Origin of the sequence: Actinacidiphila alni (assembly GCF_900112845.1) — a bacterium.
Taxonomy (GTDB): domain Bacteria; phylum Actinomycetota; class Actinomycetes; order Streptomycetales; family Streptomycetaceae; genus Actinacidiphila; species Actinacidiphila alni.
This window is the reverse complement of record NZ_FONG01000005.1, coordinates 225,874-310,127: the sequence shown is the minus strand read 5'-3', so window position 1 is coordinate 310,127 and position 84,254 is coordinate 225,874. Positions and strand designations below refer to the sequence as shown.

Annotated in this window: 71 protein-coding genes and 1 riboswitch (1 of these 72 running past the window's edge); of the genes, 27 read left to right on the top strand and 44 right to left on the bottom strand. The window is 73.1% G+C overall.

Annotation, left to right across the window (positions count from 1 at the left end; genetic code table 11):
• Together BM076_RS36560 and BM076_RS11255 are read left to right on the top strand one after the other, a co-directional pair.
• Positions 1–345: hypothetical protein (locus BM076_RS36560; RefSeq protein WP_177246406.1), on the top strand; the 345-nt coding region annotated here is incomplete at its 5' end.
• 25 nt (positions 346–370) lie between these two features.
• Positions 371–736: a hypothetical protein gene (locus tag BM076_RS11255; RefSeq protein ID WP_093713296.1), complete on the top strand. Its 366-nt coding sequence runs from the start codon at positions 371–373 to the stop codon at positions 734–736.
• Positions 737–742: 6 nt separating this feature from the next.
• Here the strand turns inward: BM076_RS11255 and BM076_RS11250 are convergent, their stop codons facing one another.
• The 5 genes from BM076_RS11250 to BM076_RS11230 form a co-directional block, all read right to left on the bottom strand.
• On the bottom strand, positions 743–1,225 hold the full coding sequence (locus BM076_RS11250; RefSeq protein WP_093713295.1) for a GNAT family N-acetyltransferase: 483 nt from the start codon (positions 1,223–1,225) through the stop codon (positions 743–745).
• A 60-nt stretch (positions 1,226–1,285) separates the two neighbouring features.
• Positions 1,286–2,275, bottom strand: a complete 990-nt coding sequence (locus BM076_RS11245) for a malate dehydrogenase (protein WP_093713294.1) — start codon at positions 2,273–2,275, stop codon at positions 1,286–1,288.
• A gap of 268 nt (positions 2,276–2,543) precedes the next feature.
• Entirely contained in the window at positions 2,544–3,386 is an 843-nt protein-coding gene (locus BM076_RS37395; RefSeq protein WP_093713293.1) for a helix-turn-helix domain-containing protein, read from the bottom strand.
• A gap of 149 nt (positions 3,387–3,535) precedes the next feature.
• Entirely contained in the window at positions 3,536–4,201 is a 666-nt protein-coding gene (locus BM076_RS37965; protein ID WP_093713292.1) for a DUF3017 domain-containing protein, read from the bottom strand.
• A complete protein-coding gene (locus BM076_RS11230; protein ID WP_093713291.1) occupies positions 4,191–5,054 on the bottom strand; it encodes a bifunctional methylenetetrahydrofolate dehydrogenase/methenyltetrahydrofolate cyclohydrolase in 864 nt (287 codons plus the stop codon). The genes BM076_RS37965 and BM076_RS11230 overlap by 11 nt, the downstream gene beginning before the upstream one ends.
• Before the next feature lie 265 nt (positions 5,055–5,319).
• Between BM076_RS11230 and BM076_RS11225 the strand changes: the two genes are divergently transcribed.
• The gene (locus tag BM076_RS11225; protein ID WP_245795962.1) at positions 5,320–5,991 is read left to right on the top strand and encodes an RDD family protein; all 672 of its coding nucleotides are present in this window, start codon (positions 5,320–5,322) and stop codon (positions 5,989–5,991) included.
• A gap of 315 nt (positions 5,992–6,306) precedes the next feature.
• On the opposite strand, the gene purH is transcribed toward BM076_RS11225, so the two are convergent.
• Both purH and purN read right to left on the bottom strand, forming a co-directional pair.
• On the bottom strand, positions 6,307–7,857 hold the full coding sequence (gene purH, locus BM076_RS11220) for a bifunctional phosphoribosylaminoimidazolecarboxamide formyltransferase/IMP cyclohydrolase (protein WP_093713289.1): 1,551 nt from the start codon (positions 7,855–7,857) through the stop codon (positions 6,307–6,309).
• Positions 7,844–8,467: a phosphoribosylglycinamide formyltransferase gene (gene purN, locus BM076_RS11215; protein ID WP_093713288.1), complete on the bottom strand. Its 624-nt coding sequence runs from the start codon at positions 8,465–8,467 to the stop codon at positions 7,844–7,846. Before purN ends, purH begins: the two co-directional genes overlap by 14 nt.
• A 306-nt stretch (positions 8,468–8,773) precedes the next feature.
• Between purN and BM076_RS11210 the strand changes: the two genes are divergently transcribed.
• The gene (locus BM076_RS11210; protein ID WP_093713287.1) at positions 8,774–9,592 is read left to right on the top strand and encodes a hypothetical protein; all 819 of its coding nucleotides are present in this window, start codon (positions 8,774–8,776) and stop codon (positions 9,590–9,592) included.
• A 470-nt stretch (positions 9,593–10,062) separates the two neighbouring features.
• On the opposite strand, the gene BM076_RS11205 is transcribed toward BM076_RS11210, so the two are convergent.
• A complete protein-coding gene (locus BM076_RS11205) occupies positions 10,063–11,571 on the bottom strand; it encodes a cell division protein PerM (RefSeq protein WP_093713286.1) in 1,509 nt (502 codons plus the stop codon).
• Positions 11,572–12,359: 788 nt separating this feature from the next.
• Between BM076_RS11205 and BM076_RS11200 the strand changes: the two genes are divergently transcribed.
• A complete protein-coding gene (locus BM076_RS11200) occupies positions 12,360–13,205 on the top strand; it encodes a sigma factor-like helix-turn-helix DNA-binding protein (protein ID WP_093713285.1) in 846 nt (281 codons plus the stop codon).
• Between the two features lie 77 nt (positions 13,206–13,282).
• Here BM076_RS11200 and sucD read toward each other — a convergent pair whose 3' ends face one another.
• The 5 genes from sucD to BM076_RS11175 all read right to left on the bottom strand — a co-directional run bounded on the left by sucD (position 13,283) and on the right by BM076_RS11175 (position 20,790).
• Positions 13,283–14,167 (bottom strand): succinate--CoA ligase subunit alpha, encoded by an 885-nt coding sequence (gene sucD, locus BM076_RS11195; RefSeq protein WP_093713284.1) that lies wholly within the window; start codon positions 14,165–14,167, stop codon positions 13,283–13,285.
• A 21-nt stretch (positions 14,168–14,188) separates the two neighbouring features.
• A complete protein-coding gene (sucC, locus tag BM076_RS11190; protein ID WP_093713283.1) occupies positions 14,189–15,361 on the bottom strand; it encodes an ADP-forming succinate--CoA ligase subunit beta in 1,173 nt (390 codons plus the stop codon).
• 344 nt (positions 15,362–15,705) lie between these two features.
• Positions 15,706–16,863, bottom strand: coding sequence for a VWA domain-containing protein (locus BM076_RS11185; RefSeq protein ID WP_093713282.1), 1,158 nt, complete (start codon positions 16,861–16,863; stop codon positions 15,706–15,708).
• Positions 16,856–19,273 carry a DUF5682 family protein gene (locus BM076_RS11180; protein WP_407640646.1) on the bottom strand — a complete coding sequence of 806 codons (2,418 nt, stop codon included), beginning with the start codon at positions 19,271–19,273 and terminating at the stop codon, positions 16,856–16,858. The genes BM076_RS11185 and BM076_RS11180 overlap by 8 nt, the downstream gene beginning before the upstream one ends.
• A gap of 392 nt (positions 19,274–19,665) precedes the next feature.
• Entirely contained in the window at positions 19,666–20,790 is a 1,125-nt protein-coding gene (locus BM076_RS11175; RefSeq protein WP_093713280.1) for an ATP-binding protein, read from the bottom strand.
• Positions 20,791–20,929: 139 nt separating this feature from the next.
• Here BM076_RS11175 and BM076_RS11170 point away from each other — a divergent pair, with 139 nt between their 5' ends.
• Together BM076_RS11170 and BM076_RS11165 are read left to right on the top strand one after the other, a co-directional pair.
• Entirely contained in the window at positions 20,930–22,267 is a 1,338-nt protein-coding gene (locus BM076_RS11170; protein ID WP_093713400.1) for an SWIM zinc finger family protein, read from the top strand.
• Between the two features lie 186 nt (positions 22,268–22,453).
• Entirely contained in the window at positions 22,454–24,025 is a 1,572-nt protein-coding gene (locus tag BM076_RS11165; RefSeq protein WP_093713279.1) for a DUF5691 domain-containing protein, read from the top strand.
• Between the two features lie 154 nt (positions 24,026–24,179).
• Here BM076_RS11165 and BM076_RS11160 read toward each other — a convergent pair whose 3' ends face one another.
• Positions 24,180–24,587 carry a cobalamin B12-binding domain-containing protein gene (locus tag BM076_RS11160; protein ID WP_093713278.1) on the bottom strand — a complete coding sequence of 136 codons (408 nt, stop codon included), beginning with the start codon at positions 24,585–24,587 and terminating at the stop codon, positions 24,180–24,182.
• 298 nt (positions 24,588–24,885) lie between these two features.
• Between BM076_RS11160 and BM076_RS11155 the strand changes: the two genes are divergently transcribed.
• Positions 24,886–25,743 (top strand): alpha/beta fold hydrolase, encoded by an 858-nt coding sequence (locus BM076_RS11155; RefSeq protein WP_093713277.1) that lies wholly within the window; start codon positions 24,886–24,888, stop codon positions 25,741–25,743.
• Positions 25,744–25,882: 139 nt separating this feature from the next.
• On the top strand, positions 25,883–27,412 hold the full coding sequence (locus tag BM076_RS37380; protein WP_245795961.1) for a M23 family metallopeptidase: 1,530 nt from the start codon (positions 25,883–25,885) through the stop codon (positions 27,410–27,412).
• A 30-nt stretch (positions 27,413–27,442) separates the two neighbouring features.
• On the opposite strand, the gene pcrA is transcribed toward BM076_RS37380, so the two are convergent.
• Positions 27,443–29,932, bottom strand: a complete 2,490-nt coding sequence (gene pcrA / locus BM076_RS11145) for a DNA helicase PcrA (protein WP_093713276.1) — start codon at positions 29,930–29,932, stop codon at positions 27,443–27,445.
• A gap of 220 nt (positions 29,933–30,152) precedes the next feature.
• Here pcrA and BM076_RS11140 point away from each other — a divergent pair, with 220 nt between their 5' ends.
• The 4 genes from BM076_RS11140 (at position 30,153) to BM076_RS11125 (ending at position 35,767) form a co-directional block, all read left to right on the top strand.
• Entirely contained in the window at positions 30,153–31,295 is a 1,143-nt protein-coding gene (locus BM076_RS11140) for a C40 family peptidase (RefSeq protein ID WP_093713275.1), read from the top strand.
• Between the two features lie 195 nt (positions 31,296–31,490).
• Positions 31,491–31,643: riboswitch (cyclic di-AMP (ydaO/yuaA leader) on the top strand.
• An 8-nt stretch (positions 31,644–31,651) separates the two neighbouring features.
• Positions 31,652–32,713: a C40 family peptidase gene (locus tag BM076_RS11135; RefSeq protein WP_093713274.1), complete on the top strand. Its 1,062-nt coding sequence runs from the start codon at positions 31,652–31,654 to the stop codon at positions 32,711–32,713.
• 394 nt (positions 32,714–33,107) lie between these two features.
• Entirely contained in the window at positions 33,108–34,220 is a 1,113-nt protein-coding gene (locus tag BM076_RS11130; protein WP_093713273.1) for a C40 family peptidase, read from the top strand.
• 92 nt (positions 34,221–34,312) lie between these two features.
• Entirely contained in the window at positions 34,313–35,767 is a 1,455-nt protein-coding gene (locus tag BM076_RS11125) for a VWA domain-containing protein (protein ID WP_093713272.1), read from the top strand.
• Between the two features lie 6 nt (positions 35,768–35,773).
• Here the strand turns inward: BM076_RS11125 and BM076_RS11120 are convergent, their stop codons facing one another.
• Together BM076_RS11120 and BM076_RS11115 are read right to left on the bottom strand one after the other, a co-directional pair.
• Positions 35,774–36,493 carry a LuxR C-terminal-related transcriptional regulator gene (locus BM076_RS11120; protein ID WP_093713271.1) on the bottom strand — a complete coding sequence of 240 codons (720 nt, stop codon included), beginning with the start codon at positions 36,491–36,493 and terminating at the stop codon, positions 35,774–35,776.
• Positions 36,490–37,806 carry an ATP-binding protein gene (locus BM076_RS11115; protein WP_093713270.1) on the bottom strand — a complete coding sequence of 439 codons (1,317 nt, stop codon included), beginning with the start codon at positions 37,804–37,806 and terminating at the stop codon, positions 36,490–36,492. The genes BM076_RS11120 and BM076_RS11115 overlap by 4 nt, the downstream gene beginning before the upstream one ends.
• Before the next feature lie 135 nt (positions 37,807–37,941).
• Between BM076_RS11115 and BM076_RS11110 the strand changes: the two genes are divergently transcribed.
• Positions 37,942–39,336 carry a PspC domain-containing protein gene (locus tag BM076_RS11110; protein WP_093713269.1) on the top strand — a complete coding sequence of 465 codons (1,395 nt, stop codon included), beginning with the start codon at positions 37,942–37,944 and terminating at the stop codon, positions 39,334–39,336.
• Entirely contained in the window at positions 39,333–39,551 is a 219-nt protein-coding gene (locus BM076_RS11105) for a hypothetical protein (protein WP_093713268.1), read from the top strand. The genes BM076_RS11110 and BM076_RS11105 overlap by 4 nt, the downstream gene beginning before the upstream one ends.
• Here the strand turns inward: BM076_RS11105 and BM076_RS11100 are convergent.
• Both BM076_RS11100 and guaA read right to left on the bottom strand, forming a co-directional pair.
• The gene (locus BM076_RS11100) at positions 39,499–40,068 is read right to left on the bottom strand and encodes a DoxX family membrane protein (protein WP_093713267.1); all 570 of its coding nucleotides are present in this window, start codon (positions 40,066–40,068) and stop codon (positions 39,499–39,501) included. The genes BM076_RS11105 and BM076_RS11100 overlap by 53 nt on opposite strands.
• Before the next feature lie 154 nt (positions 40,069–40,222).
• Positions 40,223–41,806: a glutamine-hydrolyzing GMP synthase gene (gene guaA / locus BM076_RS11095; RefSeq protein ID WP_093713266.1), complete on the bottom strand. Its 1,584-nt coding sequence runs from the start codon at positions 41,804–41,806 to the stop codon at positions 40,223–40,225.
• 290 nt (positions 41,807–42,096) lie between these two features.
• On the opposite strand from guaA, the gene BM076_RS11090 reads away from it, so the two are divergent.
• Positions 42,097–42,369 (top strand): chorismate mutase, encoded by a 273-nt coding sequence (locus BM076_RS11090; RefSeq protein WP_093713265.1) that lies wholly within the window; start codon positions 42,097–42,099, stop codon positions 42,367–42,369.
• A gap of 413 nt (positions 42,370–42,782) precedes the next feature.
• Here BM076_RS11090 and BM076_RS11085 read toward each other — a convergent pair whose 3' ends face one another.
• From BM076_RS11085 to BM076_RS11070, 4 genes are all read right to left on the bottom strand, one after another.
• A complete protein-coding gene (locus tag BM076_RS11085; protein WP_177246404.1) occupies positions 42,783–44,582 on the bottom strand; it encodes a GMC oxidoreductase in 1,800 nt (599 codons plus the stop codon).
• 70 nt (positions 44,583–44,652) lie between these two features.
• Complete coding sequence (locus tag BM076_RS11080; RefSeq protein ID WP_093713263.1) at positions 44,653–46,293, bottom strand: succinic semialdehyde dehydrogenase; 1,641 nt, start codon at positions 46,291–46,293, stop codon at positions 44,653–44,655.
• Positions 46,294–46,460: 167 nt separating this feature from the next.
• Positions 46,461–48,116, bottom strand: coding sequence for a serine/threonine-protein kinase (locus BM076_RS11075; RefSeq protein ID WP_093713262.1), 1,656 nt, complete (start codon positions 48,114–48,116; stop codon positions 46,461–46,463).
• Positions 48,117–48,176: 60 nt separating this feature from the next.
• A complete protein-coding gene (locus BM076_RS11070) occupies positions 48,177–48,752 on the bottom strand; it encodes a TetR/AcrR family transcriptional regulator (protein ID WP_093713261.1) in 576 nt (191 codons plus the stop codon).
• Positions 48,753–48,822: 70 nt separating this feature from the next.
• Here BM076_RS11070 and BM076_RS11065 point away from each other — a divergent pair, with 70 nt between their 5' ends.
• Entirely contained in the window at positions 48,823–49,716 is an 894-nt protein-coding gene (locus BM076_RS11065) for an NADP-dependent oxidoreductase (RefSeq protein ID WP_093713260.1), read from the top strand.
• Between the two features lie 34 nt (positions 49,717–49,750).
• Here the strand turns inward: BM076_RS11065 and BM076_RS11060 are convergent, their stop codons facing one another.
• The 4 genes from BM076_RS11060 to BM076_RS11045 all read right to left on the bottom strand — a co-directional run bounded on the left by BM076_RS11060 (position 49,751) and on the right by BM076_RS11045 (position 57,393).
• Positions 49,751–51,748: a protein kinase family protein gene (locus BM076_RS11060; protein WP_093713259.1), complete on the bottom strand. Its 1,998-nt coding sequence runs from the start codon at positions 51,746–51,748 to the stop codon at positions 49,751–49,753.
• A gap of 137 nt (positions 51,749–51,885) precedes the next feature.
• Positions 51,886–53,712 (bottom strand): serine/threonine-protein kinase, encoded by a 1,827-nt coding sequence (locus BM076_RS11055; protein ID WP_093713258.1) that lies wholly within the window; start codon positions 53,710–53,712, stop codon positions 51,886–51,888.
• A gap of 72 nt (positions 53,713–53,784) precedes the next feature.
• Entirely contained in the window at positions 53,785–55,626 is a 1,842-nt protein-coding gene (locus tag BM076_RS11050; RefSeq protein WP_093713257.1) for a serine/threonine-protein kinase, read from the bottom strand.
• Between the two features lie 60 nt (positions 55,627–55,686).
• Positions 55,687–57,393: a glycerol-3-phosphate dehydrogenase/oxidase gene (locus BM076_RS11045; protein ID WP_093713398.1), complete on the bottom strand. Its 1,707-nt coding sequence runs from the start codon at positions 57,391–57,393 to the stop codon at positions 55,687–55,689.
• A gap of 256 nt (positions 57,394–57,649) precedes the next feature.
• Between BM076_RS11045 and BM076_RS11040 the strand changes: the two genes are divergently transcribed.
• Together BM076_RS11040 and BM076_RS36555 are read left to right on the top strand one after the other, a co-directional pair.
• Positions 57,650–58,930, top strand: a complete 1,281-nt coding sequence (locus tag BM076_RS11040) for a nucleotide sugar dehydrogenase (RefSeq protein ID WP_093713256.1) — start codon at positions 57,650–57,652, stop codon at positions 58,928–58,930.
• A gap of 140 nt (positions 58,931–59,070) precedes the next feature.
• On the top strand, positions 59,071–59,706 hold the full coding sequence (locus BM076_RS36555; protein WP_093713255.1) for a hypothetical protein: 636 nt from the start codon (positions 59,071–59,073) through the stop codon (positions 59,704–59,706).
• Between the two features lie 72 nt (positions 59,707–59,778).
• On the opposite strand, the gene BM076_RS11030 is transcribed toward BM076_RS36555, so the two are convergent.
• From BM076_RS11030 to BM076_RS11015, 4 genes are all read right to left on the bottom strand, one after another.
• Positions 59,779–60,900: a GuaB3 family IMP dehydrogenase-related protein gene (locus tag BM076_RS11030; protein WP_093713254.1), complete on the bottom strand. Its 1,122-nt coding sequence runs from the start codon at positions 60,898–60,900 to the stop codon at positions 59,779–59,781.
• A gap of 267 nt (positions 60,901–61,167) precedes the next feature.
• A complete protein-coding gene (gene guaB, locus BM076_RS11025; protein ID WP_093713253.1) occupies positions 61,168–62,670 on the bottom strand; it encodes an IMP dehydrogenase in 1,503 nt (500 codons plus the stop codon).
• 127 nt (positions 62,671–62,797) lie between these two features.
• Positions 62,798–63,424 (bottom strand): sigma-70 family RNA polymerase sigma factor, encoded by a 627-nt coding sequence (locus BM076_RS11020; RefSeq protein WP_245795960.1) that lies wholly within the window; start codon positions 63,422–63,424, stop codon positions 62,798–62,800.
• A gap of 321 nt (positions 63,425–63,745) precedes the next feature.
• A complete protein-coding gene (locus tag BM076_RS11015) occupies positions 63,746–64,357 on the bottom strand; it encodes a response regulator transcription factor (RefSeq protein WP_003948568.1) in 612 nt (203 codons plus the stop codon).
• Positions 64,358–64,819: 462 nt separating this feature from the next.
• Between BM076_RS11015 and BM076_RS11010 the strand changes: the two genes are divergently transcribed.
• Positions 64,820–65,185 carry a WhiB family transcriptional regulator gene (locus BM076_RS11010; RefSeq protein WP_245795958.1) on the top strand — a complete coding sequence of 122 codons (366 nt, stop codon included), beginning with the start codon at positions 64,820–64,822 and terminating at the stop codon, positions 65,183–65,185.
• 368 nt (positions 65,186–65,553) lie between these two features.
• On the opposite strand, the gene BM076_RS11005 is transcribed toward BM076_RS11010, so the two are convergent.
• Positions 65,554–66,459: a LysR family transcriptional regulator gene (locus BM076_RS11005; protein WP_093713252.1), complete on the bottom strand. Its 906-nt coding sequence runs from the start codon at positions 66,457–66,459 to the stop codon at positions 65,554–65,556.
• 84 nt (positions 66,460–66,543) lie between these two features.
• On the opposite strand from BM076_RS11005, the gene BM076_RS11000 reads away from it, so the two are divergent.
• The 5 genes from BM076_RS11000 to BM076_RS10980 all read left to right on the top strand — a co-directional run bounded on the left by BM076_RS11000 (position 66,544) and on the right by BM076_RS10980 (position 71,094).
• On the top strand, positions 66,544–67,650 hold the full coding sequence (locus BM076_RS11000) for an aminotransferase class V-fold PLP-dependent enzyme (RefSeq protein WP_093713251.1): 1,107 nt from the start codon (positions 66,544–66,546) through the stop codon (positions 67,648–67,650).
• Between the two features lie 473 nt (positions 67,651–68,123).
• Positions 68,124–68,912 (top strand): GNAT family N-acetyltransferase, encoded by a 789-nt coding sequence (locus tag BM076_RS10995; protein WP_093713250.1) that lies wholly within the window; start codon positions 68,124–68,126, stop codon positions 68,910–68,912.
• A gap of 1 nt (position 68,913) precedes the next feature.
• Positions 68,914–69,591 (top strand): MOSC domain-containing protein, encoded by a 678-nt coding sequence (locus BM076_RS10990; protein WP_093713249.1) that lies wholly within the window; start codon positions 68,914–68,916, stop codon positions 69,589–69,591.
• A 10-nt stretch (positions 69,592–69,601) separates the two neighbouring features.
• Positions 69,602–70,297 (top strand): MOSC domain-containing protein, encoded by a 696-nt coding sequence (locus BM076_RS10985; protein ID WP_093713396.1) that lies wholly within the window; start codon positions 69,602–69,604, stop codon positions 70,295–70,297.
• Between the two features lie 20 nt (positions 70,298–70,317).
• A complete protein-coding gene (locus BM076_RS10980; protein ID WP_093713248.1) occupies positions 70,318–71,094 on the top strand; it encodes an SDR family NAD(P)-dependent oxidoreductase in 777 nt (258 codons plus the stop codon).
• Between the two features lie 460 nt (positions 71,095–71,554).
• Here BM076_RS10980 and groL read toward each other — a convergent pair whose 3' ends face one another.
• Positions 71,555–73,180 (bottom strand): chaperonin GroEL, encoded by a 1,626-nt coding sequence (gene groL, locus BM076_RS10975; RefSeq protein ID WP_093713247.1) that lies wholly within the window; start codon positions 73,178–73,180, stop codon positions 71,555–71,557.
• A 160-nt stretch (positions 73,181–73,340) separates the two neighbouring features.
• Positions 73,341–73,649: a co-chaperone GroES gene (groES, locus tag BM076_RS10970; RefSeq protein WP_075017238.1), complete on the bottom strand. Its 309-nt coding sequence runs from the start codon at positions 73,647–73,649 to the stop codon at positions 73,341–73,343.
• A 220-nt stretch (positions 73,650–73,869) separates the two neighbouring features.
• On the opposite strand from groES, the gene BM076_RS10965 reads away from it, so the two are divergent.
• Positions 73,870–75,069, top strand: a complete 1,200-nt coding sequence (locus tag BM076_RS10965; RefSeq protein WP_407640645.1) for a class I SAM-dependent methyltransferase — start codon at positions 73,870–73,872, stop codon at positions 75,067–75,069.
• Here the strand turns inward: BM076_RS10965 and BM076_RS10960 are convergent.
• The 5 genes from BM076_RS10960 to tsaB are packed head-to-tail and all read right to left on the bottom strand — an operon-like array spanning position 75,060 to position 78,600.
• Entirely contained in the window at positions 75,060–75,947 is an 888-nt protein-coding gene (locus BM076_RS10960) for a polysaccharide deacetylase family protein (protein WP_093713246.1), read from the bottom strand. The genes BM076_RS10965 and BM076_RS10960 overlap by 10 nt on opposite strands.
• Before the next feature lie 19 nt (positions 75,948–75,966).
• A complete protein-coding gene (locus BM076_RS10955) occupies positions 75,967–76,239 on the bottom strand; it encodes a hypothetical protein (RefSeq protein WP_093713245.1) in 273 nt (90 codons plus the stop codon).
• Positions 76,236–77,375, bottom strand: a complete 1,140-nt coding sequence (tsaD, locus tag BM076_RS10950; protein WP_093713244.1) for a tRNA (adenosine(37)-N6)-threonylcarbamoyltransferase complex transferase subunit TsaD — start codon at positions 77,373–77,375, stop codon at positions 76,236–76,238. Before tsaD ends, BM076_RS10955 begins: the two co-directional genes overlap by 4 nt.
• Before the next feature lie 5 nt (positions 77,376–77,380).
• The gene (gene rimI, locus BM076_RS10945) at positions 77,381–77,938 is read right to left on the bottom strand and encodes a ribosomal protein S18-alanine N-acetyltransferase (RefSeq protein WP_322934959.1); all 558 of its coding nucleotides are present in this window, start codon (positions 77,936–77,938) and stop codon (positions 77,381–77,383) included.
• Positions 77,935–78,600, bottom strand: coding sequence for a tRNA (adenosine(37)-N6)-threonylcarbamoyltransferase complex dimerization subunit type 1 TsaB (gene tsaB / locus BM076_RS10940; protein WP_093713243.1), 666 nt, complete (start codon positions 78,598–78,600; stop codon positions 77,935–77,937). Before tsaB ends, rimI begins: the two co-directional genes overlap by 4 nt.
• Positions 78,601–78,684: 84 nt before the next feature.
• Between tsaB and BM076_RS10935 the strand changes: the two genes are divergently transcribed.
• A complete protein-coding gene (locus BM076_RS10935; RefSeq protein WP_177246403.1) occupies positions 78,685–79,266 on the top strand; it encodes a hypothetical protein in 582 nt (193 codons plus the stop codon).
• Between the two features lie 60 nt (positions 79,267–79,326).
• Here BM076_RS10935 and BM076_RS10930 read toward each other — a convergent pair whose 3' ends face one another.
• The 5 genes from BM076_RS10930 to BM076_RS10910 all read right to left on the bottom strand — a co-directional run.
• On the bottom strand, positions 79,327–79,518 hold the full coding sequence (locus BM076_RS10930) for a hypothetical protein (RefSeq protein WP_093713241.1): 192 nt from the start codon (positions 79,516–79,518) through the stop codon (positions 79,327–79,329).
• 186 nt (positions 79,519–79,704) lie between these two features.
• Positions 79,705–80,235, bottom strand: a complete 531-nt coding sequence (tsaE, locus tag BM076_RS10925) for a tRNA (adenosine(37)-N6)-threonylcarbamoyltransferase complex ATPase subunit type 1 TsaE (protein ID WP_093713240.1) — start codon at positions 80,233–80,235, stop codon at positions 79,705–79,707.
• 11 nt (positions 80,236–80,246) lie between these two features.
• On the bottom strand, positions 80,247–81,443 hold the full coding sequence (locus BM076_RS10920; RefSeq protein ID WP_245795956.1) for an alpha/beta fold hydrolase: 1,197 nt from the start codon (positions 81,441–81,443) through the stop codon (positions 80,247–80,249).
• The gene (alr, locus tag BM076_RS10915; RefSeq protein ID WP_093713239.1) at positions 81,428–82,615 is read right to left on the bottom strand and encodes an alanine racemase; all 1,188 of its coding nucleotides are present in this window, start codon (positions 82,613–82,615) and stop codon (positions 81,428–81,430) included. The genes BM076_RS10920 and alr overlap by 16 nt, the downstream gene beginning before the upstream one ends.
• A 582-nt stretch (positions 82,616–83,197) precedes the next feature.
• On the bottom strand, positions 83,198–84,254 hold the 3' portion of the coding sequence (locus BM076_RS10910; protein ID WP_093713238.1) for an NAD(P)H-hydrate dehydratase. It continues 389 nt past the right edge of the window; 1,057 of the gene's 1,446 nt are visible here — the last part of the coding sequence; its start codon lies beyond the right edge, outside the window; it ends in the stop codon at positions 83,198–83,200.

The window sequence follows — 84,254 nt, the reverse complement described above, 5'->3', positions numbered from 1 at the left end:
GCCGAAGACTGGTACCGGCAGTCCCTCACCATCAGCGAAGACCTCGGCAACCGCCCCCACATGGCCCTCACGTATGCGCAACTGGGCCAGCATGCGGAAGCCATGGACGACACCGCGCAGGCGCTGATCTGGGTCATTAAGTGCGTCGCCCTCTTCGACGAAATTCCGCACCCCAGGACCGGCACCGGGCCCACCCGTCTCCGCCGGCTGACGCAGTCCCTCGGCATCGAAGCCGTCGAAAGCGCCTGGCAGCGCGAGACCGGCAATCCGCTGCCTGACGCCGTACGCGCCTACGTCCTGGCCGGGCCGGACGACACCGACACCACCGGTACCCACACCGACTGACCCTCACCCCAAGGAGAACTCCCGCATGGACGACGCCATCGAGAAGGCCGCCCGCGCCGCAGCGCAACGCCTCACCGGCCCGACGTATCCCACGCTGGCCGAGGACGTGGAGGAAGCGCTGGCCGTCAGGGGGGCGACAACGGCGCCCGGGCAGTATTTCAATCCCACCGAGCTGGGCGGGCTGATCGTCGCCATCGCCAACACGGCCTGGATGATCTACCACGACATCCGCAGTCGCGGCGCGGGCGAACCCGATGTCGACGCCATCGCGCGCCGCGTGCGGCAGCAGCTCCAGCAGGAGGGCAGGGCCGTCCCGGAGTTGGAGCCCGCCGAGCGGGACCGGATCATCGACGTGACGGTCGAGGAGACGGTCAACGCCCAGGAGGAGTAGGGGAGGTCACGCCTTCAGGGTGAGGAGCGTCTCCTCGATCTCCTCGCCGCGGCCGGCCGCGTAACCGCGGTCGGTGCCGGTGACGACGAAGCCGCACTTCTGCAGGACGCGGAGGGAGCCGGCGTTGTCGGAGGCGGCGCGGGCGTACACAGGACGTTCCGGGGCCAGCAGGAGGAGAGCGCGGAGGGCGGCGGTGGCGGCGCCGCGGCCCCAGTAGGGGCGGCCGATCCAGTAGGTGACCTCGCGTTCGTCCGGGGGGCCGTAGACGGCGACGTGGCCGAGGATCTCGTCGGGGGACGCGGCCGGGACGACCGTACGGTTCAGGACGTCGGGGAGGGCGCGGATGCGGGCCCAGTGGGCATCGAAGGCGGCGCGGTCGGCGGGGTCCTCGTGGGTGAAGGCCGCCATCCGGACGGACTCGGGGTCCTGGCCGTGGGCGAAGAAGACGGGCAGGTCGGAGTCGCGGATCTCGCGGAGGATGACGTCCATGGGGGCAAACGTAAGGGGCCCCGCACCAGGGCGGGACCCCTTACAACGAAAGGTTGGGGCTCAGATGAGGCCCAGCTCGCGGACGGCCGCGCGCTCCTCCTCCAGCTCCTTGACGGAAGCGTCGATGCGGGCGCGCGAGAAGTCGTTGATGTCCAGGCCCTGGACGATCTCGTAGGCGCCGTCCTTCGTGGTGACGGGGAAGGACGAGATGAGGCCGGCCGGGACGCCGTAGGAGCCGTCGGAGACGATGCCCATGGAGGTCCAGTCGCCGTCGGCGGTGCCGTTGACCCAGGTGTGGACGTGGTCGAGGGCGGCGGACGCGGCGGAGGCGGCCGAGGAGGCGCCACGGGCCTCGATGATCGCGGCGCCGCGCTTGGCGACGGTCGGGATGAAGGTGTCGGCGAGCCACTGCTCGTCGTTGACGACCTCGGCGGCGTTCTTGCCCGCGACCTCGGCGTGGAAGATGTCCGGGTACTGCGTCGCCGAGTGGTTGCCCCAGATCGTGAGCTTCTTGATCTCGGAGACCGGGGTGCCGGTCTTCTTGGCGAGCTGGCCGACCGCGCGGTTGTGGTCGAGGCGGGTCATCGCGGTAAAGCGCTCGGCCGGTACGTCCGGGGCGGCGGACTGCGCGATCAGCGCGTTGGTGTTGGCGGGGTTGCCGACGACCAGGACCTTGATGTCGTCCGCGGCGTGGTCGTTGATGGCCTTGCCCTGCGGCTTGAAGATGCCGCCGTTGGCGGAGAGCAGGTCGCCGCGCTCCATGCCCTTGGTGCGGGGGCGGGCGCCGACCAGCAGCGCGACGTTGGCGCCGTCGAAGGCGACGTTCGGGTCGTCGGTGATGTCGATGCCGCGCAGCAGCGGGAAGGCGGCGTCGTCCAGCTCCATGGCGGTGCCCTCGGCGGCCTTGAGGCCCTGGGGGATCTCCAGGAGGCGGAGCCTCACCGGCACGTCCGCGCCGAGCAGGTGCCCCGAGGCGATGCGGAAGAGCAGCGCGTAGCCGATCTGGCCGGCCGCTCCGGTGACGGTGACGTTGACGGGGGTGCGAGTCATTGCCTTCTCCTGGCCTTTTCCTGCGGGTCCTTGGCGGTGCCGCCCTGTACCGCCCCGGCAGTGGCCCGAGCCGCCCCGGAACGTGGTGGCTCTCCCGGTGTCGCTCGACGTCAAGAGAACCATCCGTCAGGCTATCGCGCGCCGGGCCGCCCGGTGACGCGAGGGGCTGTGGCCCCGGTCACCGCGGGTCGGGCTCCGCCCGGGACAGCGGCGGCCGGCTCCGGCCGGGACCTGCCCGCCGGTGCGCGCCCCGTACGCGCCGGAAAAGCTAGCCGCCGACGCAGACGTTCAGCACGATCAGGCCGAGGCACAGGCCGCCGCTGCGGGTCGGGCTCGGGGTCGGGGCCTGGGTCGGCGTCGTGGTGGGGGACGCGGATGATGTTGGCGAAACGGTTCCGCTGGGCGGTGCGCCCGGGTCGGCGGGTGCGGTGGTCCGCGGCGGTACGGAGCCGCCGGGCCCCGTGGCGGGAGGACCGGTCGGGGACGGCGAGTCGCCGCCGAGCATCGCGGTCACCGAGGGCCCGGGCGTACGGGGAGAGGCGCCGCCTTGACGCGCGGGGGCCGTGGCGCCCGGTGACGTACGCGGCGCGGCGCCCTTCGTACCCGGCGGCAGCGTCGCCCCGGCCCGGTCGGGCACCGTCGGGCCCGCGCCGGGCAGCGGTGCCTTGCCCGTACTCGGGCCGGCCGCGAACAGCACCGTGAGGGCGGCGCCCACCACCAGCACCGCGGCCATGCCGAGCAGCAGCGCCCGGCGGCGGTGGCGGGGCGGCAGGCCCTCCTCGGCGCCGAGCGGGTCGAGGGGGTCGGGGTGCGGCACGGGTTTGCCCCGGCCGCGGTCACCGGTACCGGTGGCCGCCTTCTCCGCGAGCTTCCACAGCGCGCCGATCCGGTCGTAGTCGGCGCCGCTCGCCTGCGCCAGCGTCTCGACGGCGTCCAGCGGCGGCAGCGACCTGCCGTTGAGGTACTTCTCCCACGACTCGGCGGACTGCGCGGTACGGGCCGCGAGCGCCGGTACGGTCAGACCGCTGCGGTCCTTCATCCGGCGTAATTGCGTGGCCAACCGCCGCGTGTCCACCGGGATCCGGTCCGCCAGCGGCTCCCACTGCCCCATCGTGCCCCCTTCTCCGCCCCCCGCGCCCACGGCGCCACCGCGCCCGCCCCCACGCTAGAACGCCTGTCCCCCTTCCGCCGGACTTTCCGGGACGGGCTGACCGAATTCGTTTCGGGGTGGTAGGGCGCGGCGCAGGACCGCGACGCGTCCTACCGGACGGAGAAGTGGATGATGTCCTCCAGGAACGGGATGCGGATCACCGGGTCCGGCTGGGCCATCAGCGCCAGCAGGATGATGGCGAGCCCGAAGATGCCGTACGTGATGACGTCGGTGAAGCGGCTGCGGACGGCGAGCATGCCGACGGCCGTGACGCTCCAGCGCAGGACCGCGCCGAGCAGCAGGGCCGAGCCGATCACGATCGCGCCCGGGCGGAAGGCGCCGGTGGCCGTGACGATCAGGCCGATCGCGGCACCGCAGATGACCAGGAGGATCGGCCACTGACGGGCCGGCGCCGGGGCGTCGCGGCCCGCGGCCCGGCCGCCGCCCTCGGGGCGGGCGGTGGTGCGGGCGACGTCGGCGCCGTGCCGGGCGTGCGCGGCACCGGGCGCCTGACCGTTGTTCTGGCCCGAGCCGGAGCCCGAGCCGGAGCCGTAACCGGGCGCGTGGCCGTTCTCCGAGGGGCCGTTGGAACCGCCGGAGCCGGGACCGCCGGGACCGCCGGAGCCGTTGGGGCCGCTCGGCTCGGCGCCACGGCCGCGGCGCCACGCGGGCTGCCCGGCCGCGGCGGACGGGGAGCCCGTGACGGCGGACTCCGAAGGGTCCGCGCCCCCCGCGCCGAATCCGGCGCCGTCCGCGGGACTCGACTCAGCCGACATGGTCCGCGGCCCGCTCGGACGCCTCCACCACGTTCTGCAGCAGCAGCGCCCGCGTCATCGGGCCGACGCCGCCCGGGTTCGGCGAGATCCAGGCGGCGACCTCGGCGACGCCCGGGTGCACGTCGCCGACGATCTTGCCGTTCTCGTCCCGGCTGACGCCGACGTCCAGCACGGCCGCGCCCGGCTTCACGTCCTCGGGCTTGATGATGTGCGCCACCCCGGCGGCGGCCACGACGATGTCGGCCTCCCGCAGGTGCGCGGACAGGTCGCGGGTGCCGGTGTGGCACAGCGTGACCGTCGCGTTCTCCGACTTACGGGTCAGCAGCAGGCCGATCGACCGCCCGACGGTGATGCCGCGCCCGACCACCACCACATGCGCGCCGTTGATCGCCACGCCGTGCCGGCGCAGCAGTTCCACGATGCCGTTGGGGGTGCAGGGCAGCGGCCCCGTCTCGTTCAGCACGAGCCGGCCCAGGCTCATCGGGTGCAGGCCGTCGGCGTCCTTGGCCGGGTCCATCAGCTCCAGCACCCGGTTGGTGTCGATGCCCTTGGGCAGCGGCAGCTGCACGATGTAGCCGGTGCAGGCCGGGTCGGCGTTCAGCTCGCGGACGACCGCCTCGATCTCCTCCTGGGTGGCGGTGTCCGGGAGTTCACGCTGGATGGAGGCGATGCCCACCTGCGCGCAGTCGCGGTGCTTGCCCGCGACGTACCACTTGCTGCCCGGGTCGTCGCCGACCAGCAGCGTGCCGAGGCCGGGGGTGATCCCGCGGGCCTTCAGCGCCTCGACGCGGGCGGTGAGTTCGGACTTGATCGCGGCGGCGGTGGCCTTGCCATCGAGAATCTGGGCGGTCATGGCGCCATTCTCGCGGATCGGACCTGCGGCCGACGAATCCGCCCCCGCGGAGCGGTCCCGTACCCGCCCGGCGGCCCGCCGTCGTCCCAGGTCCCTTGCGCGCCGGGGCACAACGGCCCCACGATGTGGCCTCGTCCCCCGAACGGGCCAGTACGACGGAAATGGCGACAATCCGATGAGGCCGTCGCCCGGCTCCGGCACCGTACCGACCGGCCCGCCGTCCTCATCGTCAAGACCGTCGAGACTGTCAAGGAAGAAGCAGCACGTGAGCCAACCACCCGGTCCCGGGAACCCCTACGGCTACCCGCAGCAGCCCTACGGCCAGGATCCGTACGCCCAGGGCTTCCCGCAGCAGCCGACGCAGCCGTACGGCTACCCGCAGCCGCAGCAGACGCCCGGCTACGGCGGTTACCCGCCCGGCTACCCGCCGGGCCACCTGCCGCCCGGCATGCCGCCGCTCGCGAGCTGGGGCGCCCGGGTGGGCGCGACGCTCCTGGACGCGCTCATGTTCCTGCTGGTCCCGATGGGGCTGCTCATAGCCGGGTACGCGCAGATCGTCAGCAAGGCCGTCGACCGGGTCAACGACTGTGACGACGCCGGGATCCCGTCGGATTCGTGCCCCGCGCCGCACGTCTCGGGCGGCTCCATCGCCCTGATCGTCATCGGCGGTCTGCTCAGCCTCGCCGTCGGCCTCTTCCTCTGCTACCGCGAGGGGACGACCGGGCAGACCCCCGGCAAGAAGATCGTCGGCATCCGACTCCTGCGCGAATACGACGGCGCCACGCTCGGCTTCGGTCTCGCCTTCGGGCGGCGCCTCCTCCACGTCGTGGACGGGGCGGCGTGCTACCTCGGCTTTCTGTGGCCGTTGTGGGACGACAAGAAGCAGACGTTCTCGGACAAAATTGTCCACACGGTTGTCATCAAGGACCCGTCCTGACCTGACTCCTCCCGCGGAGGAGGGCGCCCCTCTCGCGGAGGGCGGCGCGTGACCCCCTGTCGGGGGTGCCTGAGGTCTCCTGCGGAGTGCGGTGCCTTTTCGCCTGGCGGCGAGTGAGGTCTTTTAGGGGCGCGGGGAACTGCGCGACCAGCCCCCACCGGCCCGGTGGTCGCACAAACAACAGCGTCTGCCCCGCTGGGGGCGGCTTTTCGCCTGAACGCCCGCGCGGCCCGAGCGCGCAGTTCCCCGCGCCCCTAAAGGGGCACCCCCCTCCCCCGGGGCGGGGAAAGGGTGCCGTACTCCGCGAGTGGCGGGTCAGTGGAAGAAGTGGCGCGTACCCGTGAGGTACATCGTGACTCCCGCCTTGGCCGCGGCAGCGGCAACCGCGTCGTCGCGAATGGAGCCGCCCGGCTGGACGACGGCCTTGACGCCCGCGGCGGTCAGGACTTCCAGTCCGTCCGGGAAGGGGAAGAAGGCGTCGGAGGCGGCAAAGGAACCGGAAGCCCGCTCGGCCCCGGCCCGGTCGACGGCGAGCTTGGCGGAGTCGACCCGGTTGACCTGCCCCATGCCGACCCCGACCGTGGCCCCGCCCTTCGCGAGAAGAATCGCGTTGGACTTGACGGCACGGCAGGCCCGCCAGGCGAAGGCGAGTTCGGCCAGCTCCTCGGCGGACAGCGCCTCCCCCGTGGCGAGCGTCCAGCTCGCCGGGTCGTCACCGTCGGCCTGGAGCCGGTCCTTGGCCTGGACGAGCAGCCCGCCCTCGATCGGCTTGTACTCGGTGACCGCGGCGGGAGCGTCCGCGCACCGCAGCACACGGATGTTCTTCTTGCGGGCCAGCACCTCGACGGCGCCGTCCTCGTACGCGGGGGCGACGATGACTTCGGTGAAGATGTCCGCGACCTGCTCGGCCATGGCCACCGACACCGGCCGGTTGACGGCGATGACGCCGCCGTACGCCGAGACCGGGTCGCAGGCGTGCGCCTTGCGGTGGGCGTCGGCGACGTCGGAACCGACCGCGATCCCGCAGGGGTTGGCGTGCTTGATGATGGCGACGCAGACACCGTCGTGGTCGTAGGCGGCGCGGCGCGCGGCCTCGGTGTCGACGTAGTTGTTGTACGACATCTCCTTGCCGTGCAGTTGCTCGGCGCCGGCCAGGCCCGTACCGCTGCCGTCGGTGTAGAGCGCCGCGCCCTGGTGCGGGTTCTCGCCGTAGCGCAGGGTCTGCTGCCGGGTGTACGTCTGCCCGCTGAACTCCGGGAATTCCTCGTCGGACGCGTACCCGTCGAGGAACCAGGAGGCGACGGCCACGTCGTACGCGGCGGTGTGCTGGAAGGCCGCGGCGGCGAGCTGCTTGCGGGTGGCGAGGTCGAAGCCGCCGTCGCGGACGGCGGCCAGGACGTCGGCGTAACGGGACGGGCTGACGACGACCGCGACCGAGGGGTGGTTCTTGGCGGCGGCGCGGACCATGGACGGGCCGCCGATGTCGATCTGCTCCACGCACTCGTCGGGGCTCGCGCCGGAGGCGACGGTCTCCTTGAACGGGTAGAGGTTGACGACGACCAACTCGAAGGGCTCGACGCCCAGTTCGGCGAGCTGCCGCTGGTGGTCCTCGAGGCGGAGGTCGGCGAGGATGCCGGCGTGCACGCGCGGGTGCAGCGTCTTGACCCGGCCGTCCAGGCACTCGGGGAAGCCGGTCAGCTCCTCCACCTTGGTGACGGGTACGCCCGCGGCCGCGATCTTCGCGGCGGTCGAGCCGGTCGACACCAGCTCCACACCCGCCTCGTGCAGACCGCGGGCCAGGTCCTCGAGACCCGTCTTGTCGTAGACACTGATCAGTGCGCGGCGGATGGGCTTATTCACCGACATGAACTTTCCGTCCCTCAATGCGGTAGCCGTGACGCGCCAGACGCCCCACGGTCTCGACGAGCAGTCGTCGCTCGACTTCCTTGATGCGCTCGTGGAGCGCGTCCTCCGTGTCGTCCGGCCGGACCTCGACCACGCCCTGGGCGATGACCGGGCCGGTGTCGACGCCGTCGTCGACGAAGTGGACGGTGCATCCGGTCACCTTGGCGCCGTACGCGAGCGCGTCGCGCACGCCGTGGGCGCCGGGGAAACTCGGCAGCAGCGCGGGGTGGGTGTTGACGAAGCGGCCGCCGAAGCGGGCCAGGAATTCCTTGCCGACGATCTTCATGAAGCCCGCGGACACCACGAGATCGGGGGTGTGCGCGGCGGTCGCCTCCGCGAGGGCGAGGTCCCAGGCGGCGCGGTCCGTGTGGTCCTTGACGCGGACCACGAAGGTCGGCAGCCCCGCGCGCTCGGCGCGCTCCAGGCCCGCGATGCCGTCGCGGTCGGCGCCGACCGCGACGACGCGTGCGCCGAAGTCCGGATCGGCGTCGATGGCGTCGAGCAGCGCCTGGAGATTCGTCCCCGAACCGGAGACGAGGACGACGAGACGGGCGGGGGCGGCGGCGGCCACTGGCGGGGCTCTCTCAGTTGGAGGATCATACGAGTCGAGGGCCGCGCGGATTACGGGGAACCCTACGAGGCCGCCGACCGTCAGCAACGATACCGGCACTCCAGGCGTCCCCCAGGGGACGGGGGAGCGTGCGGGCGGTAGCGTCTGCCGGTAGGGCGGTACTTCGCGCGTCCCGCGCGCGGGCGTACGTGACGCATCTGACAGGGATGGCACATCGTCGTACGGTCGTTACAAGAGGCATAAAGGCATATCGGTGCTGGAGGGTCGGTGGCGACACCGGCCGAAGAAGGAGTCGAGCCCAAGGGGATGGCGCATCACATCATGAGCAGCGGCCGTATTCGTCTCGCGCTGCGCGCGCCCGAGGGCGATCAGCAGGACAACCCCTTCGCGCCGCCGCCGGAGGGGGCGCCCGACCGGCCCTGGCAGCCGCGGCCGGCCTCCCAGTCGGCGCCGCAGTCGGCTCCTCCGGAGGACGGTTCTTCCGATTCCGATTCCGATGGTGAGGGGGGCTCTCCGCAGGGGGCGCCTCCTCCGCCGCCGCACGGCGCGCCCACCGCGTGGGGGCACGGCTGGAGCAGCCAGCAGCCGCAGGGCGGGCGGCCCGACCCGTACGGTCGCAGGCCCGAGCCCGGCAGCGGCGGACCGAACGGCCCTGCCGGCACCGGGCCGCGCTTCGATCCCACCGACCCGGCCCAGCGGCGCTCGCGCTACGCCCTGGTCTGCGGTGGCTGGGGGCTCATCTTCGCCCTCCTCGGCTGGACGCCGGTCGGGCTGCTGCTCGGGGCGCTCGCCCTCTACTGGGGGATCTCCGCGCTCCGGATGAGCCCGGAGGACCGGGCCAAGGCCCGCGCCGAGGCCGCGTCCGCCCTGGCCGACGCCACCCAGACGCCGCGGCCCGCGCCGCCGGCGCCCGGGCCCGACGCCCAGCGGTCCTTCGTCACCTCCGCGTGGAGCGGCATCATCACCAGTGCGGTGACGCTTGCTTTGGTGGCCACCACGTATTCGCTGCAGTTCGCTTACAGCGATTACTTCACGTGCAAGAACGATGCTTTGACCTCGCCGGCGGCCAAGTCGTGCCAGGACCTCCTGCCCAGTCCCCTCCGCGACTTCCCCGGCCTCCGCTAACCGCCCTCCGGGCGTCGGGTGAGCGAAGCTCATCCGGGCGGCGGCCCCTGCACCCGCACCTCTGCGGAAGAGGGTGCCCTTCCAGGGCCGCGGCCCCGCTGCGGTTCCCCTGCGGGGGGGCGGTGAGTGAGGTCTTTCAGGGGCGCGGGGAACTGCGCGGCCCGCCCCCACCGGCCGGTAGTCGCAAAACAACAGCATCTGCCCCGCTGGGGGCGGTCTTTCACCCGCGCCACGGATGTGGCTGAGCGCGCAGTTCCCCGCGCCCCTATGGGGCAACCTCCTCCGCAGGGGGGGCAGGCCCGGGGCAAGTCCCGCCAGGGAAGGCGGCGCCCAAGGTCTTGAGGGGCGCGGGGAACTGCGCGACCAGCCACCACCGGGCCGGTGGTCGCACAAACAACAGCGTCTGCCCCGCTGGGGGCGGCTTTTCGTCTGAAGGTGCGCGCGGGCTGAGCGCGCAGTTCCCCGCGCCCCTATGGGGTGTCCTCGTCCGCGGGGGCGGGCTCGGGGTCGTCCGGACGGGGGTCCGGGTCCGGGATCGGCGCGGGTGCCGGAGGGGCCGGGGGCATCGGGGGGATGACAGCCGGCGGCTGCGGAGGCGCCGGAGGAACCTCCGGCAGAGGCGGCGGGTTCTCCGGGCCGGAGGCCCGCAGCCGGGTGCGGAGGGCCGTGGCGTAGGCACCCCAGTGACGGGGGTGAGCGGCGGCGGCGTACGTGCGCCAGGTGTGCCAGGGGATCGGGGGACGGGTACGCCCCCAGCGCAGCGCAAAGGCGCCGGGGGCGCCCAGGAGGAGGAGCCAGCCGAGGGCGGCGCCGCCCGTCGCCCACCAGGAGGGCCCGAAGGAGGCGAGAGCGGCCGTGCCGAGCGGACCGCCGGAAGCCGCCGCGAGCACCGCGAAGGCGAGCCCGCAGGCGAGGGCGGCGCCGGCGGCGACCAGTGCCGTACGCCGGGGCCCGGCCTCGTTGGGCGTCCACCGGTCGGTGACCCAGGCGACGAGAAGGCCGGCGCCGGCCGGAACCGCGAGGGTGCACCAGCCGAGCACGGTGCCGTCGCCCTCCCCCGGCAGCGCCGCGACCAGCGGAAAGCCGGGCAGCAGCGGATAGCCGGACGCCCCGGCGGGCCCGACCGCGCTGCCGACACCGACGGCGAATCCGGGGCCGAGGGCGTAGGCGGAGCCCCAGACGGCGAGGTTGGGGACGAGGGCGACGGCGAGCAGGAGAACGGCGAGCCGTCCGGCCATCGGCCCGCTGAGCTGGGCGAAGGTCCGCCCGGCGGGCCCCGCGTGCCAGGCGAGGGCGGCGCCGCCGAGCAGGGCGCCGCCGCCGGCGACGACGCCGACCGTCATCCCCGCGGCCCGCAGCGCGACGACGGCGTCCGCGCCGTACGGGATGAGCCGCGCGGGCGACGGCCACCCGCACCCGGCCCACGTACCGGCCGCGGTCACGGCGGCGGCGAACAGCGGCAGGTAGAGCAGCGCGGCGAGCGGGTCGACGTGGACGGAGCCGGTCGCGGCGTACGCGACCGCGCCGGACGCGACGGCGAGGTAGCCGCCGAGGAGCCAGCCGGCGCGGGCCGCCACGGCCCGTACGTCCGGGTCCGCCGGCGCCTCGCCGTCCTCGGTGCGGACCGCCGACGCGGCGGCGCGGAACAGCAGCCAGCCGGGGAGGACGGTGAGGAGCAGCGGGGTCACGCCGATCGGGGCGGGGGCGCCGGAGAGGGTGCCGGTACGGACCAGGTCCGCGCCCTGCGCGAGCAGCCACAGCGCGGCGCCGATGTGCAGGGCGCCGCCCAGGCCGCTGTCGGGGAACGGTGAGGCGATCCACAGCACGAGCACGACGGCGGCGAGGAAGCCGAGGCCGAGGCCGGCGGCGACCGCTCCCCCGGCGAAGGCCGTCGCCCGCCGCGCCGCCGCGGCCCGTCGCGCGGCGGCCTCGCCGATGAGGGTGGTGGGGCGGTCGGCCCGGTCGGTCGTATGGGTCACGGCGACCCATGGTGCCAACAACACCCGTTTCACCCTGGCAACGGGCGAAAGGCCGTCGTGTCGCCCACTATGGGCGCTATGTGTCTTTTTTACACACTGTCACATGAACGTCGCCCCGCGCGTGGCACCGGAGGATCGCCCCGGTGACCCCCCGCAAGCGGCCCACCGGCTCCGGCCCCCGCCCCACATCCGCCGCCGCCCCGCACAAAGGATCATCCGGCTCCGCCGGGGAGGGGGCCCCCGCTGAGCAGGGTCCGCCCGACGGTGCTCCTCCGTCGCCGCAGCCCGCGGGTTCCACGTCGCGGCGCCGTAAGCAGCGGCCCACGGCCCCTGCCGCGGACCGTTCCTCCCGGCCCGGGACGGACGAGGCGACCGCGGGCAGCGCCGAGTCCAGGTCGGGAAAGGACCGCTCGCCCGACCGTGCCGCACGCGCGGCCAGCGGCGCCAAGGGCGCCCGGACGGACCAGGACCAGGCGCCCGCAAGCGGCACGGGCTCCGGGCAGAGAAGGGACCGTACGCCGAGCAGCGCCGCATCCACAGGCGGCGGGCGCCGCCCCGCGGGAGCAACCGGCGTGCGAACCTCGGGCCGCACGGCAGCCAAGACGGGGACAGCCGTCGCGGAACGCCCCACCGGCCGCCCGACCACGGGCCCGGCCGCGACTCCGGCCGGGCGAACGGCCACCGCTACAAACCCCGCCGGGCAGGCGGCACCGGGCGCAACCGTCACTCCGAACACGGCTACGGCCACACCTCCCGCGCCCGCGCGGAAGGAGTGGGCGGGCGCCGGGGTGGGCATCGGTGCGCCGCCGGCGGTGATCGGGGTGCCGGTGGCCGCGCGGGGGGCGGCGACGCCGGAGGAGGCGTTCGACGCGCTGCACGCGTACTGCGCCGGCGGGCTCGTACGGCAGGTGCGGGTGCTGACGGGGAATCCGCGGCTGGCGGAGAGCGCGGTGGGGCGGGCGTTCGACCAGGCGTGGCAGCGCTGGCCCGAGGTGGCGGGCGACGCGGACCCGGTGGGCTGGCTGCGGGCGAGCGCGTACGCGTACGCGCTGGCGCCCTGGCAGCGGTGGGTGCCCGCGCACCGGCACCGGCCGGACACGGCGCCCGAGGCGCCCGGGGCGGCGAACGCGCTCCAGACGGCGCTGCTGGGGCTGCCGCCGGAACAGCGCCGCGCGCTGCTCCTCTACGACGGCCTCGGCCTCGACCTGCCGGAGACGGCCGCCGAGATCGAGTCGTCCACGCTCGCGACGGCGGCCCGTATCACCCATGCCCGTACGGCCCTCACGGAGGCCGTGCCGGAGCTGAGCGAGGACGGCCAGCCGCTCTCCGTGAGCCTGGGCGAACTGCTCGCCGACACCGGAACCGGGGAAACCGCGGCGGGCGCGGGCGTACGGGACGCGAGCGAGCGCGGCGTCAGGCACCGTACGGTCGCGGCCCTCGCCCTCACCGCGGTGATCGTGATCGCGACCGCCGTGACGATGGTGACCGCCCGCGACCACGCCGAACCGCTGACGCCGCGTCACCAGCCCGCCGCCGACACCCCGGGCGCCCCGCGCTCCGTCGACGGGTCGCCGCAGGACCCGCGCCCGTACGTCCTGACCCGCCTGGACATCGGCAAGCCGCCCCTGCGGTAGAAGAACGGCGTGGGTCCGGCCCCCCTTCGCAGGGGGCCGGACCCACGCCGTTCGATCAGCGCAAAGCCGACCGCAGGTCAGCCGGCCAGGATCGCGCGCGCGAGGCGCGCCGTCTCGGACGGGGTCTTGCCGACCTTGACGCCCGCGGCCTCCAAGGCCTCCTTCTTGGCCTGGGCCGTACCGGAGGAGCCGGAGACGATGGCGCCGGCGTGGCCCATGGTCTTGCCCTCGGGCGCGGTGAAGCCGGCGACGTAGCCGACGACCGGCTTCGTCACGTTCTTCTCGATGAAGGCCGCGGCCCGCTCCTCGGCGTCGCCGCCGATCTCGCCGATCATGACGATCAGGTCGGTGTCGGGGTCGGCCTCGAACGCGGCGAGCGCGTCGATGTGCGTGGTGCCGATGATCGGGTCACCGCCGATGCCGACGGCGGACGAGAAGCCGATGTCGCGCAGCTCGTACATCATCTGGTACGTCAGCGTGCCGGACTTCGACACCAGGCCGATACGGCCCGGCTTGGTGATGTCGCCCGGGATGATGCCCGCGTTGGACTGGCCGGGGGTGATCAGGCCGGGGCAGTTCGGGCCGATGATCCGGGTCTTGTTGCCCTTGGCCTGGGCGAGCGCCCAGAACGCGGCGGAGTCGTGCACCGCGACGCCCTCGGTGATCACCACGGCGAGCGGGATCTCGGCCTCGATGGCCTCGACGACCGCGTCCTTGGTGAACTTCTCCGGGACGAAGATGACGGTCACGTCCGCGCCGGTGGCCTCCATGGCCTCCTTGACGGAGCCGAAGACCGGGACGTCACCCTGGTCGAAGGTGACGGAGGTGCCCGCCTTGCGCGGGTTGACGCCGCCGACGATGTTGGTGCCGTCGGCGAGCATGAGCGTGGTGTGCTTCATGCCGGTGGCGCCGGTCATGCCCTGGACGATGACCTTGCTGTCCTTGGTCAGGAAGATAGCCATGGTTGTCGGTGTCCTCGTCCCTTACTTCGCAGCCAGCTCGGCGGCCTTGTCGGCCGCTCCGTCCATGGTGTCCACGCGCTGCACCAGCGGGTGGTTCGCGTCGGACAGGATCTTGCGACCCAGCTCCGCGTTGTTGCCGTCCAGACGTACGACCAGCGGCTTGGTCACGTTCTCGCCCTTGGACTTGAGCAGCTCCAGGGCCTGCACGATGCCGTTGGCGACCTCGTCGCAGGCGGTGATGCCGCCGAAGACGTTGACGAAGACGGACTTGACGTCCGGGTCGCCGAGGATGATCTCCAGGCCGTTGGCCATCACCTCGGCGGACGCGCCGCCGCCGATGTCCAGGAAGTTGGCGGGCTTCACGCCGCCGTGCGCCTCGCCGGCGTAGGCGACGACGTCGAGGGTGCTCATGACGAGACCCGCGCCGTTGCCGATGATGCCGACCTCGCCCTCCAGCTTGACGTAGTTGAGGCCCTTGGCCTTGGCCTTCGCCTCCAGCGGGTTGGCGGCGGCCTTGTCCTCCAGCGCCTCGTGCTCGGGCTGCCGGAAGGCGGCGTTCTCGTCCAGCGAGACCTTGCCGTCGAGCGCGACGATCTTGCCCTCGCCGGTCTTGACCAGCGGGTTGACCTCGACGAGGAGGGCGTCCTCCTTGACGAAGACGGTCCACAGCTGCTGCAGGACGGAGGCGACCTGGTCGGCGATGTCGGCCGGGAACTTCGCGGCGGCGACGATCTCGGCGGCCTTCTCTGCGGTCACGCCCTCGAGCGCGTCGACCGGGACCCGGGCCAGCGCGTCCGGGTTCTCCTCGGCGACGACCTCGATCTCGACACCGCCCTGGACGGAGGCCATGGCGAGGAAGGTGCGGTTGGTGCGGTCCAGCAGGAAGGAGACGTAGTACTCCTCCTTGATGTCCGCGGTCTCGGCGAGCATGACCTTGTGGACCGTGTGGCCCTTGATGTCCATGCCCAGGATCGCGTCGGCCTTGGCCACCGCGTCGGCCGGGTCGGCGGCCAGCTTCACGCCGCCGGCCTTTCCGCGGCCGCCCACCTTGACCTGGGCCTTGACGACCGCACGGCCGCCCAGTCGCTCCGCCACCGCGCGCGCCGCCTCAGGCGTGTCGATGACTTCACCGGCCAGCACCGGTACACCGTGCTTGGCGAAGAGGTCCCTCGCCTGGTACTCGAACAGGTCCACGCGCGTCCGTCTCCCTTTTCCCTGGTTTCTGGGTTTCCCGGGTTTCCCTGGAATTCGGCCGGGCGCAAACCGCTGCCGCCGGATGTGCGGCGCTGCTTGCGTCCTGGCCTGATCTGCCTGGGCGTGCCGCTACGGGCAGGGCGACTGCACTGTCACAAGGGAAGCGCACACGGTGACCGAGTACGCGGCATGTCCGTCTCGCAGGTTATCGCCGAGGGCGGTGGCGGGCTAAATCGCAGATCACATGAGAGCGGTGAGAACGGTCACAGATCACCGGTCCGGTGGCCGTTCACGCCTTCGATCCTTCGTGCCTTCGCTCCGTTTCGCTCCGTCCATGCGGTCGCTCACGCTTCCGGTATCGGGATCGGGCGCTTCTCGATCGCCGCCGCCATGACGTCGGGGAAGAGGTCGGGGGTGCAGGCGAAGGCGGGGGCGCCGAGCGCGGCCAGCGCGGCGGCGTGCTCGCGGTCGTAGGCGGGCGCGCCCTCGTCGGACAGCGCGAGCAGCGCCACGAACTGCACGCCCGCCGCTTTCATGGCCGCCACCCGCTTGAGCATCTCGTCGCGGATGCCGCCCTCGTAGAGGTCGCTGATCAGGACGACGACGGTTTCGGCCGGACGGGTGATGAGCGACTGGCAGTACGCCAGCGCCCGGTTGATGTCGGTGCCGCCGCCGAGCTGGGTGCCGAACAGCACGTCCACCGGGTCATCGAGCTGGTCGGTGAGGTCGACGACGGCGGTGTCGAAGACGACGAGCTTGGTGTCGATGGACCGCATCGAGGCGAGCACGGCGCCGAAGACGGACGCGTAGACGACGGAGGCGGCCATCGAGCCGGACTGGTCGATGCAGAGCACGACGTCCTTCTTCACCGCCTGGTCGGCGCGGCCGTAACCGATCAGCCGCTCGGGGACGATCGTGCCGTGCTCGGGGAGGTAGTGCTTGAGGTTGGCGCGGATGGTGCGGTCCCAGTCGATGTCCCGGTGCCGGGGGCGGCTGATCCGGGCCGAGCGGTCCAGGGCGCCGGTGAGCGTGGCGCGGGTGCGGGTGGCGAGCCGCTTCTCCAGGTCGTCCACGACCTTGCGGACGACGGCCCGCGCCGTCTCCTTCGTCGTCTCGGGCATGGCCTTGTTGAGGGAGAGGAGGGTGCCGACGAGGTGGACGTCCGCCTCGACCGCCTCCAGCATCTCCGGCTCCAGCAGCAGCGCGGACAGACCGAGCCGGTCGATCGCGTCGCGCTGCATGACCTGGACGACGGAGCTGGGGAAGTACGTGCGGATGTCGCCGAGCCAGCGGGCGACCTGGGGTGCGGAGCCGCCGAGCCCCGCCGAACGCTCCTGCGTACGGCCGTTGCGGTCGGCCGCGCCGCCGCCTCCGCCGTAGAGGGAGGCGAGCGTACGGTCCATCGCCGCGTCGCGGCCGGTCAGGTCGTGGCCGGTGCCGTCGGCGGAGCCGCCGCCGAGCACGAGCCGCCAGCGGCGCAGCCGCTCGTCGGTGTCAGTCATCCGCCTGGTCCCCCTGGTCCTGGTGCGGCCGCGCCGCGAGGTCGGTCGTGGTCGTGGTGCCCAGCAGCAGCCGGACGGTGTGCAGGACGGCGTCGGCGCGGGCCGCGTCGAGGTCGGTGCCGAAGCCGGGCAGGCCGGGGTCGGACGCGGTGGCCGGGCGACGGGCCATGGACGAGCCGCGCCGCACCAACTCCCCCACGCTGCGCCGTACTCCGGGCTCGAACTCCGCGAAGGTCCGGCGCAGCAGCGGCAGCACATCGGTGAACGCCGAGGCGGGCACGGCCGCCAGCCAGCCGTCGACCAGGGCGAGCAGCCGCTCGTCGTGGACCAGCAGCATCCCGCCGCCGGACAGGAAGCCCTCGATCCACGCGGCGCCCTCCGCCGGGCCCGTACCGGGCGACAGCGCGAGGCCCATCAGCCGGGCCGCGTCCTCCGCCTCGATCCGGCCGTCGTCCATGAGCAGGCGCGTGGCCGCGCCCCGCAGGAGTCCCGGTATCGCCCCGTCCCGCTCGGCCAGCGCCCGCAGCGTCCCCGCCCACCGCTCCCGAAGGTCCGCGCCGGGGGCCTCCGCGGTGACGTCGGCCGCCGGGCCGGAGGGCCGGGCCTCCGGGAGGAGGCCGATCGCGCGGTGGACCTCGTCCATGTGCGTACGCAGCGCCGCGGCGCCGTCGGCGTCCAGGCCGACGCAGGCCGGCGGGAAGCCGACGCAGATGCGGGAGGCCAGGCCGCGGGCGACGCTGCCGAGGGCGGCGGAGTCGGTGCCGCGCACATCGCCGTAGCGGACGGCGCGGACCAGCGCGGGCAGGGCGGCGGCCAGGTGCGCGACGTCCGCGTCGAGGGCGGCGCGGTCGGCGAGCACCCGCATGACGACCGGGAGGGCGTCGGACAGGCCGGCCAGCAGGCACTGTTCGGCCACGGCCGTGACGTCGGCGAGCGCGTCGCTGTGCACGGCAGCGTCCTCCGCCTTGGCGGTGGCGGCGGACAGCACCGTCGTGCCCCAGATCCCGGCCTCGGCGATCTTCACCGCCAGCTCCGGCTCCCAGCGCAGCCGCCAGGTCTCCCGGAAGGTGCCCTTGCCGTGCCGGGCGACGGCCGGTTCGCCCCAGCCGATGCCGAGCAGCGCGAGGCGATGCAGGAGGCGGCTGCGGCCCGCGTCGATGTCCTTGCGCAGGTCGAGTTCCAGCTCCTTCTCCAGCGCCTCGGGCTTCAGCCGCAGGCTGCGCTGCTCGCGGGCCAGGTCGCGGGCGAGCGGCACCGCGGGCGCGTCCGGCGGCACTTCGCCGAGCACGTCCCCGACGACCAGCCGGTCCTGGATCAGGGCGAGCGGCACGTCGGAGCCGTCGCACATCACCGCGCGCACCGCGTCGGTGGTCTCGCCGAGCCCGGCGAGCGGCCGGCCGCGCATCGCGGCGAGGGTGTCGGCGAGCCGGACCGCCTCGATGACGTGTGCGGACGAGACCGGGAAGTCCTCCTCCCTGAGCAGCCCTGCCACCTTCGTCATCCAGCGGGTGACCGGGCGGTCGGGGGCGCTGAACAGGTGCCGGTACCAGCCCGGGGAGTCGATGCCCGCGCCGTAACCGCTGGCCCGCGCCAGGCGGCGGTGGGTCCACGGCACCCAGGTCGTCTCGACCTTCACCTTGGGCAGGCCCTTGAGGAGCTGCCGGTCGGCGGTGGCCGTGGTCCGCGCGGTGAGCGCGGGGACGTGCCAGGCGCCGCACACCACGGCCGTCCGCTCGTACGCCTTGCGGGCCTCGCGGACCCGCAGCCGCATGTGCGCCTCGCGCTGCGGGTCCTGGGTGTGGCCGCCGTCGCCGTACGTCTCGCGGATCGCCGCCATCGCGTCGGCGAGGGCGGCGAAGGGGGTGAGGGCGTCGCCGCCCTCCGCCTCGGCGCGGTGCTCGACCGCGTCCTCCCACCATCGCTCGGGGTCGTCGTAGCCCGCGGTCCTGGCCAGGACGGCCAGCGGGTCGATCCGCACGGCGGCGGCTTCGGTTTCCGCTTCTTCTTCTACGGCTTCTTCCGCTTCTTCCGCGGCTTCTTCGGCGGCGGCGCGCAGGGCGAGGGTGTGCGCGGCCGGGAGGTCGATGAAGCGGACGTCGGCGCCCGCTTCCGCCGCCCAGCGGATCGCCACCCACTCGGGCGAGAATTCGGCGAAGGGCCAGAATCCGGCCCGTGCCGGGTCGTCCACGGCGTGCGCGAGCAGCGCGACCGGCGGCCTCATCCCCTCCTGGCCCGCCAGCCCCACCAACGCGTCGGCCTCCGGCGGCCCCTCGATCAGCACCGCCTGCGGCCGGTACGCCTCCAGCGCCGCCCGCACGGCCCGCGCCGACCCGGGCCCATGATGCCGCACCCCCAGCAGCACCAGTCCCTCATCCTGCCGACCGCGCCCACCTCGCTCGTCCACCACCACGTCCCGCCCCCTGTCCACGCCACGGCCACCTGCCTCCGCCCCTCCACCCGCACGAGCCGGGCCACCGGCCGGCCGGGACCCGTCCACCGCGTGGCCCACGGCCCGCCCCCGCGGGGCAGCCGCGATGCCCACCGCCGCGTCGCCGCGAGGCGAGGTCGCCGGAGCCAGCCCCGCAGGAGCCGTGGTTGTCACCGCGCCCCGGATGCCGTCCGCGCCGTGGCCGGGCGCCTCCGCCCCTCCACCCGCACGAGCCGGGCCACCGGCCGGCCGGGACCCGTCCACCGCGTGGCCCACGGCCCGCCCCCGCGGGGCAGCCGCGATGCCCACCGCCGCGTCGCCGCGAGGAGCCGGTCCCGCAGGGGCCGTTGTCGTGGGTGCCGCGCCGGAGGCGGTCATGCCGAGACCTCACGGCAGGCGCGGTAGAAGTCCTTCCAGCCGTCGCGTTCGCGGATGACCGTCTCCAGGTATTCGTGCCAGATGAGGCGGTCGGCGGCAGGGTCGCGGACGACGGCGCCGAGGATGCCGGCGGCGACGTCACCGGCGCGCAGAACGCCGTCGCCGAAGTGGGCGGCGAGGGCGAGGCCGTTGGTGACCACGGAGATCGCCTCGGCCGTGGAGAGGGTGCCCGAGGGGGACTTGAGCTTGGTGCGGCCGTCCTCGGTGACGCCGCCGCGCAGTTCGCGGAAGACGGTGACGACCCGGCGGATCTCGGTGGCGCCGTCCGGGACGGCGGGCAGGTCGAGGCCGCTGCCGAGCTGGTCGACCCGGCGCGTGACGATGTCGACCTCGTCCTCCGCGGAGGCGGGCAGCGGCAGCACGACCGTATTGAACCGGCGGCGCAGCGCGCTGGACAGGTCGTTGACCCCCCGGTCGCGGTCGTTGGCGGTCGCGATCATGTTGAAGCCGCGCACCGCCTGCGTCTCGGCGCCCAACTCCGGTATCGGCAGCGTCTTCTCGGACAGGATCGTGATCAGCGAATCCTGGACGTCGGCCGGGATACGGGTCAGCTCCTCGACCCGCGCGATCCGCCCCTCGGCCATCGCCCGCATGACCGGGCTGGGCACCAGCGCGTCGCGGCTGGGCCCGTTGGTGAGGAGCTGCGCGTAGTTCCACCCGTAGCGGATCGCCTCCTCGGGCGTGCCCGCGGTGCCCTGGACCAGCAGCGTCGAATCGCCGCTGATCGCGGCGGCGAGGTGCTCCGACACCCATGTCTTCGCGGTGCCGGGCACGCCGAGCAGCAGCAGCGCCCGGTCGGTGGCGAGCGTCGTCACCGCCACCTCGACGATCCGCCGCGGGCCCACGTACTTCGGTGTGATCACCGTGCCGTCGGGCAGTGTGCCGCCGAGCAGGTAGGTGGCGACGGCCCACGGCGAGAGATTCCACCGGGCCGGGCGCGGCCGGTCGTCCGCCGCGTCGAGCGCCTTCAACTCGGCCGCGAACGCGTCCTCCGCGTGCGGCCGCAGGGCCTGCTCGGCGCCGGTGCCGCTGTCCGTCGCGACACCCGTCGTACCGGTCATGGCTCTCCCCCACTCCATCCGTCGGACCCGCGTGGTCCGAGCTGCTCACCACGATGCACCCGACCACTGACAATCGGTCACAGCGCGCCATCTCCGCAGGTCAGCGCGATTGTCAGTGGGGGGTCCTACCGTCGTGGGCATGGAGACGGAAGCACGGTGGACAGCGGATCAGGTCCTGGCGCTCGCGCCTGACGCCGCATCACGCAAGGCGGGCGCGCGGCTCGCCACACCCGCGCCGTGGTCCGGTACGGGGACGGCGGGGACAGCGGTGTGGGGGCTGTGCTCGGGCAGCGGCAGCAAGCCGTACCAGACGGTCGTGGACGTGAACGGGCCCGCGTACCGCTGCAGTTGCCCGAGCCGCAAATTCCCGTGCAAGCACGCGCTGGGGCTGCTGCTGCTCTGGGCCGAGGGCGCGGCGGGGCCGGTCGGCGCGGGTGAGCTGCCGGAGTGGGCGGGGCAGTGGGTCGAGGCCCGGCGGAAGAAGGCGGAGACGGCGGCCGAGTCCGCCGCGGTCAAGGCCGAGTCGGGTCCTGCCGATCCGACGGCGGCGCGGCGGCGGGCCGAGCGGCGGGCGGTCCGGGTGGAGGGGGGCGCGGCCGAGCTGGAGCAGCGGCTGACCGATCTGCTGCGCGGCGGCCTCGCGGGCGCGGACCGCGCGGGGTATCAGCAGTGGGACGAGATCGCGGCCCGCATGGTCGACGCGCAGGCGCCGGGACTGGCCACGCGGGTACGGGAGTTGGGGACGGTGGTGGCCGCGGGCGGGGACTGGCCGTCGCGGATGCTGGAGGAGACGGCGCTGCTGCATCTGCTGGCCCGCGGGTTCCTGGGCCGGCAGGGGCTGCCGGGACCGCTGGCCGACACGGTACGGGCGCGGGTCGGATTCACCGTCGACACCGCGGAGTTGCTGGCCGGGCCGACGATACGGGCGCCCTGGCAGGTGCTCGCGCAGTACGACAGCGCCGACGAACGGCTGACCACCCGCAGGATCTGGCTGTACGACGCGGGCGCGGCCCGCTTCGCGCTGCTGCTGTCCTTCGGTGCGGCCGGGCGGGCGCCCGAACTGGCCCTGCCGGTGGGCGCGGTGCTCGACGCCGAGCTGGCCTACCACCCGGCGGCGCTTCCGCTGCGGGCCGCGCTCGGCCCGCAGCACGGCACCGTCGGCTCCGGCGGCGCGCCGGCCGGCGGCACCGTCGACGCGGCCCTCGCCTCCTACGGCACCGCCCTCGCGGACGATCCCTGGCTCGACGCCTGGCCCGTCGTCCTGTCCGGTGTGGTCCCCATACCGGGCCCGACCCGCTGGCAGCTCGCCCACCCGGACGGCACCGACGCCGTCCCCCTCACCCCGGCCACCACCGGCCTGTGGCGCCTGGCCGCCGTCTCCGGCGGCCACCCGGTCACCGTCTTCGGCGAGTTGGGCCCCACGGGCCTGCACGCCCTGGCCGCCTGGCCGGACGCGGGCGAGACGGTGCCCCTCTGAGTCGGGGCGGGACATGCGCGCGCGGCGCGGGCGCCGGCGGCTGCAACGGCAAGGCCGTCGGGGCCTCGCGGGAGGGGAAAGTGGTGGCCGGTCGGGCGAGGAGGGCGTCTCGCGGGTGCGGAGGGGGCAGTCGCGCGGCGGGCTATGGGAATGGGTTTCGGGATGGTGCGGTGAAGGGGGAAAGAGATGAGCATCAGGTGGGACGACCTGGTCGGAAGTGCGCTGCTCGGTACGGAGCGGCGGCGGCCGGCGATTGTGGCGGGGGACGCGGACGAGGCCGCGGCCGGGCTGTTGGACGCCGCGGCGGCGGGGGTGGTGCGGCGGCGGGCCGGGGTACGGCCGGGGGTGGCGCGGGAGCGGCCGCCGCTGGCGGCGCCTGACACCCGGCCGGCGTTGCCGGAAGCGGCCCGGCGGCGGCTGGGGAGGCTGCTGGCGGACCGTACGGGCGGGGGTTCGGGCAACCGGCGGGGGTCGGCGCCGAATCTGGCGGAGCTGCTGCCGCAGTGGCTCGCCGAGGCCGTCCGGCTCGGCTACGGCGCGCCGGACGAGCTGCTGCCCGCGCTGCTGGACGCGGCCAGGGCACGGACGGATCTGCGGGCGGACGCCGTGGCCCTCGCGGGCCCGCGCGGACTGTGGCTTGCGGGGCTCAATCCGGACTGGAAGTTCGTGCTGCGCTCGGGCCACCGCGGCCTGACGGCGGCCCCGGAGGACCCCGAGGCGGTGCGGAAGCTGTGGGAGGAGGGCCTGTTCGCGGAGCGCGTCGCGCTGCTGACCCGGCTGCGCCCGGCCGACCCGGCCGGGGCGCTGGCGCTGCTGGAGTCCACGTGGAGCGGTGAGCGGGCCGAGGACCGGCTGATGTTCCTCGACTCGCTGCGGGTGGGCCTGTCGGCGGCCGACGAGCCGTTCCTGGAACGGGCGTTGACCGACCGCAGCCGCAATGTCCGCTCCACGGCGGCCGAACTCCTGTCCGCGCTGCCGGACTCGGCACTGGCCGGGCGGATGGCGGACCGCGCCAGAAGCTGTGTGTCGCTGGGGCCGGAAGGCATCACGGTGGAGGCGCCGTACGAGTGCGACGCGGCGATGGAGCGGGACGGGGTGGCGCCCAAGCCGCCGAACGGGCGGGGCGAACGGGCTTGGTGGCTCGGCCAGTTGGTGGACGCGGCGCCGCTGTCGGCGTGGCCCGCCCGCTTCGGCGGCCGGAGCCCGGCCGAGATCATCGCGCTGCCGGTGCTGGACGACTGGAAGCCCGATCTGCATGCGGCCTGGTGCCGGGCGGCCGTGCGGCAGCACGACACGGAGTGGGCGCGGGCCCTGCTCGGCCCGCCCCCGGCGCAGGCTTCGCCGGTGGCGGCGGTCGGTGATCCGGCGAAGCTGCTGTCGATCCTGCCGGAGGCCGAACGCGCGGCCTGGGTCGCGGATTTCATCGCGACGCACGGGTTGTCCGAGGCTTTCCAGATGCTCGGGGTGTGTGCGGTGCCGTGGACCGAGGCGCTGGGGCGGGCCGTCGTGGACGCGCTCGACATCGCGCGGGACGCGGGCAGCTATCCGTGGAGCTTCAGCGGTGTCATGGGGCTGGCCGAGCGGTGTCTCGACCCCGGGGCGTCCGAGCAGGTCGCCGTCCTCAGCGCGGCCGCCGAGGAGTCGCCTGACGGCTCGCCGGGCGCCGGTGCCTACTGGTCCGAAGCTTTTCAACGTCTGACCGGTACGTTGCGCTTGCGCGCGGTGATGCTTGCCGAATTGCGGGGCTCCGGCACGTGAGTGCCCCGCCGGGGCCGCGCCCCTGAAAAGGGCGCCCTCTCCACTCCGGCACCCCTGCCAAGGTGACTGCCCCGCTGAGGACGGCCCCGGTCCGCCGGTGCGCCGTGGCCGAGCGCGCAGTTCCTCGCGCCCCTGCCGGGGCGCGGGGGTGGGGCTATTCGGCCCGAAGGGCGTTGGCTCGGACCCATTCGACGGCCGTCGTCGTCGGGGTGCCCGGGGTGAAGATCTCGGCTACGCCGAGGGCTTTGAGGGGGGCGATGTCGGCCTCGGGGATGATGCCGCCGCCGAAGACCTTGATGTCGAGGGCGTCGCGCTCGCGGAGGAGGTCGAGGACCTTGGCGAACAGGGTCATGTGGGCGCCGGAGAGGATGGACAGGCCGATGGCGTCGGCGTCCTCCTGGATGGCGGTGTCGACGACCTGCTCGGGCGTCTGGTGCAGACCGGTGTAGATGACCTCCATACCGGCGTCGCGCAGAGCGCGGGCGATGACCTTGGCCCCGCGATCGTGACCGTCGAGACCCGGCTTGGCCACCACCACGCGGATCGGACCGGACACACCCATCACTGCCTCCATGCGTACGGCTCGCGGGCCGGGGAGGCCCACCGTGTGAACGAACGTTATCGCCCTGATCGGCCGCCCGTCAGTTTCGCGCGACCCAGCGAGGGGGAAATCACACACAGGAACACATTCACCACGGGCCGGTCGCGGGGACCGACCCGCTGCCGCAGAGCCGCTGCCAGGACGCCGTGGATCCGCGCTCACAGCCGCAGAGCGCGGACCACGGCCTCCGCTCCGGCCCGCCGGCAGGGCACGCGGGGCCTCAGGGCCCCGGAGAGCGTGCCGTGACGGGAGGTGGGCCATGACCGTGGAAGCAGCCGACGCACCGGGACCGTCCCATCCGCTCGCCGGGCTTCTGCACGGCGCCGCGCTGGTCAGGGCCACCGCGCTCGACCTGGCGATCCTCGCGGGCCATCTGCTCCTGTATCCCACCGGCATCCTGCCGGCCAGGACGGCCGCGCCCGCGCCGCCCCGTACACCCGCGATCGGCCCCGCGCCCGGCGGCACGCTGCGGCTGCCGGCTGAGGGCCGGGCGCACCCGCCCGTGGTGATGCTGCACGGCTTCGTCGACAACCGGTCGGTCTTCACACTGCTGCGCCGCTCGCTGCTGCACCACGGCTGGACCCGGGTCGACGCGCTCAACTACTCCCCGTTGACCTGTGACATACGCGGCGCGGCCGAGCGCCTCGGGCGGCATGTGGAGCGGATCTGCGCGGAGTCCGGGCACAGCCGCGTCGATCTGGTCGGGCACAGCCTGGGCGGGCTGATCGGCCGCTACTACGTGCAGTGCCTGGGCGGCGACGCCCGGGTGCGGACGCTGGTCACGCTGGGTACACCGCACACCGGCACACGGGTGGCGCCACTGCTCTCCCCGCTGCCGATCGTGCGGCAGATGCGGCCGGACTCGGCGCTGCTGACGGAGCTGTCCGGGCCGGCGGCCGGCTGCCGGACCCGTTTCGTGTCGTTCTGGAGCGACCTCGACCCGCTGATGGTCCCGGTGGCGGCGGCGCGCCTCGAACACCCGGATCTGTCGGCCGAGAACGTCAGGGTGCGCGGCATCGGCCATCTCGCCCTGCCCGTGCACAGCGGAGTGGCTGCTGAGATACGGGAGGCGCTGGCCGGAAAGGGTCTGCGGAGGGCCGCGATCGACGCCGCATAACGGACACGTAACGGTCGAATATCAACCGAACACCGGGCAAGGCGGGCGCCAGGTCACCGTCGGAGATTGTCGGCGCCGGGTACGGGGAGCTACAGTCGCCGCTAATTCTCCTGCTGCCTAGGCGAAAGAGAAGCTGGCGGTGAACGAACGTCCTGCGTCGGGGTACGCCCCCGACTACGACGCCTACGGGTACGACCCTTATTCCACGGGCACGTACCAGACCGTCGGCACCGCCTTCGCCGACGCCGACCCGCTCTTCGGCCCGGGCCCCGACGCGACCGGCAGCTACTCGTACGTCCAGCAGCCCGCGCAGACCCCGCCGTACGGCCAGGGCTACGACCAGCAGCCGCACATCCCGGCGCAGCAGCAGCCCGCCGACCCGTACGCGTACGACCCGTACGCCACCGGCAACTACCAGACGGTCCCGGGCGGCACGTACGACACCGGCACGTACAGCGCCACCGGCGGGTACGACACCGGGACGTACGGCACGGGCACGTACGACACCAGCACCTACGCGGCCTACGACCCGTACGCGGCGCAGGGCGCGGGGGCGTACTACGACACGGGTACGTACGACAGCACCGCCTTCCAGCAGCAGCCCGCGCCGCAGCAGGAGTGGGACTCGGGCGCGTATCCGCAGTACGGCTACGGGTACGGCTATGACGCCGGTGGTGACACCGGGATATACGAGCAGGTCCGCGACGAGGCCACAGCGGCCCCGGCGGCCGAAGCGGCGCACGCGACGCGGGAGTTCGAGGCCGTCGCGCCGACCCCCGAGACCGAGGACGTCCCCGACACGTACGAGCCGTACGCCGAGGATGTTCCGGACACCTTCGACGCCTACGCCGTCGCTGAGGCCCACGGCATCCATGACGACGAACCCGCCGTCGAGCACAGCTACGCGGAGCCGTATCCGGCGGACGGCGAGCCGGTGGCGCGCAGCAGGCGGCGCAAGCCCGCGCGGCGCTCGGCGCTGCTGACCGTGGCGGTGCCGTCGGTCGCGGTGATGGGTGTGGCGGCCGTGGGCGCGGCGGCGGTGGCCGGGGTCGGCATGGCCGACTCCTCCAAGACGCAGGCGGACGGCGCCGGGACGAAGACGACGAACGCGCCGACGACGCAGCTCGACCGGCAGCTCGCCGGGGTGAGCGCGGACGCCGACGACTTCGCGACCCGCGCCAGCCGTACGCAGGAGCGCATCGACCTCAAGGACCGCGAGGCGGCGGCGAAGAAGGCCAAGGAGGAGGCCGCGGCGCGCAAGGAGGCGCTGCGCCCGAAATTCCTGCTGCCGGTGAAACAGAAGGGGCTGAGCGCCTACTTCGGCCAGGCGGGCGTCAACTGGATGGCGCTGCACACCGGGATCGACTTCCCCGTGCAGGTCGGCACCCCGGTGATGGCGGTCACGGACGGCACCGTCCGCACCCAGTGGAACAGCTCCTACGGGAACATGGCGATAGTGACCGCCCCCGACGGCACGGAGACCTGGTACTGCCACCTCAGCAGCACCAAGATCCGCAGCGGTTCGGTCAAGGCCGGCACCGTCATCGCCTACTCCGGCAACACCGGCAACACCACGGGCCCGCACCTGCACCTGGAGGTCCGCCCGCACGGCGGCTCCCCCATCGACCCGCTACCGTGGCTGCTCTCGCACGGCCTGGACCCGCGGTAAGCGGACCCCCCTCCGACCGGCCCGTAGCCGCTACAGCTTCTCCACCGGCGCGTACCGCAGCAGCAGTTGCTTGGGCCGCTCGTCGCCGAAGTCGATCGTCGCCTTCTCGTCGCCCGCCTGGCCCGTCACGGACACGACGGTGCCGAGGCCGAACTGGTCGTGCGTGACACGGTCGCCGACCTTGAGCGAGATCACCGGCCGGTCCCCCGCCGCGCGGCGCGTCGCGAAGCCGCCGGTGCCCGAGCGGCCCCGCCCGGTGACCACGGAGGCCAGCGAGGCCGCGGCCTTGCCGATCGCGTCGGAACCCGAACCGGAGCCGGAGCGCGGACCGCCGCCCGGGGAGCCGCCGGTCCGCTTCCACTGGATCAGCGTCGCCGGGATCTCCTCCAGGAAGCGCGACGGCGGGTTGTAGGCGGGCTGGCCCCAGGCGCTGCGCATCATCGAACGGGTCAGATAGAGGCGTTCGCGGGCGCGCGTGATGCCGACGTAGGCGAGCCGCCGCTCCTCCTCCAGCTCCTTGACCTGGCCGAGCGCCCGCATGTGCGGGAAGACGCCGTCCTCCATGCCGGTGAGGAACACCACGGGGAATTCCAGGCCCTTGGCGGTGTGCAGCGTCATCAGGGTGATGACGCCGCCGGATTCGTCCTCGTCGGGGATCTGGTCGGAGTCGGCGACCAGCGCGACGCGCTCCAGGAAGTCGGCCAGGGTGCCGGGCTCGTCCGCGTCCCGCTCCTGCTCGAACTCCAGGGCCACGGCGGCCAGTTCCTGGAGGTTCTCCACCCGGGTCTCGTCCTGCGGGTCGGTGCTCGCCTGCAACTCCGCCAGATATCCGGTGCGTTCCAGTACCGCTTCCAGGACGACCGCCGGGCCCGCGCCGGATTCCACGATGGTCCGCAGTTCCTCCAGCAGCGTGTTGAAGCGCTTGACGGCGTTGGTGGAGCGCGCGGCCATGCCGTACGCCTCCTCCACCCGGCGCAGTGCCTGCGGGAAGGTGATCTGCTCGCGGGCGGCCAGCGCGTCGATCATCGCCTCGGCGCGCTCGCCGATGCCGCGCTTGGGCACATTGAGGATGCGGCGCAGCGGCACGGTGTCCTCGGGGTTGGACAGCACCCGCAGGTACGCGAGGACGTCGCGGACCTCGCGGCGCTCGTAGAAGCGGACGCCGCCGACGACCTTGTAGGGCAGGCCGACCCGGATGAAGACTTCCTCGAAGACCCGGGACTGCGCGTTGGTGCGGTAGAAGACGGCGATGTCGCCGGGGCGGGCGTCGCCGGCGTCGGTGAGCCGGTCGATCTCCTCGGCGATGTACTGCGCTTCCTCGTGCTCCTGGTCGGCGACGTATCCGATGATCGTCGGGCCGTCGCCGGACTCGGTCCACAGATTCTTCGCACGCCGTCCCGCGTTGCGCTCGATCACGGCGTTGGCGGCCGACAGGATCGTCTGCGTGGAGCGGTAGTTCTGCTCCAGCAGGATCGTGCGGGCCTGCGGGTAGTCCTCCTCGAACTGGAGGATGTTGCGGATCGTGGCGCCGCGGAAGGCGTAGATCGACTGGTCGGCGTCACCGACCACGCACAGCTCGCCCGCCTCGTCGCCGGTGCCGACCAGCTCGCGGACCAGGGTGTACTGGGCGTGGTTGGTGTCCTGGTACTCGTCGACCAGGACGTGCCGGAAGCGCCGCCGGTAGTGCTCGGCGACGTCGGGGAACGCCTGGAGCAGATTGACGGTGGTCATGATGATGTCGTCGAAGTCCAGCGCGTTGGCGTCCCGCAGCCGCGCCTGGTACATCGCGTACGCCTCGGCGAGCTTCTTCTCGAACGCGTTCTCCGCGGTGGCGGCGAAGGTCTCCTCGTCGATCAGCTCGTTCTTGAGGTTGGAGATCTTGGCGCTGAAGGACTTCGGCGGGAACTGCTTGGGGTCCAGGTCCAGGTCCCGGCAGACCAGCGCCATCAGCCGCTTGGAGTCGGCCGCGTCGTAGATGGAGAACGACGAGGTGAAGCCGAGCGATTTGGACTCGCGGCGCAGGATGCGCACGCACGCGCTGTGGAAGGTGGAGACCCACATCACATTGGCGCGCGGTCCGACCAGGGCCTCGACGCGCTCCTTCATCTCGGCCGCGGCCTTGTTGGTGAAGGTGATGGCCAGTATCGAGCCGGGGTGCACGTGCCGGGCGCCGAGCAGATAGGCGATCCGGTGCGTGAGCACCCGGGTCTTGCCGGAGCCGGCGCCCGCGACGATGAGCAGCGGGCCCCCGGTGTGCTCGACGGCGGCGCGCTGCTGTTCGTTGAGCCCTTCGAGCAGCTGCGCGGGGTCGGTGGCGGGCCGCGCGGCGCCGTCGCGGTAGTGGGTGTCCCGCCCGGCCGCCTGCGGCGGGGGTCCGTCGAACCGGCCGCCGAACAGGTCGTCCGGTACGTGCTCGCCACCCGGCCCGTCGTCCTCCGGGGGCGGCGGGGCGGTGGGGTCGGCGGGCTCGGGGGCCACATGCAGACCGTTCAGGAAGCTGTCGTCAAAGAGGCTGCTCATCGCTCACCGAGTCTAGATGCCGCCACCGACAACCAACCCCTATACCCCGTAGTCCCGTTACCACACTCCGTGACAATGAGAAATGATTACGAAAAGGTATCGGGCCTATCGGACACCGCTCTTCACATCGGCGCCGCGCGTTGGCTACGGTCTCGCACCAGCAGCGTCCGGTCGGGCGTTCGCAGCGTCCGGATGGGCGTCCGAAGGGAGTCCGTGCGCCATGGCGACACACCGTAAGGCTCGCGCCGCGATCCTCAGCACCCCCGGCCCCCGTACGGCGGTGGGGCTCACGACGGCCGCACTGGCCACCGTGACCCTGTTCGCGGAGAGCGCGAGCGCCGAGCCGGCCAAGCCCGCCCAGCCGTCGATCGCCGAGGTGAAGGCGAAGGTCGACGCGCTGATGCACCAGGCCGAGGTGGCGACGGAGAAGTACAACGGCACCAAGGAGCGGGCGGACGCGCAGAACGCGAAGGTCAACCGGCTGCTGGCGCAGGCCGCGCAGAAGACCCAGCAGCTGAACGACTCCCGCCGGGTGCTCGGGCAGTACGCCGCCGCGCAGTACCGCACCGGCGGCGACGACTCCACCGGGCGCTATCTGCTGGCCGCCGACCCGCAGTCGATGGTCGACCAGGTGCACCTGTCGGACGTGCTGAGCCGGCGGCAGCAGAAGGCCGTCGAGTCGTACCGGGTGCAGCAGGCCGCGGCCACCCAGCAGCGCATCGAGGCGGCCAAGAGCCTGGCCACCCTCACCACCCAGCAGGCCGAACTGCGCACCGCCAAGCAGGATGTGCAGACCAAGCTGGGCGCCGCGCAGAAGCTGCTCAACAGCCTCAACGCTCAGGAGAAGGCGCGACTGGCGGCGCTGCGGGCCAAGCAGGAGGAAGAGGCCCGCAAGAAGGCCGCCGCGATCGCGGCCAAGGAGAAGGCGGCGGCCGAAGCCGCCGCGAAGGCCGCGGAGCAGAAGAAGGCGGCCGGTACGACGCCGAGCACGCCCAGCACACCGGGCAGCAGCTCGTCCAAGGCCGACCAGGCCATCGCCTTCGCCCGCAAGCAGCTCGGCAAGCCGTACGTGTGGGGCGCCACGGGCCCGACGTCGTACGACTGCTCGGGGCTCACGCAGGCGGCCTGGAAGGCGGCCGGGGTCGACCTGCCGCGCACCACCTGGGACCAGGTGAACGTCGGCACCCGGGTGTCGGAGTCGAACCTCCAGCCGGGCGACCTGATCTTCTTCTACAGCGACATCAGCCACGTCGGCCTCTACATCGGCAACGGCGAGATGATCCACGCGCCGCACACCGGCACCGTGGTCAAGATCGCACCGATCACCGAAATGCCGTTCTACGGAGCGGTCCGTCCCGCATAGTCCGGTTGCGCCCCGGATCGTACGGCCATACGCGTCCGGCATAGTCCGACTTGTCCGGACGACGCCCGCTCACAAGCAGTAAGATCACAAAGCGATTTCGGTCACATTGCGATCCAAACTTCCCAAGGCTCGCACAAGTTGACTACGGTAGCCCGCTAGGTGGTGAGCTTCCCCGTCGGCGAGAGAGTCGACAGCGAACCACCTCCGCTCAATCCGGCCCCGGCCGGAGCCGGGGACCCACCGAGCACGTGGGGTGAATCGGGACAGGCGCCGCGAGGCGTCGGAACCGTAGGGCGACCTTCAGCCCGAACCCGTCAGCTAACCCGGTCGGCGGTATTCGGAAGGAGTCGCCTCCCTTGGCGTCGCACCGCAAGCCGCGTCCGCGCATCCTGGCCTCCGCCGGGCCCAAGGCCGCCGTCGGTATCACCACCGCGGCCCTCGCGTCCGTCACCCTGCTGAGCGAGAGCGCCAACGCCGCGCCCGCCAAGCCGCAGCCGACCATCGCCGAGGTCAAGGCGCAGATCGACAAGCTGAACGAGGACGCCGAAGTCGCCACGCAGCACTTCGACGCCGCCAAGGAGAAGACCGACGCGCAGCGCGCCAAGGCCAACCAGCTGATGGACCAGGTCGCGCAGAAGACCGCGAAGATGAACGACACCCGCCGGGTGCTCGGGCAGTACGCGGCGGCGCAGTACCGCGACGGCGGCCTGGACCAGACGACGCAGCTGCTGCTCACCGACGACCCGGAGAAGTTCCTCCAGACGTCGCACATGATGGACCGGATGTCCGCCACGCAGGAAGAGGCGCTGGCGACCTTCAAGGTGCAGCAGGAGCAGGCGTCCATCCAGCGCGCGCAGGCCACCAAGAGCCTGGACGAGCTGACCACGGCGCAGAACAAGCTCGCGGCCGAGAAGAAGAACGTCCAGACGAAGCTGGCCGCCGCGCAGAAGCTGCTCAACACGCTCAACGCCGAGCAGCGCAAGAAGCTCGCCGCGATGCACCCGACGACTTCCAGCTCCGGCAACTCCACGGCGAGCAACGTCAGTTACACCTACAACGGCCCGGCGTCCGGCCGCGCCGCCGCCGCGATCCAGTTCGCGATGTCGCAGCGCGGCAAGCCGTACGTCTCCGGCGCCACCGGCCCCGGCTCGTACGACTGCTCCGGGCTCACCCAGGCCGCCTACCGCGCCGCCGGCATCACGATCGGCCGCACCACCTGGGACCAGGTCAAGGACGGCGTGGCCGTCTCGCAGTCCGACCTGCGCCCCGGCGACCTGGTGTTCTTCTACTCCGGCATCAGCCACGTCGGCATCTACATCGGCAACGGCCAGATCGTGCACGCCCCGCACAGCGGCGCGGTCGTCGAGGTCGCCCCGATGAGCTGGATGCCCTTCGCCGCCGCGCGCCGCATCGCCTGACGCGGCGCATTGCGGATCGCCCGGCGCGACGCCTTGCGGATCGCCTGACACCACGGCTTGCAGATCGCCCGACGCATCTCATAGCACCGCGCGCCCCGGTCGGCCGCCCGGCCGGGCGCTTCGGTCAACGCAGGTGCGGATACGGCCGGGTCACCCGTCGAACGGCGGTCGGTTGCGGTCGGGAGGCGGTCGAATTGGGACAGTCCCGGTCTCCTTCCCCTGGACGGCCCCCGCCGAGGTTTAGCGTCGCTCCCCAGGTGGCCGATCCCCACTGCCGTCAGGACCGTGACGGCACCGGCCGCCCCCGCCGAAGGCCCGGCGGCGTCCTGCTCCCCCGTGCAGGCGCCGTCGGGCCGCGCGGGTCCTCCGGAGCACTGGAAGGAATGACGGCCGCATGGCCTCCCACAGTCCCGCCGCACACCGCAAGACCCCCGCGTTACCCCGGCAGACCACCCGGGCCGCGCTCACCGTGGTGCTGGCGTCCGCCGCGTCCGTGAGCCTGCTCGGCGAATCGGCCGTCGCGGACCCGCAGGCGCCGGCCGCCTCGGTCAGCGAGGTCAAGGCGCAGGTCGCCGATCTGTACCGGCAGGCCGAGACCGCCACCGAGCAGTACAACGGCGCGAAGGAGGAGGCCGACGCGGCACGCGCCGCGGTCGACGGCCTCCAGGACGAACTGGCCCGCAAGACGGCCCGGTTGAACGCCACCCGCGACGCCATCGGCGCGCTCGCCGCGGCCCAGTACCGTACGGGCTCGCTCGACCCGTCCGTACAGCTCGCGCTCAGCTCCACGCCCGACACGTATCTGGAGCGGGCGGGCATGCTCAGCCGGCTCGACGCGCAGACCACCGCCGCGCTCGCCCGGCTCTCCGCCGAGCAGCGGGACGTCACCCGCACCCATGACGCGGCCGACGAGAAGCTCGACGCGCTCAGCTCGGCGCAGGCGAGGCTGGCGGCGCGCAAGAAGACCGTGCAGAGCAAACTCCGGGCCGCCCAGGCCCTGTTGGACCGGCTCACCGCCGCCCAGCGCGCGGCCGTCGAGGCGTCCGACGGGCCCGCGTCCGCTCCGTCCGCCGCGACCCGCGCCAGTGACCGTACGCCGCTGGACGGGAACGGGACCGGGTCCGGCAGCACCCCCGCGCCGCCCGTGGCCGCGCCCTCCTCGCGCGCCGCGCAGGCCGTCGCCTTCGCCTACCGGGCGATCGGCCTGCCGTACGTGTGGGGCGCGACCGGGCCCAACTCCTACGACTGCTCGGGGCTGACGCAGGCGGCGTGGAAGTCGGCGGGCGTCTCGCTGCCGCGCACCACGTACACCCAGATCAACGCGGGCACCCGGGTGTCGAAGTCGCAACTCCAGCCGGGCGACCTGGTGTTCTTCTACTCCGGCATCAGCCATGTCGGCCTCTACATCGGCAACGGGCAGATGATCCACGCCCCGCACCCGGGCGCCCCGGTCCGTATCGCGCCGATCTCCGAGATGCCGTTCGCGGGCGCGACCCGCCCGTCCTGAGGCCGCTCCCACGGGGCCACGGCGAAAAGACGGAGCAGCCGAATCCCGGCCAGGGCCTGACGAAGCGCCCGGCTCGGGGCAGACTGGCCCCCATGACGTCTACGCCGTTGAGCAAGGGTGCGAATGTGCCGGTCACCGTGCCGGCCGTGCGCGCCGAACTGACCTGGGGGGCCGGCGGCGGTCCCGACGCGGACGCGTCGGCGCTGCTGCTCGGCAGTGGCGGAAAAGTACGGGACGACGGCGACTTCGTCTTCTACAACCAGCCGCGGCACGCGACCGGCAGCGTCCGCCACGCGGGCAAGCGGCAGGGCGCCGAGATCACCGACGCGATCGAGGTGGACCTGCACCGCGTGGAGGCCGCGATCGACCGGGTGATGCTGTGCGCGTCCGCCGACGGCGGCACCTTCGGCGCCATGCGGGACCTGCGGCTGCGGCTGCTGGACGCCGCGTCCGGCGCCGAACTGGCGTACTTCCCGGTGTCGGCGGCGACCGAGACGGCGCTGGTCGCGGGCGAGCTGTACCGGCGCGGCGACGGCTGGAAATTCCGCGCGGTCGGGCAGGGGTACGCCTCGGGCCTCGCGGGGCTCGCCACCGACTTCGGGATCAGCGTGGACGAGGAGGAGCCGCCGCCCCCGCCGCCGCTGCCCTTCACCGCGCAGCCGCCGGCGCCCGCGCCCGTCATGCCGACCGCCCCGCCGCCGCCCCCGGCGGCCAACCCGTACGGGCCCCCGCCGACGGGAGCGCCGGCCCCCGCTCCCCCGCAGAACGCGCCGGCGGGCCCCGCGCACTCCCTCTCCAAGGGCGAGGAGCACCTGCCCATCGACATGCGCAAGCGGCTGTCGCTGCGCAAGGAGCAGATCGCGGTCAGCCTGCGCAAGCACGGCGCCGACAACGTCCAGGCCCGGGTGATCCTGGTGCTGGACGCGTCGGGCTCGATGTCCGCGCTGTACTCCAAGCGCGTCGTGCACGACGTGGTGGAACGGATGGCCGCGGTCTCCGCCGCGCTCGTGCCGGACGGCGTGATGCAGGCGTGGACCTTCGCCAGCAATCCGGCCCGGCTGCCCGACCTCAGCCTGCCCGCCCTGCCGCAGTGGCTCGAACTCCACGTCCGCGTCGGCTCGTTGGGCATCTTCAAGCGCCGCAAGCCCTCCGCCAACGGCCAGGTGGACATGCGCCAGGTCGGCTTCGGCAACGAGGAGCAGAAGGTCATCGCGCAGATCCGCGACTACGTACGGCAGTCGCCGTCGGCCGTCCCGACCCTCGTGCTGTTCTTCTCCGACGGCGGTGTCTACCGCAACGCGGAGATCGAGCGGGAGCTGCGCGCGGCCGTCGAGGAGCCGCTGTTCTGGCAGTTCGTGGGCCTGGGCCGGTCCAACTACGGTGTGCTGGAACGCTTCGACACCCTCACCGGCCGCCGCGTGGACAATGTCGGCTTCTTCGCCGTGGACGACATCGCCACCCTCTCCGACGCCGAACTGTACGACCGGCTGCTCACCGAATTCCCGTCCTGGCTCAAGGCGGCAACGGCGGCGGGCATCCTGCGCTGAGCCGGCTCAGACCAAGCGGCGGGCGGTGGCCCAGCGGGTCAGCTCGTGGCGGTTGGAGAGCTGGAGCTTGCGCAGCACCGCCGAGACGTGGGACTCGACGGTCTTCACGGAGATGAAGAGCTGCTTGGCGATCTCCTTGTAGGCGTAGCCGCGGGCGATCAGCCGCAGCACCTCGCGTTCGCGCTGGGTGAGACGGTCCAGGTCCTCGTCGACCGGCGGGGCGTCGGTGGAGGCGAAGGCGTCCAGGACGAAGCCGGCCAGCCGCGGGGAGAAGACGGCGTCGCCGTCGCGGACCCGGAAGATCGAATGGATCAGGTCGGGCCCGGTGATGGTCTTGGTGACATAGCCGCGGGCGCCGCCGCGGATGACGCCGATCACGTCCTCGGCGGCGTCGGACACCGACAGCGCGAGGAAGCGCACCGGCCGGTCCGGGTCGGCGGCCAGCGGCGCGCAGCGGCGCAGCACCTCGACACCGCCGCCGCCGGGCAGATGGACGTCGAGCAGCACGACCTCGGGCCGGGTCGCGGTGACGACACTGACGGCCTGGTCGACGTCGGCGGCCTCGCCGACGACCTCGACGCCGGTCTGCTCGGTCGCGCCGATCTCGGCCTGGACGCCGGTACGGAACATCCGGTGGTCGTCGACGAGCACCACCCGTACCCGCCGCTCCTCCCCCGCCGCCGGGCCGGACGCGTCCGGCGTGTCAGGTGTACTGGGCGTGCTCATGCCGCCACCCTCTCCATCTCCAGTTCGACTTCCGTACCGCCGCCGGGTGCGGCCCGCAGCCGGGCCTCGCCGCCGTTGCGCTGCATACGGCCGATGATCGACTCGCGGACGCCCATCCGGTCGTCGGGCACCTGGTCGAGGTCGAACCCCGGGCCGTGGTCGCGCACGGAGACGAACACCTTGGTGCCCTCCACCTCCGCGTAGACCTGAACGGGTCCGCTGCCACCGTACTTGGCCGCGTTCACCATTGCCTCCCGCGCGGCCTGCATCTGTGCCGCCAGCTTCTCGTCGAGCGGGCAGTCGCCGACGCAGACCACCTCGACCGGGACGCCGTGCGCGTCCTCGACCTCGGCGGCGGCGGCGCGTACGCCCTCGGCGACCGTCGTCGGCTCGTCGTCGCGGCCGGTGCCCTCGGGGCGGTAGAGCCAGGCGCGCAGCTCGCGTTCCTGGGCGCGGGCCAGCCGGTTGACCTCGCGGGGGTCCTCGGCGTGCCGCTGGATCAGGGTCAGGGTGTGCAGCACGGAGTCGTGCACATGGGCGGCGACCTCGGCGCGCTCCTGGGCGCGGATGCGCATCAGCCGCTCCGTCGACAGGTCCTGCGTCATCCGCACCAGATACGGGCCGGCGATCAGCGCGACACCGACGAGCACGGCGAGCGCCGCCTGGAGGATGCCGCCGAGGTGGCTGCCGGAGCCGCGTACCACGATGAAGCCGGTGACACCCGCGACGACCAGGCCGATCCCGGCGGCGGCCCGGGCCAGCGGCCAGAAGCGCTTGCCCTGGCTCATCTCGACCCAGCGGGCCTTGCGCGCGTTGTCGGCCTGCCGCCACACCAGGGCGACGCCGAGGCCGATGACCAGCAGCGGCCACACGGCGCGGTTGGCGGCGCCGAGGTTGAGATTGTCGATCAGGATGCCGGTGCCGACCGCGAGCGCGATCAGCGCCATGATCTGGCCCTTGTCGGGGCGCTTGCCGGCCAGCCAGGAGCGGGCGTCGCGCGGCTCCTTGGCCATGGCGACACCGCCGACGCCCAGCGGCACGAAGAACCAGAAGACGGCGTAGAGCAGCACACCGATGCCGTTGAAGAGCGCGAGCAGCACGAACAGGGCGCGCACCCACAGCACGGGCAGCCCGAGGTGCCCGGCCAGACCGCGGGCGACACCGCCGACCATCCGGCCCTCGGAGCTGCGGTAGAGCTTGCGGACGCCGGAATCCTGCGGCTCGGGTCCGGACAGGAAGGACGCCCCGGTGGGCCCGCCGCCGGGCCGCGGCCCGGGTTTGCCGGACGCTCCGGCGGGGCTGCTCGCTGACATACCCCCGATCGTCACACGCCGGGGCCGCCCGGGGCATCAGGGTTGTCCCCCCAAGGGTTGCCCGGGGTGCGGATCAGGGACGTACCAGGGTCGGGGCGGGTGCCCGGCGGCGCCGCGAGCCGTCACCATGGTCGTATGACGGACCAGCCCCCGCAGAAGCCGGGCAGCACGCGAGCCGATCCAGGGCTCGGACGCAGGCCCGCCGCCGCGGACGGCGGCGAGGACACCGCGCCCAGGCGCCGCCTGACCCGCGGCCGCGACCACAAGGTGCTCGCGGGCGTGTGCGACGGCGCGGGCCGCTACTTCGACGTCGACCCGGTGATCTTCCGGATCGTGCTGGCCGTGCTCTCGCTGACCGGCGGCATCGGCCTGATCGTCTACGGCATGGGCTGGCTGGTCGTCCCGCAGGAGGGCGAGCGGCAGAGCGAGGCGCAGCGGCTGCTGTCCGGCCGGATCGAGGGCGCGCCGCTGACCGCGGTGCTGATGGCGCTGGTCGGCTGCGGCCTGTACGCGTCGATGCTGGACAACGGCGACGACCAGGCGTTCTCGCTGATCCTGCTGGCCGCGACGGCCGGCGCGATCTACTGGAATCAGCTGCGGCGCCGGCAGGCCGCGGGCCCGGCGGCCGCCTCGTCGGTGACGGCGAGCGCGGTGGTGGACGCGCCGCCCGCGGTGCAGGCGCCGCCGGAGCCCGGCGGCTCGTCGTCCTGGTGGCGCGACCCGCTGGGCAAGGAGCCGTCGTATCTGTGGGGCCCGGACGACGGCCCGTACGGCGACGAGGACAAGGCCGCCTGGCGGGAGCGGAAGCGCACGGCCCGCAAGAAGGAGAGTTCCTGGGCGTTCGGTCTGGCCGTCTTCCTGCTGGTGATCACCGCGGGCGCGGTCGGCACCGGGGTGGCTTGGCCGTACCAGGTGCCCAATGTGGCGGTCGAGATCGGCCTGATCGCGGTGCTCGGTGTCTTCGGTGTCGCCTTCGTGGTGGCGTCGTTCCTGGGCCGGGCGCGCGGCGGCACCGTCTTCTTCGCCCTGGTGACGCTGGCCGGGCTGATCGGCACGGCCTCGCTGCCGCACGACCGGGCGGGCTGGGAGGTCACCTGGCGGCCCACGACGGCCGCCGCCGTCCAGGACTCCTACCAGCGCAACACCGGCAGCGGCACCTTCGACCTGACGGCCCTGGCGCTGGACGGCCGTACGGTCAGCACCCGGCTGCGGGTGCACGTCGGCGAGGTGGTGATCAAGCTGCCGGAGGACGCCACGGTGGTGCTCACCTATCACGTGGCCGTCGGCGACGTGCTGCTGCAAGGCGACTCGCACACCGGTGTCAACGTCAAGAACGAGAAGGACAAGCCCGTGATCTTCGCCCCGCCCCCGGGCACCCTGTCCACCGGCACCGTGATCATCGACGCGGACGTCGCGGTCGGCTACGTACGGATCGACCGGTCGCAGCCGAAGGACACCGGCCGGGCGCCCGTGAAGGAGACCGGCCGGCCCGCCGCCGGGACCGGCGCGAGGGAGGCGGTGAACCGGTGAGGAAGCACCGCTTCGAGCCCGCCGTCCTCGTCATGGGTCTGGTGCTGCTGACCCTGATGGTCTGCTTCATCCTCGATGTGTGCCGGGTGTGGGACCTGCGGCCCGGCAGGTCGGTCCCGCTGGTCGTCGGCGGCCTGCTGGTCGCGGTGGCCACCGCGATCCTCACGCAGGTCGTGAGGGCGGTACGGGGGCGCCGGACGCGGCCCCGGACGTGACCGCGGCCCCCTCCGTACCGGCCGCGGCACCGCCGCCGCGGCCCTTGCGGCGTGCGACGAGCAGCGCGTCCAGCGACAGGTAGGGCGCGCCGGCCAGCACCAGCGGCAGCCAGGCCATCAGATACGCCAGGTCGTTGCCGTAGTAGTACGGCGTGGAGGACCAGCTCACCGTCAGCCACAGGCTCAGCGAGATCAGCGCGCCGCCGGTGGCCGCGACCCGGCCCAGCAGCCCGAACAGGGTGCCGAGCCCGGCCGCTATCTCGCCGAGCGCGATGGCGTAGCCGAAGCCGTGCGGCGCCTTGAGTGCCAGGTCGACCATCGCCGGGATCGCGGCGGTGTCGTGGGCGCCGTGCAGGATCTGCAGCAGCGAGCCGTTGGCCGAGTCGGTGAAGAAGGTGTCGCTGGTCAGCTTGTCGAGACCGGCGTAGATGAAGGTCACGCCGAGGAAGATCCGCAGGGGCAGCAGCGCGTAGCGACGGGCGGTGTCCCGCCAGGCATCGAGCCGTTCGAGCATCATGGTCCGCCAATCCCGCCGTACGGGTGTTCCCTGCTGGGAACGAGTCTCCGGTACGGCGCCCTCAGGTGCACATACGTACACCCGGCCGCTGTGACTCAAGGGGTCGGCGAGAAAACCGCGCGCGGGCCCGGGGCGCGTGGCCCCGGGCCCGGCGTCACTCCCACTCGATGGTGCCCGGCGGCTTGCTCGTCACGTCGAGCACCACACGGTTGACGTCCGCGACCTCGTTGGTGATCCGGGTGGAGATCTTCGCCAGCACCTCGTACGGCAGCCGCGACCAGTCGGCGGTCATGGCGTCCTCGGAGGAGACCGGGCGCAGCACGATCGGGTGGCCGTAGGTGCGGCCGTCGCCCTGGACGCCGACGGAGCGGACATCGGCGAGCAGCACCACCGGGCACTGCCAGATGTCGCGGTCGAGGCCGGCCGCGGTCAGCTCCTCGCGGGCGATCGCGTCGGCCTCGCGCAGCAGGTCGAGGCGCTCCTTCGTGACCTCGCCGACGATCCGGATGCCGAGGCCCGGGCCGGGGAAGGGCTGCCGCTGGACGATCTCCTCGGGCAGGCCCAGCTCCTGGCCGACCATCCGCACCTCGTCCTTGAACAGCTTGCGCAGCGGTTCGACGAGCCGGAACTCCAGGTCCTCGGGGAGGCCGCCGACATTGTGGTGCGACTTGATGTTCGCGGTGCCGGTGCCGCCGCCGGACTCCACCACGTCCGGGTAGAGGGTGCCCTGCACCAGGAACTCCACCGGCTGGTCGCCGGGGGCCTCGGCGACGATCTCCGCCTGCGCCTGCTCGAAGACCCGGATGAACTCCCGGCCGATGATCTTGCGCTTCTGCTCGGGGTCGCTGACCCCGGCGAGCGCGGCCAGGAAACGGTCGGCGGCGTCCACGACCTTCAGCTCGACGCCGGTCGCGGCCACGAAGTCCTTCTCGACCTGTTCGGTCTCGCCCTTGCGCATCAGACCGTGGTCGACGTACACGCAGGTCAGCTGGGACCCGATGGCCTTCTGCACCAGGGCGGCGGCGACCGCGGAGTCCACGCCGCCGGACAGCCCGCAGATCGCCCGGCTGCTGCCGACCTGCTCGCGGATCAGCGCGATCTGCTCGTCCACCACATTGGTGGTCGTCCACGTCGGGGCCAGGCCCGCGCCGCGGTAGAGGAAGTGCTCCAGGATCTGCTGGCCGTGCGTGGAGTGCAGCACCTCGGGGTGGTACTGGACGCCGTACAGCCGCTGCTCGTCGTTCTCGAAGGCGGCGACGGGCACCACTCCGGTGGACGCGGTGACGGTGAAGCCCGCGGGCGCCGCGGAGCAGGCGTCGCCGTGCGACATCCACACCGACTGCTCGGCCGGGGTGCCCTCGAAGAGGGTCGAGCCCGGCTTGGAGACCGCCAGCGCGGTACGGCCGTACTCGCGCGCCCCGGTGTTGTCCACGGTGCCGCCGAGCGCGGTCGCCATCAGCTGGAAGCCGTAGCACATGCCGAACACGGGGACGCCCGCCTGGAAGATCGCCGCGTCCAGGGACGGGGCGCCCTCCGCGTACACCGACGACGGGCCGCCGGACAGGATGATCGCGGCCGGCTTCTTCGCCAGCATCTCCGGCACCGGCATCGTCGACGGCACGATCTCGCTGTACACCCGGGCCTCCCGCACCCGGCGCGCGATGAGCTGCGCGTACTGCGCGCCGAAGTCGACGACCAGGACGACGTCCGGTGCTTCGGGTGGGGTCACTGCTGCCACGGTGTGCCTTCCGGCGGTTCCAACGGGGTAGGTGGCCGATTCTACCGGCTGGCCGGGGCCGGAAATCCGGCTTGCCCCTACGGGCGCGGGCGGTGCAGACTGACGCCATGCACACGCACAGCGTCACGTTTACCTATGGCACCGGCCGGTCCGGCTGCCGTAGTCGCGTCGCGTGAGCATCTGAATCCAGCGACCACCACAGGCGCCCCGGGCCACTCGGCCCCCGGGCGCCTTTTGTGTCGCCCGGGGCCGGGGGCCGGCGGACGCCGCACCCCCGAGGAGCAGCAGCCATGACCACCCCCACTCCTGAAGCGGCAGGAACCGAAACCGTCATCGCGGAGAAGCGGCGGCGGATCGACGACCTGGACACCCGCATCATCGACCTCGTCCGGGAACGGATGACGGTGTCCGGGCAGATCCAGCACGAGCGGATCGGGGCCGGCGGGCGCCGGGTGAGCCTGAACCGCGAGATGGAGGTCCTGACGCACTACAGCGCGGAGTTGGGCAGGCCGGGCACCACGCTGGCGATGACGCTGCTGGAGCTGTGCCGCGGCAAAGTGTGAGGCGGGCACGGGCCAGGCGTGACGTTTCGCCCTTTCGGGCGGCATCACCCGTACGGCACGTGACCGGCCCGCGGCGGCTTCGTTGGAGGTGGTGTCCGTGCCATCCAGGGGCGGTAACCCAACACCACGCGTGGAACTGGACACCGCCCAGACGCAGCTGGGCGGGGTGTGACCGATGCGATGAGGCGGCGGCAGGTGTGCCGCCGCCGTGGGACCTCGTATCGGTGAATGTGACCGGACGGCAGGGGACAGCAGCCCGGTCACGACTCAAAGAGGCGGTCGGCTCCGGGGACGCTCGGGTCCGGCCGCTCTGCGAGACCCACATTACTCATGTACGGCACCCGGCACGGACTCCCGCTCCACGATCGGGTGACGCACCGTACGCGCGGCCGTAACCGTACGCCCGGCACCGTTCATTCGGCGGAGGCGGGCTCGGACTTCGGCGGCACCGCGGGGACCGGCAGCAGCGGCAGCCGCAGCGCCCCGAAGGCGTCCTCCGGCACCACCGGGGCGACCGGCCGTACCGCGGCGACCCCGCGGTAGGCCGCGCCCTGCTCCGGACGCGGGTCCCGCTCGCCCTTGTTGGGCCACAAGGACATCGCGCGCTCGGCCTGCGCGGTGATCGTCAGCGACGGATTGACGCCGAGATTCGCCGAAACGGCCGAACCGTCCACCACATGGATGCCCGGGTGCCCGTAGAGCCGGTGGTACGGGTCGATGACGCCGTGCTCGGCGTCCGCTCCGATCGGGCAGCCGCCCAGGAAGTGCGCGGTCATCGGCCGCTCCGTCGCCTCCCCCACATTGCTGCCCGCGAAGCCGTTGATCTCCGCGGCGATCAGCTCGGCCGCCCGCGCGCCCTCGGGAATGTGCGTCGGGTTGGGGGCGCCGTGCCCCTGACGGGCCGTCAGCAGACCTTTGCCCAGGCCCTTGGCCTTGCGGTAGGTGGTCAGCGAATTGTCGCTGGTCTGCATGACGAGGCCGATGATCGTCCGCTCCGACCAGTGGAAGTTGGACAGCGAGCGGGCGCCGACGGCCGGGTGGCGCAGGTAGTTGACGGCGAATTCCGCCCAGCGCGGCAGCTTCCCGCGGTACGGCGCCGCCATGATCGACAGATTCCCCATCGCGTTGGAGCCCTTGCCGTAGCGCACCGGCTCGATGTGGGTGTGGTCGTTGGGGTGCACCGAGGAGGTGATGGCGACGCCCTTGGTGAAGTCCAGGGTGCGGTCCGGGTAGCGCTTGCGGTAGCGGCCCGCGGAGGTCTGCGCGCCCACCAGGGCCTCGGAGTTGGTGCGGGTCAGCTCGCCGAGCCGCGCGGAGATGCCGGGCAGCCGGCCGCCGTCGCGCATCGCGTGCAGCAGCGTCTGGGTGCCGTACGTGCCCGCCGCGACCACGACCTGACGGGCCCTCAGCACACGGCGCTCGCCCTTCTTGCGCCGGTCGGTCGGGACGGACGTGACGCGGTAACCCCCCTCCGGGTCCTCGGTGAGGTCGACCACCGTGGTCATCGGGTGGATGACGGCGCCCGCCCGCTCCGCCAGGTGGAGGTAGTTCTCGGTGAGGGTGTTCTTCGCGCCGTGCCGGCAGCCGGTCATGCACTCGCCGCACTCGGTGCAGGCCCGCCGGGACGGGCCCGTACCGCCGAAGTACGGGTCGGGCACCTCCTCGCCGGGCGCCGCCGTCGCCTGCCCCGACGCGTCCTCGCCGTCGCCGAAGAAGACGCCGACCGGGGCCAGGTGGAAGCTGTCGCCGACGCCCATCTCCTCGGCCGCGGCCTTCAGGTGCTCGTCGGAGGGGGTGAGCGTGGGATTGACGCGCACGCCGAGCATCCGCCTGGCCTGGTCGTAGTACGGCGCCAACTCCCGCTGCCAGTCGGTGATCGCGCCCCACTGCCGGTCCTCGAAGAACGCCTTCGGCGGCACGTAGAGGGTGTTGGCGTAGTTCAGGGAGCCGCCGCCGACGCCCGCGCCGGCCAGCACCAGCACATTGCCGAGGACGTGGATGCGCTGGATGCCGTAGAGGCCGAGCGCGGGCGCCCACAGGTAATTGCGGACGTCCCAGGAATTCTTCGGCAGTTCGTCGCGGGCGAAGCGGCGGCCCGCCTCCAGCACGCCCACCCGGTAGCCCTTCTCCGTCAGCCGCAGCGCGGAGACGGAGCCGCCGAAGCCGGAGCCGATGACGACGACGTCGTAGTCGTAACCGTCTTCCTGTGACACGTGATCCTCCGGGCGTGGGTGTGCGGGTGGTCGTACGGGCGGGCGCGGGCCGTCCTCGCGCAGGGCGCGGTCAGCGCATGCGCAGGGCCTTCATCGCCTTCAGCGAGACATTGAGGAATGTCGCGTAGCCCTCGTCGGTCATGCCGAGCGACGGCGCCATCGGCAGCAGCCGCTGGGTGGAGACGGTCTGCGCCTCGGTGTACTTGAGGATGCCCTCGGAGCCGTGCCTGCGGCCGAGCCCGGAGTCCTTCATGCCGCCCATCGGCGACTGGACGCTGCCGTACGCGGCGGCGTACGCCTCGTTGACGTTGACCGTGCCGGAGCGCAGCCGGACCGCGACGCGGGCGGCGCGCCGGGTGTCCTTGGACCAGACGCTCGCGTTGAGGCCGTAGTCGGTGGAGTTGGCGCGCTCGATGGCCTCCTCCTCGTCGCGGAAGCGGTAGACGGAGACGACCGGCCCGAAGGTCTCCTCGGTGCAGACCGCCATCGGGGCCTCGACACCGTCCAGGATGGTCGGCTCGTACATATACGGGCCGATGTCGGGGCGGTGCCGGCCGCCGGCGAGGACGGTGGCGCCCTTCTCGCGGGCCTCGTCGACGTGCCGGGTGACGGTCGCCAACTGCCGTTCGCCGACCAGCGATCCCATGCCCGCGCCGTACGCGAGGCCGGTGCCGAGCCGGATCTCCTTGGTGCGGGCGACGAACTTCTCGACGAACGCGTCGGCGACCGACTCGTCCACCAGCAACCGCTCCACGGAGATGCACAGTTGGCCGGCGGAGGCGAAGCAGGCGCGGACGGCGCCGTCGGCGGCCTTGTCGAGGTCGGCGTCGCGGAGCACCAACAGGGCGTTCTTGCCGCCGAGTTCGAGGGAGGCGCCGACCAGCCGGGCGGCGGCGCGCTGGGCGACCTCGCGGCCGGTGCGGGTGGAGCCGGTGAAGGAGACGTAGTCGGCGTGCTCGACCACGGCCGGGCCGACCACCGGGCCCTCGCCGATGACGATCTGCCACAGCTCGGGCGGCAGCCCCGCCTCGATGAACTGCTCGCGCGCCCACAGCGCGGTCAGCGCGGTCTCGGTGTCCGGCTTCATCACCAGCGCGTTGCCCGCCATGAGGCCGGGCAGCGCGTCGCCGACGGACAGCTCCAGCGGGTAGTTCCAGGGCGCGATCTGGCCGACGACACCGCGCGGCTGGCGCAGCTCCACGGTCTTGGTCAGCGTCGGGATGGCGCCGGTGTGCCGCTTCGGCCGCAGATACGCCGGGCCCCTGCGCCCGTAGTGCCGGGCCGCCATCGCGACGACCTGCACCTCCTCGTGGGCGTGCTTGCGGGCCTTGCCGGTCTCCACCTGGATCAGGTCGAGCACCTCGGCCTGCCGGGACAGCACCAGGTCGTGGAAGCGCAGCAGCACCGCGGCGCGCTGCCGCGCGGAGGTGGCGCCCCAGGCCCGCTGCGCCTTGCGGGCGCGGGCGAACGCCTCGGCGACCTCCTCGACGGTGGTCTCCGGCAGGTCGGCGAGCTTCTCGCCGGTCAGCGGGGTGTGGTTCGCGGTCCGGCCGGACCCGATGACGCCGCGGGTGAGCCGGGCGACCAGATCGGGGGTCACGACGTCCTTCGGGCCGCGTGCCGTGGCGGGCGCGACCGGGTTTCCGTCCGTGGGGCCGTCGGTGGGGCGGCCGTCTGCGGGGGGCGTGCTGCGCTCCAGCGAATCCGTCATGCCGGTGAGGTTACGACTGTCGGGTACCGCGTGGATACCCGTGAGTAAGTATTTTCCTGGTGATCCCTGCAACTACGCCAGCAATCGGTGGCGGCATATGGATCTTCGCAGGTCAGGACAGCTACCCCATGGGGCATGAACGGATTTTCGAGCAGGCCCGGTGACCGTCAGTGGGTGCGGAAGGCGGCGACCGCGGTGTCGAAGACGGTCCGCACCCGCTCGACCTGCTCGATCGGCGCCGACAGCCACATGTCGTACATCCGGCCGCCCTCCGTCCAGCACAGGTCGAACGTACGGCGCGGGATCCCGTCACCGCCGAAGCCGTCGTAGGTGAACTGCCAGAGCGCGGCGGGCTGTCCGTGCTGCGTCGTCTCGGTGATCACGCCGTCGCGGTACCCCGGGTAGACGCTGCCCGCCTTCGGGCCCGCCAGGTCCTGGTCGCGCAGCACCGCGTACGGGCCGCGCGGGTCCGGGTGCTGCTCGCGCTCGCCGAAGCGGAAGGCGCGGTCGGGCGACCAGTAGTAGATCCGCAGCACGCCCTGCGCGTCGCGCTGGGCGTCCCTGACGTAACCGGCGGGCAGGGCCACCGAGAAACCGGCCGGGTCCTGGACCCGTTCGTAGCCGGTGGGCAGCGCCGGGGTGGTGGGGGGCGTGGTCGGCGGCGTCGTGGCTGTCGTGGGTTTCGTGGTGGCCGCCGTGGTCGGCGGGGGCGCGGCCGTCGCGTCGCCCTTGTCGTGCCCGACCACCAGCACCGCGGCGAGCGCGCCGCCGCCGAGCGCCAGGACGAGGACGCCCGCGGCGGCGGCCAGCGTACGGCGCCCGCGGCCGCGCGGGCGGGACGCGGACGGTGGCTCGGGCCGCTCCGGCTTCCCGGGCGCCGCGTCCCGCGGCGGCTCCTGCCGCGGTTCGTACGGGGCCGGGTCGGGGTCGGGGGCCGGGGCCGGGGGCACCACCGGCACCTGCTGGGTGGGCGGCGGCTGCCCGGTCTCCGCGTACGCCATCAGCAGCGTCTGCACCTGCGCGGCGCCCATCCGGCGGGACGGGTCGCGGTCCAGCAGCCCGGTGACCACCGGCAGCAGCGGGGCCGCCGCCTCCGGGGTCCTGATGGTGTCGATCGCCACCGCGTGCACGATCTCGCCGATCGAGTCCCGGTGGAACGGGGACTCGCCGTCCACCGCCGCGCAGAGCAGGGCGCCCAGCGACCACAGATCGGACTCCGGGCCCGCGGCCCGGCCCGACATCCGCTCCGGCGCGGTGTACTCGGGCGAGCCGACGAAGGAACCCGTCTCGCTGATCGTCGCGCTGCCCGCGACCCGGGCGATGCCGAAGTCGGTCAGCACGACGCGGCCCGTGCCGCGCTCGATCAGCACGTTCGCCGGTTTCACGTCGCGATGCTGCACCTCGCTGGCGTGCGCGGCGCGCAGCGCGCCCGCCACCGCCGCGCCGATCCGCGCCGCCTCGCGCGGCTCCAGCGGGCCGTCCTCGGCCAGGATGTCGGCGAGCGACCTGCCGTCGACCAGCTCCATCACGATCCACGGGCGGCCGTCCTGCTCCTGCACGTCGTACACGACGATCACGTGCGGGTGCCTGATCCGGGCCACGCTGCGTGCCTCGCGCAGCGCCTTGTCCGTGTGGGTGACCGATTCGCCGTCCCCGAGGTGGAGTTCCTTCACCGCGACCGGGCGGTGCAGCAGTTCGTCCTCCGCGCGCCAGACCGTGCCCATGCCGCCGCGGCCGAGGCGGCCGGTGATCCGGTATCTGCCGGCCACGACATCTCTCGGCGGCGAGCCCGCCGGTGCGGTGCGTCCCCCGTCATCGCTCATGCCGCACATGATGCCCCAAGGCCATCCGCCCCGGTCCCCCCCATACCCGCGCGTGCGGGCTCAGGGCGCGGTGGCTTCCCAGGCCGCCTCGATCATCCGGAAGACCTCGTCGACCGTGGCCCCGGGATCGTCCGCCCGGCAGGCCAGCGCATAGGCGTCGACGGCGAACCGCGCCGTCGCCCGGCATGCCGTCGCACTCCGGGACAGGCGGGGATCGGCGGACAGCACCGCCGCCAGCGCCCGCGCGTGACGCGGGCCCATCGACTCCTCGTACGCCAGCAGGGCGGGCGACTCCTCGATCATGCGTCGGACGGGGGCGCTGCCCTCCGCCGTGCAGTGGCGCACCAGGGCCAGGACCTCGCGCCGCAGCGCCGGGATGAGCGGCTCGTGCGGAGGCCGGTCGGTCACCGCCCGCGTGAGGCGCCGCTCGAAGTCCTGGTCGCGCTCGAACACCAGGGCCTCTTTCGAGGCGAAGTGCGCGAAGACGGTGGTGACGGCCACGTCGGCCTCGGCCGCCACGTCACGGATGCCCACGGCGTCGTACCCGCGCTCCAGGAAGAGCCGCAGCGCGGTGTCGGCGATTTTCTGGCGGGTCGCGGCCTTCTTGCGTTCACGGCGTCCGGACGGCTCGGTCACGGCGTGACACTACCAGGCATGAATTCCTAACCGTTGTGAAATCCTAACGGTTAGGATTACTGTCGGCCCCATGAGGAAAATCAGTTTCGCCGAGTTCGGCGGTCCCGAGGTCCTGCAACTGGTGGAAGCCGAGAAGCCCCACGCGGGCCCCGGCCGGATACGCATCGCCGTACGGGCGGCGGGTGTCAACCCCGTTGACTGGAGGATCCGGGAGGGCCAGGTCCTGGGAGCCCACCCCGTCGAACTGCCCGCCGGGGTCGGCCTGGACGCGGCCGGGGTGGTGGACCAGGTCGGCGAGGGCGTCGAGGGTGTCGAGGTGGGTGACCGCGTGTTCGGCGAAGGCACCGACACGTACGCCGAATTCGCCGTGCTGTCGGCCTGGGCCCGGATGCCCGGGGCACTGGCCTTCGAGGAGGCGGCCGGGTACCCGTCGGTGGTGGAGACCGCGCTGCGCATCCTCCGCGAGGTCGGCGCGCGCCCCGGGCAGACACTGCTGGTCAGCGGCGCGTCCGGCGGCGTCGGGTCGGCGGTGCTGCAGATCGCCCGCGCGCGCGGCATCACGGTGATCGGCACGGCCGGGGCCGCGAACCAGGACTATCTGCGGAGCCTCGGCGCTCTCGCCACGACCTACCACGAGGGCTGGGTCGAACGGGTGCGGAGCCTGGGCCGGGTCGACGCGGCCCTCGACCTGGCCGGCTCGGGCGTCATCCGCGAACTCGTCGAGCTGACCGGCGACCCGCGCAAGGTCGTCTCCATCGCCGACCTCGATGCGCCGCGACTGGGCGTCCGGTTCTCCGGCGTGGCCGGGAGCGTGCCGGACGCGCTCGCCGAAGCCGTCGACCTCATCACCCGGGGCGAGCTCCACATCCCGGTCGAGAAGTCGTACGCGCTCACCGAGGCGGCGGCGGCGCACACCGACAGCCGCGCCGGCCACAGCCGGGGGCGCCGGGTCCTGGTCGTCTGAACGGCGTCACGCCCGACACGCCCCGGCGTGGGCGTCAGCCCGCCGTGTAGGTCTCGACCGCCTTGTCGAAGGCCCGTTGGACATCGGCGCGGCGGGCGTCGGGGCCGCTGACGAGGACGACGTGGTAGGAGCCGTCGATGATGACGGCGAGGTTAAGGGCGTACACCTGGGTGTCGTTGGCGTCGCGATAGCTGTACTCGCCCTCGGCGGCACTGTGACCGCGCAGGTCAAGGGTGTGCAGCCCGGACGCCGCCGACCAGGAGGAAGCGCGGAAAGCGGCGAGCTCCCCCTCTTCGAGCTGGTAGGCGAGCGGGTCGCTGCCGTGGTCGGAGACCTTGTCGCGGCCGGGGACGACGGTGAGGAGAAGGTCGCTGCCGGAGTAACGGACCTGCCCCTGCCCGTTCTTGCCGGTGCGCTGCCAGCCGGTGTGGACGGCGACGGTGAACCCGGCGGAGTCGGTCCGCATGACGAAGTCGGTGCCGAGGTCGGGCGGCGGCGCGACGGAACTCGGCGGCGGCGCGGCCTTGGTGGTCGGCGCCTTGGTCGTGGGCGCCTTCGAAGCGGACGGCTTCGCGGAAGGCGCCGTCGACTTGGCTCCGCCGTGGCCGCCGGGCATCTCCGCCGGCACCGTACGGTCGCCGTTGGCACCGTTGTCCGAGGTGTCGCCGCTGCCCGGCATGATGAGGACGGCGTACGCGACGACGGCGGCGAGGACGACGAGGACGGCGATCAGCAGCCGCTTCCCGAGCGAGCGCGGCGAGCGGTCGCCGTCGCGCGCGGGCCTGCGGTAGGTGACCTCCTGCTCCTCGTGGTGCGCCTCCTGCATCATCTCGCTGAGCCGCACCCGCTCGCGCTTGGCCTTGGTGACCTTGCTCTGCTTGCCCCGGGCGTGCCTGCGGTGCCGCACCGCGTCACTGTCGGCGGCGGCCCTGCGGCGGCGCCGCCGTACCAGCTCGCCCTTGCGGCGGACGATCGGAAGTTTGGCCGGATCCGTCGGTACCTGGACCATGTCGAGGCCGAGATCCGGCTCGGGCGCCGAGCGGATCAGCGACCGCAGCCAGCCGCCCAACTCCTCGGCCTCCGGCCGCTCCTCGGGGTCGGGCCGCAGCAGCGACTCCACGATCGGCCGCAGCGCGCCGCACTCCTCGGCGAAGGCGGGCGGTTCGGCGCACACCATCTGCACCAGTTCGGCGGCGCTCTCCTCGGGGAACGGCGGATGGCCCTGGACGCTGCGGAAGAGCAGCGAGCCGAGCGCCCAGAAGTCGGCGGCGGGGCCGACCGGCGGGGACAGCCGCCAGTTCTCGTGCACCTCGTGCGCCTGCTCGGGCGCCCAGCGCTCGGTGACGGCGCCGATGACGGTGATCCGGTTCTGCCGGGCCCGTTCCTGTTCGAGCGCGGATTCCGGGCCGTGCCAGGACTGGTCCTCGCCCGCCCCGGACAGGCCGCCGCCGGCCAGCACCTGGATGTGCCGGGGCACCGGGTCGTAGCCGCACAGCGCTTCCTGGGCGGCGCCCGCGGCCAGCCCGGCGAGCATGGCGCGGCCGTCGTCGCAGACCAGCACGGTGCTGGCGGTGACATTGCGGTGGGTCCAGCCGTACGCGTGCAGGGCGCGCAGCGCGGTCAGCACGTCGGAGGCGACCTCGGCGGCGCGGTAGGCGTCCAGCGGCCGGTCGGCGAGTAACGCGGCGAGCGGCCGTGCGGACACCAGTTCGCTCGCGATCCAGAGGCTGCCGCCCTCGATGAAGATGTCGAAGACCTGCACCAGCCGGGGGTGGTCCGGTATCGCGGCCGCCGCGCGGGCCGCCTCCAGCGCGCGCCGCGCGCTGTCGCTCAGCGCGTCGGGGTCGCCGAACCCCGGTTCGTCGCCGGGCACTTCGGCGGAGACGACCTCGGGCAGCAGCACCTGGCGGACCAGGACCTCCTGGCCGCTGTAGGTGTCGAAGGCGCGCGTCTCGACGAGTTCGAACTCGTCGGCGGGCGGCCGGGGCAGCCGGTAGCGGTCGGCGAGCACGCGGCCCGCGTAATCGTCCACTGCGCCCCCTCTCCGATCCGGTCCTTCCCGGTGCCGGGCCCGGTCACATCCGTACGCGTACCGGTCCGATCCGGACGCCTTCCGGCTGCGGACAGTCCACAGCTACTCACAATACGTGCCGCGGGACGCCGACTTGGCTACTTGGCCGGTTTGAACGTTGCGAAGAAGGTCGTACGGGCCTCGCGGTTCGCAGCGCTGTTCCAGTCGCCCGCCGGGGTCGTGAACATGATGGCGTAGCCGTGGTGCTCGTCCGTCACCATCCCGCGATTCAGGACGTGTACCTGCTTACCCGCCAAGTCCCGCTTGTACTCCCAGTCGGCGGCGTCGTACGTACGGTAGTCGGCCTTCTCGACCGCGATCTGCTGGTAGCCGCTCATCGTGCCGCGGGCGTTGTCCGACGCCTTCTGCCAGTCCTTGAGGGCGCTCGCGCCCGGCGAGTGCGTCCAGTCGACCAGGAGTTCGCGGCCGTCGGAGCCGCGGAATTTGGAGCCGCTGCCGTAGCCGTTGTCGCCGACCCGCTTCCAACCGTCGGGGAGGGCTATCGAGAAGCCCTCGCTGTCCCGGAAGAGGTGGTAGCCGGAGGGGACGGCGTCGGTGCCGCCGGTGGCGGGCGGCTTCGAGGCGGTCGTCGGCGGCGTGGTCGCCGTGTCCGACGTGCCGGAGGTGCCCGAGGTGCCCGTGGAACTGCCGGTCGCCGACGGGGACTTGTCGCCGCCCTTCCCCGAGTCGGCCGGGACCGACGCCGAGGGCGTGCCCTTCTGCGACCCGGCCGAACCCCCGTCGTCACCGCCGGAGTTGGCGAGCGCGACGCCGATCACCGTGCCCAGCAGGGCGATCACGATCGCGGCGATCACTATGACCATCGTGCGGCGCGGCACCACATCGGTGAGCGGGGCGCGCGCCGGGGCGGGCCGTCCCGGCGGCGGGGTGCCGGGCTCCGGCGCGGGCGCCGGGCGCGCGGGGCGTTTGGCGGCGGCCTTGCGGACCGAGCGCAGCGCGTCCCTGACCCGGGCCTGGTCGGCGGCGGCCTCGTGGGCGGCGGGCGGGGCGTCGGTCGGGGTGGGCTGCGGGTCGACCGGCAGCACGACCGTACGGGCGTCGGACGGCGGCGCCGGGGGCGCGGCCGGGCGTTCGGGGGCGTGCGCGACGGCGGACAGGAGCGCGTGCGCGCCGTCGTGGTCGAGGCGGCGCGCCGGGTCCTTCACCAGCAGGCCCTTGATCACCTCGGCGAGCGGCCCGGCGTTGGTCATCGGGCCGACCGGCTCGGTCATCACCGCGGTCAGGGTGGCGATCGCCGCGCCCTTGTCGTACGGCGGGCGGCCCTCGACGCTGGCGTACAGCAGCGCGCCCAGCGACCACAGGTCGGCGGGCGGGCCGGGCTTCTGGCCGCGCGCGCGTTCCGGCGAGATGTACGAGGGGGCGCCGACGAGCATGCCGGTGGAGGTGACGGACGGGTCGCCGTCGATCTGCGCGATGCCGAAGTCGCTGAGCACGACCCGGCGGTCGTCGCCGAGCAGCACATTGGACGGCTTCACGTCGCGGTGCAGGATGCCGGCGCGGTGCGCGGCCTTGAGCACGTCGAGTATCACCAGGCCGACCTCGGCGGCGCGCTTGGGCGTGAGCGGGCCGTCCTCGCGGATCGCGTCGGACAGCGAGCGGCCCTCGACCAGCTCCATCACGATCCAGGGCCGGTCGTCCTCCTTGACCACGTCGAAGACGGTGATCGCGCCGGTGTTGCGGATCCGCGCGGTGGCCTTGGCCTCGCGCAGCGTCCTGGTGACCAGGCGCTGCTTCTCCTCCTCATCGACATTGCCGGGGAAGCGCAGCTCCTTGACGGCGACGTCGCGGCCGAGCGTCTCGTCGACCGCCCGCCACACCGTGCCCATGCCGCCTTTGCCGAGGACTGCGCCGAGGCGGTACCGGTCGGCGAGCACGCGTCCTTCGGTACCTTCGACCTCGCTCATGGGATCCCTCTGCCGTGCCGGACGTGTAAGCCCCCATCATCCCCGAACGGGGGACGTGGAAGCGAACCCGGCTTATGGGTTCGAAAGGCGGAAACCTGCCGTCGCGTTCGTGAACACGGGCCGGAAGGTGTCCCATTGGGCGTCGGGGGCCGAGAGGTAGACCGCGTATTCACGACCACCCGGCTTGCCGAATCCGAGGTCAATCGCATGGAATTTGCGGGCCGTGCCCTGGAAGGTGAACTCCCACAGCGCGGCCGGCAGCCCCAACTGCTTGGTGCGGACCATGCGTTCGCGGTGGTAATCGTCAACCTGCTGCTCAGTCTGCGGCTCCAGCGTGATCCAGTGCTGGTAAGGGTCGTCGCTGCCGAAGTCCAGTGAGCTGATCTTCAGGTCGGCCTTGCCGGTCGGGTCGATGAAGTCGACCTGGTCGCCGTCCTTGCTGACCTGGCGCTTCCAGTCGTCGGGCACCGGCACCGAGTAGAAGTGGTCGGCCTCGTCGTCCAGGTGGTAGCCCTCCGGGACCGGCGGGGGCGGCGCGGTGGTGGTCGGCGCGGGCGACGGGGTGGTGGGGGTCGGCGAACCGGTGGGCGGGGAGCTGACCGGGGTGGTCGGTCCGGGACCCGCGTCGTTGCCCGAGTCCCGTTTGTGCAGCACCACGAGGGCGGTGCCCGCGGCCACCAGCAGCAGGACGACGGCGGCCGCGATCCACGGCGCGGTCCTGCGCCGGCGCGGCGGCTGCGGCTGCGGCCCGGTCCCGGTGCCGGTGGAGTACGGCGGCGGCGCCGACCCCTGGTACCCGGTCCCGTACGGCGACCGGTACGAGGAGGAGTCGTACGAGGACTGCTGCGCGGTCGGGTACGGGTTCGCGTACGGCGAGGAGGGCGTGGTCGGCGCGGGGGGCGGGGGCGGCGGGTGGCCGTACTGCTTCTCGGCCTGCGCGCCGGTGGAGAATTCCGCGGGCCGGTCGAGCGCGGTGGCGGTGCGCTGCTCGGCCAGGGGCGCGGGCGAGGTGAAGCGCTCGGCGTCCACCAGCGCGGTGTCCTGCTCCGAGGCCGGTATCCGCAGCATGCGTTCGGCGTCCTCGGCGGACAGCCGCTCGGCCGGTTCCTTGGCGAGCAGCCCGGCGATCACCCGGTCCAGCGGGCCCGCGTTGGCGGCCGGCACCACCGGTTCCTCGGCGATCGCGTACGCCGTCTCGATCGCGGTGGGGCGGCGGAAGGGCGACTCGCCCTGGACGGCCTGGTAGAGGGTGGCGCCCAGCGCCCACAGGTCGGCCTCGGGACCGGGCGGCGCGCCCCTGATCCGCTCGGGCGACAGGAAGTCGATGGAGCCGATGAGTTCACCGGTCCGGGTGAGCGTGGAGGTGCCGGACGCCTGGGCGATGCCGAAGTCGGTGAGCACGACCCGGCCGCCCGTGTAGCCGCCGGTGTCGTCGTCGCCCGCCGAGCCCCCTTCGAGGCCGAGCAGCACATTGCCGGGCTTCACGTCGCGGTGCAGCACCCCGGCGCGGTGCGCGGCCCGCAGCGCGGCGATCATGCCGCGGCCGATCCTGGCGACCTCGGCGACCGGCAGCGGCCCGTGCTTCTTCAGCCGTTCGCCGAGGGTGACGGAGGGGACGTACTCCATGACGATGGACGGCAGGCCCTCGTCGTCCACCACGTCGTGCACGACGACCACGTTGGGGTGGCTGATCCGGGCGGCGGCGCGCGCCTCGCGGCGGGTGCGTTCGAAGAGGGTGGCCAGTTCGTCGTCGTGCATGTGCGGCTGCGGCGGGTGGAGCTTCTTCACCGCCACCTGGCGCCCGAGGAGTTCGTCCTCGGCGCGCCACACCGTGCCCATGCCGCCCCGCCCGATGCGCTCACGCAGCCGGTACCGGCCCGCGACCAATCGGCCCTCGTCGGCCTGTCCCGTCATCTCGCGCCCTTCCGCCCACTCCCCCGACGCACGCCGCGTATCCCCCGATCCGCGCCGTGCCTAGAGAGGCACGATATCCGGAGCGCCCAGCCGCGCGGCATCCGCGGTCAGATCATCGGGCTGGAGTTGCGATTCGCGTTCGGCCTCGACGCGCTTCTCGTAATAGGCAACTTCCTTGTCGATCTGGTCCTTGTCCCAGCCCAGCACGGGGGCCATCAATTCGGCGGCCTCGCGGGCGCAGCGGGTGCCGCGGTCGAAGGTCTCGATCGAGATCCGGGTGCGCCGCGCGAGCACGTCGTCCAGGTGCCGGGCGCTCTCGTACTGCGCCGCGTAGACGACCTCGGCGCGCAGATAGTCCTCGGCCGAGCCCAGCGGGGCGCCCAGCGACGGGTCCTCGGCGATCAGCGCGAGCACTTCCTCGGTCAGCGAGCCGTAGCGGCCCAGCAGGTGCTCGATCCGGGCGACGTGCAGACCGGTGCGGGCGGCGGTGCGGGCGCGGGCGTTCCACAGCGCGTTGTAGCCCTCGGCGCCGATCAGCGGCACGTCCTCGGTGCAGCACTCGGCCACCCGGTGGTCCAGGCCGTGCACGGCCTCGTCGACCGCGTCCTTGGCCATCACGCGGTACGTCGTGTACTTGCCGCCCGCGACCACGACCAGGCCCGGTACGGGGTGCGCCACGGTGTGCTCGCGCGACAGCTTGCTGGTGGCGTCGGACTCGCCGGCCAGCAGCGGGCGCAGGCCGGCGTAGACGCCCTGAACGTCGTCCCTGGTCAGCGGGGTGGCCAGCACCGAATTGACGTGTTCCAGCAGATAGTCGATGTCCGCGCTGGAGGCCGCCGGGTGGGCCTTGTCCAGGTCCCAGTCGGTGTCGGTGGTGCCGATGATCCAGTGCCGGCCCCACGGGATGACGAACAGCACGCTCTTCTCGGTGCGCAGGATCAGCCCGGTCGTGGAGTGGATGCGGTCCTTGGGCACCACCAGGTGGATGCCCTTGGAGGCGCGGACGTGGAACTGGCCGCGCTCGCCGATCAGCGCCTGCGTGTCGTCGGTCCACACCCCGGTGGCGTTGACGATCTGCTTGGCGCGGATCTCGTACTCGCCGCCCTGCTCGCCGTCCTGCACCCGGGCGCCGACCACCCGCTCGCCCTCGCGCAGGAAGCCGACCACCCGCGCCTGGTTGGCGACCTGGGCGCCGTAGGAGGCGGCGGTGCGCACCAGGGTGGTGACGAAGCGGGCGTCGTCGACCTGCGCGTCGTAGTACTGGAGCGCGCCGACCAGGGCGTCCTTGCGCAGCGCCGGGGCGACCCGCAGGGCGTGCTTACGGGTGAGGTGGCGGTGCACGGGCAGGCCGCGGCCGTGCGCGGAGGACACGGACATGGTGTCGTACAGCGCGACGCCGGAGCCCGCGTAGAGCCGCTCCCACCCCTTGTGCTGCAACGGGTAGAGGAAGGGCACCGGCCGCACCAGGTGCGGGGCCAGGCGCTCCAGCAGCAGGCCACGCTCCTTGAGCGCCTCGCGGACCAGCGCGAAGTCCAGCATCTCCAGATAGCGCAGACCGCCGTGGATCAGTTTGCTGGACCGGCTGGAGGTGCCGGACGCCCAGTCGCGGGCCTCCACCAGGCCGGTGGACAGGCCACGGGTGGCGGCGTCCAGGGCCGTACCGGCGCCGACCACCCCGCCGCCCACGACCAGCAGGTCCAGTTCGTGCTCGGCCATCCGGGCCAGCGCTCCGGCCCGCTCGGCGGGGCCCAGTGTTGACGTACGCATCCGTGTGCCTCCCATGGTGGCGGCGCTCACGCGTGCCGCCGCGGTGGACAAGCCCTCCACTCGATAGTGACCGCCACCGGGGCGGGCGGCCACCCTTGACCCGCCGTAGAGGGGGTGACCGGGCTGTCCTGGCTCGGACCGCACGGCGCGCCGTGCGGTCATATCAGTCATTTGTCTGGTTAGCCTGTTTTAACGCTGTCCGTGGAGCCATTCGAGGTGTCCCCCGCGGTGGCCGCAAGGGAGAGGACTGAACCCCATGCCCGCAGACCTCGCAGTGCTCGGACTCGGCCGCACCGGACTTCCCCTCGCCCAGGCGGCGACCGCCGCGGGCATCGGCGTGATCGGCTACGAACCCGACCCCGCCGCCGCAGCCGACATCAACGCCGGCCGCGTACCGCCCGGTACGCTCGCCGCCGCCGATCTGCGCCGGATGCTCGCCCTGGGCTTCCGGGCCACCGCCGACCCCGCTGTGCTCGGCCGGGTCAGGACCGCCGTCATCTGTGCCCCCACTCCGCTCGGCGAGGACCGCGCCCTCGACCTGACGGCGGTGACGGCCGCGGCCCGCGCGCTCGCCGCGCACCTGCGCCCGCACACCACCGTCGTCCTCGAATCGGCCGCCTACCCCGGCACCACCGAGGGATACCTGCGCCCGCTGCTGGAGGCCGACGGGCTGCGGGCCGGACGCGACTTCCACCTCGCCTACTCCCCCAGCCGCCTCGACCCCGGCAACCGCGACTTCCAGCTCGCCAACACCCCCAAGGTGATCGGCGGCTGCACCCCCGCCTGCACCGAGGCCGCCGCCGCCTTCTACGGGCGCTTCACCGAGCGGATCGTGCGCGCCCGCGGGCCGCGCGAAGCCGAGGCGGTCAATCTGCTGGAGACCAACTACCGGCACGTCAACATCGCCTTCGCCAACGAGATGGCGGTCTTCTGCCACGACCTCGGCGTGGACCTGTGGGACGTGATCCGGTGCGCGGAGACCAAGCCGTTCGGCTTCCAGGCGTTCCGCCCCGGGCCCGGCGTCGGCGGCCCGGCCGCCGCCCTCGACCCCAACGCCGTCCCGCTGTTCACCGCCGTGCCCCCGCACGGACGGGCCCGGATGCTCGGCCACCCGCTGCGGATGGTCGAACTCGCCCAGGAGGTCAACTCCCGCATGCCGCGCTACGTCGTCCAGCGCGCCGCCGCGCTGCTCAACGAGCACGGCAAGTCGCTGCGCGGCGCCCGCGTCCTGCTGCTCGGTGTCACCTACAAGGCCGACCTCGGCTCCCAGGAGGGCTCCCCGGCCGGCGAGATCGGCACCCGGCTGATCGAACTCGGCGCCCAGCTCTGCTACCACGACCCGTACGTGCCGCAGTGGCGCGTTCTCGACCGTCCGGTGCCGCGCGCCGACTCGCTGTGGGAGGCCGCCGCCGAGGCCGACCTCACGCTGCTGCTCCAGCACCACCGCACCTACGACCTCCAGGGCCTGGCCGTGAAGGCCCAGCTCCTGCTGGACACCCGGGGCGCCACCCCCGCGGGGGCCGCGGCGCGGCTCTAGGGCGTTCCCCGGCGGTCACGCCGGCGTTCGGGGTGTAGTGGTCGTGTAACGACCGGATGCATCGTCTTGTCCGATTGTCATCCTCTCCTGCTAGATTTCGGCGTCACTCTTCGTACGAACGCCGCATCTCGGGGGACCCCATGAGCGCCAACTACCCGCCGCCGCAGCCGCAGGGCGGCCAGAACCCTTACGCGGCCGGGCCGCCCCAGCAGGGCGGCTACCCGCAGCAGCCGCAGGCCCCGTACGGCCAGCAGCCCCAGCAGGGCTGGGGAGCGCCGCAGCCGGGTGGCGCCTTCAACCCGGGCGCATACCCGCCGCCGGCCCCGGCCGTCCGGGGGCGCGACAACGTGGGTCTGGGCATCATCGTCGGCATCGCGGCGGCGCTGGCCGCGGCCCTCGCCTACGGCGGCATCCTGCGCGCGCTGTCCGACGACGACGGCACCACGCACGAATTCCGGCTGATGGCCATCGCCGTCGGCGCGATCGTCGGTCTCGCCGTCGGCAAGGCGGGCGGCCGCAACCCCGCGCTGCCCGTCGTGGGCATCGTCCTCGCGCTGTTCGCGGTGGTGTTCGGCGAACTCTTCGGCGGCGCGCTGGTGATCAGCCACTACGTGTCCAGCCAGGGCGGTTCGCTGTCGGTCGGCGACATCTTCCTGCACCACTTCGGCGACCTGCTGGACTCGTGGAAGCACGACTTCGGCTTCCTGCGCTTCCTGTACCTGGCCGTGGCCGGTGCCATCGGCTTCGGCGTCACCCGGTCCGCCGGCCAGCGCTGACGCGACCTATGACAACGGCGAGGGGCCGTACCGCTCGATGCGGTACGGCCCCTCGCCGTTGTCGTATACGGCTCAGCGGTGGTGGGTCGGGGAGACCGTGACCTCGACGCGCTGGAACTCCTTCAGGTCGGAGTAGCCGGTGGTGGCCATCGAGCGGCGCAGGGCGCCGAAGAAGTTCATCGAACCGTCGGGCGCGTGCGACGGGCCGAGCAGGATCTCCTCGGTGGTCCCGGCGGTGCCCAGATTCATCCGCTTGCCGCGCGGCAGCTCGGTGTTGACGGCCTCCATGCCCCAGTGGAAACCGCGGCCAGGCGCGTCGGTGGCGCGGGCCAGCGGGGAGCCCATCATCACCGCGTCCGCGCCGCACGCGACCGCCTTGGGCAGGTCGCCGCTGGCGCCGAACCCGCCGTCGGCGATGACGTGCACGTACCGGCCGCCGGACTCGTCCATGTAGTCCCGGCGGGCCGCCGCCACATCGGCGACCGCGGTCGCCATCGGCACCTGGATGCCCAGCACATTGCGCGTGGTGTGCGCCGCGCCGCCGCCGAAGCCGACCAGGACGCCCGCGGCGCCGGTCCGCATCAGGTGCAGGGCGGCGGTGTACGTGGCGCAGCCGCCGACGATCACCGGCACGTCGAGCTCGTAGATGAACTGCTTGAGGTTCAGCGGCTCGTGCGAGCCGGAGACGTGCTCGGCCGAGACGGTCGTGCCGCGGATCACGAACAGGTCGACGCCCGCGTCCACCACGGCCTTGGAGAACTGCGCGGTGCGCTGCGGCGACAGCGCGGCGGCGGTCACCACGCCCGCGTCCCGCACCTCCTTGATCCGCTGCCCGATCAGCTCCTCGCGGATCGGCGCCGCGTAGATCTCCTGGAGGCGCGCGGTGGCCCGGCTGTCGTCCAGCTCCGAGATCTCCGCGAGCAGCGGCTCCGGGTCGTCGTAGCGGGTCCACAGACCCTCCAGGTTCAGCACCCCGAGGCCGCCGAGGTTGCCGATCCTGATCGCCGTCTCCGGCGACACCACCGAGTCCATCGGCGCCGCGAGGAACGGCAGCTCGAAGCGGTAGGCGTCGATCTGCCAGGCGATCGAGACTTCTTTCGGGTCCCGGGTGCGCCGACTGGGCACGACGGCGATGTCGTCGAAGCTGTATGCCCTGCGGCCACGCTTGCCCCGGCCGATCTCGATCTCTGTCACGTCCTGTGCCTTTCCGTTTGGCCTGCGCCCCCTAGTATCCCCGGTCGCCCCGGGGGCGGGCTCGCCCCTCCCGCGGAGGACGGTAACCATCAGGGGCGCGGGGAACTGCGCGCTCAGCCACATCCGTGGCGCGGGTCAAAAACCGCCCCCAGCGGGGCAGACGCTGTTGTTTATGCGACCACCGGCCCGGTGGCGGGTTGCTCGCGCAGTTCCCCGCGCCCCTACGGGGCACCCTCCTCCGCAGAGGTGCGGGAAAAGGGCAAGCCATTACCCGTGATAGTTGGGAGCTTCGACCGTCATTTGGATGTCGTGGGGGTGGGACTCCTTGAGTCCCGCGGCGGTGATGCGGACGAAGCGCCCCTTCGACTCCATCTCCGGGACGGAGGCCGCGCCGACGTAGCCCATGGTCTGGCGGAGGCCGCCGACGAGCTGGTGGAGGACGGCGGCCAGGGGGCCGCGATAGGGCACCTGCCCCTCGATCCCCTCGGGCACGAGCTTGTCGTCGGAGGCGACCTCGGCCTGGAAGTAGCGGTCCTTGGAGTACGAGCGGCCCTGGCCGCGGGACTGCATCGCGCCGAGCGACCCCATGCCCCGGTAGGACTTGAACTGCTTGCCGTTGATGAAGAGCAGCTCGCCCGGGGACTCCTCGCACCCGGCGAGCAGGCTGCCGAGCATGACGCTGCTCGCACCGGCGGCCAGCGCCTTGCCGATGTCGCCGCTGTACTGGAGACCACCGTCACCGATGACGGGCACCCCGGCGTCGATGCACGCCTGCGCGGCCTCGTGGATGGCGGTGACCTGCGGGACGCCGATGCCGGCGACGACGCGGGTGGTGCAGATGGAGCCGGGTCCGACGCCGACCTTGACGCCGTCGACACCGGCGTCGATGAGGGCGCGGGCGCCGTCGCGGGTGGCGATGTTGCCGCCGACCACGTCGACCCCGCCGACCGCGGACTTGATCTTGGACATCCAGTTGAGCGCGTTGCTGTTGTGGCCGTGCGAGGTGTCCACGACGAGGAAGTCCACGCCCGCGCCGACCAGCGCCTGGGCGCGGTCCAGCGCCTCGGGGCTGGCGCCGACGGCCGCGCCGACCAGCAGCCGGCCCTCGGCGTCCTTGGCGGCGTTCGGGTACTGCTCGGCCTTGACGAAGTCCTTGACGGTGATCAGGCCGCTGAGCCGGCCGTCCTCGTCGACCAGCGGCAGCTTCTCGATCTTGTGGCGGCGCAGCAGTTCCATCGCGTCCACACCGGAGATGCCGACCTTGCCGGTGACCAGCGGCATCGGCGTCATGACCTCGCGGACCCGGCGGGAGCGGTCGCTCTCGAAGGCCATGTCGCGGTTGGTGACGATGCCGAGCAGCTTGCCGCCCTCGTCGGTGACCGGCACACCGCTGATCCGGAACTTGGCGCACAGCGCGTCCGCCTCGGCGAGCGTGGCGTCGGGGCGGACGGTGATCGGGTCGGTGACCATGCCGGACTCGGACCGCTTGACCAGGTCCACCTGGTTGACCTGGTCCTCGATGGACAGATTGCGGTGCAGCACGCCGACGCCGCCCTGCCGGGCCATCGCGATGGCCATCCTGGCCTCGGTGACCTTGTCCATGGCGGCGGACAGCAGCGGGATGTTCACCCGGACGTTGCGCGAGATCAGCGACGAGGTGTCCACCTCGTTGGGCAGGACGTCGGACGCCCCCGGCAGCAGCAGCACATCGTCGTAGGTGAGCCCGAGCGTGGCGAACTTCTCCGCTACTCCGTCGGCGTTCAGCGTCATGACACCTTCCCGAATGGTCTTGCCCGGCGAGTTGTTCAATGGTAGAGGCTCCGCCGGTATTCCTCCGACGCGCTCGGGCACTCCCGTACGGACGTACGAAAAAGGTACGAAAAGGGTCCGTGGAGCGCTACGCCGTGAGGCCGCGGGCGCCCTCGGCGGCCGGTGCGCCCGCCGTCTGCGTCTGTTCGGCCAGCGCCCGCAGCCTGCTGAGCGCGCGGTGCTGGGCCACCCGTACGGCGCCCGGCGACATCCCGAGCACCTGGCCGGTCTCCTCGGCGCTCAGCCCGATCGCGACCCGCAGCAGCACCAGTTCGCGCAGGTGGTCGGGGAGGCTGTCGAGCAGTTTCTTGGCCCAGGCGGCGTCGCTGTTGAGCAGCGCGCGCTCCTCCGGGCCGAGCGAGTCGTCGGGCTTCTCCGGCATCTCGTCGGACGGTACGGCGGTGCTGCCCGGCCCGCGCATGGCGGCCCGCTGGAGGTCGGCGACCTTGTGGGCGGCGATGGAGACGACGAACGCCTCGAACGGCCGCCCCAGATCGCGGTAGCGCGGCAGCGCGCACAGCACCGCGAGGCAGACCTCCTGGGCGAGGTCGTCCACGAAGTGCCGCGCGTCACCCGGGAGACGGGCCAATTTGGTGCGGCAGTACCGCTCCGCGAGCGGGTGGACATGGGCGAGCAGATCGTGCGTCGCCTGCTCGTCGCCGTCGACTGCGCGCCGGACAAGGGCACCGATGGCCGGAGTGTCGTCGTCGCGCATCCACCCATGGTGCCTCGCCGCACCGCGATCCGCGTCATCGCGGCCGTATTTCTGCGCCGAAGCGTTATGCGCGGGGCCGGGGGCCGCGCCGTGACCCACATCCTGACCTGCACCGTGACCTGCGCTGTGGCCCGCGTTGTGGCCTGCGCTGTGAGCCGGGCCATGTGCGGCCGAAGCCGACGCTGTCATCTCCACCATGTGCGGCCCCCGCCGATCCCCGAGGAAGTCCATACGTCAAGCATGCGTCCTCCCCCGGGAAACCGAGGATTTGTGGGCGACTTCGCCGTATCGGCCGCGCCCGCGGGCGTACGGCACGACCGGTCAGCGGACCAGGCCCCAGCGGAAACCGAGCGCCACGGCGTGGGCCCGGTCGGACGCGCCGAGCTTCTTGAACAGCCGCCGCGCGTGCGTCTTGACGGTGTCCTCGGACAGGAACAGCTCGCGGCCGATCTCGGCGTTGGACCGGCCGTGGCTCATGCCTTCGAGGACCTGGATCTCGCGGGCGGTCAGGGTGGGCGCGGCGCCCATCTCGGCCGAGCGCAGCCGCCGCGGGGCCAGCCGCCAGGTGGGGTCGGCGAGCGCCTGCGTGACGGTGGCGCGCAGTTCGGCGCGCGAGGCGTCCTTGTGCAGGTAGCCGCGGGCACCGGCGGCGACGGCCAGGGCCACCCCGTCCAGGTCCTCGGCGACCGTGAGCATGATGATCCGGGCGCCGGGGTCCGCGGACAGCAGCCGGCGTACGGTCTCCACCCCGCCGAGGCCGGGCATCCGGACGTCCATCAGGATCAGGTCCGACCGGTCGGCACCCCAGCGGCGGAGGACTTCCTCGCCGTTGGCGGCCGTGGTCACGCGCTCGACGCCGGGCACGGTGGCCACCGCGCGGCGCAGGGCCTCTCGGGCGAGCGGGGAGTCGTCGCAGACGAGGACGGAAGTCATGACCGCCCTCCGCAGCTGAACCGCGTCACGTTGTGCCTCCAGGCTGTACGAATGTTCACCGTTGAGGCTGACGGGCTCGGGCACCTGCCCGATTCGTTTGTCCGCCAACCGCTTCCGCCAGACTCAACGACCCTCACCCGAAAGAGTTACGAAGTTTGCCGACGGCCTTCGGCACTCTACGTGATCATGCGGGCACGGAATGCCGGTGCCGCAGGTCAGACGGGTGAGACGGGCGGTATTTCGGAGGCGGAACGATTCATCTGCGCTCGATGGGCGCCGCCCGGATACTGCCGAACGGGTTGTATGTCGCACTTTGCACTGTTTGGCCGCTCTTTCGCGCCTTGTGGGCTATTCGCCACTAGATTGGCGATGAGTCATATTTACATCTACTACGACAGTAGATGTACGGTCGAGACGCGGGCTCCTCCCTTGACCGACAGAGACCTTCCGAGGGGACAAGCAATGGCAGACTTCTCCCGCCTTCCCGGCCCGAACGCCGACCTCTGGGACTGGCAGCTCGTGGCCGCCTGCCGAGGCGTCGACAGCTCGCTCTTCTTCCACCCCGAGGGCGAGCGGGGCGCCGCCCGGAGCGCGCGCGAGGCATCCGCCAAAGAGGTGTGCATGCGGTGCCCCGTCCGCGCGGAATGCGCCACCCACGCCCTCGCCGTCCGCGAGCCCTACGGGGTCTGGGGCGGGCTCACCGAGGACGATCGTGAGGCGATGATGGGGCGCTCGCGCTCGCGGGTTCCGGCTTCCGATGCCGCGGACGACGACGAGCTCGACCTCGACGCCGACGTCGAACCCGAGGCCAGCCCCTCCCACGCCTGAGGCCCCTCCTGCGGAGCGCTTGCGGAGAACGGTGCCTGAGGCCCCCTCCTGCGGGGTGCGGCGCCCGATCCCCTGCCGGGGGTGCCTGATCTCCTGCGGAGGGGGGCGCCTTCGGGGCAGGCGGCGCCTGAGGTCTTTTAGGGGCGCGGGGAACTGCGCGCTCAGCCACATCCGTGGTGCGGGCAAAAGACCGCCCCAGCGGGGCAGACGCTGTTGTTTCGCGACCACCGGGCCGGTGGGGGCGGGCCGCGCAGTTCCCCGCGCCCCTGACGGGGCATCCCTTCTCCGTATAGGGGCCGCGCCCCCGGTGGGGCGCCCGGTTCCGCAGGGGTGCGGGTACGGGGGGCCGCGGCCCGCGGGGGCGCGGGTTATCGGGTGGCCGCGAGCGCGAGGCGCCCAAGCATCATGTCGACCGCCGGCACGTTGGCGAGGTCGGGCAGGGTGAGGGCGACGACCTCGCGCTGGACGGCCGGCCGCACCTCGACCACGGCGACCCCCTTGGGCCGTACGGACTCCAGAGCCAGCTCGGGCAGGACGGCCACCCCGAGCCCGGCGGCGACGAGCCCCACGACCGCCGGATAGTCGTCCGTGGCGAAATCGATCCGCGGCGTGAACCCGGCCCGCTCGCACACCTCCACGAGGTGCCGGCGGCAGCGCGGGCAGCCCGCGATCCACTGCTCGTCGGCCAGTTCGCCGATGTCGACCGGCCGCCCGTCGAGCGCGAAGGGGTGGCCGTCCGGCACCACCCCGACCAGCCGGTCGGTGAGCAGCGGCCTGACCACGAGATCGGCCCAGGACTCCTCGGCGGGCGTCGGCAGATCCACGTAACGGAAGGCGAGCGTGATGTCGCAGTCGCCCGCCCGCAGCATCTCCACCGAGCGCGGCGGTTCGGCCTCCTCCAGGGAGACCTTCGTGCCCGGGTACTGCGAGCGCATCGCCGCGACCGCGCTCGGCACCAGGGTGGAGCTGCCCGAGGGGAACGACGCCAGCCGTACGCGGCCCGCCCGCAGCCCGGCGATCGCCGCGACCTCCTCCTCGGCGGCGGTCAGCCCGGCGAGGATGCCGGCCGCGTGCCGTACCAGCGCCTCGCCCGCCTCCGTCATCCGCATCTCGCGCGGCCCGCGGATCAGCAGCGGGGTGCCCGCGGAGTGCTCAAGCGCCTTCATCTGCTGGCTGACGGCGGGCTGGGTGCAGCCCAGTTCGCGGGCGGCGGCGGAGAAGGAGCCGGTACGGGCGACGGCGCGCAGCACCCTGAGATGACGTGCCTCGATCATCCGTCAACCATAAGCGGTTCTTAGGGGTACTCGACAGATATCGGCAATGGACTTTGGGGCGGGATCGGCCCAGGCTGAGGAGTCATGGAAACCTCCGACAGGACCCCCGACGGGGCTTTCGACAGCGCGACGGCCGACCTCGTCCGCGCGGAGTACGCCGGCCTCGACGCCGGCGCGCCGTATCTGAACACCGCCACGCTCGGGCTGCTGCCGGCCCGTACCGCGACGGCGCTGCGCGCGGCGGTCGACGCGTGGGCCGCCGGGCGGCCCGACACCGGCGGCTTCGAGGCCGCGGTGGTCGCCGCGCGGGCCGCCTTCGGCCGGATCACCGGGGTGCCGGTCGAACGGGTCGCGCTGGCGAGCACGGTCGCCGGGAGCGTCGGGCTGATCGCGGCGCAGCTGCCGGCGGGCGCCGAGGTGGTCGTCGCGGACGGGGACTTCAGTTCGCTCGTGCACCCCTTCGCGGCCCGTACCGACCTGAAGCTGCGGATCGTGCCGCTGGAGGCCGTCGCCGACGCCGTACGGCCCGGCACCGCGCTGGTCGCCGTCAGCGCCGCGCAGTCCGCGGACGGGCGGGTCGCCGACCTGGCCGCGATCCGGGCCGCGGCGGCGGAGCACGGCGCCCGTACGCTGCTGGACGGCACCCAGTCGGTCGGCTGGCTGCCGGTGTGCGCGGACGACTACGACTATCTGGTGTGCCACGCCTACAAGTGGCTGATCAGCCCGCACGGTGCCTGCTTCCTGACCGTACGGGCGGGCGCCGAGCCGACGCTGTCGCCCGCCTTCGCGGGCTGGTACGCCGCCGACGACCCGTGGACGTCCTGCTACGGACCGATCGAGCGGCTCGCGCCCGGCGCCCGCCGCTTCGACGCCCGCCCCGCCTATCTCCCCTTCGTCGGCGCCGCCGCCTCCCTCTCCCTGATCGAGGCCGTCGGCGTCCCCGCGCTCCACGCCCACGGCACGGCCCTCGCGGCCCGCTTCCGCGCCGGCCTCACCGCCCTGGGCCACACCCCCGTCCCGGCCCCGTTCCCCACCCCCATCGTCGCCGTCCCCGACCTCCCCGCCGCCGCCTCCCCCCGCCTCACCGCCGCCGCCATCACCCACTCCGCCCGCGCCGGCAACCTCCGCTTCGCCTTCCACCTCCACAACACCCCCACCGACGTGGAAACCGCCCTCCAAGCCCTGTCCTGACCCGCCCCCGACACGACGGGGCTCCCGCCGCGCTCCGGACCGTCAACGCCGCCACGCCCACGCCCACGCCCACGCGCAACGCACCAGCGCTTTGCGCCTGCCGCGCGCTCCGGCACCTCCCCACTGCCGCGCCCCCGCGCAACACCCTTCCGCCGACGTCGCCCTGTCCGCCTCCGCGCCACGCTCCGACCCTTCGCCCCTGCCGCGCCAGCACCCGCCGCGCCCGGGCTGCCGGTGGACGTGCCGTCCACCACCCTGGCGCCCGCCGCGCCCGCGCCTCGAAGCCCAGCGCCGCCGCTGCCGCGCCCGCAGCGCCGTACGCCACCCCCTCCGCCCGCGCGCAGCGCCCAACCCCCTCCGTCCGCGCGCAGCGCGTCAGGGCTTCCTCGCCGGCGCGCGCAGCGCGCTTTCCGCTGCCGCGCCGGAGGCGGAAATCGGTTGGGGGCCGGGCGGGGGCGTGTTGGGATGGGGGGATGGGCAACGGTGAGATGCGGGAGATCTTTGACCGGCAGATGCGGCGGGACGCGCCGCCGGAGGGGGTGGGGACCCGGGTGGAGGCCGGGGGCGGGGTGGTGCGGCAGGTGGGGGCCGCGGTGCACGACTGGACCGGGGTGCTCTGGTCGGAGCTGGACGAGGACAGTGCCGACGCCGCGATCGCCGCGCAGGTCGCGTGGCTGCGGTCCCCCGAGGGCGAGGGCCGCGAATTCGAGTGGAAGCTCTACTCGCACGACCGCCCCGCCGACCTGGGCGAGCGCCTGCGGAAGGCCGGCTTCGTACCGGAGCCGCCGGAGACCCTGATGGTCGCCGAGGTGGCGCGACTGCCGCAGGAGCCGGTACTGCCGGACGGGGTGCGGCTGGTGGACGTGACGGACGCCGCCGGGGTGGATCTGGTGGCGAAGGTGCACGAGGAAGCGTTCGGCGCCAGCGCGGACCGGCTGCGTACGCGGCTGCTCGGCGCGCTGGCCGACTCCCCCGACACCGTCCTGATGACGCTCGCGATGGCGGGCGACCGCCCCGTCTCCGCGGCCCGTATGGAACTGCACCCGGGCACCGACTTCGCCGGCCTGTGGGGCGGCGGCACCGCCGAGCAGTGGCGCGGCCGCGGCATCTACCGCGCGCTGGTCGCGCACCGCGCCCGTATCGCCGCCGCGCGCGGCTACCGCTACCTCCAGGTCGACGCCTCCGACCAGAGCCGGCCCATCCTCCAGCGCCTCGGCTTCGCCGCCCTGAGCGTCACCACGCCCTATCTCCTCCAGGGCTGACATGCCGCCCGCCACGCTGCTGAGCGTCAACATCGGCCGCCCCCGCCCCAACCCCTGGAAGCGGCTGCCGGCCACCGGCATCGACAAGCGGCCGGTCACCGGCCCCGTACGGGTCAGCGCGCCGGGCCCCAAGGGCACCGGGGCCGTCGGCCTGGCCGGCGACCGCGCCCACGACGTCAAGCACCACGGCGGCGCCGACCAGGCCGTGTACGCCTACGCCCGCGAGGACCTCGACCACTGGGGCCGCGAGCTGGGCCGCACCTTCGCCGACGGCTTCTTCGGCGAGAATCTGACCACCGCCGGCATCGACGTCAACGCCGCCCTGATCGGCGAGCGCTGGCGGATCGGCGCCGCCGGTACGGGCCCGCTGCTGGAGATCTCCTGCCCGCGCATCCCCTGCGCGACCTTCGCCGGCCGGCTGGAGGAGGCGGGCTGGCTGCGGCGCTTCACCCGCGAGGCGCTGCCCGGCCCGTATCTGCGGGTGCTGGAGCCCGGCGAGATCCGCGCGGGCGACCCGGTCGACGTCGTGCACCGGCCCGGCCACGAGGTCACGGTCGCCGTGTCCTTCCGCGCGCTCACCACCGAACCGGAGCTGCTCCCCCTGCTGGTCGGCCTCGACGCCTTCCCCGCCGAGGACCGCGCCGCCATTCGCCGCCGCCTCGACCGCGAACCGCACTAGGGTGCCGCTCATGCCGAAGCCGTCATACGTCCGTTCCGTCAATGTCGCCCGCGCGATGACCGTGCCGTACACCGACGCGGACGGCAACCGCACCGGGATCAGGAAGCGGCCGGTGGACGGCCCCGTCGCCGTCGCCGCGCCCGGTCCGCGCGGCGCCGCGGGCAGCGGCCTGGCCGGGGACGACGTGTGCGACCTGCGCTTCCACGGCGGCGACGAGCAGGCCGTGTACGCCTACGCCCGCGAGGATCTCGACCACTGGGAGCGGGAGACCGGGCGGGAGCTGGTTGACGGCCGCTTCGGCGAGAATCTGACCACCACCGGGCTCGACGTCAACGCCGCCCTCATCGGCGAGCGCTGGCGGATCGGCGCCGCCGGGCTCGTCCTTGAGGTGACCTCGCCGCGCATCCCCTGCCGCACCTTCGCCGGGTGGGTGGAGGAGGAGCACTGGGTCAAACGGTTCACGCGGGCCGCGCGGCCCGGCGCCTTCCTGCGGGTGATCACGCCCGGCGACGTCCGGGCCGGCGACACCGTCGAGGTCGTCCACCGCCCCGGCCACCACGTCACCGTCGCACACCTCTTCCGCGCGATGACGCTCGAACCCGGGCTGCTGCCGGGCGTCCTGGTCGCCGCCGACACCATCAACCGCACGTACCTGGAGACGATTCGCAGCCGCCTGCGGCCCGCCTCGGCCGGAGCCGGAACCTGAGCCCGTCCTAGGCTGCGGGGATGACGACTTCACTGATCACCGGCGCGACTTCCGGCATCGGCGCGGCCTTCGCCCGGCGGCTCGGGGCCGACGGACACGGCCTGGTCCTCGTCGCCCGCGACGAGCGGCGGCTCGCCGCCACCGCGGCGGACCTGCGGCAGCGGTACGGCGTCGAGGTGGAGGTGCTCCCCGCCGACCTCACCGAGGACGACGGCATCGCCGCCGTCGAGGCCCGGCTGCGGGACCGGGCGCGGCCGGTGGACGTCCTCGTCAACAACGCCGGCGCCGGCAACCGCGGCACCTTCCTCGACGTGCCCGTCGCCGACGAGCTGCGCATGCTCAAGCTGCACTGCGAGGCGGTGCTGCGGCTCACCGCCGCCGCGGTCGGGGCGATGCGGGAGCGGCGGTACGGCTTCGTCGTCAACGTCGCGTCCGTCGCGGCTTTTATGCCGCGTGGCACGTACGGGGCGAGCAAGGCGTGGGTCGTCCGCTTCACGGAAGGGGTCGCCGCCGAGGCGGCGGGGTCCGGGGTGCGGCTGCTCGCTCTCTGCCCGGGGTTCGTCCGGACCGAGTTCCACGCCCGGGCCGGCATGGACGCCGGGCGCCTGCCGGCGGTGGCGTGGCTCGACGCGGATGCCGTTGTCACGGCGTGCCTCCGTGACCTCGCTCTTCGCCGCACCGTCAGCGTGCCCTCCGTCCGCTACAAGCTCGCCGTCGCCCTCGCCCGGCATGTCCCCTCACGGCTCTACGCCGCCGCTTCCACCCGTGCCGGCCGCCGCTTCGACCCCAAACTCTGACCCGTCTCCTCCGGAGAGGGGTGCCCGATAAGGGCGCGGCCCCTTGCCCGCACTGTGCGGAGGTGGGATGCCCCTCCAGGGGCGCGGGGACGCGGCGCTGCGCCGGCGGAAGTGGGCGCCCGATAGGGGCGCGGCCCCTCGCCCGCGCTGTGCGGAGGTGGGATGCCCCGTCAGGGGCGCGGGGAACTGCGCGGCCAGCCCGCGCGCGCCTTCAGACAAAAAACCGCCCCCAGCGGGGCAGACGCTGTTGTTTTTGCGACCACCGGCCAGTGGGGGCTGAGCGCGCAGTTCCCCGCGCCCCTAAAAACATGACTCCCGCACTCCGCAGGAGACATCAGGCGCCGCACTCCGCAGGAGATCACGCACCCCGCCCCGGAGGGGCACCGCACTTCGCGGGAGAAAAGGCGCGGCCCGGGCGCCCCCGGGGTGGGGGGCGGCCGGGCCGGGCGGGAAGCGGAGGTCAGTGGGAGTGACCGTGACCGCCCTGACCAGCGTCAGCGGCCTCCTCTTCCTTCTTCTCCACGACCAGCGTCTCCGTGGTCAGCAGCAGCGAAGCGATCGAAGCCGCGTTCTCCAGAGCGGAGCGCGTGACCTTGACCGGGTCGATGACGCCGGCCTTGACGAGGTCGCCGTACTCGCCGGTGGCCGCGTTGAAGCCGTGGTTCTTCTCCAGCTCGCCCACCTTGGAGGTGATGACGTAGCCCTCGAGGCCGGCGTTCTCGGCGATCCAGCGCAGCGGCTCGACGGCGGCGCGGCGGACGACGGCGACACCGGTCGCCTCGTCGCCGGTCTTGCCGAGGTTCTCGCCGAGCACCTTGACGGCGTGGACGAGGGCGGAGCCACCGCCGGAGACGATGCCCTCCTCGACGGCCGCGCGGGTCGCGGAGATCGCGTCCTCCAGGCGGTGCTTCTTCTCCTTCAGCTCGACCTCGGTGGCCGCGCCGACCTTGATGACGCAGACGCCGCCGGCCAGCTTCGCGAGGCGCTCCTGGAGCTTCTCGCGGTCCCAGTCGGAGTCGGTGGAGGAGATCTCGGCCTTGATCTGGCCGACGCGGCCCTCGATCTCGGCCTTGTCGCCGGCACCGTCGACGATGGTGGTGTCGTCCTTGGTGACGGTGACGCGGCGGGCGGTGCCGAGCAGGTCGAGACCGGCCTGGTCGAGCTTGAGGCCGACCTCCTCGGCGATGACCGTGGCGCCGGTCAGCGTCGCGATGTCGCCGAGCATGGCCTTGCGGCGGTCGCCGAAGCCGGGCGCCTTGACGGCGACGGCGTTGAACGTGCCGCGGATCTTGTTGACCACCAGGGTCGACAGGGCCTCGCCCTCGACGTCCTCGGCGATGATCAGCAGCGGCTTGGACGCGCCGGACTGGATGACCTTCTCCAGCAGCGGCAGCAGATCCTGGATCGAGGCGATCTTGCCCTGGTGGATGAGGATGTACGGGTCGTCGAGGACCGCTTCCATCCGCTCCTGGTCGGTGACGAAGTAGGGCGACAGGTAGCCCTTGTCGAAGGCCATGCCCTCGGTGAAGTCCAGCTCCAGGCCGAAGGTGTTGGACTCCTCGACGGTGATGACACCGTCCTTGCCGACCTTGTCCATCGCCTCGGCGATCAGCTCGCCGACCTGCTTGTCCTGCGCGGACAGGGCGGCGACGGCGGCGATGTCCTCCTTGCCCTCGATGGCGCGGGCGGAGGCCAGCAGGTCCTCGGAGACGGCCTTGACGGCGGCGTCGATGCCCTTCTTCAGGGCGGCCGGGGAGGCGCCGGCGGCGACATTGCGCAGGCCCTCGCGGACCAGCGCCTGGGCCAGCACGGTGGCGGTGGTGGTGCCGTCGCCCGCGATGTCGTTGGTCTTGGTCGCCACCTCCTTCACCAGCTGCGCGCCCAGGTTCTCGTAGGCGTCCTCCAGCTCCACCTCACGGGCGATGGTCACGCCGTCGTTGGTGATGGTGGGGGCGCCGAACTTCTTGTCGATGACGACATTGCGGCCCTTGGGGCCGATCGTCACCTTCACGGTGTCGGCGAGCTTGTTGACGCCGCGCTCAAGGGCGCGACGGGCGTCCTCGTCGAACTTCAGGATCTTGGCCATGCCTGTGAACTACCTCGTCTACTCGTCAAATCACGTCGTCAAGGACGGCAAGGAGCGGCAGACGACACCGCCCCGGGCGCCCGGTCCGTAGGACGCGGAGACCCGGGGCGGGATCGCTGCTGCGGCAGAGCGGCGGGCCGCGGCGAAGGCGGCCCGCTTCTTACTTCTCGACGATCGCGAGGACGTCGCGAGCCGAGAGGACGAGGTACTCCTCGCCGTTGTACTTCACCTCGGTGCCGCCGTACTTGCTGTAGAGCACGACGTCGCCGACGGCGACGTCGAGCGGCAGGCGGTTGCCGTCCTCGAAGCGGCCCGGACCGACGGCCAGGACGACGCCCTCCTGGGGCTTCTCCTTGGCGGTGTCCGGGATGACCAGGCCCGAGGCCGTGGTCTGTTCGGCATCCAGCGGCTGGACCACGATGCGGTCCTCGAGCGGCTTGATGGCAACCTTGGTGCTGGCGGTCGTCACGATCCGACCTCCCCCTTCAAAGGGCTCACGGGAGTGTCTGTCTGGGTCGGCGACCTGGTAGGCCCGTCGTCGCGGGTGCCGGACCTGCCCGTCGCTGAGTGTCTGGCACTCAGCGGTGCCGAGTGCCAGAACCGAGACTAGGACGCACTTAGCACTCGGTCAAGCGGAGTGCCAGGCGACGGCACCCGGACGAGCGTACGGGGACAATGTGCGGGTGGACGTGGACGTATTCGCCGAACTGGAATCGGCTGCGGGACAGGCGCTGCTCGCACAGCTGCGGGAGCACGACCCCGCCGACGAACTGGCCGTCGCCACCCGGCTGCGGCGCACGTACGACGCCGGTCTGGTGTCGGCGGCGCTCGCCCAGGCCCGGCTGCGGCAACGGGCGGTGGCGAAGTTCGGGGCGGAGGACGCGTACCGGATGTACTTCACGCCCAACGGCGTCGAGCAGTCCACCCGCGCGAGCGTGGCCGCGCACCGGGCGGCCCGCTTCAAGGAGCTGGGCGTGCGGCGGCTGGCCGACCTGTGCGGCGGCATCGGCGGCGACGCGATCGCGCTGGCCAGGGCCGGCATCCAGGTGCTGGCGGTCGACCGGGACGCGCCGACGTGCGCGGCGGCCCGCGCCAATGCCGCCGCGCTGGGTCTGGCGGACCTGATCGAGGTGCGGTGCGCCGACGTCACGGAGGTGGACACCGCCGGGTACGACGCGGTGTTCGTCGACCCGGCGCGACGCACGGGACGGGGCCGCACCTTCGACCCCGAGGCGTACTCGCCGCCGCTGTCCCGGGCGCTGACGGCCGCCCGTACGGTGCCGGTGGCCGCGGTCAAGGTCGCGCCCGGCATCCCGCACGAGGCGGTGCCGGAGGACGCCGAGGCGGAGTGGGTCGCGGACGGCGGGGACGTGAAGGAGGCCGCGCTGTGGTTCGGCACCGCGCCCGGCCGGGTCCGCGCCACCCTGCTGCCGTCCGGTGCCGCCCTCACCGGCCGCGGCCTGCCCGACCCGGAGGTCCGCCCCGTCGGCCGGTTCCTGTACGAGCCGGACGGCGCCGTCATCCGCGCGCATCTGGTCGCCGAGGCCGCCGAGGAGATCGGCGGCGGGCTGATCGACGAAACCATCGCCTATCTGACCGCCGACGAGCTGCGGCCGACCCCGTACGCGACGGCGTACGCGATCGACGAGGTGCTGCCGTTCGGCCTCAAGCGGCTCAAGGCGCTGCTGCGGGAGCGCGAGGTGGGCACGCTGACGGTGAAGAAGCGCGGCTCGGCGGTGGAGCCGGAGGAGGTGCGGCGCCGCGTGAAGCCGCGGGGGCCGAACGCGGCGACCGTCTTCCTGACCCGGGTCGCGGGCGCCCCGGCCATGATGCTGGGCCGGCCGGCCGGGGAAGGCGACACTCAGACGTATCGGACGTATCAGACGTAGTCGTCCAGGCGGGCCACGGTGAAGCCCTGCTGGGCGATCTGCCGCAGCATGTTCGCGGTCATCCTCGTCATCGACTCGCCCTTGAGCTCGCTCGGCCCGCGGAAGTGCGCCAGGATGATGTCGCCCGGGTGGAACCTGTGGTCGGGCCGCTGGAACTGCACCTTCTTGATCTGCATCGACTCGCGCCACAGGATGATCGCCCGCAGGTGCCCGCAGGAGTTCACCGCGGCCTTGGTGTCGGTGTTGTAGTTGCCGTACGGCGGGCGGAAGAGGCCGGGCGCGGTGCCGTACTCGTGGGTGAGCTTCGTCTCCTGGCCGCAGATCTCGTGCTTCTGGCCCGCGAGCGACTTCGTGTGCAGGTCGGGGTGGCTGAGGGTGTGGTTCTGGATCGAATTGCCCAGCGCCTGGAGCGGCTTGAAGAAGCCGTAGTCGCTCCTGATGATGTCGTCGGTCAGGAACATGGTGAAGGGGATCTTCAGGTCCTTCATCATCGCGACGAACTTCGGGTCCTTCTCGGCGCCGTCGTCGAAGGTGACGAAGACGATCTTCTTGGTGGTCGGCACATCGCTGACCACCGGCAGCAGCCCCTTGCCCGTCTTCACCGGCTTCACCGCGGGCGGCGCGGGCGGCGGCGGGAGCAGCGGGATCCCCCACTTGCGGAAGGCGGCGGCCCGCGCCGCCGCGGCGCTCTTCCCGGCGGCCGCGGCCTTGCCGGCGGCCGACGGCGCGTGCGCGCCGGTGTCGGAGGGGGACGGGGACGGCGGCGCCGCGTCGTCCTTGTGCGCGGAGCAGCCCGCGCCGCCGAGCAGCAGCGCGGTCACCGCCAGCAGCGGGACGAACAGGCGGGTACGGGTACGGGCGCGGGTGATGTGGTGCACACCCTGCCTGAGGGGAGATTCAGGTCGCGGGTTCCACCGACACCGAGGTGAACCGCCAGCGGTGCACCTGACGGCGTACCAGCTCCGCGTCCGGGTCCGGCAGTTCCGGCAGCACGGCGTCGTACGGCGCGTCCCACCAGGTCAGTACGAGCACCCGGTCGTCGGGCGCGGTCAGGAATTCGCGGCGGGCCGGCGTCCCCGGAAGGGTGCGGCTCCGCTTCCTGGCCCAGGCGAGGAGGTCGGGGCCGCGCCCTTCGGCGGCGGCGGCCTCCCACATCAAGGTGACGGTCATCCGTACAGATTGTCCTTGCTCAGCTCGTGCACGTGGTCGTGGTCGTGCGCATGCCCGTGGCCGTCCGCGGAAACGTGACCGTGCTCGTGGGTGTGGCCCGGGACCGAGACCTCCGTGACCGGCAGCGAGGAGTCGGCGGGCAGGTCCAGGGTGGAGGCGGCGCGCCCGCGCGCGACCATCTCGGCGCCGAGCGCGGCGACCATCGCGCCGTTGTCGGTGCACAGCTTGGGGCGCGGCACCCGCAGCAGGATGCCCGCGTCCTCGCAGCGCTCCTGCGCCAGCGAGCGCAGCCGGGAGTTGGCGGCCACTCCCCCGCCGATCATCAGATGGTCGACGCCGTTGTCCTTGCAGGCGCGGATCGCCTTGCGGGTCAGCACGTCCACCACCGCCTCCTGGAAGGACGCGGCCACATCGGCGACCGGCACGTCCTGCCCGTCGCGGCGGCGCGCCTCGACCCAGCGGGCCACGGCGGTCTTCAGGCCGGAGAAGGAGAAGTCGTACAGCGGGTCGCGCGCGCCGGTCAGGCCGCGCGGGAAGGCGATCGCCTTCGGGTCGCCGTCGCGGGCGTGCCGGTCGACCGCGGGGCCGCCGGGGAAGCCCAGGCCCAGCACCCGGGCCACCTTGTCGAACGCCTCGCCCGCCGCGTCGTCGATGGTCGAGCCCAGCGGCCGTACGTCGCTGGTGATGTCGGGCGCCAGCAGCAGCGAGGAGTGGCCGCCGGACACCAGCAGCGCCATCGTCGGCTCCGGCAGCGCGCCGTGTTCGAGCTGGTCGACGCAGATGTGCGAGGCCAGGTGATTGACGCCGTACAGCGGCTTGCCGAGCGCGTACGCGTACGCCTTCGCCGCCGACACCCCGACCAGCAGGGCGCCCGCGAGCCCGGGACCCGCGGTCACCGCGATGCCGTCCAGGTCGCTCGCGGCGACCCCGGCGTCCTTCAGGGCGCGCTGCACGGTCGGGATCATCGCCTCCAGGTGCGCGCGGCTGGCCACCTCGGGGACCACACCGCCGTACCGGGCGTGCTCGTCGACGCTGGAGGCGACCGCGTCGGCCAGCAGGGTGTGGCCGCGCACGATGCCGACACCGGTCTCGTCGCACGAGGTCTCGATGCCGAGCACCAGGGGTTCGTCAGCCATGGATCTCAGTTTCCTTCCGCGTCCGGCCGGTCGCCGGGGATCGGGAGCGGGGCGGCGGCGGGGTCGGCCAGGCGCATCACCAGCGCGTCGACGTTGCCGGGCTGGTAGTAGCCCTTGCGGAAGCCGATCGGCTCGAAGCCGAACCGCTGGTAGAGCCGCTGGGCGCGGGCGTTGTCGACCCGCACCTCCAGCAGCACCTCGTGGCACTCGGCGGCGGTCGCCGCGCTCAGCAGCGCGGTCAGCAGCCGGGCGCCGAGGCCGGTGCCCCAGTGGTCGCGGGCGGCGGCGATGGTCTGCACATCACCCGTACCGGCGACGGCGGCCAGCCCCGCGTAGCCGACGATCCGGCCGCCGCCGTCCGCCGCCACCACATACGTACGGGTCGCGTCCGGGTGCCGGGCGTCGGCCAGCTCCGACCAGAACATCGCGCGCGACCAGGCGTCCTCGGGGAACAGGTCGTGCTCAAGGGCCAGCACGTCGTCCAGGTCCCACCAGCGCATCTCGCGCAGCGTCACGGCGGCGGCGCCGGGCGCGCCACCGCCGTCCACGACGGTCCCGGTCACTTCGGCAGGACCGCCTTGTAGCCGGCCGGCACCTGCGCGTCGGGCCGCCGCAGATACAGCGGCAGCGGCGGCTCGAAGGGCTCGCCCGCCGCGAGCCGGTGGGCGGCGAGCGCGGCCAGCGAACCCGCCGACAGGTGGTCGGGGTCGGCGCGGCGGTCGGTGAAGACCTCCGGGTACAGCGCGGCGCCCGCGCCGACCGCCGGCAAGCCGCGTACGGCGTCGGCGATGTCGGCCGGGCGGTCCACGGCGGGCTCGGTGGCACGGCTGCGGGGGCCGTCGTAGCGCGCCCAGTACACCTCTTTGCGGCGGGCGTCGGTGGCCACCGTGAACGGCCCGTCGAGCCCGGCCTCGCCCGCCGCCCAGGCCAGCCCGTCCAGGGTGCACACGCCGTGCACCGGCACGCCGAGCACATCGGCGAAGGACGCGGCGGTCACCAGGCCGACCCGCAGCCCCGTGTACGGTCCCGGGCCGACGCCGACGACCAGGCCGGTGACGTCGGCGAGGGCACGTCCGGCGGTGGTCAGGACGCGGTCGACGGCGGGCAGCAGCAGTTCGCCGTGCCGCCGCGCGTCCACGACGGTCGACTCGGCGAGCACCCGCTCCCCGTCGTGCAGGGCGGCGGTGACGGCGGGTGTGGCGGTATCGAAGGCAAGCAGCAGCACGCCCCCAGCGTAGGGCTTGTCCGGGGGCGCGCAGCGTCACGGTCGTGGCCGCGGGCGGCGCGGCTGCTACCGTCAACCGGGAGCATGCGCGAACCCATCCGGAGGACAACCGTGGCGCGGATCAAGTCGAGCACCTTGGTGACGGGGCTCACCGCGGGCGCCATCGTCATCATCGCGGTGCTCGCCGCGCAGGCGGCGGGCTCCGCGCCCGACCAGCCGGCGGCGGCCGCCAGGCCGTCCTCGTCGGCCACCAAGTCGCCCAGCACGAAGCCGACCCCGAAGACGTACCCGGTGCCCGCCGACTCCGGCACCGGCCGCCGCGTCGTCTACAGCATCTCCGGCAAGCGGGTCTGGCTGGTCGGCGAGGCGGAGAAGGTCCAGCGGACCTACACCGTGGTCGCGGGCAATGTGGCGCCGAGCAAGGGGATACACCGGGTCTTCTCGCGCCGCGCCTCCGGCATAGGAGGCGACGGCGCCCAGGTCGAGCACGTCGTCCTCTTCGCGACGACCGGCGGGATAAACGTCGGGTTCAGCGCGGCGACGAACGGCTCAACGGCGCCGCCCGACCCGGACAAGAAAACCGCCGCGATCCGGGAGACCCGGCTGGACGGCACCGCGCTGTGGCAGATCGCGACGATCGGCAGCACGGTCTACGTGGTGAAGTAGGCGCACCGAAGCAAGCGCACTCGTACGGGCGACGGCATCACTGCCGTCGCCCGTCGGCGTTCACGGCCGGGCGGGGCGCTCGGCGCGGGTGTCGGTGCCGTGGTCGGCGCGGGCCTTGCGGGCGTCGGACGGCTCCCGCGGGGGCGTCGAGACCGCGTGGGCGGCGGCACAGGAGGACAGCACGGCGGCGGCCGTGGTCGCCGAGGGCGCGGGCGGGGCGGGACGCGAAGCGGATTCTCGGGGCAGCGGCATGGCGACTCCCAGAACGGGCGTGGTTAGGTTCCCCTAAGTGGGTATCCGGAACCAGCAGACCACGCCCCCGCCCCCCTGCGCAACATCTTGCCGACAGCCTGTCGGAGATACCGGCCGGGCGGGCGTACGGGACGGGCGCGTACGGGTCGGGCGCGGGCATACGGCGTACGACGCACGGCGTACGGGTCAGGCGCGCAGGGCCGAGAGATCCTGGCCGGACCAGCGGGGGCCGATGCCCGTGACGGTCACGTCCCGTACGTCGTCGGCGCCGTCCTCCGCCGCGGCGGCGTCCGCCGCGCCGCCCAGGGTGCGGGCGATCACGACCTGGAGGCGGGCCTCCGACAGCTCCTCGACCTTGCCGTCGCCCCACTCCACGACCACCACCGACTCCGGCAGCGACACGTCGAGGTCCAGGTCCTCCATCTCGTCCAGACCGCCCCCCAGGCGGTACGCGTCCACGTGCACCAGGGCGGGACCGCCGGACAGCGACGGGTGGACACGGGCGATCACGAAGGTCGGCGAGGTGACGGCGCCGCGTACGCCCAGGCCCTCGCCGAGACCGCGGGCCAGCGTCGTCTTGCCCGCGCCCAGCTCACCGCTGAGCAGGACGAGATCGCCGGGCGCCAGCAGGGCCGCGAGCCGGCGGCCGAGGCCGCGCATGCTGTCGGGAGTGGGGACGGTGAGCGTCACGGAGACCGTGTCGTGCGGTGTGGCCATGACTGCGCATGCTACGCGTCGACGGCCCCCGCCAGCTCCCGCAGCGCCTGCGGGACCGGCGACCGTACCCCGTCCGCGGCCTGCGCGATCAGCAGCGCGAGCGCCGCGTTCACCAGCTCCGGCCGTTCCATCAGCACCAGATGGCCCGCGCCCTCGACGATCACCAGCTCCGCGTCCGGCAGCTTCTCGGCGATCTCCGTGCTGTGCGCGCTCGGCGTCAGCAGGTCCTTGTCACCGGCCAGCACCAGGCCGGGCAGCCCGTCGAGCACCGACAGCGCGTCGCCCTTCTCGTGCTCGGTGAACGCCGGGTAGAACTCCGCGACCACGTCGATCGGCGTCGACTCGATCAGCCGCTCCGCGAACCGCCCCACCGCCGGATCGACATCGGACCCGAACGAATACTTCTTGATGATCCCCGCGAACAGGTCGGCGGTCGCCCGCCGGGTCCGCTCCACCAGGTCCACCTGGCTGCCCAGCATCCGCAGCACCCCCGGCGCCAGCGCTCGGAACGCCCGCGCGCCCGCCGCCGGCAGCCCCAGCGTCACCGCCGCGAGCTTGCCCGCCGACGTCGACACGAAGGCCACACCCGCGACCCGCTCCGCCACGTACTCCGGGAACTGGTCGGCGAAGGCCATCACCGTCATCCCGCCCATCGAGTGCCCGACCAGCACCACCGGGCCCTCCGGGACCGCCGCGTCCAGCACCGCCTTCAGATCCCGGCCCAGCTGGTCGATCGTGGCGGGCCGCCCCGCCACCTGGTCCCGGCCGCGCTCGCTGCGGCCGTGGCTGCGCTGGTCCCAGTACACCGCCCGTACGGTGCCGCGCAGCGCCGCGCGCTGGAAGTGCCAGGAGTCCTGGGTCAGGCAGTAGCCGTGCGAGAACACCACCGTCACCGGCGGTCCCGCCTCCGCGCGGCGGCGCAGCCAGTTGCGGGAGCGGCGGGCGGCCGGGGCCTGCTCGGCCTCCGGCGGATCGGCGTCGTCGGTCTCGAAGTACAGCTCCGTGCCGTCCTCCGCCACGGCCGTGCCCGCCCGGCCGCGCAGCGTCCCGTACGGGCCCGTCGCGTCCAGCGCCAGCCGGGCCCTGCGGCGCATCCCGCGGCCCACGGTGACGCGCTCTATCGCCACGCCCGCCGCGGCACCGGCCGCCACCACACCGATCGCCGCGCCGACCAGGCCGGCCCTCTCCCACTTCACGCCCTCGGGCACGCTGCTCCATCGTCGTCGGACCGGGTTCTGCCACCCGTGTCCCCGACGTATACCCGCGGGACGCGCCCTCCGATCCGGGTGACGATCTCGTACGCGATCGTGCCGCACGCCCGCGCCCAGTCCTCGGCGGTCGGCTCGCCGCCGTCGCCCGGCCCGAACAGCACCGCCTCGTCGCCCGGTTCCGCCGCGTCGCCGCCCAGGTCCACCACGAACTGGTCCATCGCGACCCGGCCCGCGACCGTCCGCCACTTGCCCGCCACCAGCACCGGTCCTGTGCCCGAGGCGTGCCGGGGCACGCCGTCCGCGTAGCCCAGCGGGACCAGCGCCAGCGTCGTCTCGCCCGGGGTCACGTACTGGTGCCCGTAGCTCACCCCGTGGCCGCCCGGCACCCGCTTCACCGACGCCAGCCGGCCCGCGACCGTCATCACCGGCCGCAGCCCGAACTCCGCCGGGGAGCCGATCTGCGGCACCGGTGAGATCCCGTACATCGCGACCCCCGGCCGCACCAGGTCGAAGTGCGCCTCCGGGAGCGTCAGCGTGCCCGGCGAATTCGCGATGTGCCGCACCTCCGGCTCCAGGCCGGCCGCTTCCGCCACGGCCAGGGCCTGCCGGAACACGGTCAGCTCGCGCTCGATCGAAGGGTGGCCGGGTTCGTCGGCGCAACTGAAGTGCGCCCACACTCCCGTCACCTTGATCAGGCCGGCTTCTTCCGCTGCCCGGGCTTGCGCGGTCAGCTCCGGCCACTGCTCCGGCTGGGCCCCGTTGCGGCCCAGGCCCGCGTCGATCTTCAGCTGCACCCTGGCCGTGCGGCCCGCTTCCTCGGCCGCCGCGGTCACTTCGCGCAGCGCCCACAACCCACTGACCGTCACGTCGATGTCGGCCTCGACGCACTCCCGCCAGGGGCCGCCCGGCGTCCACAGCCAGCACAGCGTGCGGGCCGTCAGGCCCGCTTTTCGCAGTGCGAGGGCTTCCTCCGGCGTCGCCGTGCCCAGCCACGTGGCTCCCGCCTCGACCGCGGCTTTCGCGCACGGCACCATGCCGTGGCCGTACGCGTCGGCCTTTACGACCGCCATGAAAGCGGCGGTCGGCGCTTTTGCCTTGAGCGCGGACACGTTCGACCGCAGGGCGGTCAGGTCGATCTGCGCCCAGGCGCGCAGCGGCTTTCCGTTCATTACGGGTCAGTCTCTCACCGCTCCGTTTCCCCGCCCGCCCACCCGTGCGGGTGCGTTGGCGTCTGCGGGCGCCACTCGTCGTGGGTCGGTGCCACCGCGGGGTGCCTCCTCGAGCTGCGTGCGGAGCCGTTCGTCCGTTTTCGGTGCCCTGGTGTCGGCACGCAAATCTGCGGGGGCACCCCACGGCGGCCCCTCCTCGCCGTTGGCGGCTGCCGGCCACTAGGGGGAGAGGTCAAAGACCGTATGGGTGCCCCCGAGATCCGGTGCCCCATGGGTACCGATGTCGCCCGGGTCACCCATGGGTGCCCTTGTCGGGTACCGCATTCCCCGGGCGCCCAACCTGGTCTTTGACCCCTCACCCCAGTGGTGGGGAGGACGCCGACGGCGAGGAGGGGCCGGGTCGGGGTGTCCCCGCAGATTTGCGTGCAGACACACGGGTGCCCTTACGGGGAAAGGGTGCCGCACGCAGCTCGAGGAGACACCCCGGCCCGGCACCGACCCCCGCACAGGCGGCACCCGCACCCCGCACACGCACCCGCACGGGAGGGCGGGCGGGAAAGACAAGGCCCGGCGCCGCCAGGGCTAGGAGGAGAGGGAGCCCCACGCGGTGGGGAGGGCGTCGGCGACGTCCAGGGCGGAGAGGGGCGCCCCGCGGGAGGCGAGACGAGCCGCGAGCCCGTGAAGATAGGCACCGCAGGACGCGGCGTCGAGCGGGGAGAGGCCGGCCGCAAGGAGGGACCCGGTGACCCCGGAGAGGACGTCACCGGAGCCGGCCGTGGCCAGCCACGGCGTCCCCGTGGGGTTGACCCGGACCGCCGCCCGGGACGAGGGCTCGGCCACGAGGGTGGTGGCCCCCTTGAGAAGGACGGTGGCACCGTAGCGCGCGGCAAGGCCGCGCACGGCGTCGAGGCGCCGCGCCTCGACCTCCTCCCGGGACCGCCCGAGAAGAGCGGCGGCCTCCCCGGCGTGCGGGGTGAGCAGGGTCGGGGCCGACCGGCCCCGTACGGCCTCGGGCGACAACAGCCGGAGCCCGTCCGCATCGACAAGCACCGGCACCGAGGAGGCGAGGACGTCCGCGACGGCCCGCCGCGCGTCGGCGGAGTCACCGAGGCCGGGCCCGACGACCCACGCCTGGACGCGCCCGGCGCCGGCCGGCGCCCCGGCGGAGACGAGGACTTCGGGGTGCCGGGCGAGGACGGCGTCACCGCCGGGCCCGGCGTAGCGGACGGCGCCTGCCCCGCCGCGCAGGGCGCCGGAGACGGCGAGGACGGCGGCGCCGGGGTAGCGCTCGGACCCGGCGGCGATCCCGACGACGCCCCGCCGGTACTTGTCGCTCGATCCTTCCGGGCGCGGCAGCAGCGCGGCGACATCGGCGTTCTGGAGCGCTTCGAGCTGGGGGTCGGCGAGGTACGGGCCGAGGCCGATGTCGATGAGCCGGGGCGCCCCGGCGAGGGTGGCGGCGGGGTCGACGAGGAGCCCGGGCTTGTAGGTGCCGAAGGTGACGGTGGCGTCGGCGTGCACGGCGTCGCCGAGGACTTCCCCGGTGTCGGCGTCGACGCCGCTGGGCAGGTCGACGGCGACGACGGCGGCCCGGGACTCCCGGGCGGCCTCGGCGAGCGGTACGGCGGCGGGCCGCAGC

What these genes read in the sequence shown, in the direction of transcription:
- BM076_RS11255 (WP_093713296.1), top strand. Translation starts at nt 371, where the DNA reads ATGGACGACGCCATCGAGAAGGCCGCCCGCGCCGCAGCGCAACGCCTC.
- BM076_RS11250 (WP_093713295.1), bottom strand. Translation starts at nt 1,225, where the DNA reads ATGGACGTCATCCTCCGCGAGATCCGCGACTCCGACCTGCCCGTCTTC.
- BM076_RS11245 (WP_093713294.1), bottom strand. Translation starts at nt 2,275, where the DNA reads ATGACTCGCACCCCCGTCAACGTCACCGTCACCGGAGCGGCCGGCCAG.
- BM076_RS37395 (WP_093713293.1), bottom strand. Translation starts at nt 3,386, where the DNA reads ATGGGGCAGTGGGAGCCGCTGGCGGACCGGATCCCGGTGGACACGCGG.
- BM076_RS37965 (WP_093713292.1), bottom strand. Translation starts at nt 4,201, where the DNA reads ATGTCGGCTGAGTCGAGTCCCGCGGACGGCGCCGGATTCGGCGCGGGG.
- BM076_RS11230 (WP_093713291.1), bottom strand. Translation starts at nt 5,054, where the DNA reads ATGACCGCCCAGATTCTCGATGGCAAGGCCACCGCCGCCGCGATCAAG.
- purH (WP_093713289.1), bottom strand. Translation starts at nt 7,857, where the DNA reads ATGTCGGTGAATAAGCCCATCCGCCGCGCACTGATCAGTGTCTACGAC.
- BM076_RS11210 (WP_093713287.1), top strand. Translation starts at nt 8,774, where the DNA reads ATGGCGCATCACATCATGAGCAGCGGCCGTATTCGTCTCGCGCTGCGC.
- sucD (WP_093713284.1), bottom strand. Translation starts at nt 14,167, where the DNA reads ATGGCTATCTTCCTGACCAAGGACAGCAAGGTCATCGTCCAGGGCATG.
- BM076_RS11185 (WP_093713282.1), bottom strand. Translation starts at nt 16,863, where the DNA reads ATGACTGACACCGACGAGCGGCTGCGCCGCTGGCGGCTCGTGCTCGGC.
- BM076_RS11175 (WP_093713280.1), bottom strand. Translation starts at nt 20,790, where the DNA reads ATGACCGGTACGACGGGTGTCGCGACGGACAGCGGCACCGGCGCCGAG.
- BM076_RS11170 (WP_093713400.1), top strand. Translation starts at nt 20,930, where the DNA reads ATGGAGACGGAAGCACGGTGGACAGCGGATCAGGTCCTGGCGCTCGCG.
- BM076_RS11165 (WP_093713279.1), top strand. Translation starts at nt 22,454, where the DNA reads ATGAGCATCAGGTGGGACGACCTGGTCGGAAGTGCGCTGCTCGGTACG.
- BM076_RS11160 (WP_093713278.1), bottom strand. Translation starts at nt 24,587, where the DNA reads ATGGGTGTGTCCGGTCCGATCCGCGTGGTGGTGGCCAAGCCGGGTCTC.
- BM076_RS11155 (WP_093713277.1), top strand. Translation starts at nt 24,886, where the DNA reads ATGACCGTGGAAGCAGCCGACGCACCGGGACCGTCCCATCCGCTCGCC.
- pcrA (WP_093713276.1), bottom strand. Translation starts at nt 29,932, where the DNA reads ATGAGCAGCCTCTTTGACGACAGCTTCCTGAACGGTCTGCATGTGGCC.
- BM076_RS11140 (WP_093713275.1), top strand. Translation starts at nt 30,153, where the DNA reads ATGGCGACACACCGTAAGGCTCGCGCCGCGATCCTCAGCACCCCCGGC.
- BM076_RS11130 (WP_093713273.1), top strand. Translation starts at nt 33,108, where the DNA reads ATGGCCTCCCACAGTCCCGCCGCACACCGCAAGACCCCCGCGTTACCC.
- BM076_RS11125 (WP_093713272.1), top strand. Translation starts at nt 34,313, where the DNA reads ATGACGTCTACGCCGTTGAGCAAGGGTGCGAATGTGCCGGTCACCGTG.
- BM076_RS11120 (WP_093713271.1), bottom strand. Translation starts at nt 36,493, where the DNA reads ATGAGCACGCCCAGTACACCTGACACGCCGGACGCGTCCGGCCCGGCG.
- BM076_RS11115 (WP_093713270.1), bottom strand. Translation starts at nt 37,806, where the DNA reads ATGTCAGCGAGCAGCCCCGCCGGAGCGTCCGGCAAACCCGGGCCGCGG.
- BM076_RS11110 (WP_093713269.1), top strand. Translation starts at nt 37,942, where the DNA reads ATGACGGACCAGCCCCCGCAGAAGCCGGGCAGCACGCGAGCCGATCCA.
- BM076_RS11100 (WP_093713267.1), bottom strand. Translation starts at nt 40,068, where the DNA reads ATGATGCTCGAACGGCTCGATGCCTGGCGGGACACCGCCCGTCGCTAC.
- BM076_RS11090 (WP_093713265.1), top strand. Translation starts at nt 42,097, where the DNA reads ATGACCACCCCCACTCCTGAAGCGGCAGGAACCGAAACCGTCATCGCG.
- BM076_RS11080 (WP_093713263.1), bottom strand. Translation starts at nt 46,293, where the DNA reads ATGACGGATTCGCTGGAGCGCAGCACGCCCCCCGCAGACGGCCGCCCC.
- BM076_RS11075 (WP_093713262.1), bottom strand. Translation starts at nt 48,116, where the DNA reads ATGAGCGATGACGGGGGACGCACCGCACCGGCGGGCTCGCCGCCGAGA.
- BM076_RS11065 (WP_093713260.1), top strand. Translation starts at nt 48,823, where the DNA reads ATGAGGAAAATCAGTTTCGCCGAGTTCGGCGGTCCCGAGGTCCTGCAA.
- BM076_RS11055 (WP_093713258.1), bottom strand. Translation starts at nt 53,712, where the DNA reads ATGAGCGAGGTCGAAGGTACCGAAGGACGCGTGCTCGCCGACCGGTAC.
- BM076_RS11050 (WP_093713257.1), bottom strand. Translation starts at nt 55,626, where the DNA reads ATGACGGGACAGGCCGACGAGGGCCGATTGGTCGCGGGCCGGTACCGG.
- BM076_RS11045 (WP_093713398.1), bottom strand. Translation starts at nt 57,393, where the DNA reads ATGCGTACGTCAACACTGGGCCCCGCCGAGCGGGCCGGAGCGCTGGCC.
- BM076_RS11040 (WP_093713256.1), top strand. Translation starts at nt 57,650, where the DNA reads ATGCCCGCAGACCTCGCAGTGCTCGGACTCGGCCGCACCGGACTTCCC.
- BM076_RS36555 (WP_093713255.1), top strand. Translation starts at nt 59,071, where the DNA reads ATGAGCGCCAACTACCCGCCGCCGCAGCCGCAGGGCGGCCAGAACCCT.
- guaB (WP_093713253.1), bottom strand. Translation starts at nt 62,670, where the DNA reads ATGACGCTGAACGCCGACGGAGTAGCGGAGAAGTTCGCCACGCTCGGG.
- BM076_RS11020 (WP_245795960.1), bottom strand. Translation starts at nt 63,424, where the DNA reads ATGCGCGACGACGACACTCCGGCCATCGGTGCCCTTGTCCGGCGCGCA.
- BM076_RS11015 (WP_003948568.1), bottom strand. Translation starts at nt 64,357, where the DNA reads ATGACTTCCGTCCTCGTCTGCGACGACTCCCCGCTCGCCCGAGAGGCC.
- BM076_RS11010 (WP_245795958.1), top strand. Translation starts at nt 64,820, where the DNA reads ATGGCAGACTTCTCCCGCCTTCCCGGCCCGAACGCCGACCTCTGGGAC.
- BM076_RS11005 (WP_093713252.1), bottom strand. Translation starts at nt 66,459, where the DNA reads ATGATCGAGGCACGTCATCTCAGGGTGCTGCGCGCCGTCGCCCGTACC.
- BM076_RS11000 (WP_093713251.1), top strand. Translation starts at nt 66,544, where the DNA reads ATGGAAACCTCCGACAGGACCCCCGACGGGGCTTTCGACAGCGCGACG.
- BM076_RS10995 (WP_093713250.1), top strand. Translation starts at nt 68,124, where the DNA reads ATGGGCAACGGTGAGATGCGGGAGATCTTTGACCGGCAGATGCGGCGG.
- BM076_RS10990 (WP_093713249.1), top strand. Translation starts at nt 68,914, where the DNA reads ATGCCGCCCGCCACGCTGCTGAGCGTCAACATCGGCCGCCCCCGCCCC.
- BM076_RS10985 (WP_093713396.1), top strand. Translation starts at nt 69,602, where the DNA reads ATGCCGAAGCCGTCATACGTCCGTTCCGTCAATGTCGCCCGCGCGATG.
- BM076_RS10980 (WP_093713248.1), top strand. Translation starts at nt 70,318, where the DNA reads ATGACGACTTCACTGATCACCGGCGCGACTTCCGGCATCGGCGCGGCC.
- groL (WP_093713247.1), bottom strand. Translation starts at nt 73,180, where the DNA reads ATGGCCAAGATCCTGAAGTTCGACGAGGACGCCCGTCGCGCCCTTGAG.
- BM076_RS10955 (WP_093713245.1), bottom strand. Translation starts at nt 76,239, where the DNA reads ATGACCGTCACCTTGATGTGGGAGGCCGCCGCCGCCGAAGGGCGCGGC.
- tsaD (WP_093713244.1), bottom strand. Translation starts at nt 77,375, where the DNA reads ATGGCTGACGAACCCCTGGTGCTCGGCATCGAGACCTCGTGCGACGAG.
- BM076_RS10935 (WP_177246403.1), top strand. Translation starts at nt 78,685, where the DNA reads ATGCGCGAACCCATCCGGAGGACAACCGTGGCGCGGATCAAGTCGAGC.
- BM076_RS10930 (WP_093713241.1), bottom strand. Translation starts at nt 79,518, where the DNA reads ATGCCGCTGCCCCGAGAATCCGCTTCGCGTCCCGCCCCGCCCGCGCCC.
- tsaE (WP_093713240.1), bottom strand. Translation starts at nt 80,235, where the DNA reads ATGGCCACACCGCACGACACGGTCTCCGTGACGCTCACCGTCCCCACT.
- alr (WP_093713239.1), bottom strand. Translation starts at nt 82,615, where the DNA reads ATGAACGGAAAGCCGCTGCGCGCCTGGGCGCAGATCGACCTGACCGCC.